The organism is Ramlibacter sp. G4-7 (genome assembly GCF_057784995.1).
In genome coordinates, this window is sequence record NZ_JBYNTT010000016.1 from 1 (window position 1) to 114,344 (window position 114,344).

General features: G+C 68.8%; 98 protein-coding genes and 1 pseudogene (1 of these 99 running past the window's edge). 40 read left to right on the forward strand and 59 right to left on the reverse strand.

Annotated elements, in window-relative coordinates:
• Positions 1-340 (forward strand): hypothetical protein (locus tag AC3EGR_RS19870; RefSeq protein WP_488548252.1); only part of this gene is annotated, 340 nt, incomplete at its 5' end.
• Here AC3EGR_RS19870 and AC3EGR_RS19875 read toward each other — a convergent pair.
• From AC3EGR_RS19875 to AC3EGR_RS20005, 27 genes are all read right to left on the reverse strand, one after another.
• Positions 315-1,049, reverse strand: coding sequence for a tetratricopeptide repeat protein (locus AC3EGR_RS19875; protein ID WP_488548253.1), 735 nt, complete (start codon positions 1,047-1,049; stop codon positions 315-317). The genes AC3EGR_RS19870 and AC3EGR_RS19875 overlap by 26 nt on opposite strands.
• Before the next feature lie 29 nt (positions 1,050-1,078).
• Complete coding sequence (locus AC3EGR_RS19880; RefSeq protein ID WP_488548254.1) at positions 1,079-2,134, reverse strand: polysaccharide deacetylase family protein; 1,056 nt, start codon at positions 2,132-2,134, stop codon at positions 1,079-1,081.
• Entirely contained in the window at positions 2,131-4,050 is a 1,920-nt protein-coding gene (locus AC3EGR_RS19885) for a protein kinase domain-containing protein (RefSeq protein WP_488548255.1), read from the reverse strand. The genes AC3EGR_RS19880 and AC3EGR_RS19885 overlap by 4 nt, the downstream gene beginning before the upstream one ends.
• A 77-nt stretch (positions 4,051-4,127) precedes the next feature.
• The gene (locus AC3EGR_RS19890) at positions 4,128-4,580 is read right to left on the reverse strand and encodes a GNAT family N-acetyltransferase (RefSeq protein ID WP_488548256.1); all 453 of its coding nucleotides are present in this window, start codon (positions 4,578-4,580) and stop codon (positions 4,128-4,130) included.
• Between the two features lie 13 nt (positions 4,581-4,593).
• Positions 4,594-5,478 carry a hypothetical protein gene (locus tag AC3EGR_RS19895; protein ID WP_488548257.1) on the reverse strand — a complete coding sequence of 295 codons (885 nt, stop codon included), beginning with the start codon at positions 5,476-5,478 and terminating at the stop codon, positions 4,594-4,596.
• A gap of 40 nt (positions 5,479-5,518) precedes the next feature.
• Positions 5,519-6,556 carry a PAAR-like domain-containing protein gene (locus AC3EGR_RS19900; protein WP_488548258.1) on the reverse strand — a complete coding sequence of 346 codons (1,038 nt, stop codon included), beginning with the start codon at positions 6,554-6,556 and terminating at the stop codon, positions 5,519-5,521.
• Positions 6,553-7,584, reverse strand: coding sequence for a hypothetical protein (locus tag AC3EGR_RS19905; protein WP_488548259.1), 1,032 nt, complete (start codon positions 7,582-7,584; stop codon positions 6,553-6,555). The genes AC3EGR_RS19900 and AC3EGR_RS19905 overlap by 4 nt, the downstream gene beginning before the upstream one ends.
• A complete protein-coding gene (locus AC3EGR_RS19910; protein WP_488548260.1) occupies positions 7,581-8,690 on the reverse strand; it encodes a DUF2169 family type VI secretion system accessory protein in 1,110 nt (369 codons plus the stop codon). Before AC3EGR_RS19910 ends, AC3EGR_RS19905 begins: the two co-directional genes overlap by 4 nt.
• A gap of 17 nt (positions 8,691-8,707) precedes the next feature.
• Positions 8,708-9,262 carry a DUF6484 domain-containing protein gene (locus AC3EGR_RS19915; RefSeq protein ID WP_488548261.1) on the reverse strand — a complete coding sequence of 185 codons (555 nt, stop codon included), beginning with the start codon at positions 9,260-9,262 and terminating at the stop codon, positions 8,708-8,710.
• Between the two features lie 8 nt (positions 9,263-9,270).
• Entirely contained in the window at positions 9,271-11,574 is a 2,304-nt protein-coding gene (locus AC3EGR_RS19920) for a type VI secretion system Vgr family protein (protein ID WP_488548262.1), read from the reverse strand.
• Positions 11,575-11,679: 105 nt separating this feature from the next.
• A complete protein-coding gene (gene tssH, locus AC3EGR_RS19925) occupies positions 11,680-14,397 on the reverse strand; it encodes a type VI secretion system ATPase TssH (RefSeq protein ID WP_488548263.1) in 2,718 nt (905 codons plus the stop codon).
• A complete protein-coding gene (gene tssG, locus AC3EGR_RS19930) occupies positions 14,390-15,472 on the reverse strand; it encodes a type VI secretion system baseplate subunit TssG (RefSeq protein ID WP_488548264.1) in 1,083 nt (360 codons plus the stop codon). The genes tssH and tssG overlap by 8 nt, the downstream gene beginning before the upstream one ends.
• On the reverse strand, positions 15,469-17,370 hold the full coding sequence (gene tssF, locus AC3EGR_RS19935) for a type VI secretion system baseplate subunit TssF (protein WP_488548265.1): 1,902 nt from the start codon (positions 17,368-17,370) through the stop codon (positions 15,469-15,471). The genes tssG and tssF overlap by 4 nt, the downstream gene beginning before the upstream one ends.
• Positions 17,371-17,379: 9 nt before the next feature.
• Positions 17,380-17,904 carry a type VI secretion system baseplate subunit TssE gene (tssE, locus tag AC3EGR_RS19940; protein WP_488548266.1) on the reverse strand — a complete coding sequence of 175 codons (525 nt, stop codon included), beginning with the start codon at positions 17,902-17,904 and terminating at the stop codon, positions 17,380-17,382.
• A gap of 6 nt (positions 17,905-17,910) precedes the next feature.
• Complete coding sequence (locus AC3EGR_RS19945) at positions 17,911-18,420, reverse strand: Hcp family type VI secretion system effector (protein WP_488548267.1); 510 nt, start codon at positions 18,418-18,420, stop codon at positions 17,911-17,913.
• A 17-nt stretch (positions 18,421-18,437) separates the two neighbouring features.
• Positions 18,438-18,953, reverse strand: coding sequence for a peptidoglycan-binding domain-containing protein (locus tag AC3EGR_RS19950; RefSeq protein WP_488548268.1), 516 nt, complete (start codon positions 18,951-18,953; stop codon positions 18,438-18,440).
• Between the two features lie 4 nt (positions 18,954-18,957).
• Positions 18,958-19,431: an Hcp family type VI secretion system effector gene (locus AC3EGR_RS19955; RefSeq protein ID WP_488548269.1), complete on the reverse strand. Its 474-nt coding sequence runs from the start codon at positions 19,429-19,431 to the stop codon at positions 18,958-18,960.
• A 28-nt stretch (positions 19,432-19,459) separates the two neighbouring features.
• Positions 19,460-20,962, reverse strand: coding sequence for a type VI secretion system contractile sheath large subunit (tssC, locus tag AC3EGR_RS19960; protein ID WP_488548270.1), 1,503 nt, complete (start codon positions 20,960-20,962; stop codon positions 19,460-19,462).
• Between the two features lie 13 nt (positions 20,963-20,975).
• Positions 20,976-21,494: a type VI secretion system contractile sheath small subunit gene (tssB, locus tag AC3EGR_RS19965; RefSeq protein ID WP_488548271.1), complete on the reverse strand. Its 519-nt coding sequence runs from the start codon at positions 21,492-21,494 to the stop codon at positions 20,976-20,978.
• A 31-nt stretch (positions 21,495-21,525) separates the two neighbouring features.
• Complete coding sequence (gene tssA / locus AC3EGR_RS19970; RefSeq protein WP_488548272.1) at positions 21,526-22,527, reverse strand: type VI secretion system protein TssA; 1,002 nt, start codon at positions 22,525-22,527, stop codon at positions 21,526-21,528.
• 122 nt (positions 22,528-22,649) lie between these two features.
• Positions 22,650-24,485, reverse strand: a complete 1,836-nt coding sequence (locus AC3EGR_RS19975; RefSeq protein ID WP_488548273.1) for an ATP-binding response regulator — start codon at positions 24,483-24,485, stop codon at positions 22,650-22,652.
• Positions 24,486-24,495: 10 nt separating this feature from the next.
• Positions 24,496-25,185: a response regulator gene (locus tag AC3EGR_RS19980; protein ID WP_488548274.1), complete on the reverse strand. Its 690-nt coding sequence runs from the start codon at positions 25,183-25,185 to the stop codon at positions 24,496-24,498.
• Between the two features lie 368 nt (positions 25,186-25,553).
• Positions 25,554-27,176, reverse strand: a complete 1,623-nt coding sequence (locus tag AC3EGR_RS19985; RefSeq protein WP_488548275.1) for a c-type cytochrome — start codon at positions 27,174-27,176, stop codon at positions 25,554-25,556.
• 14 nt (positions 27,177-27,190) lie between these two features.
• Positions 27,191-27,805, reverse strand: a complete 615-nt coding sequence (locus tag AC3EGR_RS19990; RefSeq protein WP_488548276.1) for an SCO family protein — start codon at positions 27,803-27,805, stop codon at positions 27,191-27,193.
• A gap of 68 nt (positions 27,806-27,873) precedes the next feature.
• The gene (locus tag AC3EGR_RS19995; protein ID WP_488548277.1) at positions 27,874-29,712 is read right to left on the reverse strand and encodes a multicopper oxidase family protein; all 1,839 of its coding nucleotides are present in this window, start codon (positions 29,710-29,712) and stop codon (positions 27,874-27,876) included.
• A 326-nt stretch (positions 29,713-30,038) separates the two neighbouring features.
• Positions 30,039-30,683 carry a response regulator gene (locus tag AC3EGR_RS20000; protein WP_488548278.1) on the reverse strand — a complete coding sequence of 215 codons (645 nt, stop codon included), beginning with the start codon at positions 30,681-30,683 and terminating at the stop codon, positions 30,039-30,041.
• Complete coding sequence (locus AC3EGR_RS20005) at positions 30,676-32,148, reverse strand: sensor histidine kinase (protein WP_488548279.1); 1,473 nt, start codon at positions 32,146-32,148, stop codon at positions 30,676-30,678. Before AC3EGR_RS20005 ends, AC3EGR_RS20000 begins: the two co-directional genes overlap by 8 nt.
• A 487-nt stretch (positions 32,149-32,635) precedes the next feature.
• Between AC3EGR_RS20005 and AC3EGR_RS20010 the strand changes: the two genes are divergently transcribed.
• The 9 genes from AC3EGR_RS20010 to AC3EGR_RS20050 are packed head-to-tail and all read left to right on the forward strand — an operon-like array spanning position 32,636 to position 40,575.
• Positions 32,636-34,318: a GspE/PulE family protein gene (locus AC3EGR_RS20010; protein WP_488548280.1), complete on the forward strand. Its 1,683-nt coding sequence runs from the start codon at positions 32,636-32,638 to the stop codon at positions 34,316-34,318.
• A complete protein-coding gene (locus AC3EGR_RS20015) occupies positions 34,299-35,111 on the forward strand; it encodes a hypothetical protein (RefSeq protein ID WP_488548281.1) in 813 nt (270 codons plus the stop codon). The genes AC3EGR_RS20010 and AC3EGR_RS20015 overlap by 20 nt, the downstream gene beginning before the upstream one ends.
• A gap of 1 nt (position 35,112) precedes the next feature.
• Positions 35,113-35,634 carry a PilN domain-containing protein gene (locus tag AC3EGR_RS20020; protein WP_488548282.1) on the forward strand — a complete coding sequence of 174 codons (522 nt, stop codon included), beginning with the start codon at positions 35,113-35,115 and terminating at the stop codon, positions 35,632-35,634.
• A complete protein-coding gene (locus AC3EGR_RS20025; RefSeq protein WP_488548283.1) occupies positions 35,621-36,166 on the forward strand; it encodes a hypothetical protein in 546 nt (181 codons plus the stop codon). The genes AC3EGR_RS20020 and AC3EGR_RS20025 overlap by 14 nt, the downstream gene beginning before the upstream one ends.
• Positions 36,163-36,762 carry a hypothetical protein gene (locus AC3EGR_RS20030; RefSeq protein WP_488548284.1) on the forward strand — a complete coding sequence of 200 codons (600 nt, stop codon included), beginning with the start codon at positions 36,163-36,165 and terminating at the stop codon, positions 36,760-36,762. The genes AC3EGR_RS20025 and AC3EGR_RS20030 overlap by 4 nt, the downstream gene beginning before the upstream one ends.
• On the forward strand, positions 36,762-39,212 hold the full coding sequence (locus tag AC3EGR_RS20035) for a secretin and TonB N-terminal domain-containing protein (RefSeq protein ID WP_488548285.1): 2,451 nt from the start codon (positions 36,762-36,764) through the stop codon (positions 39,210-39,212). The genes AC3EGR_RS20030 and AC3EGR_RS20035 overlap by 1 nt, the downstream gene beginning before the upstream one ends.
• Before the next feature lies 1 nt (position 39,213).
• Positions 39,214-39,678, forward strand: coding sequence for a type IV pilin protein (locus AC3EGR_RS20040; protein ID WP_488548286.1), 465 nt, complete (start codon positions 39,214-39,216; stop codon positions 39,676-39,678).
• Positions 39,678-40,058 carry a type II secretion system protein gene (locus tag AC3EGR_RS20045; protein ID WP_488548287.1) on the forward strand — a complete coding sequence of 127 codons (381 nt, stop codon included), beginning with the start codon at positions 39,678-39,680 and terminating at the stop codon, positions 40,056-40,058. The genes AC3EGR_RS20040 and AC3EGR_RS20045 overlap by 1 nt, the downstream gene beginning before the upstream one ends.
• The gene (locus AC3EGR_RS20050) at positions 40,045-40,575 is read left to right on the forward strand and encodes a type II secretion system protein (protein WP_488548288.1); all 531 of its coding nucleotides are present in this window, start codon (positions 40,045-40,047) and stop codon (positions 40,573-40,575) included. The genes AC3EGR_RS20045 and AC3EGR_RS20050 overlap by 14 nt, the downstream gene beginning before the upstream one ends.
• 190 nt (positions 40,576-40,765) lie before the next feature.
• Here AC3EGR_RS20050 and AC3EGR_RS20055 read toward each other — a convergent pair whose 3' ends face one another.
• Positions 40,766-41,356 (reverse strand): lytic transglycosylase domain-containing protein, encoded by a 591-nt coding sequence (locus tag AC3EGR_RS20055; RefSeq protein WP_488548289.1) that lies wholly within the window; start codon positions 41,354-41,356, stop codon positions 40,766-40,768.
• Positions 41,357-41,417: 61 nt separating this feature from the next.
• Here AC3EGR_RS20055 and gspG point away from each other — a divergent pair, with 61 nt between their 5' ends.
• Entirely contained in the window at positions 41,418-41,864 is a 447-nt protein-coding gene (gene gspG, locus AC3EGR_RS20060; RefSeq protein WP_488548290.1) for a type II secretion system major pseudopilin GspG, read from the forward strand.
• Positions 41,865-41,876: 12 nt separating this feature from the next.
• Positions 41,877-43,073 carry a type II secretion system F family protein gene (locus AC3EGR_RS20065; RefSeq protein ID WP_488548291.1) on the forward strand — a complete coding sequence of 399 codons (1,197 nt, stop codon included), beginning with the start codon at positions 41,877-41,879 and terminating at the stop codon, positions 43,071-43,073.
• Positions 43,074-43,112: 39 nt separating this feature from the next.
• Here AC3EGR_RS20065 and AC3EGR_RS20070 read toward each other — a convergent pair whose 3' ends face one another.
• Both AC3EGR_RS20070 and AC3EGR_RS20075 read right to left on the reverse strand, forming a co-directional pair.
• The gene (locus AC3EGR_RS20070) at positions 43,113-44,558 is read right to left on the reverse strand and encodes a sigma-54-dependent transcriptional regulator (protein ID WP_488548292.1); all 1,446 of its coding nucleotides are present in this window, start codon (positions 44,556-44,558) and stop codon (positions 43,113-43,115) included.
• Between the two features lie 10 nt (positions 44,559-44,568).
• Entirely contained in the window at positions 44,569-46,047 is a 1,479-nt protein-coding gene (locus AC3EGR_RS20075; protein WP_488548293.1) for a sensor histidine kinase, read from the reverse strand.
• Positions 46,048-46,388: 341 nt separating this feature from the next.
• Here AC3EGR_RS20075 and AC3EGR_RS20080 point away from each other — a divergent pair, with 341 nt between their 5' ends.
• The 3 genes from AC3EGR_RS20080 (at position 46,389) to AC3EGR_RS20090 (ending at position 52,045) form a co-directional block, all read left to right on the forward strand.
• Entirely contained in the window at positions 46,389-48,929 is a 2,541-nt protein-coding gene (locus AC3EGR_RS20080; RefSeq protein WP_488548294.1) for a hypothetical protein, read from the forward strand.
• 15 nt (positions 48,930-48,944) lie between these two features.
• A complete protein-coding gene (locus tag AC3EGR_RS20085; RefSeq protein WP_488548295.1) occupies positions 48,945-51,539 on the forward strand; it encodes a cytochrome-c peroxidase in 2,595 nt (864 codons plus the stop codon).
• 119 nt (positions 51,540-51,658) lie between these two features.
• On the forward strand, positions 51,659-52,045 hold the full coding sequence (locus AC3EGR_RS20090; RefSeq protein WP_488548296.1) for a surface-adhesin E family protein: 387 nt from the start codon (positions 51,659-51,661) through the stop codon (positions 52,043-52,045).
• Between the two features lie 235 nt (positions 52,046-52,280).
• On the opposite strand, the gene AC3EGR_RS20095 is transcribed toward AC3EGR_RS20090, so the two are convergent.
• The 4 genes from AC3EGR_RS20095 to AC3EGR_RS20110 form a co-directional block, all read right to left on the reverse strand.
• Positions 52,281-53,273, reverse strand: a complete 993-nt coding sequence (locus AC3EGR_RS20095; RefSeq protein ID WP_488548297.1) for an SCO family protein — start codon at positions 53,271-53,273, stop codon at positions 52,281-52,283.
• 7 nt (positions 53,274-53,280) lie between these two features.
• On the reverse strand, positions 53,281-55,950 hold the full coding sequence (locus tag AC3EGR_RS20100) for a multicopper oxidase domain-containing protein (RefSeq protein ID WP_488548298.1): 2,670 nt from the start codon (positions 55,948-55,950) through the stop codon (positions 53,281-53,283).
• A gap of 416 nt (positions 55,951-56,366) precedes the next feature.
• Positions 56,367-57,815, reverse strand: a complete 1,449-nt coding sequence (locus tag AC3EGR_RS20105; RefSeq protein WP_488548299.1) for a sigma-54-dependent transcriptional regulator — start codon at positions 57,813-57,815, stop codon at positions 56,367-56,369.
• A complete protein-coding gene (locus AC3EGR_RS20110) occupies positions 57,812-59,323 on the reverse strand; it encodes a sensor histidine kinase (protein WP_488548300.1) in 1,512 nt (503 codons plus the stop codon). The genes AC3EGR_RS20105 and AC3EGR_RS20110 overlap by 4 nt, the downstream gene beginning before the upstream one ends.
• A 344-nt stretch (positions 59,324-59,667) precedes the next feature.
• On the opposite strand from AC3EGR_RS20110, the gene AC3EGR_RS20115 reads away from it, so the two are divergent.
• The 5 genes from AC3EGR_RS20115 (at position 59,668) to AC3EGR_RS20135 (ending at position 64,369) form a co-directional block, all read left to right on the forward strand.
• Entirely contained in the window at positions 59,668-60,738 is a 1,071-nt protein-coding gene (locus tag AC3EGR_RS20115) for a sensor histidine kinase (protein WP_488548301.1), read from the forward strand.
• 8 nt (positions 60,739-60,746) lie between these two features.
• Positions 60,747-61,829 (forward strand): sensor histidine kinase, encoded by a 1,083-nt coding sequence (locus AC3EGR_RS20120; RefSeq protein WP_488548302.1) that lies wholly within the window; start codon positions 60,747-60,749, stop codon positions 61,827-61,829.
• Positions 61,816-62,583: a LytR/AlgR family response regulator transcription factor gene (locus tag AC3EGR_RS20125; protein WP_488548303.1), complete on the forward strand. Its 768-nt coding sequence runs from the start codon at positions 61,816-61,818 to the stop codon at positions 62,581-62,583. The genes AC3EGR_RS20120 and AC3EGR_RS20125 overlap by 14 nt, the downstream gene beginning before the upstream one ends.
• Before the next feature lie 18 nt (positions 62,584-62,601).
• Positions 62,602-63,015, forward strand: a complete 414-nt coding sequence (locus AC3EGR_RS20130) for a hypothetical protein (RefSeq protein ID WP_488548304.1) — start codon at positions 62,602-62,604, stop codon at positions 63,013-63,015.
• 121 nt (positions 63,016-63,136) lie between these two features.
• Entirely contained in the window at positions 63,137-64,369 is a 1,233-nt protein-coding gene (locus tag AC3EGR_RS20135; RefSeq protein WP_488548305.1) for a vanadium-dependent haloperoxidase, read from the forward strand.
• A gap of 223 nt (positions 64,370-64,592) precedes the next feature.
• Here the strand turns inward: AC3EGR_RS20135 and AC3EGR_RS20140 are convergent, their stop codons facing one another.
• Together AC3EGR_RS20140 and AC3EGR_RS20145 are read right to left on the reverse strand one after the other, a co-directional pair.
• A complete protein-coding gene (locus tag AC3EGR_RS20140) occupies positions 64,593-65,075 on the reverse strand; it encodes a hypothetical protein (protein ID WP_488548306.1) in 483 nt (160 codons plus the stop codon).
• A gap of 223 nt (positions 65,076-65,298) precedes the next feature.
• Entirely contained in the window at positions 65,299-65,619 is a 321-nt protein-coding gene (locus AC3EGR_RS20145; protein WP_488548307.1) for a hypothetical protein, read from the reverse strand.
• Between the two features lie 146 nt (positions 65,620-65,765).
• Between AC3EGR_RS20145 and AC3EGR_RS20150 the strand changes: the two genes are divergently transcribed.
• The 5 genes from AC3EGR_RS20150 to ygiD all read left to right on the forward strand — a co-directional run bounded on the left by AC3EGR_RS20150 (position 65,766) and on the right by ygiD (position 70,759).
• Entirely contained in the window at positions 65,766-66,977 is a 1,212-nt protein-coding gene (locus tag AC3EGR_RS20150) for a TerC family protein (protein WP_488548308.1), read from the forward strand.
• 26 nt (positions 66,978-67,003) lie between these two features.
• Positions 67,004-69,043, forward strand: a complete 2,040-nt coding sequence (ftsH, locus tag AC3EGR_RS20155; RefSeq protein WP_488548309.1) for an ATP-dependent zinc metalloprotease FtsH — start codon at positions 67,004-67,006, stop codon at positions 69,041-69,043.
• Positions 69,044-69,151: 108 nt separating this feature from the next.
• Positions 69,152-69,463: a hypothetical protein gene (locus AC3EGR_RS20160; protein ID WP_488548310.1), complete on the forward strand. Its 312-nt coding sequence runs from the start codon at positions 69,152-69,154 to the stop codon at positions 69,461-69,463.
• Between the two features lie 33 nt (positions 69,464-69,496).
• Positions 69,497-69,859, forward strand: coding sequence for a c-type cytochrome (locus AC3EGR_RS20165; protein WP_488548311.1), 363 nt, complete (start codon positions 69,497-69,499; stop codon positions 69,857-69,859).
• Between the two features lie 36 nt (positions 69,860-69,895).
• A complete protein-coding gene (ygiD, locus tag AC3EGR_RS20170; protein ID WP_488548312.1) occupies positions 69,896-70,759 on the forward strand; it encodes a 4,5-DOPA-extradiol-dioxygenase in 864 nt (287 codons plus the stop codon).
• A 42-nt stretch (positions 70,760-70,801) separates the two neighbouring features.
• Here ygiD and AC3EGR_RS20175 read toward each other — a convergent pair whose 3' ends face one another.
• The 3 genes from AC3EGR_RS20175 to AC3EGR_RS20185 all read right to left on the reverse strand — a co-directional run bounded on the left by AC3EGR_RS20175 (position 70,802) and on the right by AC3EGR_RS20185 (position 84,825).
• Complete coding sequence (locus AC3EGR_RS20175) at positions 70,802-71,173, reverse strand: hypothetical protein (protein ID WP_488548313.1); 372 nt, start codon at positions 71,171-71,173, stop codon at positions 70,802-70,804.
• A 3-nt stretch (positions 71,174-71,176) separates the two neighbouring features.
• Positions 71,177-71,953, reverse strand: coding sequence for a hypothetical protein (locus AC3EGR_RS20180; RefSeq protein WP_488548314.1), 777 nt, complete (start codon positions 71,951-71,953; stop codon positions 71,177-71,179).
• 104 nt (positions 71,954-72,057) lie between these two features.
• Positions 72,058-84,825, reverse strand: coding sequence for a LysM peptidoglycan-binding domain-containing protein (locus tag AC3EGR_RS20185; protein WP_488548315.1), 12,768 nt, complete (start codon positions 84,823-84,825; stop codon positions 72,058-72,060).
• Between the two features lie 143 nt (positions 84,826-84,968).
• Here AC3EGR_RS20185 and AC3EGR_RS20190 point away from each other — a divergent pair, with 143 nt between their 5' ends.
• A complete protein-coding gene (locus tag AC3EGR_RS20190; protein ID WP_488548316.1) occupies positions 84,969-85,529 on the forward strand; it encodes a hypothetical protein in 561 nt (186 codons plus the stop codon).
• On the opposite strand, the gene AC3EGR_RS20195 is transcribed toward AC3EGR_RS20190, so the two are convergent.
• Positions 85,508-86,617, reverse strand: coding sequence for a tetratricopeptide repeat protein (locus AC3EGR_RS20195; protein WP_488548317.1), 1,110 nt, complete (start codon positions 86,615-86,617; stop codon positions 85,508-85,510). The two genes, AC3EGR_RS20190 and AC3EGR_RS20195, sit on opposite strands and share 22 nt — an antisense overlap.
• A 96-nt stretch (positions 86,618-86,713) precedes the next feature.
• A complete protein-coding gene (locus AC3EGR_RS20200; RefSeq protein ID WP_488548318.1) occupies positions 86,714-87,115 on the reverse strand; it encodes a hypothetical protein in 402 nt (133 codons plus the stop codon).
• A 351-nt stretch (positions 87,116-87,466) separates the two neighbouring features.
• Here AC3EGR_RS20200 and glgC point away from each other — a divergent pair, with 351 nt between their 5' ends.
• The 3 genes from glgC to AC3EGR_RS20215 are packed head-to-tail and all read left to right on the forward strand — an operon-like array spanning position 87,467 to position 90,244.
• Positions 87,467-88,735, forward strand: a complete 1,269-nt coding sequence (glgC, locus tag AC3EGR_RS20205) for a glucose-1-phosphate adenylyltransferase (protein ID WP_488548352.1) — start codon at positions 87,467-87,469, stop codon at positions 88,733-88,735.
• Between the two features lie 8 nt (positions 88,736-88,743).
• Entirely contained in the window at positions 88,744-88,974 is a 231-nt protein-coding gene (locus tag AC3EGR_RS20210; RefSeq protein ID WP_488548319.1) for a hypothetical protein, read from the forward strand.
• Positions 88,975-89,014: 40 nt separating this feature from the next.
• A complete protein-coding gene (locus AC3EGR_RS20215; RefSeq protein WP_488548320.1) occupies positions 89,015-90,244 on the forward strand; it encodes a multidrug effflux MFS transporter in 1,230 nt (409 codons plus the stop codon).
• A 16-nt stretch (positions 90,245-90,260) separates the two neighbouring features.
• Here AC3EGR_RS20215 and AC3EGR_RS20220 read toward each other — a convergent pair whose 3' ends face one another.
• The 5 genes from AC3EGR_RS20220 to orn form a co-directional block, all read right to left on the reverse strand.
• Positions 90,261-90,656 (reverse strand): hypothetical protein, encoded by a 396-nt coding sequence (locus AC3EGR_RS20220; protein WP_488548321.1) that lies wholly within the window; start codon positions 90,654-90,656, stop codon positions 90,261-90,263.
• Positions 90,592-91,284, reverse strand: a complete 693-nt coding sequence (locus AC3EGR_RS20225) for a nucleotidyltransferase domain-containing protein (protein WP_488548322.1) — start codon at positions 91,282-91,284, stop codon at positions 90,592-90,594. Before AC3EGR_RS20225 ends, AC3EGR_RS20220 begins: the two co-directional genes overlap by 65 nt.
• 57 nt (positions 91,285-91,341) lie before the next feature.
• Entirely contained in the window at positions 91,342-93,393 is a 2,052-nt protein-coding gene (locus AC3EGR_RS20230) for a hybrid sensor histidine kinase/response regulator (RefSeq protein ID WP_488548323.1), read from the reverse strand.
• Between the two features lie 115 nt (positions 93,394-93,508).
• Positions 93,509-95,059, reverse strand: a complete 1,551-nt coding sequence (locus AC3EGR_RS20235) for a DEAD/DEAH box helicase (protein WP_488548324.1) — start codon at positions 95,057-95,059, stop codon at positions 93,509-93,511.
• A gap of 205 nt (positions 95,060-95,264) precedes the next feature.
• Positions 95,265-95,849, reverse strand: coding sequence for an oligoribonuclease (gene orn / locus AC3EGR_RS20240; RefSeq protein WP_488548325.1), 585 nt, complete (start codon positions 95,847-95,849; stop codon positions 95,265-95,267).
• 36 nt (positions 95,850-95,885) lie between these two features.
• Between orn and AC3EGR_RS20245 the strand changes: the two genes are divergently transcribed.
• The 4 genes and pseudogenes from AC3EGR_RS20245 to trxC all read left to right on the forward strand — a co-directional run bounded on the left by AC3EGR_RS20245 (position 95,886) and on the right by trxC (position 98,909).
• Complete coding sequence (locus tag AC3EGR_RS20245) at positions 95,886-97,148, forward strand: M48 family metallopeptidase (protein ID WP_488548326.1); 1,263 nt, start codon at positions 95,886-95,888, stop codon at positions 97,146-97,148.
• Complete coding sequence (locus AC3EGR_RS20250; protein WP_488548327.1) at positions 97,145-97,480, forward strand: 4a-hydroxytetrahydrobiopterin dehydratase; 336 nt, start codon at positions 97,145-97,147, stop codon at positions 97,478-97,480. Before AC3EGR_RS20245 ends, AC3EGR_RS20250 begins: the two co-directional genes overlap by 4 nt.
• Positions 97,446-98,397 (forward strand): annotated as a pseudogene (gene rsgA, locus AC3EGR_RS20255) (ribosome small subunit-dependent GTPase A); the annotation flags it as partial. The gene AC3EGR_RS20250 and the pseudogene rsgA, both read left to right, overlap by 35 nt.
• A gap of 59 nt (positions 98,398-98,456) precedes the next feature.
• The gene (gene trxC / locus AC3EGR_RS20260; protein ID WP_488548328.1) at positions 98,457-98,909 is read left to right on the forward strand and encodes a thioredoxin TrxC; all 453 of its coding nucleotides are present in this window, start codon (positions 98,457-98,459) and stop codon (positions 98,907-98,909) included.
• A gap of 61 nt (positions 98,910-98,970) precedes the next feature.
• On the opposite strand, the gene AC3EGR_RS20265 is transcribed toward trxC, so the two are convergent.
• The 6 genes from AC3EGR_RS20265 to rpsP all read right to left on the reverse strand — a co-directional run bounded on the left by AC3EGR_RS20265 (position 98,971) and on the right by rpsP (position 102,989).
• Positions 98,971-99,969 (reverse strand): CobD/CbiB family protein, encoded by a 999-nt coding sequence (locus AC3EGR_RS20265; protein ID WP_488548329.1) that lies wholly within the window; start codon positions 99,967-99,969, stop codon positions 98,971-98,973.
• Between the two features lie 33 nt (positions 99,970-100,002).
• Entirely contained in the window at positions 100,003-100,719 is a 717-nt protein-coding gene (locus AC3EGR_RS20270; protein WP_488548330.1) for a CoA pyrophosphatase, read from the reverse strand.
• Positions 100,720-100,781: 62 nt separating this feature from the next.
• Positions 100,782-101,174, reverse strand: a complete 393-nt coding sequence (rplS, locus tag AC3EGR_RS20275) for a 50S ribosomal protein L19 (RefSeq protein WP_488548331.1) — start codon at positions 101,172-101,174, stop codon at positions 100,782-100,784.
• A gap of 110 nt (positions 101,175-101,284) precedes the next feature.
• Positions 101,285-102,028 (reverse strand): tRNA (guanosine(37)-N1)-methyltransferase TrmD, encoded by a 744-nt coding sequence (trmD, locus tag AC3EGR_RS20280; protein ID WP_488548332.1) that lies wholly within the window; start codon positions 102,026-102,028, stop codon positions 101,285-101,287.
• Between the two features lie 7 nt (positions 102,029-102,035).
• Entirely contained in the window at positions 102,036-102,629 is a 594-nt protein-coding gene (rimM, locus tag AC3EGR_RS20285) for a ribosome maturation factor RimM (protein ID WP_488548333.1), read from the reverse strand.
• 87 nt (positions 102,630-102,716) lie between these two features.
• Positions 102,717-102,989, reverse strand: a complete 273-nt coding sequence (rpsP, locus tag AC3EGR_RS20290; RefSeq protein ID WP_488548334.1) for a 30S ribosomal protein S16 — start codon at positions 102,987-102,989, stop codon at positions 102,717-102,719.
• Positions 102,990-103,115: 126 nt separating this feature from the next.
• Here rpsP and AC3EGR_RS20295 point away from each other — a divergent pair, with 126 nt between their 5' ends.
• Positions 103,116-103,652 (forward strand): GNAT family N-acetyltransferase, encoded by a 537-nt coding sequence (locus AC3EGR_RS20295; protein ID WP_488548335.1) that lies wholly within the window; start codon positions 103,116-103,118, stop codon positions 103,650-103,652.
• Entirely contained in the window at positions 103,649-104,095 is a 447-nt protein-coding gene (locus AC3EGR_RS20300) for a TM2 domain-containing protein (RefSeq protein ID WP_488548336.1), read from the forward strand. The genes AC3EGR_RS20295 and AC3EGR_RS20300 overlap by 4 nt, the downstream gene beginning before the upstream one ends.
• Before the next feature lie 6 nt (positions 104,096-104,101).
• On the opposite strand, the gene AC3EGR_RS20305 is transcribed toward AC3EGR_RS20300, so the two are convergent.
• The 4 genes from AC3EGR_RS20305 to AC3EGR_RS20320 form a co-directional block, all read right to left on the reverse strand.
• On the reverse strand, positions 104,102-104,821 hold the full coding sequence (locus AC3EGR_RS20305; RefSeq protein WP_488548337.1) for an arylmalonate decarboxylase: 720 nt from the start codon (positions 104,819-104,821) through the stop codon (positions 104,102-104,104).
• Between the two features lie 2 nt (positions 104,822-104,823).
• Entirely contained in the window at positions 104,824-105,795 is a 972-nt protein-coding gene (locus AC3EGR_RS20310; protein ID WP_488548338.1) for a Bug family tripartite tricarboxylate transporter substrate binding protein, read from the reverse strand.
• A gap of 29 nt (positions 105,796-105,824) precedes the next feature.
• Positions 105,825-106,979: a mandelate racemase/muconate lactonizing enzyme family protein gene (locus AC3EGR_RS20315; RefSeq protein WP_488548339.1), complete on the reverse strand. Its 1,155-nt coding sequence runs from the start codon at positions 106,977-106,979 to the stop codon at positions 105,825-105,827.
• An 82-nt stretch (positions 106,980-107,061) separates the two neighbouring features.
• Entirely contained in the window at positions 107,062-107,952 is an 891-nt protein-coding gene (locus tag AC3EGR_RS20320; protein WP_488548340.1) for a LysR substrate-binding domain-containing protein, read from the reverse strand.
• A 39-nt stretch (positions 107,953-107,991) separates the two neighbouring features.
• Between AC3EGR_RS20320 and AC3EGR_RS20325 the strand changes: the two genes are divergently transcribed.
• Positions 107,992-109,230 (forward strand): alpha-hydroxy acid oxidase, encoded by a 1,239-nt coding sequence (locus AC3EGR_RS20325; RefSeq protein ID WP_488548341.1) that lies wholly within the window; start codon positions 107,992-107,994, stop codon positions 109,228-109,230.
• Between the two features lie 149 nt (positions 109,231-109,379).
• Positions 109,380-110,573 carry an AI-2E family transporter gene (locus AC3EGR_RS20330; protein WP_488548342.1) on the forward strand — a complete coding sequence of 398 codons (1,194 nt, stop codon included), beginning with the start codon at positions 109,380-109,382 and terminating at the stop codon, positions 110,571-110,573.
• 15 nt (positions 110,574-110,588) lie between these two features.
• Here the strand turns inward: AC3EGR_RS20330 and AC3EGR_RS20335 are convergent, their stop codons facing one another.
• From AC3EGR_RS20335 to AC3EGR_RS20345, 3 genes are read right to left on the reverse strand one after another with little or no spacing between them, the layout of a single operon-like run.
• Positions 110,589-111,599, reverse strand: coding sequence for an inorganic phosphate transporter (locus tag AC3EGR_RS20335; protein ID WP_488548343.1), 1,011 nt, complete (start codon positions 111,597-111,599; stop codon positions 110,589-110,591).
• An 8-nt stretch (positions 111,600-111,607) separates the two neighbouring features.
• Positions 111,608-112,255 (reverse strand): DUF47 domain-containing protein, encoded by a 648-nt coding sequence (locus AC3EGR_RS20340; RefSeq protein ID WP_488548344.1) that lies wholly within the window; start codon positions 112,253-112,255, stop codon positions 111,608-111,610.
• Positions 112,256-112,315: 60 nt separating this feature from the next.
• The gene (locus AC3EGR_RS20345; RefSeq protein WP_488548345.1) at positions 112,316-112,687 is read right to left on the reverse strand and encodes a DMT family protein; all 372 of its coding nucleotides are present in this window, start codon (positions 112,685-112,687) and stop codon (positions 112,316-112,318) included.
• Here AC3EGR_RS20345 and AC3EGR_RS20350 point away from each other — a divergent pair.
• The 3 genes in view from AC3EGR_RS20350 to AC3EGR_RS20360 are tightly spaced (at most 52 nt apart) and all read left to right on the forward strand, a layout consistent with a single transcriptional unit that may run on beyond the window.
• The gene (locus AC3EGR_RS20350) at positions 112,686-113,324 is read left to right on the forward strand and encodes an RluA family pseudouridine synthase (protein WP_488548346.1); all 639 of its coding nucleotides are present in this window, start codon (positions 112,686-112,688) and stop codon (positions 113,322-113,324) included. The genes AC3EGR_RS20345 and AC3EGR_RS20350 overlap by 2 nt on opposite strands.
• Positions 113,325-113,376: 52 nt before the next feature.
• On the forward strand, positions 113,377-113,994 hold the full coding sequence (locus AC3EGR_RS20355; protein ID WP_488548347.1) for a dioxygenase family protein: 618 nt from the start codon (positions 113,377-113,379) through the stop codon (positions 113,992-113,994).
• A gap of 9 nt (positions 113,995-114,003) precedes the next feature.
• Positions 114,004-114,344, forward strand: the start of a protein-coding gene (locus tag AC3EGR_RS20360) for an SDR family NAD(P)-dependent oxidoreductase (protein ID WP_488548348.1). Its footprint extends 418 nt past the window's final position; 341 of the gene's 759 nt are visible here — the first part of the coding sequence; its start codon is at positions 114,004-114,006; its stop codon lies off the right edge, out of view.

Sequence of the window (114,344 nt, forward strand, 5' to 3'; positions counted from 1 at the left end):
CGCGGCGGCGCCGACGGCGCCGCCGGAGCCGACACCCGCGGAGCGCGCGCTGCGTGCCGGCGAAGCGGCCGAGCGCGGCGGCAACCTCGAAGTCGCGATGGTGGAATACCGCAAGGCCGCCAGCCTGAACGAGGCCGGTGCCGATGCCAGGGTCGAACGCGTGCGCAAGCAGCTGGTGCAGCGCTATTCGCTCAACGCGCGCACCGCCTTCGCCAAGCAGGACCTGGACGGTGCGATCCGCGCCTGGGACCAGGTGCTTGGCGTGGACCCGGCCAACGAGACGGCCAGGCTCGAGCGCCAGCGCACGCTCTCGCTCAAGGACAAGGCGAAGAAGCTTTAGGCGCCGTCCCAGCGCTGCCGGTCTGCTTCACCCGGCCGCCGGAGCCCGCCTTCTGCAGCGTCATCTCGCCCAGCATGCGGCAGGCCGTGGGATCGGGGCCGCGCGCGGCCACATAGCGCTCGAGCAAGGCGATCGCCGCGTCGGTCTCGCCCTGCGTGCGCAGCAGCGCCGCATGTTCCACGTCGTTGCTGTCCGCCGGGCCTGCCGGCTTGGCCGCACGCAGTGCGCCATTGCTGCTGGAACGCGCCAGCGTGATGCGCGACAGCTTGCCCAGGTACAAGGCCTTGTTGCGCTCGCGCTCGATCGCGCGCAGTGCGTCGGCCGCCTGGGTGGAGTCCGGCTGCAGCGCCAGGGCGGCGAGGAACTGGGTGGATGCCGCGTCGAGCTCGCCGCGCTTCCAGGCCTGCTGGCCGCGCTGCATGCGCTCGGGCACGGCAGCGTCGATCTGCCGGCGCGTGGCTGCCAGCCGTTCGCGGTAGTCGCTGCTGTCGGGCCGCAGGGCGACCAGGATCTCCCACGAGACCGCGGCCTCGCCCAGGCGGCCCTCGCGTTGCTGCGCGAGCGCGCGCTCGCGGGTGCGCCGCTCGAAGGCGGCGGCGCCGCCGGACAGCGACGGCGCGGCCGCGTCGGTGGGAGCGGGCGCCGGCGCCGTCGCCGAAGGCGCGACCGCGACGCTGCTGCAACCGGCGAGCAGGACCGCGGCACACACCGCAGCGAGGGGAACAAGCCGCCGCGCGTTCACCACGGCCTCCCGAGCGGACGGCTGGTCTGCAGCTTGGACTTGAAGCCTTCCAGGCTGAGGTCTCCGAAGATCATGGTCCGATGCAGCATGAGCGGTTGCGAGAAGAAGGGATTGCCACCGGGATTGACGGTCACGGCGAGCTGGTACTGCTGCCGCGACAAGGCGTCCAGCACGGTGTCGTTGGCGTCGCCATAGGGATAGGCGTAGTGCCGCACCTGCACGGGCAGGCGGCGCTCCAGCATTTCGCGCGGCGCGCGCACTTCCGCTTCCACGCTCTGGCGGTACTGCTGGTCGCCTTCGCCGGCGCCGCGCTCGATCAGGTTGCGGTGGGACTTGGAGTGCGCCTGCACGTCCACCAGCCCGGAGGCCGCGAGCTCCTGCAGCTGCTGCCAGCTGAGCGCGTCGCCGGCGCCGACGAAGTCCGTGTACACGAACAGCGTGGCCGGGAAGCCGTACTTGCGCAACAGCGGCAGCGCATGCCTGTGCGTGGACTCGTAGCCGTCGTCGATGGTGATGACCACGGCGCGGCGCGGCAAGGCGTCCTTGCCGGAGAGGTAGCCCACGAGTTGTGCGAGCGGGATGACCCGGTAGTCGTTGCGGGCGAGCCAGTCGAGCTGGGCCGCGAAGTTGGCCGTGGACATCACCATCTTGCCGCCGCCCGTGCCGAAGCGGTGGTACGAGAGGATGGGCACGGTCTGATACTCGTCGCCGCTGACGCCGCCGGGGTTCACGGGCTTCAGGGGCACCACCAACGGCTGGCCGGCCTCGGCGCGGTTCACGTTGTTAAAGTCGGCGATGGCCCAGTAGCGGTCCTCGGTGCCGAGAAAGTGCGCGGCGATGGACCGCAGCGTCTCCCCCGCCACCGGCTGGTAGACCACGAACCAGTCGCCGCGCCCGAGCACCTCGCCACGGCCGGGCGTGGCTTCCACGGCGGGCGCGGGCGCCCGGCCGGCGGGCACTTGCGGTGGCGTGGTGCAGGCGGCGAGCAGGACGGCCGCCAGCAGCGCGGCAAGGCTCGCGCCGCGGCGGAAGCGGGTGACTGCCGTGCTCATGGCGCTGGCGAGGGAAGGACGGTCTCCGCGTCGGGCGTCGTGCTGTTGGCGGTGCTGACGTGGATGCGCGGGGCGGTCGCGGGGCCGTGCGGCGCGCCGCGCGCGTCCTGCAAGGCCTGCGCCATGCGGTCGAAGGCGGCGAACAGCAGGCCGAACTCGTCCTTGCGCGGCTCGGCGATGCGGTGCTCGAAGTGGCCGCGGCCGATCTCGTCCATCGCCTCGATCACCAGCTTGACCGGGCGCGCGAACCAGTTCGCCACGAAGTACATCGCCACGGCGACGGCAAGCACCGTGACCAGCACCAGCACCGCCATCATCCCCTGCGACAGCCGCGCGACGCGCACCAGCGGGCCTTCGGCGAGGCCCAGCGCGACGCGCCCGACGGACTTGCCCTGGAAGGTGATCGGTGTCTCGAAACCGAGGATGGGCTGGCCCTGCACGTCGTAGCGGGTGAGGTCCACGCGCTTGTCGGAGGTGCCGAGCGGCGTCCCGCTCGGCCTGGCGTAAGGCTGGCCGACGCGGGCCGGATCGCCGGCGGCGCGCACGATGTTGTCGCGGTCGACGACCGTGATGCTGTGGAAGTCGCCAGTCTTCATCATCTCCTGCACCGCGACATCCACCACCGGCCAGTCCTCGCCAAGTGCGGCCACCGCGTTCTGCGCGGCGATGAAACGTGCCAGCGAGGCGCCGTAACCCGTGACCTGGTCCAGCATGGCCTGGGACTGGCGCTGGGTGATGACGAAGGCCGTCACCGCCATCACGGCCATGACCACCAGGGCCATGGTGGCGGCCCACTTGACGCGCAGCGGGATGATGCGCGGCTTGGCCTGCTCGCGGGCCACCTCGTCGATGTCGGCGAGCACGCGTTCCAGCGCTTCGGCCAGCTCACGGCCGCTCTGGAAGCGCCGGTCGGGCTGCTTGGCCAGGCAGCGTTCCACGATGCGGCGCAGGCCGGCAGGCAGGCCCGGGCGCAGCTTCTCCAGCGGCGGTGCCTCCTCGTTGACGATCTTCATCGCCACCGACACCAGGCTCTCGCCCTGGAAGGGGCGCTGCCCCGTGAGCATCTGGTAGAGCACGATGCCCACCGAGAACAGGTCCGAGCGGCCATCGAGCTTGTCGCCCCGCGTCTGCTCGGGCGACATGTACTGCGGCGTGCCGAGCACGTCGCCCACGCGGGTGCGCTGCTCGCCCGCCTCGGTGGCGTCCATGTGGGCGATGCCGAAGTCGGTGACCTTCAGCGTGTTGCCGCCCGCCAGCCGCACGATGTTGCCGGGCTTGATGTCGCGGTGCACGATGCCGTGGGCGTGTGCGTAGTCCAGGGCCCGCGCCAGTTGGATGCCCATGACGAGCACGTCGCGCACCGGCAGCGGCTGGCCCGGCTTCATCACGTCGCTGAGCACGTCGCCCTGGAGGAACTCCATCGCCATGTAAGGCCGGCCTTCGATCTCGCCGACGTCGTGCACGATGACGATGTTGGGATGCGCCAGCCCGCCGGCGGCGCGCGCCTCGCGCAGGAAGCGGGAGCGGCAGTCGGCGTCCTCGCACAGGGTGGTGTGCAGGAACTTGATCGCCACGTCGCGGCCCAGGCTGGGATCGCGCGCCTGGAAGACGCTGGCCATGCCGCCGCGGCCGAGCCGGCCCAGAATCTGGTAGCGGCCCACCTGCCGCATGGGCATGTCGCCGGTGCCGGCGCCCCCCGGAAGGGTGTCGTTGGGCAGGCGCGGGCCGACGGTCGCCGGATGCGTGGGCGTCGGTGCCAGGCGGCTGTTGGCCGCGGTGATCGACGGCATCTCGGCCAGCGGCGCGGCGACCGGGCTAACGGGACCGACGCGGGTGGCGTCGGGATCCGCTTCGGGAGCGGCTGGGTCGGTGTTCAGCCCGCCATCCGGCTGGGGGATTCCTTGGGAAAGTGACATCGGCATGCCCTGCGGCGGCAACCCCGCCACCGTGCTGCATGGTCCCCGTCAGCCCCCGGCCCGGCAATGAACGAAAGTCACCTCAGCATGTTGGCGTAGATGCCCGGCGTGGAGTCCGGGATCTCGATGGCGCCCGCGACCTTGCGGAAGAACTCGGGCGCGCCGACGTAGCCGGCAATGGCGTAGCCGTAGCCCATGGTGCGCATGTCGTGCAGGCAGGCGAGGAGAAGGGCTGCGCCTATGCCTTTTCCTCTTGCCGAATCCAGGACACCAATTGGGCCGACGAAGCCGCGGGCGGTAGCGTCGTAGCAGCAGAAGCCTAGGAGGTCGTTGCCCTGCTGGGCGATGAAGAGGGTGGCGGGGCGGTTGGCGAGGGCGGCGGAGGCTTCGGAGGACCAAGGGGCGCCGAAGTGCGAAAACACCCAGTCAATGACGTGGCGGCATTCCGGTCCTAGCGGCTTACGCACTGCTGGGTCAGCAAACTCAGGGAGTGTGCTCGGCAAGCCCCATAGTTTGATGAGCAAGTCCATGCCGGCAGCCGTGTCACGGCCGTCCAGGCACGGCAATTGGCCTCACGACGCGGCCCTCAATCAAGAACAGGTCATCAGGCCCGGTCGATAGGAGCGAATCGCCAAGAGAGTGCAAGCGATAGAACGTGTTTTCGGAGTCGGGTGACGGGTCGAGCGCCTGGAAGGATTGATCTTGGAACCGATCCAACCCGCTGCTGTGCGCCAAAACAGGCGAGCCGCGGTAAAGGCATATGTCCCAATAGTTGCGTTCAGGGTCGCCCTCGTGGACAACCCACTTGTCGTCTACCAGGTGGATCAGCGTTCCGGCGTCGCCGCAAAAGTAGATCGACCGCTCGTTTTCGACGAGCACTCCGGAAAGGTTCAGGTTCGTCGGTGCATCCATGGGGAGCCAGCGATGCCCATCGAACTTGAAGATGGCGCCCCCGATTCCGCATGCGTACAGCAGCGAATCGGACACACCGCCGACATCCTCGAAGTCCGGTCCCTCGTCGCTTCGCAAGCCGAAGGAGTACTCGTCGAATCTGCTTCCGGACAGCCGATAGACCTGGCCGCACTGCCCTACGACAAACGCTGCTTCGCCGACCGACCTGCAGCGGGTGAGTTCGCCGTAATTGTGAGCGTCGCGAATGACCGACATGGTCGTGCGATCCACCACGGCTTGCCAATCAGGCGGCAGCGGCAGATCGATCCGCAGGAACAAGCCATTGCGGCCCACCGCGTACAGCGCATGCGCTGTCACAGTGAGCGTGACGATGTTGTCCGTTTCGATGTCCAAGGAGAGCCACGTACCGTCGACCAAGAGAGCCAGCGTTGAAGCGTCTGCGTCCGGGTCGTCGTTGAAGCCATTGGCCAGCGCCAAGCTCCCTGGGGCCAGCAACACACCGTCCTGGTGGAACAAGGTGCGATCAGGAGGATTCGCTGTTGTCACGGATTCACCTTCACTTCTTCTTCAGCTTGAAAAGCTCCGGCTCCGCCGGTCTGCGTCTGTTTTGCCTCGGCACGGGTTTGCCGGACGTCTGACCCATCCCAGCATGGCCGCTTTCAAGTTGGGCCGCGAGGCACTCCTTGGAGCATTCCGGGTTGATGACATTCCCTGATGTGGCTCCGAGCTTGCAGGCATCGCCGACGGTCAGCTTCTTGTTGTTGGCAAGAAACGTGCGTCTCAACCGCGCGTAGGCCCGTCCGATGCGGCCATGCTGCATCAGGCGGCGGGGCTTGCGTGGCGGCGCGGGCTCCCGGCGATTGTGGTCGGTGCCTTCAACGCACAAGCAGGGCGCCTTGCTCGAGTTGTACGTTCCGCCGGGGGCGCCGGCACTGCGATTTTCATGCTCGACGAATTCAGCGGAGTCGACGAGATGATGACCGGTCATTTGCTTTCCGTTCTTGGAGCAGCACTTATTGGGCGACTTCGGCAGCAGCATGCACTTTCGCCCCGGCGTGTCGCAGCATTTTTCCGAGTACATGTCGGAGCAATTTGCCTTGACTTGCGCAACATAGTCTTGCGGTGGTGCCTTGTTGCACGCGCCTCCCGGCGCTTTCGCCATCGCATCCGCATAGGGCCACGGCGCCGGCTGGTTGGCATTCGATCCATGGTTGTGCGTGGTGACGTCGAGATGCCGGACAACGTTTTCACCCTCGATCTTTACGTCCATGGACCAGGCTGCGAAATACACCTTGCCTCGGTTCGTGCTCGTGAGGACGCCCTTCTTCGGCGCCGCCCCGGCTTCATCGCCCGTGCTCTTCTTGAAATAGGACTTGCTCTTGAGCATCGCTTCTTGGCCAGACACCTTGACCGAAGTGGAGCCATCCGTGCAGTCGGATGCCAGACCCGTATTCGGATACGGTATGGGAACGCCGGGCGGCGTGGCGGGTGTCTGCGGGGGAGTCATGCACACATCGGGAAAGGAGCAGATGGACTTTCCGCTCGCCGCCTTGCACGAGATCTCCATGCCGTTCGCGTAAACCTGGTTGCTCATGAGTGCATCCGGCGCCGTGACTCCGTTCCCAGGAGGCATGCCACTCGCCGTCCTGAATCGGCACCCGCGTGCAACAGCACCGCAGGGCCTGGGGCATTCCCCTTCCTCAAACCAGAGTGGGCAACGGCGATCATGACGGGGCCAATTGCGCTGCCAATCTCGCCCACCGCCTCAGCGGGATGCCAGAGATCCTGATTCTCCCTGCGCACACGCAACAGACGCCCCGCCGCCAGCGCGGCCTCTTTGAAGCCATACTGCTCGCCGGAAATGTCGCTGATGCGCACATCGATCGCCTCAAACGGGAAGTTCCCTGCCTCGCGTAGCGCCGCCGCGATTGCGCAGGTCAGGCCCGCTGCCCGAAGCGGCTCATCGTTGAGCACGGTAGCGGTCTCCATGGCGTCTCCCATACCCAAGCACAAGGCAGCTTGCGGGTCCGATCCTTCCCTGCTGACGAGAATCGCGCCTGCACCTTCTCCTGGCACGAAGCCGTTGGCGTTCTGTTCGTTCAGGATGCGATCCTGGTGGCAGAGAGCCTGGAGAGTGTGGGTCACGAGAAGACTGTCGGCCGCCGCGATCAGGACGTGGTCTACATCGCCACTTGCCAAGAGTAGCCGGGCCTCGGCGAGTGCGAGGAACGCGCCGACCCGTCCGTGCGGTAGCACCCGAGACCAACGGCGATCGAAGCGCATGCCGAGTTCTGCCTCGATCGCGGGGATGAGACACTCGTCGATATCTTGCAATCGGCCCGGTCGGTCTTCTTCGGACAGGCAAAGAAGAAGCGTCGTGGGCGCGACTGGCGTACCGGCCAAGCACTCTTGGATCGCCATTGCCGCCATGACTGCAAGCCTTCGAATGCCACGCCACGGCAGGTCGACTTGATGAGCCATCACCCAAGCGCCGTGGTCGTCGTAAAAGCGAGTGAGCGAGGGATTCGCTACATGGGCGCGAATCGCTGCACAGGTGGACGGCGCGGTGGACCCCACGCTGGTGACCAGCCCTGAGCTCACGAGGGAAATGGACGCTGTCATGACGCTGTCTGTCCGCTTTGGCGCGAATCCGCAGGCACCATGACCACCGGAATCGGGAAGTGCGGCTGGACCCGTTGCTGCCACCATTCACTGCCCTTCTTCCCCACCAAAACCTGTGCGATCTCATGCATGGTCCTGCGCAAGGGTCGCGCCACGCGCCAGCTCATCGTGAAGCGCTCCAGGTCGGGCTCTATCACGATCGTGTCCAGGGCCGCATTCAAGTCCTCGCGCTCTCCGCGCTTCGGGAATACATGCACCGGCGCTTCGAAGTGCGGCATCACGAACTGCCGCGGACCATCGGCTGTGAAGCCGCTTAGCACGACCTCTGTCGGCGCCTTCTGCACTGCCGTCTGCTGGTCCGGTGGAGCGGCCTGGTAGTAGCGCTCGTCGAAGTCCTTTGGCAGAAAAGGGAAGACAGCATCCAGCCATTGCTGGTCGTACGTGCCAGCATAGCGCGCCCGTTGGGGCCAGCCACGACCGATAGGCCCCAATGCCATGGACTTGTACTTTTCATTCGGAAATTTCACCGGCGTTCCGATCTCCTCAGTGTTCGGTAAAGGAGTCCCGTCCACCCAGGCAGTGTTCAGGTGCTTGTGCCAGCCGCGGCCCACCGGGTTGGTCTGGTACGCGTCGTGTTCGTTTTCGTTGCTGCTGTGGCGATCGACGCCGCCGAAGGCGGTGTCGTAGGAGACGAGCTTTTCCGTGAAGGGTTGTGGTGGCGAAGGGCTGATGCCAGTGAGCCCCGCTTGCCACACACGGTCACCGACCACGTCGAAGGCTTTTTCCATCGGCCCAACGCGAATGCCCGCACGCAGCCGCGTCACCTCGCGACCTTCCGGCGCGCGCGCATGGCCGACCAACAGTACGTCGCACGCGTGCTTACGTGGCGCAAAGTCCAACTCCTGCACAGGCGCGCTGAAGCCTGGCTCTCCGGAGAAGGTGTCGGCCATGATGAGCGGCAGTTGTTCGTCGTGCAGCCGCACCTGTTCGCCCGGCTTTGGCAACACGAAGGTGCCCTTGATCACGATTACGAGCAGTTCGCGCCCACTCGGCTCAAGGCCCATTGTGTAGCCGGCGACCATGCGGGTGGCGTTGATGAGTTCCACGTCCTGCGTAACCCGGTTCAATTGAGTTGCACGGAACCACCCTTGACACGGTTCACGCCGGTCGACCGACTGAGCACGTAGGAGCCTTCAAGCAACAGCTTTCCGGAACGCGTGAGCGTGATGCTGGCCTTGCCACAGCGCAACACGAGCTGCTCCTTGGCGCTGACAACCATACGCTGGCCGTCGCTTTCCACCGCCAGCAGGCGCGTCGCCTCTTGCTGTTCGACCGAGAGCCCACCCTCGGACAGCACGCCCATGACGATCGGACGCTCGGGATCACCCTGCTCGAATGCGAGCACCAATTGGCGGCCGATGTGCGCGCTGTGCAGATCCACCACCGTGCGTGCACGCAGGGCACGCACTTCCTGCTGCGCGCTCACCACCAGCACGAGCGGCGTGGCGCCATCGTCGGTCATTGCAACAAGCTCACCAAGAACCACCGATGGCAACGACGGGATTGAGGGAGCAGCAGCCGGGGACGGAGGCGTTACCAACATCCGGAGCAGTTCGGAGCTTCCAGTCGTTGTCGCATCGTCGCAGCCGACAGGAAGCAGTTCGTGGCGTCCACCCATGGTCTTCCTCAGTTCTGCAGAATCTTCGATCCCTTCATCACGATGTCCCCGCTCGCCTTCACATTGATCTTCCCCGAGCCGTCGATCGTGATGTCCTTGCCCTTGATCTGGATGGTTCCATCCTTCTTCATGGTGATGCTCGCGCTGCCCGTCTTGATAGAAATGGAGTCGCCGGCATCGATGACCAGATTCTTTCCAACCTTCAGCGCATCGTCCTCGCCAACGGAAGTACTCCGCCCCTTCGCCACACTGGTCGACTGCGCCCCACCAACACTCACACTCCGGTCCGCCCCGATGCTGTTCGTCTGCCCTGCCCCGACATTCGTGCTCTGACTCGCCCCCACATCGATCGACTGGCTCGCGCCCACGGTAACGTTCTGCATCGCCCCGATCGCAACGATCTGCGCGGCGCCGATCGTGATCTCCTGGGCCGCACCCACGGCAATCGTCTCGTTGACGCCCACCGCGTGCGTGCGCTGCAGCGCCACCGTCTTGGTCTCGCTGCCGCCGACCGTCACGCTGCGGTCGGCCCCGATCGAGATCGTCTCGTTCACCCCCACCGTCTCCGACCGGTTCGCGCCAATCGCAATCGTCTCGTTCGACCCGACGTTCTCCGTGCGGTTCACGCCAATGCCTATCGTCTCGTTGTTGCCCACCGACTCGGTGCGGTCGACGCCGATCGTGATCGTCTCGTTGTTGTCGACTGTCTCCGTGCGGTCATGCTTGACGTGGGTCGTCTCGTCGTGGTCGATGTTCTTCTTGCGGTCGTGGCCCACCCAGTGCGTCTCGTCGTTCTCGACCTCGATGTCCTGGTTCTTCTCGGCATGGATCCACACCTGCTCCGACCCCGCCTTGTCCTCGAAGCGGATTGCGTTGGCGTTGCCGTAGCCGCCGCCCTTGCTCGATCGGGACAGCAGGCCCGACTGCGTCGCATTGGCCGGCAGGTCCCAGGGTGGCATCTGCTCCGCGTTGTAGACACGGCCGGTGATGAGGGGCTGGTCCGGGTCGCCCTCCAGGAAGTCGACCACCACCTCCTGGCCGATGCGGGGGATGTCGACGATGCCGAAGTTCTTGCCGGCCCAGGGATGAGAGACGCGCACCCAGCACGAACTCTTCTGGTCCTTCTTGCCGTAGCGGTCCCAGTGGAACTGCACCTTCACGCGCCCGTACTTGTCGGTGAAGAGTTCCTCGCCGCCCGGCCCCACCACCGTGGCCGTCTGCGGCCCCTGCATGGAGGGCTTGCGCGTCACCCGGCGCGGACGGAACTGCTGCGCCGACGGGATCGCGCTGAAGTCGCACCGGTAGTCGCCGGACGGGTTGCCCGATTCGTAGCCGTTCACCTGGGCGTGCACTGAGAGTGACGTGACCAGGTACTCCTCGTTCTGGTCCTTGCGCGGGTGGCGCGTGAGCTTGAGCAGCCGCCCCACCTCGATGCCCTGGGCGTTCGACTTGCCGGCCAGGCGCTGGAACCCGGTCTGGAACTCCTCGATGCGGTCCTCCACCCACTGGCTGCCGTCGGCGGACTTGACGTAGTCGCCCTGGAAGTCGAACACCTCGTAATCCGACAAGGAATAGCTGCGTGCCTTGTCCGCCTTCACCTTCAGGTCGGTGGAGGGCCGCTCGAAGTCATAGCTGGTGAGCACCACCTTGCCGGTGCGCACGCCGCGCGAGAAGGTCCAGTCCGAGACGCATTCGGTGTCGGGCGCCAGCCCACTGCCCTCCTCCACGTACGGCAGCGACGGGCACTGCGGTGCGGCGTCGTGCGCGCTCTGCGAGTCGACCAGCACCAGCTTGTGCTGCCCATCGGAGTGCTCGAAGTACCAGTAGATGCCCTCGTGCTCCAGCAGGCGCGCCACGAAGCTGTAGTCGCTCTCGCGGTACTGCACGCAGTAGACCCATTTGGGGTAGCTGCGGAATAACTTGAACTCGAAGCTGGAGACCGAGTGATCCTCGAACACCTTCTTCACGATGTCCGGCACGCTCAGGTCCTGGAAGATGCGGCAGTCGGCCGTGCGCGTGAGGAACCACAGCCAGGGATGGACCGTGGCCTGGTAGGTGAAGTACTGGCCGCGGTGGGCGCCGATGCCGAAGCGGGTGACGTAGCCGTGGAAGAAGCGCTTGGCGTCCTCGCGCAACTGGACTTTCACCGTCACGGGCTTGCCCAACAGGTCCTCCGGCTTCAGGTCCGCCTTGGTGCTCAGGAGGGTGAGCTCCATTCCCCCCAGCTGGCTCAGGCCCGCCGACGCCGACATCGCCTCGAACAGGAGCTGGTCGGCAGGCAGCGGTGAGCTCAGGGTGACGGGCGGCGGCATGCGGGCATTGGGGGCTGCGCGCGTGCGTTCACGCGACTCGCCGGAACTTACGGGCTGCGCGGGCTCCGCGACAGGGACGAAAGTCATGCATGCCCCGCGGCCGGCTCAATCGAAACCGTAGGTGAACTCGCCATCTGCCACGCCCAGCCGCACGACCTTCAGCGCCTGCCCCGCCGTCATCCGCTGCAGGTACTCGCGGGAAATCCGCGGCAGCACCGTGTTGGTGAGGATCGCGTCCACCACCCGCCCACCCGACTCGGCCTCGGTGCAGCGCGACACCACCAGCCGCACCACGTCGTCGCCGTACTCGAAGGGCACGCCGTGGTTCTGCGTCACGCGCCGGGCGATGCGATCGAGCTGCAGCCGCACGATGCTGCGCATCATCTCGTCGGACAGCGGGTAGTAGGGAACGACCACCAGCCGTCCCAGCAAGGCGGCGGGGAAGACCGACAGCAGCGGCTCGCGCAAGGCGGTGGCGATGCGCTCGGGCTCGGGCACGCGGGCCGGGTCGCGGCACATCTGCATGATCAGCTCGCTGCCCACGTTGCTGGTCAGCAGGATGACGGTGTTGCGAAAGTCGATGCCGCGCCCCTCGCCGTCTTCCATCCAGCCCTTGTCGAAGACCTGGAAGAACAGCTCGTGGACGTCGGGATGGGCCTTCTCCACCTCGTCCAGCAGCACCACGCTGTAGGGCCGGCGCCGCACCGCTTCGGTCAGCACCCCGCCCTCCCCGTAGCCGACGTAGCCGGGTGGCGCGCCCTTGAGCGTGGAGACGGTGTGCGCCTCCTGGAACTCGCTCATGTTGATCGTGATCAGGTTCTGCTCGCCGCCATACAGCGATTCCGCGAGTGCCAGCGCCGTCTCGGTCTTGCCGACCCCCGAGGTGCCGCACAGCAGGAACACGCCGATCGGCTTGTTCGGGTTGTCCAGGCGGGCGCGGGACGTCTGGATGCGGCGGGCGATGATCTCCAGCGCATGCTTCTGGCCGATCACCCGCTCGTTGAGCGTGTCGGCCAGCTTCAGCACCGCCTCCACCTCGTTCTTCACCATGCGCCCGACGGGCACGCCGGTCCAGTCCTGCACGACGCTGGCGACCGCCGCCTCGTTCACTTCCGGCAGGATCAGGGGCGCGTCGCCCTGCAGCACGGCCAGCTTGTCCTGCAGGCCGCCGAGTTCGGCCAGGAGGGTTTCCCGTTCGCCAGCGCTCAACGGAGGTTGCACTTCCACGCCCTTGGAGTCGGTCGGCGATTCCTTCTGCGTTTCCGCCGGCTGTGCGTCCGGTGCGCGCAGTTTCGCGCGCAGTTCCAGGATGCGGTCCACCAGCGCCTTTTCCTCCCCGTGCTGCTGCTGCAGCAACGCCAGCCGCGTCTGCTCCTCGTCCATCGCGCGCGCCACCCGCTTGCGCCGGTCGGCCACGTCGATGCCGATGCGCTCCTCGCGCAGCATGATCTCGCGCTCGACCTGCAGTGCCTCCAGCCGGTGCTGGCAGTCCTCCAGCTCGGGCGGCGTCGCATGCTGGCTGACGGCCACCCGCGCGCACGCCGTGTCCAGCAGGCTCACGGCCTTGTCGGGCAACTGGCGCGCCGGGATGTAGCGGTGCGACAGCCGCACGGCCGCGCCGATCGCCTCGTCGAGCAGGGCAACGCGGTGGTGCTGCTCCAGCACCGAAGCCACGCCGCGCAGCATGCGCTGGGCCTTGTCCTCGTCCGGCTCGCCGACCTGCACCACCTGGAAGCGGCGGGTGAGCGCCGGGTCCTTCTCGATGTGCTTCTTGTATTCGGCCCAGGTGGTGGCCGCGATGGTGCGCAGCTTGCCGCGCGCGAGCGCCGGCTTCAGCAGGTTCGCCGCGTCGCCGGTGCCGGCGGCGCCGCCGGCGCCGATCAGCGTGTGGGCCTCGTCGATGAACAGGATGATGGGCTTGGGCGAGGCCTGCACCTCGTCGATCACCGAGCGCAGCCGGTTCTCGAACTCGCCCTTCATGCTGGCGCCGGCCTGCAGCAGCCCGATGTCCAGCACGTGCAGGGCGACGTCCTTCAGTTGCGGTGGCACGTCGCCGCCGGCCAGCCGCAGGGCGAAGCCCTCCACCACCGCCGTCTTGCCGACGCCCGCCTCGCCCGTGAGGATCGGGTTGTTCTGCCGGCGCCGCATCAGGATGTCGACGATCTGCCGGATCTCCTCGTCGCGGCCGGCCACCGGGTCCAGCTCGCCCCGGCGCGCGCGTTCGGTCAGGTCCACGGCGTAGCGCTTGAGCGCCTCCTGCTTGCCCATGGCCGCCGGCGGGATCGCCCCGCTCGCTTCGCCCGGTTCTGCAGCGGCGCCGCTGCCGTCGCTGGCGAGCAGGCCGTCTTCGGGCGAGCCGGCCACCACCCTGGCGAAGTTGTCGGTCAGGTCCTCCAGCTTGATGCGATCGAACTGCCGCGAGATCGTCATCAGCGCATTGCGCAGCGACGAGGTCTTGAGCATGCCGACCACCAGGTGGCCCGTGCGCACCTGCGTGTCGCCGAACATCAGCGAGGCATAGACCCAGGCGCGCTCCACCGCCTGCTCGATCCAGCTGGAGAGGTCCGTCACGGAGCTGGCGCCGCGCGGCAGGCGGTCCAGTGCCGCGGTCAGGTCGGCGGCCAGCAGCGAGCTGTCCAGGCCATAGTGCCGGGCGATGCGGTGCAGGTCCGAGTCCTGCGCGCTCAGGATCTGCTGCAGCCAGTGCTGCAGCTCCACGTAGGGATTGCCCCGCAGCTTGCAGAACACGGTGGCGCCCTCGATGGCGCGGTAGGCGACGGGGTTGAGCTTGCCGAACAGGGCGGTGCGCGGGATTTCAAGCATGGTGGCCTCCTTGGCGCAGCAGGAACGAGGTGTGGGGTCGCAGGCGCAGGTCGTGCCGGTCGCGCGTGCGGTCGCAGCGGCCTATCCAGGTGCACACGCCCAAGCGCAGCTGCGCACCCAGGCGTGGCTCGGGAATCTGCAGTCCCGCCAGCTCCAGCTGCACGTCCCAGCGCAGGTCCAGGCCGGTGTAGTGCTGCACCCATTCGCCCAGCGCGCGCCAGGCCCCGCCACCCGGAAGGAAAGCGAGGTACTGCGCCAGCGGCAGCGGGCCAAGGGCGATGCGGAACTTGTACTGGCGGTCGCGCAGCTTGCTGCCGCTGGTGGCCGCCACGCCGAGCTGGCCGGACGCGAGGCCGCGCCTTTCCGGCCGGTTGCGGGCGAAGCCGAGCCGCGTGCGGTCCTCCTGCTCCAGCGCGAGCCACTGCGCGATGTGCGGCTCGATCGCCACGGGCACGCCGAAGTGGTGGGCCAGCAGCTTGGCGAGCCCCTCCCCGTGCCGGCTGCGCGCGCCCAGAAGGCCCGCCTGGAACAGGCGCGCGTTGGCCGGCAGCGCCCGGCCCTCCTGCGCTTCCGGGCCCTGGCCGAAGCTCGCTCCCAGCCAGGCGGCGAAGCGGTCGTCCGCGGGCCGGTCCTGGTGCACCACGGGCTGCGCCTGCGCCCACGCGCGGTAGAACAGCGCCAGCAGCCGGTGGTGGAACACGTCCAGGAAGCGTGCCGCCGTCGCGTCGCCCCGGTAGCGCAGGCGTTCGCGCACGTACTCGGTCAGGTGCAAGGGCATGGGCCCTTGCGGCCCCAGCAGGCCGAAGAAGCGCACGCCCAGGCGCGGCGCGGCGCCCGCGCCCGGCTCGAAGCTGGCGAGCGCGGCCGGCGCGAAATCGAGTTCGGGCTCCTGCCCCAGGCGCAGCGCCTCCTGCGAAGGGCGCAGGGCACGTCCGATGCGCGGCAACTCGGGGTGCAGCGCTTCCACGCGCCGCAGCACCGCGAAGAAGTCGTGCGCCGTGGGCGCCGCGTGCAAGGCTTCGTAGAACGCGGCGACCTGGCGCGCGCGTTCCTGGCCGCCTGCGGCGCGGCTCACGCGGCCTCCCGCAGGCCCACGCGGGGTGGCCAGCGCATCACCTCGCCACGCTGCGGCGTGCGCAAGGTGAGCTGGGTGAAGCTGTTGATCGCGGCATGGCGCGCCAGGAAGCGCTCCAGCACGCTGGCGAACAGGAACGCGCTGCCGCCCTGGAACGCGAGGTCGTCCAGCTCCAGCGCGATCTCCACGCCGCTGCCGAAACTCAGCGGCCCCGGAAACGGCAGCCGGCGCACCACCGGCCTGGCGTGCACCGCCTGCACGCCTTGCACCTGCCGCGCCCACGCCGTGTCTTCCGGCGGCGCGTAAAGACCCAGGGTCGTGCGCAATGCGGCCGCGGCCTGCTGCGGCGTGTCGCCCACCAGCGAGAGATGGTTCAGCGTCAGGTGGCTCACCAGGCTCCAGCCCAGTTCGCCGACAGGGCGGCGCGTCACCGGCCGCGTGGGACCGCGCAGCACGGTCACGCGCGCCACCGGCCCCGGCGATTCGGGCCGCCATAGCGCCTGGTCGCCGGCCTGCGCGCCGGCGCGCGGCAGCAGCGTGGGCAGGTCGCGGTTGCTCACCCAGGCGGCCACCGACAGCTGGCGCACGTCCTCGCAGTAAGGCCCGTGCTGCGGGTCGACCAGGGCGAGGTAGACCTCCTCGCCCACGTAGGCGGAGCGCGAGCCCTGCTGCTTCTGGCGCGGCGACAGCAGGCGCGGTTCGCGCCGCACCGTGTAGTAGCCGCGCGGCGCGGACCCGGACGCCGGCGCAGCCGCGAACTCGTGACCGCCTGCGTACAGGGGCAGGAATTCCTGCTGCGCGACGCGGCCCGTGCCGAAGCCGGTCACCGAGGCGATGCTGTGCACCTCGTAGTCCATGGGCCGCGTGCGGTCCGGCACCACGTGGTAATCCCAGGAACCGGCGCCCAGCTGGATGCGGTCCAGCCGCTTGTGGAACAGGTTGATGGCCGGCGTGCAGAACAGTGCAAGGCTGCCGGAGTCCACCAGCGCCTCCAGCGCGGCGTCGCCGCGGCCAAGGAAGACGAGCAGCTCCAGCTCGCTGCCTTCGACGCGCGCCAGCCGCTCGGCCAGGCCCGTGAGCTCGAAGAACAGCAGGCACTGCGGCATGGCCGCGGTTTCCTGCAGCAGCCGGTAGCCCGAGAAGGCGCGCAGCGATTCCGGCAGCAAGGCCTCGTCGGCGCCGAAGCCCAGGGCGCGCACGCTGTCGGGGCCTTGCCATTGCTGCGCGGGCGAGGCTCCATCCGCCAGCACCACGGTGCCCGCGGCTGCCCCCAGCACCAGCTCGTGCAACCGGAACGCCACGTCGTCCGGCGCGCTGATGTAGAAGGCCAGCCGGTCCATCCCCAGCTGGCGGAAGTTCACGCCACCGCCGCACCGCAGCCGGATGCGCAGGCCGCCGCGCGTGCCCTGCGCCTGCGGCAGCTGCGTGGCCGGCAGGTCCGCGGCATGGCTGAAGTACTGCACACCGCCCAGCTCGATCGGCCACAGCGTGACCGCATGGGCGGTGCGGAACTCGCAATGCGTGTCCTGCCCGCGGGCCAGCTCCGACAGCAGCGCACTGCCGCGCGGAACCGTGTAGCCCTTGACCAGGTTGGGATCGGCCGGGTTCACGTCCAGCCGGGCCACCATCATCGAAGGCACCGGCGCCAGGAAGTTCGGGTAGATCGCTTCCAGCAGGTGGCCGATCAGCCGCGGCTGCTCCGCATCGATCTTCAATTGCACCCGCGCCGCCAGGAAGGCGAAGCCTTCCAGCAGCCGCTCCACGTAGGGGTCGGCGACCTCCATGCCTTCCATGCCCAGGCGCGCGGCGATCTTGGGGAATTCCGCGGCGAACTCCGCGCCCACTTCCCGCAGGTGCGTCAGCTCGTCGCTGTAGAGACGCAGCAGGCGGGGATCCATGGCCGCGCCTTACCGGACTTTCGAGGGCGCGACGCCGCCCGCGTCGCGCACCTGGACCTGCCCGGCCTCCAGGTCGAGCTGCGTGCGCAGCAGCACCTCCAGCGGCACCGGATGGTTCCACAGGTGCCCGCTGATCTCGAACTCGATGACGTTGTGGGTGTCCAGGACGCTGGTGGCCTCCAGCGCCCGCACCTGCAGCGTGTCCGGCAGGATGCGCGGCTCGAAGCGCACGACGGCCTGGCGGATGTAGCCTTCCAGCACGCTGACGTCCAGGGTGGAGGCGAGCTGGCCGGACAGCGGCGGCAGCCCGAAGTTCAGCACGCTGTCGGCCACGCCCGGATACGCGTCCGCTTCCGCACCCAGGGGCTGCGCCGCATTGAACAGCGCCGTGAGGTCGCGCAGCACCGCCTCGCGCAGCTGCGAACGCGACATCACGCGGCGCTCGTCCGCCTCCAGGCGTTCGCCCGGGTGGTCATCGACCAGCCGGTCCAGGAGGGCGGGCTGCAATCGGTTGCGGGGGTCGACGGCAGCCATGGCGGCTCAGGCGGGAAGGTACTCGTCCTGGAACGAGCTGCTGGCGCCGGCTTGCCCGCTGCCCTCCTGGCGCCGGTACTCGACCTCCACCTTGGTGAACGCGAACTCCACGCGCTCCACCGGCGTGCCGTTGTCGTCCACGCTCAGGTCCACCGCCGTCACGCGCGCGCCACCCAGCACGATGGAGAAGTAGTCCACCTGCTCGTCGCCCGCCTTGCGCATGGCAAGGCGCGCCTCCTTGACCTCGTCGTTGGTGGCCAGCGCGCTCATGAGCGCCGTGCTGGCGCTGTCGATCGCCTTGAGGACCGTGAGGTGCTTGTAGCTGCGCCGCGCAGTGGCCTTGCCCGAGCCCAGCGCCGAACCGGCGCTCACCCCCCAGCTCCAGCCCGCGATCACGATGTCGCCCTCGTGGTCGGGCGCGGTCGCCTCGCCCTTCATCTTGCCCGCGCGCTTGGTCTGCACGCGCAGGAAGATGTCGCTGGCGCCGGCGTTCTGGATGGCGAGCAGGTCGGGCACGGTCGGTCCGGTGGGGTTCAACGGCCCGCGGGGCCCTGGTATTTCCGGGCCACTTCGCGGCGATCGAGCAGCGCGGTGGCCAGGAAGGGCGGAATGTCCGGGTCGTCCGGAAGCTTCGCGAAGTTGTCGATGCCCTCCATGCGGCAACGGTTGTTGCACTCGCGGTTGAGGATCTCCGTCGTGTAGCGCGTCTTCGAGATCGTCGACAGCTCCCCCTGCCCGCGGAACGGGTCGAACAGGCCGTCCAGCCGCACCGGCACGTTCAGCCCCCGGGCCTCCCGCTGGAAGTTCACCAGGAAGCGCACCGTCTGCGGCCCCAGCTTGCCGTCGACATCGATGGAGATGTCGCCGGGCGGCGCCGGCAGGCGCGTGCCGGGCCCCAGCTGGAAATGCACCAGCCGCAGCAGCGCCTGCAGCAAGGCGATGTCGTCCGGCTGGTTGCCGTTCGCGCCCGGGCCCACCGTGAAGTCGATGTTGTACATGTCCCGCGCCTCGCCGTCGGCGGAGACGAAGTTGGTGGCGACGAAGGCCATGGGCTTACCGCGTTTCGGTCGTCGCGACGTTCCAGCCGAACTTGACCTCGCCGCCCAGCCCGCCCTTGTCGTCCTGCGGCTTGTACGCGAACTCCACGTCCTTGTAGCTGCAGGCCACCTGCTCCATGACGTCGCCGCCGCTGCTGCCGCCGGGCGCCACGGCGGTGATGAAGACCTCCTTCATCGTCACCGTCAGGAAGTCCTGCTGCCCTTCGCCGGCCTTGCGTGCCGTGAGCTTGACGGTGGGGAAGTGCTTGCCCGCCACGCAGTGCTTGGCCAGCACCGGGGAAGCCTTGTCGTACAGGTGCGTGAAGTGGAAGTCGCCCGGCTGGGCCTTGCCCTTGCCGGAACCGCCGCCGGAGCCCGAGCCGGAGGCCTGGCTGACGCCCCAGTTCCAGGCGATCACCGCGATCTCGCCTTTGGGCTTCTCGGTCTCGCCGTCGATACCGTCGAACTTGATGGTTGCATCGCTGCTCATGGAACGCTCCTCGATGAAATGGGGGGAATCAGGCTGCCTTGGCCGACGGCAGCTTGGACACCAGGCGCAGCGACACCGTCAGCCCTTCGAGCTGGTAGTGCGGCCGCAGGAAGAACTTGGACGTGTAGTAGCCGGGATTGCCCGGGACCTCCTCCACCACCACCTCCGCGGCCGCCAGCGGCTTCTGCGCCTTGGTGGTCTGCGAGGAGTTGGCCGGGTCGCCGTCCACGTAGTTCATGATCCACTTGTTCAGGAACTTGGACATGTCCTCCCGTTCGCGGAAGGAACCGACCTTGTCGCGCACCATGCACTTGAGGTAGTGCGCGAAGCGGCAGCAGGCGAACAGATAGGGCAGGCGCGCCGACAGGTTGGCATTGGCCGTGGCATCGGGGTCGTCGTACTCGAAGGGCTTCTGCAGCGACTGGGCGCCGATGAAGGCCGCGAAGTCCGAGTTCTTGCGGTGCAACAGGGGCATGAACCCGTTCTTGGCCAGTTCCGCCTCGCGCCGGTCGCTGATGGCGATCTCGGTGGGGCATTTCATGGCGACACCGCCTTCGTCGGTGGGGAAGGTGTGGGTGGGCAGGCCTTCCACCGCGCCGCCCGACTCCACGCCGCGGATGCAGGAGCACCAGCCATAGAGCTTGAACGAGCGGTTGATGTTGACCGCCATCGCATAGGCGGAGTTGGCCCAGGAGTAGGCGCCGTGCTCGCCGCCGGCGGTCTCTTCCTCGAAGTTGAATTCCTCCACCGGGTTGGTCTTGGCGCCATAGGGCAGGCGCGCCAGGAAGCGCGGCATCGCCAGGCCGACGTAACGCGCGTCGTCGGAGGTGCGCAGCGAGCGCCACGCCGCGTACTCGGGCGTCGTGAAGATCTTGGTCAGGTCGCGCGGGTTGGCGAGTTCCTGCCAGGAGGTCATCTGCATCAGCGCGGGGCTGGCCGCGGCGATGAAGGGCGAGTGGGCGGCCGCCGCCACCTTGCTCATCTCGCCCAGCAGCTCGACGTCCATCGGGCTGTGGTCGAAATAGTAGTCGCCCACCATGCAGCCGAGGGGCTCGCCCCCGAACTGGCCGTACTCCTCCTCGTAGACCTTCTTGAACAGCGGGCTCTGGTCCCAGGCCGTTCCCTTGTAGCGCTTGAGCGTCTTGCCCAGCTCCTGCTTGCTGATGTTCATGACGCGGATCTTCAGCATCTCGTCGGTCTCGGTGTTGTTGACGAGATAGTGGAGCCCGCGCCAGGCGCTCTCGACCTGCTGGAAGTCGGGGTGGTGCAGGATGGCGTTGACCTGCTGCGACAGGCGCTTGTCGATCTCGGCGATCATCGACTCGATCGAATTCATCACGTCGCTGCTGATCAGCGCCGTGTTCACGAGTGCCTGCTGGGCGAGCGTGAGCACCGCCTGTTCGACGGCGGTCTTGGCGTCGTCCGACCTGGGCTTGAACTCCTTGTTCAGGAGCGCGGCGAATTCGCCGCCCTGGAACTCGATGCCTTGCAGCGCGGAAGACGGGCTGGTGGCGGTGGTGGTCTCGGCCATGGGTGCCTCCGTGTCAGGCGTTGGGGTTCGATGCTTCGGCGTCGGGCTTGCGCGCGTCGGCCAGTGACTTCAGCAGCGCCGGGTCGGCGATCACCTTGGACATCAGCTGCTCGGCGCCGGTCTTGCCGTCCATGTAGGTGAGCAGGTTGGCGAGCTGTTCGCGCGCCTCCAGCAGTTGCCGCAGGCCGTCCACCTTGCGCGCCACGGCGGCGGGCGAGAAGTCGTCCATGCTGGTGAACGTGATGTCCACCGCCAGGTTGCCTTCGCCGGTGAGGGTGTTGGTGACCGGGAAGGCCACGCGCGGCTTCATGGACTTCATGCGGGCGTCGAAATTGTCGACGTCGATCTCCAGGAACTGGCGGTCCGCCACCGGTGGCAGCGGCTCGCTCGGCTTGCCCGACAGGTCGGACATCACGCCCATCACGAAGGGCAGCTGCACCTTCTTCTCGGCGCCGTACAGCTCCACGTCGTACTCGATCTGGACGCGCGGGGCCCGGTTGCGGGCGATGAACTTCTGACTGCTGGTTGCCATGGCGGGCTCCTTACGTAGGCGGTTCGCGTGATCAGGGCTGGTGGGTGGTGCCGGCCAGCTTCTCGATCTGGTCCAGGCCGTCGGGGACCAGGTCCCGGACGATGTCGATGAAGTTCTTCCCCATGAGCCGCTGCGAGCGCCGGATGAACAGGGGCGCGGGATTGCTCGGCTCGTTGCGCTCTATCCATTCGCAGGCGCGTTCCAGCGCGCGGATGGCATCCTCGCGGGTCATGATCGGACCGATGCCCCCGACCTGCGCGGCGGCGGCTGCGGCCGGCACGTTCGCGGCAACGGCGCCGTCGGCGGCGCCACCTTGGGGGCCGGCGACGCGCTGGCCGGCTTCCGCCAGGCCTCCGAGCAGCCGCTTCAGCGGCAGCAGGTCGAGCGACTGGCCGGAGGCAAGGTGTGCATCGAGGCAGGCGGCCAGGCCGTCCACCGCGGCGTGCCCTTCCTGCAGCAGATCGCGCAGACCCGGCGACGCGTCGATGGCGCTGGCCAGGGCCTCGAGCACCGCTTCCTCCGCCGGCACGGACTCGCCGGGGTCGGGATCGGCCCGGCGCAAGGCCAGCTCGATGTCGCGCACGGTGAGCGAGCCCCGCTGGCCCGTGAGGCTGGCCGCGCGCAGGTCGGCCAGGCCGGCGCCCGGGTGCAGCAGCGGCATCAAGGCGTTCACCCTGGCCGTGGGATCGTCGTGGTCGCTCGCATCGAGCTGTGGATGCAGGTGCGGCCAGTGGCGCTGCACGAGCGAGTGCACCAGCTGCAGCCCGCGCACCGCCCCGGACAGGCCCGTCAGCCGCGCGCCACTGCGCACCAGCCACACGGCCACGCGCAGGTCACGCGTGCGCGCGGCGAGCTGCCGCGCCTGCTCGTCGACCCGCGCCCAGTCCGGGTCCTGCGGCGGGATCACGGTCTCCCCATACTGCTGCCCCGGCTTGCCCGCGCCCGCCTCCTGCAGCGCGAGGAAGGCCGGGTCGTACTCGAGGTCGGCGCCGCAAGGCGCGTCGTCGGCCAGCGGCGCCAGCAGGGGTTCCATTGCGAGCTCGGGCATTGCGGCAAAAACGGAGGGTGTTCTGAAAACCTGCGACTACTCTACGGACGCGGGCTTGGGCGCACACGGGACGAAAGTCACTTCGTGCTCACTCCGCGTTCGCGTCTTCAGGTGATGTAGCCGCGCAGCGCGTTCAGCAGCTTGCGCGCCTGCACCGGCTTGAACAGGACGGGGTGTTCGCTCTCGGTGGCACGGCGCAGCTCCTCGTGCGAGGTATCGCCGGTGATCAGGATGGCTTTCACGTCGAAGCCGCATTCGCGCCGCACCGCGGCGATCGCCTCGAGTCCGTCGGGCCCGTCGCCCAGATGCAGGTCCGACAGGATCAGGTCGGGCGGCGCGTCGCGGCGGCGCATCAGGAGCGTGGCCTGCTCGACCGTCCCCGCGGCCAGCGCTTCGTAGCCCCACTCCTGCAGCAGCAGCGAGAGGCCCTGCCGGATCGGCTCCTCGTCGTCGATGATCAGGACCGTGCGGGGCTGGCCCACCGGCTGCGGCATCGGCAAGGTGTCGGCCGCAGCGGTCACGTCCTGGATCTCGGCGAGGCCGCCGATGGGGATGCCGATGCGGAACATGGTTCCGCGTCCGGGAACCGAGGTCACCACCAGGCGATGTCCCAGCAAGGAGGCCAGGCGCTTGACGATGGCCAGGCCCATGCCGAAGCCGCGGTCGCGCGCGCGCCCGCCGTGGCCCACTTGGTAGAACTCATGGAAGATGCGCGGGAGCTCGGACGCCTCGATCCCCGCGCCGGTGTCCCAGACCTCCACGTTCAGGAACTCCTTCGTCGTGCGCGCGACCACGACCACGCCGCCTTGCTGCGTGTACTTGATGGCGTTCTGGATCAGGTTGCCGAGCAGCCGCTCCAGCAGTTGCGGATCGCTCGTGACCGACTTGCCTCCGGGGAAAAACCGCAGGCCCAGCCCGGCCTGTTCGGCCTGCCCCGCGAAATGCATGTGCAGGCGCCGGAACAGGTCGCGCAAGGGAAAGCGCTGGAAGTTCGGCTCGATGGTGCCTGCGTCGAGCCGCGAGATGTCCAGCATGAGGTTGAAGGAATGGTCCAGGCCATCGATCGATCGCACCAGGTTGTGCACCAGGAGTTCCTCGCCGCTGCCCTGCAGCCGTTTCTCCAGCGTGGCGGCGAACAGGCCGAGTGCGTGCATCGGCTGGCGCAGGTCGTGGCTGGCGATGGCGAGGAAGCGGCTCTTTTCGTGATCCGACCGGATCGCCGCATCGCGCTCGGCCTCCGCGGCCCGGATGCGGTCTTCGCGGGCGATGGCCATGCGCACGTTGCGCAGCCACCTGCGTCGGGCGGCCCAGGCGACGACGCTGCAAGCCAACGCCAGGAGCACGCCCAGGCCTGCGTTCAGCTGCCAGTCTGCGTGCTGCAGCCACTCTCCGGCAGCAGCGGACAGGGGGAGCACGGCCGCGGCGACCAGGGGCAGCGGCAAGGGAGCCCACGCAATGGCACCGGCCAGGCCCGCTGCGCCCAGCGCCACGGCAAGGATCATGCGGTCCGTCTGGGTCGCGGGCCCGATGATCCATGGCACCAGCGCCAGCATGAACAGGCAGGCAAGCGCGAGCGCGGGAGTGGTCCACGGCCGCAATGCCGCCATCCGGAACCGGCGCCGCCGCTGGTGCACGGCTGCCCAGGGCAGCGCGCCAGCGGCGATCAGCGAGAGCGCGATCCAGGGCCAGCGCCAGGGCGCGGACAGGAGCAGCAGGCCGACGGCGAGGGCCGGCACGAAGGCGGCGAGCACGAGGGGCGTATCCGCGATGACCGCGCGCAAGGCTTCCTCGCGCATGCGTCGCGCGCGGTCATCCGCCTCCGCGCGGGGCAGCGCGTCGTGCGAGACATCGGGCCCTTCCACCGCCACGAAGGTCGTGCGCGGCGCCGCGGGCACGCGTGCCGCGTACGCAACCGCCGGGTCTGCGCTGAGAAGCGCCGACACGGTCCCTCGCTCACCGGAAGAGACTGACCAGGTGCGAACGAGACTTCACGTCCAGCGCGAGCAGCAGCGAGGACACGTAGTTCTTGACGGTTCCCAGCGCCAGCGCCATGGAGTCGCTGATCTCCTGGTTGGTGCAACCCGACAGCACCATCTCGAGGATCTCGAGATGACGGGGGCCGAGCTCGGCGACACGGTCGTACATCGAGGAAGAAGGAAAGCGCGGGAACAAGGCGTGGCACGCGCCGGCGCTGCGCACCAGCGCTCCGCCCTGCGGCCACAGCAGGGCCGACAGCACCTCGCGTATTTCGGACGTCACCGCACCTTTCGGCACGTAACCAACCGCTCCAAGCGCTCGCGCCTGGCGGACCACGAATTCGTCCTGGGTGGCACTGAACACCGCGATGCGCGCGCACGGATGCTCGCGCACGAAATGGCGCAGCCCCTGCAAGCCCTTGCAGTCGGCCAGGTTCAGGTCGAGCAGCACGGCATCGATGTCCGGAACACGCGCGTAGAGATCGAGCGCGTCCTGCAGCGAGGTGGCCTCCAGCCATTCGAGGGGCACGCCGTGCAGTTCGGTATAACAGGCCTTCACGCCATAGCGCACCAGCTCGTGGTCGTCCACGAGCAGCAGCCGGCGCGGCCGCGGCGCGGAAGGGGGAAACGGGAAAGACTCGGACGCCGAGGCCGTCATCGCGTGCATGTCACTCCTCCTGGGCTCCCACCGCGTCCACGCTCGCGCACTTCTTGTGTCCGGTGCCCTGCCAGCGCACTGGAACGATTACGAAGGGTGCAAAGCTTAGGCATGAACGCGTTGAAACGCAAATCAAAGTTATGAAACCCACTCGATGCATGAGCTACCTCAGCGGTGCCGCTCGGACCAGGAACAAGGAAGCTGATCCGCAGCGAACGCGACCGAGGAAACAAGCCACTGCAAAGAGTCAGCGAAAGATAGGCGCTGCGCGGCGCGGGCGCGTGTGCCAAACGGAATAGCGTGCGGCAACGCAGTTGCCACCGCAGAGCTTGCAGATCGACGACAACACGGCCGCGCGTGCTACGACGCCCCGCCGCTCAAGGAGCGGAGCGCTCCCCCACCGGCACGAACCCTTCGGACGCCGGGTCTAAGCGCACCATGTAGCCCGTCTTCGAAGCGAAGCGCTGCCCCTGGCCGAGCGCGAGGCGCGGGTACAGGCCGAGCACGTGCCAGCGCTCGACGTTGGTTTCGATCTTCTCCACGAGGTACTCGCGTCCGAGGTGCTCGTCGGCGTCCTGCATGGCGCTGCGCAGCGACATGCACGCCAGGTAGGCGTCGGCCTGGACGCGTTCCCCGGTCGGCGTGAGACCCTGGCTGCGAAGCCACTCCTGCATGCGCTGCGTGCGCGCGTAGCGTACCTCCGGCAGCTCGAAGGGATAGGCCATCAGCGCGTGCTCCTTCCAGGCGCGCGGCAGCGGCACCGCGTCCCGGCCGGCCAAGGTTGCGGACACGAGCACGGCTGGCGCAGGGGCGCGACGGCCGGCGAGCCGATGCAGGTCGGACGGACGCAACCACAACACGAGGACATCCCGCGCACTCACTTCTTCCATCAGCGCAGGGGAACCCGTGAGTGCATCGACCTGCACCGTCTGCTCGCCGATGCCCTGGCGAACCAGCAGGTAGCGCAAGGCGTCCGCGGCGCCTTTTGCCGTGTCGTCCGAGTCGCGCAGGACCTGCACCACCTTGCCACGCGTGGGGAGCGCCGCGATGTGCTGGGCCATCAGCGATGCTTCGAGCAGCACGCCCCGGCTGAGGTACAGCGGATAGAAGCCCGCGGCACCGTCCACCGGCAGCTCCACGTGCGGGAACACGCAAGGCAGGCCGCTTTTCTCGCAGAAGCGATGCACCGGGGCCCAGCTGGCGGCTCCCACGCCACCGACCATGCCGAACACGGTCTGCTCCTGGGCGCGACGGGCCAGCTGCGCATCCCAGCTTGCCTCCTCGCCCTGCAGGTCCCAGACGTGCAGCATCCACGTCGGCGGCTGCCGCAGGCTCATCTCGGTGGCCAGCTTGCGCCGGCCGCGCTCCGCCTTGCGACCCGCGTTGTGCTCGGCGAAGCAGGCCTGCAGCACGTCCACCATGGCCTGGCGGCTTTGCGGCGGAACGCCGGGCGCGATCACCGTGGCGAAATGCAGCGGGCCCGATGCCGTCGCCAGGCCGGGCGCTTCCGAGAGCGACCCCAGGTACGCCATGAGCGCGCGGACTTCCTGCTCCTGCAACTCGTAGCGCGGCATGAGGAAGTCCAGCGGCCGGCCGCCGGGATCCACGCCCGTTGCCAGCGCGCGCCGCAGCGACGCCTCCGCATAAGCCGGGCGGCCCACGCCGATCGCCGACGGCCCCGAGCCCGCGGGTTGCGCCCGCAGCAGCGTCTCGGTGCGGATCGGCGGGATGTAGCTGCGGCCTTCGGACCCGCCCAGCGCGCTGCGCCGGTGGCAGTTGACGCAGGCCGCGTGGGCGCCGGTGATCTCCTGGCCGCCCGGCCGGCGGGCACGCAAAGGCGTGCCGTCCATGCGCCGGCCTTCGAGGTAGAGCGCGCGGCCGGCGTTCAGGTCGGCCTCGGCGCGAACGCGGGCGGCTTCATCGCCCGAAGCTGGCGGCACGCCGGCGACGACGGGCCCGCAGAGCAACATCAGCGATGCGAGGCGCAGCAAGCGCAGCATGTCCGCTCGCAGGCTCAGTGCGGCGCCGTGATGCGGCGGTATTCGGCCATCAGGTCATTGGACGAGACGAACCCGTCCAGCCGCACCCAGGGCTGGCCGGGCGCCGCCCGCAGGAAGGTGACCGGCCGGTGGTGCATCTTGTCGCCGAACCACGCCTGGAAGGCCTTCTGCACGGACGCGCTCGCCGCGATGGTGCCGGTATAGAACTCCCACTGCGGGCCGGCGTCGAAGCGCGCCGCGTACTCGCTCAGGCGCTTGGGCGTGTCCTCCTCGGGATCGATGGAGATCGACACCATGTGCACGCGATCGCGCTGCGGCCCCAGCCGCCGCTGGAACTCCGAGAAGTTCTGGCTCAGGATGGGGCAGATCGCCGTGCAACTGGTGTAGATGAAGTTCAGCGCCACCGGCCGGCCGTCGTCGAGCGACTGCGCGATGTCGATCTTCGTGCCGTCCGAGCGCACGAGCTGCACGGAGGGCAGCCGGTATTGCGCCAGTTGCCGCCCGTGCTCGGGCGCGGCATCGGCGTGGTGGTGGTGCTGGTCGTGCGCCAGGACCGGTTGCGCGCCAGCGGCCAACGCAAGCAAGGCAGACAGTGCTGCGGTCCGGATCACGCGTTGAAGGTACGGCATGGTGTCTCCAGGAAAAGGGACGGAGGGCACGCGCGGCCCTCCGGGTTCGTCACGGACGGGGCAGCGGCTCAGCGCCCCGGCGGGATGGCGCCCACGTAATACGGCCGCATCATCTCGTGGTCCTCGTGCGAGAGGATGTGGCAGTGGAACAGGTACTCGCCGGGCCGCGTGAACTTCGCGATCACGCGCGTGACTTCGCCGGGGAACATCTTGGCGGTGTCCTTCTTGCCGGCCTCGTTGGCCTCCGGCGGCTTCGCCCTGCCCACCAGCTTGATGCTCGCCGCATCCAGCACGCCGCCCTCCGAACCATCGCTGTTGGTCTTGGGCGTGATCGTGCCCGTGAAGGTCTGGCGGTTGAGGACGCGGAAGTCGACCAGGTGCATGTGGATGGGATGCGCATCGGCCGTGGTGTTGTAGAACTCCCAGATCTCCGTATCGCCCAGGCGCGGGTTCTCGGAGATCGGGTCGGTGAACACCAGCGTGCCGTTCAGCGCCGGACGGCTCGGGTCGACGATCCCGCCCATGGTCTGCAGCCGGCCGCGCGAGTCCGTGCCCTCGAACAGCAGGATCTTGCGCGTGCGAGCCGGCTGCGCAATCACCGGGACCGGGCCGGACACGGGCCGCAGGTTGGCCGGCAACGGCCGGTCGGGCACGCGCGACAGCGGCAGGTTCACGCGGAAGGCCATCACCTGGCCCGCCGTGGCGGGATCGACCGGATCGCCATCGGGGTAAGGAGCGTTCGCGCTGTTGTTGATGACGATGGTCTGGCCCTGCCGGCGTGCGAAGTCCAGGATGATGTCCGCGCGTTCGCCCGGCGCGACGCTCAGTACCGACAGCGACACGGGCGCATTCAACAGTCCTAGATCGGAGCCGATCTGGACGAAGGGCATGCCGTTGGACAGGCTCATGTCGTACACGCGCGAGTCCGACGCGTTCAGCACGCGGAAGCGGTACTTGCGCGGCTCCACTTCCAGCACCGGCCAGGCGACGCCGTTGACCAGCACCACGTCGCCGAAGTTCTCCGGCAGGTGGCTCGGGTTCGGCAGGTCGGGCGCCTCCGGATCCTGGGAAGCGTAGAACAGCTCTCCATTGGCAAGGAAGGTGCGGTCCTGGATCATCAGCGGCACCTCGTACGGCGCCTTGGGCAGGTCGAGGGAGCGCTCGTTGGCGTCGCGGATGAAGTAGTTGCCGGCCAGGCCCATGTAGACGTTCAGGCGCGTGAGGCCCACGGAGTGATCGTGGTACCAGAGCTGCGTCGCCTCCTGGCGGTTGTCGTAGGTGTAGAGGGGGTTGAACAGCCGGCCCCGGATGTCGTTGCCGGGCGTGGCCCACGCATCGGGCAGGCCGTCGCTCAGGTATTGCGTGTCGCCGCCGTGCTGGTGCGCCACCAGCGGCACGGGACCGGTATAGCGCCGGTTCGCCGGGTTGCCGCCGTTCAGGGGATCGGCCCAGTGGATGGTCTGGTCGACCGGCACGCCCTGCGGGTACGAGATCCCGAACAGGTCGTTGGTGTAGCGGACCTTCACCGCCTGGCCTTGCTGCAGCTCGAAGGAGTAGCCGGGGGACACCGCCGGCTGGAGCGCGGTGCCGTAGGCCCACGCCTTGTGCCGCAGGCGCCGGCCGGTCGTGGGATCGACCAGGCCGGCATCGTGCTGGACCTGCGTCACGTGGATGTCGAACAAGGGCAGCCGCGTCGCCGGGTCGACCCCGGTCGGCCGGTACACGTAGTCCGGCGCGAGCAGGTTGGGCAGCGGGTTGACGAAACGGGGCTGCCGCAGCGGGTCCAGCAAAGGCGTGGCGGTGGCCAGCGCCTGCAGGGTCGGATTCCGCAGGCGCGCGGCGGCGGGCAGCATGATGCCGGCCGCGGCGCCGCCGGCGAGCCCGAGAAAGTTTCTTCTTGGAATCATGGAAATCTCCTCGCGTGTGGGGAATAAAGACGGTCGGTGGAGCGTTGCTTCAGGACCAGAGCAGGATGCGTACCCGGATCACGCCATCGAGCGCACGGCGCGCCGACGCTGGGGCAAGCTCAAAAAAATCGCCTCACGCTCGGTGCAAGCGGCGTCCCCAGGGTTGGGGGTTGCTTCCCCGTTCGTGGGTCCGCGCGGGTCGGATGCGAAGAGTTGCGGCCGCTTCCTGTCTGCGCGAGAATCGCGTCAAGCCGCCCGCGTTCATGCAGCCGCGAAGGCGCGGGTCGATCGTGCGGTGTCCTCCTGCGGACGCGCGCGGGACAGCGTCAGCGCAGGGGCCGTTCGTGGCGGCTGGCCAGCAGCGCCGCCTCCACCCTGCTGCGCACCTGCAGCTTCTGCAGGATGTTGGTGACGTAGTGCTTGATGGTCTGCTCGGAGAGGAAGATCTTCTCGCCGATCGCGCGGTTGGTGTAGCCGTTGCCGATCAGCGCCAGGATCTCGCGTTCGCGAGCGGTCAGCTCCTGCAGGGGATCCGGAGCCTTGCCCTGGGTGAGCGACACCAGCATCTCGCCTGCCAGCGACTGGGAGACATAGACCTCCCCGGCGGCCGCGGCGCGCACCACGCGGGCCAGTTCCTGCGCCGACACGCCCTTGAGCACGTAGCCGCGCGCGCCGGCCTTGAAGGCCGCCAGCAGGCGGTCCTTGTCGTCCGAGACGGTGAGCATGACGATGGTCGTGGCCGGGCATGCCATGCTGACCTTTTCCGCGGTGACGATGCCGCTCCAGCCGGCCATGCTGATGTCCAGCAGCATCACGCGCGGCATCAGCGTGCGGGCCATCTGCAGCGCCTGCTCGCCGCTGTCGGTTTCGCCGATCACCTCGAAGTCGGGCTCGGCCTGGAGAGCGGCCACGACGCCATGGCGGAACAGCGGATGGTCGTCGACGACCAGGATGGTGAGCGGCTCAGACAAGGTTCTCCCCCCTCGATCGCAGCGGCAGCAGCGCGCGGACCGTCGTGCCTTTCCCGGGCGCCGACTCGATGGTGAAGGTCCCGCCGGCCACCTCCACCCGCTCACGCATGCCGGCCAGCCCCAGCCGGCCCTTGCCGGGCTGCGTGGGCTTGAATCCCGGCCCGCCGTCCTTCACCTCCATGACGACCCGGTCGCCGTCCCCGTGCACGTTCACCCTGCAATCCGTGCCCCGGGCATGGCGGTACACGTTCGCCAGCGACTCCTGCAGCACGCGGCACAACGTGATCTTGGTCCGCGTGGACGCATCGACGCCGGCCTGCAGCGCGCACTGCAGTTGAACCTTGGCGCTGGTCTTCAATTCGTAGTCGCGCACGACGCGGGCCACCAGTTCCGGCACGGTGAGGTGCTCGATGTCGGGCAATTGCAGGTCGGCGGAGATCGCGCGCAGGTCGGTCAGCGCGGCCTGCACCGCGACCCGCACGGGCTCGAGGTTCGTCCCCAGGCATTGGCCGTCGCGCGCCTTGCTGCACCCGGACGACACCGTCTCCAGGCGCATCAGGGCGTATCCGAGGTCCTGACCCGGGCCATCGTGCAGGTCGGCGGACAGGCGCTGCAGGAAATTCTCGTTGAGCGCCGTCGCGCGTCGCGCGGCGCGGCGCACCCGCCGGTGCAGCACCGTGTTCTGGGCGTTGACCGCCGTCAGTTCCGCGACCTTGGCGCTCAGGTCGCGCTGTTGCCGCGTGATCGTCTCGCTGCCGCGCCGCACGACGACGAACAGCAGCACGTACATCAGCAGCATGGTGCCGGCGAAGATGATCCAGCTGCGCCGCTGTCCCGCGGCCACTTCACGATCGACCTCTTCCGCGCTCTGGTAGAACTCGGCCACGGCAATGATCACGCCCAGGTTGTCCGCGTGCACGGGAGTGTAGGTCTCGATCGCACGCGGCAGCGGCTGGCCGTGCGTGTGGCGGTCGGGGCGCTCGGTGACTTCCGAATAGATCGTCCCCTTCAGTGCGGCCGCCAGTCCCTCCTCGATCGGAAAGGTCTGGCCGATCTGCGGCGGGTCGTTGCTGTACAGGATGCGCCCGTCGCGCCGCCACACCCTCAACCCGACGATCTTCTGCCCCAGGGCGGTGTGCGTCAGCAAGTCGTCCAGCGTGGCCCGATTCGCCGCCGTCAGGTCGTCCGCCTGCGCCAGCCCCTGCAGGTGCTGGGACACGAAGCTGTCCACGTACAAGGCCGTGACGGCCCCCATGCGGTGCACGACGCTTTCCTCCACCTGTTCGCCGAACCAATGGCCCATGAACAAGGTGCCGGCCAGCAGGATCGGAAATCCGAGCAGCAGGAACTGCTGCGACAGGGACCGGCCGAAAAAGAGCCGGTTCATCTGCGCCACCCCACGCGGCAGCGCGCCCAGGGCTCCACCGGGCACCAGGGCCCCCGGGTCTATCGCGTCTGCAGCCATGAATCGCCCCCCTTCCTGGCCATTGGCCCGGCTCGGCTTTCCCGGGGACGAAGCGATGGCGCGAACAGCATCGCCGGATGGTCCTCGTCCATCGTCCCCTTCGAAGCAAGCCGCAGGCCTGTCGTCCGGCATGCGGTCTGCCATCCCCGGCTCCATTCTCGGAACATTTGGCTGAATGTCGAGACTGGTCTTCGCGCAGGGGCAGAAAGTCACCATGCGTGCCTCATGCGCCGCAGCAACGGGAGCGCGTCGGCTCGCGGATGGCGCGTTCCCGAACTGCCGGGCGGAAGCGCGGGGCTTTTGCCCCGGTTTCCGGGGAATTCCCACCCACGACGGGGTGGTTTTCCCGCCGAGCGCCGGGGACACCACGCGCGTGGCCACCGTGGGTACAGGACTTGCTCGCCGCTCCCATGCGCAGGGATACGAATCCCACGATCGCCATGCCATCCCGAGCGCGAACGAGGAGACGGCCATAGGAAGTTCACTGATGCACGCGATGCCGGAGGCCGGCGGCATCGCACCAGGCCTGTTGAAGGCGGCGCGCGAGCGCGCCGCCGTCTCCGGCCGGGGGGTGATCGCGGAACTGGAAGAACTCGCCGGCGTCGACCCGGCCGGCTTCGTCCAGGCGGTGGCCACCACGCTGCACTACCCCTTCCTGTCCAGCGCGGCGCTGTTCGCCAGCACCCCGGCGTTCGGGCGTGTCCCCCTGGCCAAGGCGCTCCAGCGCGGATGCGCCGTGGTGCGGCTCGCGAGCGGCGAGATCGTGGGCGTGCTGGCCGACCCGTTCGACGCGGCACTGCTGGCCTGGCTGGATACGCGTCTCGCCGGGGCCCCCATCCACCTTGCCCACTCCGACGACATTGCCGCGCTGCTGGCCCGGCACGAAGAGGAGTTCCGCGCCGTCGACAGCGTCGCCACCGGCCCGGAGGAAACCGTCGCCGACCTCGACGGTGTCGAGAACCTGTCGCTCGCCCGCATCGACGAGGACTCCAGCGTCGTCATCAAGCTGGTGAACTCCACGCTGTACGACGCCCTGAAGGCGCACGCCAGCGACATCCACCTGGAAACCAACGACGCCGGCCTGACGATCAAGTACCGCGTGGACGGCGTCTTGACCACGGTCGGCCGCGTCCCGGGCAGCGACATGGCCGAGCAGGTCATCTCGCGCATCAAGGTGATGGCGGAGCTGGACATCGCCGAGCGCCGCGTGCCGCAGGACGGGCGCTTCAAGGTCGCCATCAAGGGCCGGCAGATCGACTTCCGCGTGTCCATCATGCCCAGCATCTACGGCGAGGACGCCGTGCTGCGCATCCTGGACAAGCAGGACCTGGCGGACAGCCTGCAGGGCGTGCGGCTCGGGTCGCTCGGCTTCGAGCCGGACGCCATCGGCACGCTGCGGCGGCTGGCGCGAGAGCCCTACGGCATGGTGCTGGTCACGGGCCCCACCGGCAGCGGCAAGACGACGACCCTCTACGCGATGATCTCGGAGATCCACAACGGGCAGGACAAGATCGTCACGATCGAAGACCCGGTGGAATACCAGCTGCCCGGCGTGCTGCAGATCCCGGTGAACGAGAAGAAGGGCCTGACCTTCGCACGCGGGCTGCGGTCCATCCTGCGCCACGATCCCGACAAGATCATGGTCGGCGAGATCCGCGACCCCGAGACCGCGCAGATCGCCGTGCAGTCGGCGCTCACCGGCCACCTGGTGTTCACCACCATCCACGCCAACAACGTGTTCGACGTGATCGGCCGTTTCACGCAGATGGAAGTGGACCCCTACAGCTTCGTGTCTGCCCTCAATGGCATTCTGGCCCAGCGGCTGCTGCGCCAGGTCTGCCCCGCCTGCGCCGTGCCCACCAAGCCGACGCCGGCGGAACTGGCCGAGTCGGGCCTGCAGCCGGAGGCCGTGGGCGAATACCGCTTCGTCGCGGCCCAGGGCTGCGGGCGCTGCCGGGGCACGGGCTACCGGGGACGCACCGCGATCGCGGAGATCCTGCTGGTCGACGACGAACTGCGCCAGCTGATCATCGATCGCCAGCCCATCGCCAGTGTGAAGGAGGCCGCGCGCCGCCGCGGCCTGCGCTTCCTGCGCGACACCGCGCTGGCGCAAGTCGCCGCCGGCCGCACCACGCTCCAGGAGATCAACCGTGTCACCCTGGTCCGGTGAGCGCTGGGTGGCGGTCCTGTCCCCGGAACGGGTGGCGCTGGTGCGCCGCCGGCGCGGCCGGAACGCAGCCTGCGCGTTGCACGCGCAGCGCGCCTGCGCCGATCGCAGCGCGGAAGCGGCGGTGGACGCCTTGCGCTTCGTGCTCGCCGAGGAGGACGTGAAGCGCGGCGAACTCACCCTGCTGGTGTCCAGCCATTTCGTGCAATACCTGATGATTCCCTGGCGCGCAGGGCTCGCCAGCCCGAAAGAGCTGGCTACCTTTGCCGAACTCTGCTTCGAGGAGACCTTCGGTGCCGAGGCGGGTGCCCGCAGCGTGGTGGTCGCGCGCGAACGCGCCGGCAGCCCCCGCATGGCGGCGGCACTGGGGCGCAGCTGGCTGGCCACGCTGGAATCGGCCGTGGCCGGCTCGCCGCTGCGGCTCGTCTCCGTGCAGCCTTACCTCTGCGCACTGTTCGATCGCGTGCAACCCGGGCTGCGGGGAGACGACTTCATGCTGCTGGTCGCCGAGCCGGCGCGCAGCTGCGTGCTGGTCGCGAGCGACGGCCGGTGGCGCAGCGTGCGCAGCATGGGCGCGCCCGTGCGTGCCGGCGACCTGGCCCACCTGATCGAGCGGGAAGTGCAGCTCTGCGGACTCGCCGACGGTGTCGTGCCACCCGTGTTCGTGCACGCGCCGGGACATGCCGGGCTGAAGCTGCCCCGCTGCAACGGCGTGGTGCCGCAGCACCTGGACCTGGGCGATGCAGACGAGGCGACGGACGATCCCTTGCTGGCCATGGCGGAAACGGCGGCCTGACATGCACAAGTTCCGCATCGACTTCCATCGTGCACCGCCTCCCAGCGCCGCGGGCTGGCTGCTCGCCGCCGCGGGACTGGCTTGCGTGGCGGCCGGCGGGTGGGAGCAGTACGACCAGCACCTGCGCCAGCAGGCCCAGGCGTCGCGGCTCGCCCGCCTGCAGGCCTCGGACAGCGCAGCGCTGGCGGCCGACAAGCCCGACGACCCGGCGCTCGCGGCGGCGAAGCAAGCCGTGCAGCGCGCACAACTGCCCTGGCGCAACCTGTTCGCCGCGCTGGAGCGGGCGAGCAGCGACGACGTCGCCCTGCTGGCCGTCGCGCCCGACGTCGCGCGGCGCCAGGTGAAGATCGAGGCCGAAGCGCGCAACTTCGCCGCCATGCTGGCCTTCCAGCGGCAGCTCCAGGCGCAGCCGGCACTCGCGAACGTCGTGCTGATGGACCACAGCATCGTCAAGGACGTGCCGGAGATGCCGGTGCGCTTCCACATGCAGGCCGGCTGGGGAGGCGAACGTGTCCTTCCCTAGGCTGCTGCTCATCGAGGCGCTGGTAGCGCTGCGCTGGCCGGGCGCACTGGGTGCGGCGCTGCTCGTGGCGGCGGGCGCCTGGGGCTTCGTGCTGCAGCAAGGCCACGACGAGCTCCATGCGGCCGGCGTCCGCCTGAACCGCCTGGAGCGGCGGGCGGCAGACGTGCGCAATGGCATTGCGAGCGCCCCGCTGAGCGTCGCGGACCGGCGCGCGCAGTTCTACGGCAAGTTGCCGGGCGAAGCGGACCTGTCGCAGCAGATCGAACGCATCTACACGGCGGCCACGGCGGAACAGCTGTCGCTGGAGCACGGCGAATACACCGGCGCCCAGCTGGTGGGCACGCGGCTGGTCCGCCATCGCATCGCGCTGCCGGTCAAGGGCAGCTACGCGCAGGTGCAGCGCTTCGTCAACGCGTCGCTGGGCAGCGTGCCCGGACTGGTGCTCGACGATCTCGGCCTGCAGCGCCAGCAGGTATCGGAGCCGCAGGTCGACGCCCGGCTGCAGTTTTCCCTGTTCGTGGTGAAGCAGTGAGCAAGCGCGGACGCACCCTGTTCTGGACGACGTTCCTCGGCGGTGCGGGCGTGCTCGCGGTCCTGCCCGAGTTCATGCCTTCCGCTGCCCGCGAGAGTGCGCCGGTCCGGCCGGTTTCCGCGTCCGCACGCGCCTCCGCGTCTGCGCCCGCACCCACGCTCCTGCCGGCGCCCGCGCCCCGGCCGCTGGCGAGGCTGCGCCCTGCCCCCGAGCTCGAACCGGCAGCCGCAACGAACGTGTCCGCCGAAGTGGCTGATGCCGCACCGCAGATCGTCCAGGCGCCCTTGTTCGGCCCGAAAAGCTGGAAGCCGCCGCCTCCTCCCCCGCCACCGCCGCCGCCGCCTCCACCCCCGCCGCCGCCGCCACCGCCACCGTTGCCACCGGCACCGCCGCCGCTGCCTTACCGCTTCATGGGACGGATGGACGACAGCGTTCGCCCGCGCGTGTTCCTGCAACGCGGCGAACGCGTGTACGCGGTGTCGGCGGGCGACGTGATCGACGGGCAGTACCGGGTCGACCGCATCGACGCCGGCCAGCTCACCTTCCGCTACCTGCCGCTGGACATGCCGCAGGCCCTGATTTTCGGAAAGTCCTGATGTATCGCCCCAACCGTTTCCCACGCCGCCCACTCGCCGCCCTGACGCTGGCCATCCTGCTGGCGGGCTGCGCCACGGACCAGGCCTTGCGCGAAGGGGAAGCCCTGATCGACCAGGGACGGTACGAGGAAGGCCTCGCTCGGCTCAACGAGGCCGTGACGCAGGCGCCGAACGAACCGCGCTACCGGAGCAGTCTCGCCCTGCAGCACGACCGCGTCGTCGTGACGCTGCTCGCGCGGGCTGAACGGCTTCGACAGACCGGCGACTATGCCGGCGCCACGGCAACGTACCAGCGCGTGCTGGCCCTGGACGAGCGCAACAGCCGCGCCATCGACGCGCTGCGCGTCCTGGAGCAGCGGCGCCATCTCGAGGACATGCTGAAGCAGGCACGCAACGCCTTCCGCCGCGGCGACGTGGAGCTGGCCGAAAAGCAGCTGGCCTCCGTGCTGGCGCTCGACCCCACTTCCGGCGACGCGCTGTCGCTGCGGCGCGAGATCGACCAGCAGCACGCGCGCACGGACAGCACCTACCCGCGCCTGCGCTCCCGCTACACCAAGCCCGTCACGCTCGAATTCCGCGATGCCCCGCTGCGCATGGTCCTGGACGCGCTCGCGCGCAGCACCGGGCTGAATTTCATCGTCGACCGTGAAGTCAAGCCGGACATCAAGGTGACCATCTTCGTGCGGCAGGTGGCGCTGGACGACGCGCTGGACCTGCTGCTGTCCCAGAGCCAGCTGGAGAAAAAGCTCGTCAACGACAACACCGTCCTGGTCTATCCGAGCACGCCCGCCAAGGTCCGCGAATACCAGGACTGGGTGATCCGCACCTTCTTCGTGACCAACATGGACGTGAAGCAGGCGCAGACGCTGATCAAGACGATGCTCAAGACCAAGGACCTGTTCATCGACGAAAAGCTCAACGCGCTGACCATGCGCGACACGCCGGATGCCGTGCGGCTGGCCGAAAAGCTGCTGCAGGCGCAGGACCAGGCGGACGCCGAAGTGGTGCTGGAAGTGGAGCTGCTGGACGTCTCGCGCGACCGCTTCCTGGACCTGGGCATCACCTGGCCTTCGACCTTCACCGTCCTGGCGCCGGGCGGCGCCGCCGCCACCCTCCTGAGCCAGCTGCGCGGCGGCCTGGAGGCCGAGCGCCTGGGCATCGACCGCTCGGTGCAGCTGCGCGCCAAGTCCCTCAACAACGACGTGAACACGCTGGCGAGCCCGCGCATCCGGGTGCGCAACCGCGACAAGGCCAGGATCCACATCGGCGACCGCATCCCCGTGGTGAACGCGACCTCGACCCCGTCCACGCAGGGACCGGTGATCACCGAGACCGTGCAGTACCTGGACACGGGTATCAAGCTGGAGGTGGAGCCCACCATCTACCAGAGCGACGAGGTCGGCATCAAGCTGACGCTGGAGGTGAGCGACTCGCAGGACGCGGGCCGCACCAATTCCGGCACGACGCTGGTGCGGGTGAAGACTACCAATGCGCAGACCTCGCTGCGCCTGAAGAACGGCGAGACCCAGATCCTCGCCGGGCTCCTGCGCAGCGACCACACCGCCAACGCCGACCAGATCCCGGGCCTGGGTGAAATTCCCGCCGCCGGACGCCTGTTCGGCCAGCACGACGACGACTACAAGAAGCGCGAGCTGGTGCTGTCGATCACCCCGCGCATTGTGCGCAACACGCCCTACCTGCCGCCGTTCCAGCTGGAATACGGCTCCGGCACGGAAGGCAGCCTGCGTTCGCGGCCGCTGATGCTGCAAGGGTCCGAACCTGCCGGCGAGGCCCTGACCTTGACGGCGCCCCCGGGCAGCCCGGGTCCTGGGGTCGGGCCGTCGGGGGGGCGGCCGACGTCGCCGCAGACCTCGCCGCAGACGACGACGGCACCGAGCTTCGGTCGCGGCCGGCCGCCGACGGTGCAGCCCATCACCCCCGTCCCGGAGCCTGTACCCCCGGCCGGACCCGCCGTCGGTTCGCCTGCGTCACCGACAGTGGGCGTGCCTTCCGTTCCCGCGCCCGTGGCAGGCGTTCCCGTGACGGTCGCCTTCGATGGCGTCACCCACCTGAAGGTGGGCGAGGAAGGTGCGGTGACCCTGCTCGTCAAGGCGGACCAGCCGCTGGTGAGCACGGCCTTGCAGATCGCCTTCGATCCAAAGGTCTTGAAGGTGCTCGAGGTGACCGAAGGCCCGATGCTGCGCGGGGACGGCACCAACACCAACTTCAGCGCCCGGAACGACGAGAGCGCCGGCCGCCTGTTCATCGGCATTTCCCGCGAGGGCGACAACGGCGCCACAGGCGAAGCAGCGCTGGTGCAGTTGCGCGTCGCCGGCGTCGCCCCCGGACCGGCGGCGCTCAAGCTGATCGTGTTCTCCGGCATGGGTCCCGGCAACACGGTGGAGTCCGCGACCTTGCCGCCGGGCCTGGACCTGGTGGTGGAGCCCTGACATGCGCTCCGGCTACACGCTCGTCGAGCTGGTGATCACGGTGGCGATCATCGGCATCCTGGTCGCGATCGCCGCGCCGCTGGCCGAGACGGTCGTGCGCCGCGGCAAGGAGCAGGAGCTCAAGGCGGCGTTGATGGACATCCGCAGCGGCATCGATGCGTACAAGGACGCGGCGGACAGCGGCAAGGTCGCCAAGGCCGCCAACGAATCCGGCTACCCGCCGTCCCTGGGCACCTTGGTCGAAGGCGTCACCGACCGCACCAATGCGAGCGGCGCCAAGCTGTACTTCCTGCGGCGCGTGCCGCGGGACCCCTTTGCCGACCGCACGCTGCCGCCCGCGCAGACCTGGGGCCTGCGCAGCTCCGACACCCCGCCGGACGCGCCGCACGAGGGCAAGGACGTGTTCGACGTCCGCTCGCTGTCCTCGGAGAAGGCGCTGGACGGCACGCTCTACCAGGACTGGTGATGGCGACACCGCGGCCGCGAGGCTTCACCCTCATCGAACTGCTGGTCGTGCTGGCCATCATCGCGACGCTGCTGGCCATCGCCGTCCCGAGCTATTTCGCCAGCCTCGACGTGGCACGCGAGACGGCCCTGAAGAAGGACCTGTCGGTGATGCGCGCGGCGATCGACCAGTACCACGGCGATCGCGGCCGGTACCCGGAGACCCTGCAGGAGCTGGTCGAGGCGCGCTACCTGCGCAAGATCCCCGTCGACCCCATCAGCGGCCTGGCCGACCGCTGGATCCCCGAGGCCGCCGGCGAAACCGGGCCGGCCGGCCTGCGCGACGTGCACAGCGGCACGGCGGGCAACGGCCAGGACGGGTCGGCGTATGCGAGCTGGTAAGGCCAGGCGCAGCTCCGCCGGCTTCACCTACCTGGGCGTCCTGTTCCTCGTCATGCTGCTCGGGCTGGGGCTGGCGGGCACGGCCGAAACCTGGAGCATGGCCAGCCAGCGCGCGCACGAACGTGAGCTGCTCTGGGTCGGCAACCAGTATGCGCGGGCCTTGCAGTCCTACTACCAGCAGACACCGGGACAGCGCCAATACCCGGTGCAGCTGCAGGACCTGGTGGAGGACCGCCGCTTTCCGGACACCTTGCACCACCTGCGCAAGCTTTACCCCGACCCCGTGAGCGGCCAGCCCTTCAAGGTGGTGCTCGCGCCCGACGGCCGCACCATCGCCGGCGTGCGCAGCCCGTCCGATGCGGCGCCCATCAAGCGCGACAACTTTCCCGCGCGCTGGCGCCAGTTCAAGGGCAGCAAGCGCTATTCGGACTGGCTGTTCACGGCCGACGGTGCGGGCACCGGCGCGGCGGCCGCCTCCACCAACATGGCCCCCGCCGTACCTGCCGCGCGGCACTGAGCTGCCGGGCGTCCCGCCGGGAGCACCATGCCGGTACTGCCGGCATGCAGGATTGGCACTCCCGACGGGACAACTGTTTCCGGCGTCGCACGCGCAGCCTCGCTGCATCGCGTGCGCAAGCCGGCGGAGCATGGGCGTGCAGCCAGGCGCCGGGGCAATTCACCAGCATTTGGGGGGTGAAGTGCCCCGCTCAGGGCCCACTGCTTTGCAGCTGGTGGTAGCGCGCGAGCACGCGCGGGACATAGGCGCGGGTCTCCGGATACGGCGGAATCCCCCCCGCGCGCCGGACCGCGGCGTCGCCCGCGTTGTATGCCGCGAGCGCGAGCGCCACGTTGTTGTCGTGGCGCAGCAGCAGCTCCTTCAGGTAGCGCGCGCCGCCATCGATGTTCGCGCCCGGATCGCGCGGGTCCGCCACCTGCAGCGCCCTGGCCGTTTGCGGCATGAGCTGCGTCAGGCCCAGCGCGCCCTTGGGCGACACCGCAAGAGGGTCGAAACCCGACTCCACCTCGATCAGTGCACGCAGCAAGGCGGCCGGCAGGCCATGCGCCTCGGCCGCCGCGCGCACGAGCGGAATGAAGGCGTCGGCGCGCGGCGGCGCGGGGCTATCCCGCCGCCCCAGCGCGGACGCTTTCAGGCGCAAGGGCAGCACGGGCGGGGCCGGATCGTCCAGGTTCGACAGGACGATGCCGCCTTCGGCGGTCTCGCGCACGGAGATGTCGGCGTACGCGACGAGGCAGGCGCCCGACAGGGCGGCGAACAGCAGCGGAGATGTGTGACGCACGCAGGTCCTGTTGCAAGACGCAGGCCACTCCGCGGGCACCGAACTTGCCTGCGTTTTCACCATGTCGCGCCCTGCTCCACTCCTCCCTGCCACCGCCCTGTCGCGGCCGGCCCGTGGTTTCACCCTGCTCGAACTGCTCGTGGTGCTGGTCGTGCTCGGCCTGCTCGTGAGCATCGTGGGACCGCGCTACTTCGCGCAACTCGGCAAGTCCGAAGTCAAGGCGGCGCAGGCGCAGATCGCCAGCGTCGCCAAGGCACTGGACCTGTACCGCATCGACGTGGGCCGCTACCCCACGACGGAACAAGGGCTTGCTGCGCTCAATACCGCGCCTGCCAACGAGGCGCGCTGGCACGGCCCTTACCTCCAGAAGGTCATGCCCCCCGACCCCTGGGGCCATCCGTACGTTTACCGCTCGCCCGGCGAACAGGGGGCGGAGTTCGACCTGCTTTCCTTCGGCAAGGACGGCGCACCGGGCGGAACGGAAGAAAACGCCGACATCGGCAACTGAGCGCGCACGGCCATGCAGTTCCGGATCAAGGCTGTCGACCGGGCGAGCGCAATCCTGCTGGTCACGGTGGAAGCCGGCAGCGCGGAAGGCGCGCGCCAGGTCGCCGAGCACCAGGGCCTGCGCGTGCTCGGTGTCGCCCCCCTGCGCCGCCTGGCCGGCATTGGCGCGGCGCTCGCACCCCGGCGCGACTTCCCGCTCCTGCTGTTCAGCCAGGAGCTGGCGACGCTCGTGAACGCGGGGCTCTCGCTGATCACGGCGCTGGAAAGCCTGGGCGAGAAAGAGCAGGACCCGGCGACGCGCAAGCTGCTCGATGGCCTCGTGCGGCTGTTGTACGAGGGCAAGTCGTTCTCGGCGGCGCTGGCACAGTACCCGGACGTGTTCCCGTCGCTGTACATCGCCCTGATCCAGTCCAGCGAGAAGACCGGTGCGATCAGCAGCGGCCTGGGGCGCTACGTCGCCTACCGCACGCGCGTGGACCTGCTGACGCAGAAGATGGTGGGCGCTTCCGTCTATCCGGTCCTGCTGCTCGTGGTCGGCTTCGGCGTGCTGCTGTTCCTGATCGGCTACGTGGTGCCGCGCTTCAGCGCGGTCTTCGGCGAACTCGGCACACGCCTGCCCTGGATGTCGCGGGCTCTGCTCCAGATGGGCCAGCAGCTGCGCGATCACGCGACCACGATCGCGGCCTCCGCGCTGCTGCTGCTCGCGGGCGCCGCGGCGCTGTGGCAACTGCCCGCAGTGCGGCAGGCCGCCGGCCGTGCGGTCCTCGCCTTGCCCGGCGTGCGCCAGCGCGTCTTCCTCTACCAGGTGACCCGCCTGTACCGTTCCCTGGGGATCCTGCTGCAAAGCGGGATCCCGATCGTCAGTGCGATGGGCATGGCTCGGCCGCTGCTGGGCGCCCGCATGGCCGCACTGCTCGACGCCGCGGCGCAGCGCGTGCGCGAAGGCCTGCCGCTGTCCCAGGCGCTGGAGGCGCACCAGCTCTCCACGCCCGTGGCCCTGCGCATGCTGCACGCCGGTGAGCAGGCGGGCAACCTGGGCGCCATGATGGAGAAGACCGCCGACTTCTACGACGAGGAGATGGGGCGCTGGATCGAGTGGTTCGTGCGCCTGTTCGAGCCGCTGCTGATGGTCTTCGTCGGCGCGGTGATCGGGGTCGTGGTGATCCTCATGTACATCCCGATCTTCGAACTCGCCGGTGGCATCCGCTAGGCGTGCCAGCGAAACGCCGGCGCACTTCCCGGCGTCGCGTCAGAGATCGCCGAACCCGGAGCCGGGCAGGTGCGCCGGGCGCTCGAGTCCCATCTTCTGGATGCGATAGCGCATGGTGTCGCGCGACAGCCCGAGCATCTTCGCCGAGCGTGTGACGTTCCAGCCCGTGCGCTCCAGCGAGGTGATCACCAGCGAACGCTCGAATTCGGCGAGCTCCGGCCCGTTCGTGGGCAGGCCCAGGCAACCTTTTCCGCAGCTCGGGCACGACCTGGCGCCCTCGGCTGCCGGGGCGAGCCCGGGACAGAGTGCCATCTGTGCCGGCGTGATCACGTCACCGGCGGCGAGCAGCACGGTCTGCTCCAGCATGTTGCGCAGCTCCCGCACGTTGCCGGGCCAGGCGTAGTCCTGCAAGGCCTGCTCGGCCTCCGCGCTGAAGCGCAGCCGCGGCTTGCCATAGTGCCGCCCGTGCAGCTGCAGGAAATGGCGGGCCAGCAGCAGGATGTCCCCGCCGCGCGTGCGCAGGGAAGGCACCTGCACGCCGATGATGCGCAAACGGAAGTACAGGTCGCTGCGGAAGGTGCCCTGCTTCACCATGGACTCCAGGTCCCGGTTGGTAGCGCTGATGATGCGCAGGTTCACCCTGCGTTCCTTGACCGCGCCGACACGACGGACCACCTTCTCTTCCAGCAGCTTCAGCAGCTTGGCCTGCACCGGCGGCTCGATCTCGCCGATCTCGTCGAGGAAGAGCGTGCCGCCGTCTGCCGCTTCCACGAGCCCGTTGCGCTGCTCCTTGGCATCGGTGAAGGCGCCCTTCTCGTGCCCGAACAGCTCCGACTCGAGCAGGTGCGAAGGAATCGAGGCACAGTTGATCTCCACGAACGGACCGGCCGCCCGCGCGCCGTCGAAATGCAGCGAGCGGGCGACCAGCTCCTTGCCGGTTCCCGTCTCGCCCATGATCAGCACCGCCGGCAGGTTCGCCCCGGCGATGCGCCGCTCCGCCTCGATGACACGCCGCACCGTGGCCTTCAGGTTCTGCATCGCCGGCGACTCGCCGATCAGCGAACGCAGACCTGCGTCGGAAGCTTGCGGCTGCGGGTGAACCTGCGGCGCCTGCTCCTTCACCGGCGTACCGATGGCGCGTTCGAGCAGCGTGTTGAGTTCGGCCAGGGCCAGCGGCTTGAGCAGGTAGTCATAGGCGCCGGCCTTCATGGCCTGCACCGCGGTGTGGGCGCTGTCGTCGCCCGTCATCAGGATGCATTTGACGTCCGAGTCGCTCTTGCGCATCTTGTGCAGCATCTCGATGCCGCTGAGGCGCGGCAGGCGATGGTCCGTCACGACGGCATCGGGATGCTGCATCTCCCAGACGCCCAGCGCGTCTTCGGCGCTTGCGCAGGTCTGCACCTCCCAGCCGTTGCGTGCCAGGTAGGCACTGATGTTGGCGGACTGCACGACGTCGTCTTCGACGACCAGAACGGATCTCGGCATCTTTTTTCCCTCAGGTCCTGAAGTGCAAGCGGACTTGCGTTCCCGCGTTCCCGGCGCTCGCCACGGTCACGAACCCACCGAACCGCTCCATCGCCCGCTTGAGCATGGGCAAGCCCACGCCCAAACCCTGCGGCTTGCTGGTCTGGAACGGCCGGAAGGCCGTGGCGAGTTGCTGGTTGGACATGCCGACGCCGGTGTCGCTGATCACCACGTCGACGCCTGGCGACTCGTTGTCTTCCCCGAGCTCTATCCTCATCTCGCCGCCGCGCGGCATGGCTTCGACGGCGTTGGACACGACGCTGTGCAGTGCCTGCGTCACGAGCGTCGCATTCCCTTTCACCTTGGGCGGCGTTGCCGCGGCCGGATCCCAGAGGACGCGGACTTGCGCGCGGTCCAGGGCGGGACGGAAGGAATCGAGCACGCTGTGCAGCACGGCGCAGAGGTCCACCGGTTGCGAATCGCCGGCGGCAGGACGCGAATAGAGCAGCAGCTCGCGTAACCATTGCGAGAGGAAATCCACCTGCGTGATGATGTCCCTGGCGTTCTTGCGCACCGGTTCCTCGCCGCAGCACAAGGCCAGCTCCGCGCTCGAACGCACGCCGGCCAGCGGGTTGCGCAGGCTGTGCGCCAGCGCGGTGGCCATCTCGCCCGCGAACGCCTGCGACTCGGCTTCCACGAGGCGCAGATGCTGCTCGCTGAGCAGGCGGGCGCCACGGCGGACGATGCTGGAGAGAGCGACGTAGACCAGCACGCTGCCGCCCAGGGTGGTCGCCCATACGAGAAGCTGCGCGCGATGGATGCTGGCGACGAGGGAGGCGGGCTGCTTGTCCACCTCCACCACCGAAACGACATCGCTGCCCGCGTCGGTCAGCGGCACGTATTCCTCGATCAGCACGTTACGGTGCGTCGACGGACGAAAGTCCGCGTACGTCGGCAGGTCGAGTCCGCGTTGGCGCACCACGTCCGCGCGGGTGGCGATCGCTTCGGCGAGGCTGGCATTTGCGCTGGTGCGCTGGCCGACGCGGCTCTTGTCGGTGGACCAGAGGATCGTGCCGTCCGGTGCATACACGGTGGTGAGGCGCGCATCGGGAAGGCCCTCGAGACGTTCGAAGACTTCCTGGCGGGCGTGCGCGACGATCCCGGGATCGAGGCCCGCGGCCGCGGCGTCCACGCGCTGGTCCAGGAAGCGTCCGAGGCCACTGACACCGTTTTGCGCGGCCTCGACACTCACCGAGTTGCGGACGAGCTGTGCGGTGTCGCCAGCGTCACGGTCCAGCGCCTGTAACGTCACGAAATGCGACAGGATGATGGCCGCTCCTGCGGCTACCGGCACCAGCGCCAGCAGGCTGGCGATGGAGAACCACCGCAACAGGTCGAACGGCCGGGCGCTGGCGGCCTTGACGCGGCCAGCCTGCGACGGAGTACGTTCGCGCTGGAACGACCCTTGCATGGCCTGCGCACGGCTGCGCACATGACCGAAGCTCACCATTGCGGTTTCCCTCCTGTGGTCCCAGCGGCGCCTCGTTCTTATTCCAGGCCCTACAAACAATTTCATTAAAGCAAGTCGTGCCTCGACTTGCAATTGGTCACACCGCGTTTCGGCACCAAGGTGCCATGCAATCGCGCCACGAGTGCCGAAACCGCAGACCTGAACGCCTGCATTCGCACAAACCTTGCGCTGTCGCAAAGACGTAAGGCGAATGCGCGTTTCATCGCACCGCGCACCGGCGGGATCTTGCCTGCGTAAGCGGGCGCACGCGCTCCGCTGTTCATCACTCGCGCGCGTTCGCGCACGCGAACGAACGCGCATGCGTCGCGGCGGACAAGGCCGTGGGTGAGCAATTCCCGCATGCCCCCAATAACCGGGTGAATTGCCCCAGCCTTGCCTTCCGTCTCGGGGCTTGCGCACGATCCGCGCGACGCGCAATGCGTGCGGCGCGAATGCGTTCTTCCTTCGTATGCGACGAACCCGACGCGCTGCAGCCGCTCACGCGACGTGCCTGGGCACGCGATATGCGAATCGGGTCCTGCTTCGTCCTTTTCATGGAGACCCGTATGGAAGACCGACAAGTTCCGTCCACGTTGTGGCCACTGGGAAGATGGGTCGCGGCGGCGTCGCTGGGGGCGACGCTTGCCACGTTCGCAGGCCAGGCATCGGCGCAGGACGCGCTGCCCGGCGATGCCTTCCTCGCGCCCGCGATTGCCGCCGTGCCGAGCGTGCCTGCGGGGTTCGACATCACGGGCTTCATCCAGGAAGCCACGCTGGACACCACGGGCGCCATCTGCCGACCGGCATCACCGCGCCTGGCCGGCGGCACGGTCACGGTGAACGGTCACAAGATCGTCGTGCCGTGCAACACGATCCTGCAGATGCCGGCCTTCACGCTGACGTGGGCCGACCTGTTCCAGAACAACAACCCGCTGGTTCCCACCGACATCGTTCCCGCCAAGCAGACTGGCTTGGCGCTGAACGACAAGATCGGCGCCGTCCCGGGCGCCACGGTTCCCAATACGCAGCCCGGCCTGCTGACGGCACCCTCGCCCGGGACACCGTACAACGGGTCGCTGCCCTCTTACGAGATCCACGTGGTCGGCAACGTGGTCAACCAGCAATACATCGCCGGCCTGGTGTTCATCTCCCAGCAATCCCTGAATGCCGGTCAGGGGATGATCAGCTGCATCGACTACGCCACGGGCGAGATCCAGGTCGGTGGCAACCCCACCGATCCGACGGTCACGCCTTACGGCTGCGCGCTGCCTGCGCCGCCTGGCGTGACGCGCGTGCGCATCAACGACGCCATCGGCCGCTACGGCAAGGCGCACGCGGGCCCCGGCGGATGTGCCGGCCGCACCGACTGCATCGAGGAGGTCGGCTTCGATCCGCGCTTCACGCCGGACACGGACAACCCCACGGTGCACGCTTCGACCGGCTTCCCCATGTGCATTCCCCGGGTGAACCCCTTCGACGGCGGCAAGGTGGATCCCGAGTGCCCGCAATCGAACCGTCCCGTCGCTCCAAACTGCAAGAGCTTCCCCGCTGATCTCGGTCTCGTGCCTTTCCGGGTGCCGACGACGGGCTATTGCATGACCTATGTGATGGACCCACCGAACACGGCGTCGCCAGCGGGAGTGGCATGCCCGGGCCCCGATACGCGCTGCCCCACGAACCCGACCAAGCAGGCCCCCTTCGAGATCGGCGACAACATCGTCTTCAACGGCACGCTGAAAACGGACACGAATGGCGTGTACGTCTCGGCGCACACGATCTCCGCGAACCTGGGTGTGTTCACCACCCCGGCAACCGCGCCCGCGTACACCTTCGTCGAAGCGCTCATCGCCGGAACCGATGGTCGTCCGGTGACGGGCATCGCTCAGGAAGCCACCGGCCGCGTGCTGTTCGTGGGCTTCACCACGGACATCTTCAACCTGGTTGACCTCTTCGCGCTGGACGTGGACCCAGTCACCGGCAACGTGACCGACCGCCTGCTCGGGACGCAGAGCCCCGTGACGAGCCCCTTGCTCGGGCGCTTCCGTACACCGGTGAACAACAACGGCGCCTTCCTGCCGCCGACGCGCAACTACCGCGCCGTGAGCCGCACGATGTGCGCCTCGACGACGGGTGGGTTCTCTCCCTGCATGCCGGAAAACCGGGACAGCACGCCGACGGCCAACGGCTTGCAGGCGGGCCAGTACCTGCTGCCCAACTTCGAATTCATCTTCGCGGAAAACCTGACGTTCGGCGACGCCCTCGTGCCGAACAATTTCCAGGACCTGGCTTTCCTGTTCTGCGGGTCCGGACCGATCGACGGACCGGGTTCGAACTCGCCTGTCGTGGGGCAGCTCGATCCGCCGCCCTGGGCCCCGCCGATGGATGACCCCATCTTCCACGCGTCCCTGTGTCCCGGCGCGAAGGCCGTCAGTGCGGCGCGGGTGTTCCCGCCCGTGGTGGGTGCCCCTGACGTGATCACGATCACCGCAACGGGTTGGGACAACCGTGCCAACAAGGGCAAGATCAACATCGTCGCAACCTCCTCGGCGAACCCGGCACCGCGCGGCATGTTCGTGCAGGCAAGCCTGGCCAACGACACGCTGGCCCCCGGCATCCCCGGCAGCCTCCAGAACCCCATCCTGTCGGACATGGTCTTGACGGGGAATTCGCCCGCGGCCCCGGCGGTTTGCCCCACGACCGACCCCTGCTGGCAGTTGCTCGCTCCGGGCTTCATCATGAATCCGGATGGGAACGGCACAGGCATCGCGAGCTTCGTACCGCCCACGACGGTCACTGTGCGGTCCAGCCTCGGAGGCACCGCGACCTCGACCGCCATCACCCTGCGGTCCTGCGTCTCGACGCGCCGGCTCACCTGCCCCTGAACAGGAGACACGGCCATGACAAACTTCCTGCGCGCCGGCCGCGGGGCCGACAACCACGACCCGGTTCGCCCGGAATACCGGGTGCGGCCGTGGCAACGGCGGCTCGCCCTGCTGCTCGCAGCGGTCATCGCCTCCAGCCCGGTGGCCGCGCGTGGACCGGGACGCCCGGGGATCGCCGCCCTCGTCGATCCGCCGGACGTGATGACACCGTCCACCAACGCCACCAACGCGAACCTGGCGACCTCGCTCGATCCGACGCAGGCGATCCCCGGGAATCCGACGGTCCCTGGACTGACCGTGGACAGCGTGGGTGACCAGCCGCTCACCGTCTCGGTCGACTCCATCCGTGGCGCTCCCACGGGAATGGTCCTCGGCAAGCCGGTGGTATCCGGTTCTGGCGAGTGGATGGTGCCGCTTGCAGGCGTCGCCTCCAACGCGACCGTCAACGGCCAGCCGGCCACCCCCGGCGTGGACGCCCACGTCGGCACGATCGATCTCGTCCCGCCGCTGATCTCGCTGAAGGCGGTGCCCGTGCCGCCCACGGAAGGACTCGAATACTTCGTGAAGGACAAGGGCGCGGCCGTGGCCCTGGGCAAGGCATTGTTCTGGGACCAGAAGGTCGGCAGCGACGGCCAGGCCTGTGCGAGCTGTCACTACGCCGCGGGCGCGGACAGCCGGCTGCGCAACGCAATCAACCCGGGCCAGCGCGGCGGCGACAACGTCTTCGCCAAGACCTTTGCGGGCCCGGTGGGACCGAACACCTGGGTGACGCCCAACGACTTCCCGACGCACCGGCTGCAGAACGCGCTGGACCGCAACTCGGTCATCACCTACGACAGCAACGACGTGATCGGATCCGCGGGTACGTTCTCCGGGCCCTTCCAGTCGCTCGCGGTCGGCGGCGTCGAGAACTGCGCGAACCGGCCGATCGACGAGTTCAGCGTGCACGGTGCGCTGACGCGGCGCGTGGAGCCGCGCAACACGCCGACGGTCATCAACGCGGCGTACAACTATCGCAACTTCTGGGACGGGCGGGCCAACAACGTCTTCAACGGCGTGAACCCGTTCGGCGACCGCGACCGCACGGCCAAGGTGCTGCAGGGGCAGTCCAACGGATCGGCGACGTGGGTGTCCATCCACCTGGAAAACGCGAGCCTCGCTTCGCAGGCGGTCGGGCCCGCCCTGAGCGACTTCGAGATGTCGTGCGCCAACAAGGTGTTCCAGCAGCTGGGCCGCAAGATGTTGCCGCTGCAGGCGCTCGCCACCCAGAAGGTGCACGCGCAGGACTCCGTCCTCGGTCCTCTGCGCAACGCCTCCGGTGTCGGCCTGGGCAAGAAGTACTCGGACATGATCAAGGCGGCGTTCGTGCCTGCATGGTGGAACGCGACGGGCACGTACAACGGCTACACCCAGATGGAAACGAACTTCTCGCTGTACTGGGGCCTGGCGATCATGTTGTACGAGTCCACGCTCATTTCCGACGAGGCGCCCATCGACCGGTTCACCGGGTGGGCCGGCAGCCCGCCCGACCCGAAGGCGCTGACGGCACAGGAGCAGCGTGGCCTGGCGATCTTCCGCGGGGCCAAGGCCGACTGCGCATCGTGCCACCGCGGCGCGGAGTTCACTTCCGCGGCCTCGCGGCTGCAGCGCACCGCCGGCGAGACCAACCTGCTGGAACAGATGTTCGTCAGCGGCGGCAAGCTGGCCCTCTACGACACCGGCTTCTACAACATCGGCGTGCGGCCGGCCGCGGAGGACGTGGGGGTGGGTGGTTCGGATCCGTTCGGCAACCCGCTGTCCTACTCGCGCCAGTGGCTGGGGAGGCTGAGCGGGAAGCCGACACCGGACGATTTCATGGTCGATGCCTGCCTGTTCTCGATCAAGAGCGACGTGCGCAACTGCTGGACGACACCGGATCCGGCCAGGAGCCGTGTCGGCGTGGACGGCGCCTTCAAGGTGCCCAGCCTGCGCAACATCGCGCTGACGCAACCCTACTTCCACAACGGCAGTCGCTATACGCTGGAACAGGTCGTGGAGTTCTACAACCGCGGCGGCGACCGGCGGGGCCCGGATGGCAACGACACGTCGGGGCTGGCGGCAAGCGTGGCGCCGGACGGCGGCACGTCCAACGCGCACCCGGCGATCCGGCCGCTCGGCCTCACGGATGCGGAGAAGACGGACCTGGTGGCCTTCCTGCGCAATGCGCTGACCGACCGACGCGTCGCCTGCCAGAAGGCGCCCTTCGACCATCCGGGACTGCGCCTGACCAATGGCCATCTCGGGGACGCGAAGGTGGTGCTGACCCACAAGGGCGACCCGAAGGGTGTCGACGTCTACGTGGACCTGCCGGAAGTGGGAGCGAACGGTGCCATTGCCGGCGCCTGCATGGTGAGCGACGCAGGCACCTCGTTCGAGCCTCATCCGGCGACGCGCTTGGTGCAGATCCCGCAGGGCCTGGTGCAGCTGCCGCCGGGAGAGGTCTCCCTTCCGGCCGGGTCGGTGACACTGGCGCCCGGATTCACGCTCCCGGGAATCCAGTTTCCGCCTGGGCCGAACCTGCCAGGGATCCCGATTCCGACGAGCCTGATCAAGCTGCTGCCGACGCCGTAGGCTGACTGCGAAGAGATGAAGGAATCCGTGAACGGTCCTTCCCCGGAGCCTGGCGCACGCGCCGGGCTCCGGCCATGGGATCCGGCGGAAGTGCAAACACTGTCTGAGGAGTGCATCGTATGAAGAAGCTCGCAATTGCGCTGTTGCTCGGTGGAATGAGCTGCGCGGCGATGGCGTCCTGGGTCCAGGCATCGCAGGACTCCGACGTGGTCCGCTACTACGATGCCGCCACCCTCGCGCGCAGCGGAGCGCTCGCCACGGTCGCCGAGATGAGCGACTTCCGGCGCGGGGCGACGGCAGGCAACGACCGCATCTTCCGGTCCGCCGTCGGCCAGAGCCAGTACGACTGCGCCGCGTCGCGCGTGCGCACCATCACCCTGAGCCGGTTCGAAGGGCCGATGGGCACCGGGCGCACCGTCGAGGCCCCGGACGTCAGCGGCGACTGGGAAGCGATCGTTCCCGGCACCGGGCGCGCCGACTTGCTCAAGGCCGTGTGCGGCCACTAGCAGCGACGCGAGTGTCCCGGCCCCGCGCCCCGGCAGGGGCCGGGGCGCCCGGATTGCCTGCACCAACGGCACCCGATCCCCAGACCGTCCAACCTGCACGGACCTGCCAATCGATGGCGTCGGTGGGGTTCGCTGGATGGTCGTCAACGCCAGCGAACCCCCGCACGCAAACAGCAGCGCCAAGCAGCGCACAACAAGAAGGGCGCCTGCGGCGCCCTTGCTGCGGTGACGGGGCTCACTTCCTGGCGACGCCCGCGTCCGCCTGTTCCAGGAAAGCCAGCAGCTGATCGACGTCCGCCGCGTTGAGCTTCAGGTTCGGCATGGCCACCCGGTTGTACTTCTCGTACTGGGAGACCGCGAGCGGGTCCTTTTCCGCCAGCATGGCATCGGGCTCCTTCAGCCAGCGCGCCAGCCAGGCGCGTTCGCGCTTGAGGGTGACGCCGGCGAGATCGGGGCCGATGAAGCGCATCGCACCGGCAGCGCCCGCTGCCACGCCGATCGTGTGGCACGAGGCGCAGCGCGTGCGGAACAGCTCCTCGCCGCGTGAATACTGCGGCAGCCGGACGGGCGCCTCCGCGTACGAGGGATCGGGGTTCTTCACAGCCACTTTCCAGTTGTGCAGCCAGCTGCCAAGCTGGGTCGCGAGCACCTCGGGGTTCTCCATCGGCGACGCCTTCATCCAGCGGCCCGTGGCCTGGTTGCCGATCACGAGGGCCAGGTCGTGGTCGTTGCTCGGTTGCCCCGACTGCAGGGGCGGCATGTACAGGCCGAGCTTGCGGCGCAGCAGGTCGATGTCCTTGCTGCGCCCGGTGAGGAAAGTCCATCCCGGACCGACGTCGAACTTGGCCGCATAGGCCTTCATGACCTCGGGCGTGTCGTTGTCCGGGTCGATCGAGATGGAATAGAAGAAGACGTCCTTGCCCATGCGGTCCGACAGGAGCTCCTGCACCTGCCGCAGTCTGGCGGTCTCCATCGAACAGGACGCCGAACACTGGGTGAAGATGAAATTGATGGCGACGACCTTGCCGCGCACGAGGTCGTCGAAGAAAAGGACCTTCTTCCCATCCTGCGTCACGAGGGGCACGTTGGGAAAATAGCTCGCGCCCCAGGGGGATTGCGCCGCGGTCGCGTCGTTCGCGGCCCGACCGGAGTCGGCGGCCACGAACGCAGCGGTCAGCCCCGCGCAGGCGACGATGGACAGACCTGCCAACTGTGCGCGGCGCATCATGCCCTCCTCAAGGCGTGGCGGGAACGAGCGCACTGAGGCCCGTGCCGGTGCCGGCGCGGAAGGTCGGCATGCCCACAGAGCGCGCGTACTGCACGCCTTCCCAGGTCGGCATCGGCGTCGGCATCACCATGAACTGCCCGGGATGCTCGATGTCCCAGCGCAGCAGCATCGAATTGTCCTCGTGCTGCGTGTTGTGGCAGTGTTCCATGTAGGTGCCGGCGAACTCGCGGAAGTGGATGGCGAATTCGACGGTCGACGTGCTGTCGGCCTCGGTGCCCACGCGGTACACGTCCTTGCGCGCCCACTTTTCCCATTCCGGAGGCGGCAATCCGCCGCGGCGCAGGATCACGCCTTCCTCGAAGTGCACGTGGATCGGGTGGCTCCAGCTACCGGCGCCGGTGAGCTTCCAGATTTCGGTGGTGCCCATCCCCTCGTACCCGGCATCGGTGGGCCCGTTCGCCAGCTGCGGTGCTCCGCTGATGCGCCGCGGATCCATGTTGTAGGCGATGCCGTTGTCGGCGCGGATGGTCCAGGGGTTCTGGTCGGTGCCGGCAAAACGGCCGAACTCGAACTCACGCCGGCGCGCGGTCTTGAGCTTGTCCATGTCGGCCGGGTTGTTGCGGTCCAGCCAGAGCGGGATCATCTTCTTGCCTTCGGCCTTGCCGGGCCGCGCCGGCTCGTAGTCGGCCGGGTTCATGCTCTGGTCGGTGCCGGCATAGGACTTCACGCGCAGCTCCAAGATCTTGCCAACGGCCGGATCTCCACCGGACCACGCGCCCGAAACGATCTGCGGGTTGTACTTTCCGGAGATGATGTCGGTCAGGGGCACGTTGCGCTTGGTCCCGAGGCCGGTGTCCTGCTCCTTCACGTTGATCAGCCACAGCCGGTCGCCCGGCAGGATGCCGTTGGCCGCGAAGTCCACCACGATGTCGTAGCGCTCGGCGATCCCCTGGGTGGGCAGGGTGCCCTTGTGATTGGCCGGGAGCCCGTCGCCCAGGTCCATCACGCCATCGAACGGCACCGCGTGCTCCATGATGTTGCCGTCGTTGGCCACCATGTGGAAGGGCACCCGGTCGTACGAGTAGATCGAACCCGGGGGACCCTTGAACTCACCGAGGATGCCCCTGCGCTCGCGCACGAGCGCCAGGGAGAGGAAGCGCGACACGGAGCCGTTCAGGATCCGGAAGCGGTAGCGGCGCGCACGCACTTCCAGGTAAGGGGCGTACTGCCAGTTCACCAGCACGCGGTCGCCGATGAAGCCGTCGGTGTTGAACGGGTTGAACCAGAGCTGCCCGTCCTTGTCCCAGGCCTTGTCCGCCACCACCAGGTTCACGTCGTAGTCGCGATTGCCCCAGGGCAGCGCCGAGCCGCTGGGCAGGCGCAGGTTGACGCCGTCGTCGACCGCCTCGTTGCCGCGGTCGATGGCGCTGTAGTAGTTCATCATCACCGCGTTGCCCTTGTAGACGTTCTGCGCGGTGAAATCGAGCATGTGGTCGTGGAACCAGTGGGTGCTCATGGTCTCGTGCCAGTCGCCGCGGATGCGGATCGTGCCGTTGTCGCACGTCTTCCAGCCGGGCGCGGCATCGTTGACCCAGAGCTTCTCGCCGGGCGCGCACGGGAACGCCGCGTGCGGGTCGCTCGCGGTGGTGTTGATCGTGTCGTAGCCGGCCAGCTGGATCGGCCAGCGATAGTCGTAGAACTGCCCGGGGAAGAAGAAGGCGTTGGCGAAGCCATCGCTCTCGGCGGGGTTGTGGCCGTTGTGCTCGTGCGTCGTGATGGTGTGCAGCCCGAAGCCGTGGTTCGCCGCGGGGTCGATCGGCAAGGCGTTGTAGTGCCGCATGAGCATCGGCTGGCCGTAGCGGGCCATCAGCAGCTTGGGCGGCAACGTGCCGTCGAAGGTCCACACGGACTTGTGGTTCTGTATGGGCATCTTCGGGTGGAAGCGGATGTCGATGCCCTTCGTGGTCCCCTCGTTTGCCGCCAGGCCCGTGGTGTTGTGGTAGAGCCCGCCCGGTCCGAACTCGCCCACGGCGTAGCCGTGGCTCTGCCTGGAGTCACGCATGCCGCCGTTGGTGCGCGCGCCCGCCTGCGCGGTCTTGAAGAAGGCCTGCGGGTAGAACTCGTTCCAGCGCTGGTGCGCCCAGCCCTCGCCGGGCGGCCGCCCCTCGGCGGGCGTTCCCGAGAGGAAGCGGTTCAGGAACTGCTCGATCTTCGCCTTCCAGGGATTCGCTTCCGAGGTGTTGGCGTATTCCGTCGGATAAGGGGCGATGCTCGGTTGCTTGAGGAAGGCCTCCAGCGCCACCGGATCCGGGCCGCTGCGGGTGACCACTTGGGGATCCTGGGAAGGCGCCGGCCCCACGGACGGTTGCGGGAACGGCAGCGTGGGAGGCGGCTGCGTGGGATCGAGCTTCTCCAGCCCGAACTCCTCGAACAGCATGAGCTTCTGGGTGAAGGGCTGGGCCCCGAACATCGGGCTGGGGTATCCATTCGTTGGGTAGTTGAAGGAGCTCTGGGCGGACTTGGGCAAGGCGTTCTCCGTCGCCGGCTGTCGCTTGTCGCCGAAGACGCCGTTGGGCAACACCAGCGCGCCCTGGTTCGCCGGCGCACTGGTCAGCAGTTGCTGCAAGGCCTGCAGCGGATTGGCAGGCTGCGCCGAGTAGGCGGAAGGATCGGTCATGGATGGCTCCCCGAAGTAGTCGAGCGCGGTCGCCTGGCTCGCGACAACGCCCAACGCTCCGAGTCCCGCCGTGCAGGACGCGGCGAGGACGAAGCCCCGCCTCACCGCGGGCTGGCGCGGCTTGCCGGAAGTGGTGCTGGTTTTCACATGTGCTCCTTGAAGAGGGCGCACGGCATCGGGCCATGCAACCGTTCTGCCTCATCCTGCAAGGGCGCACGTCGCATCAAGCGTGCCACCGCGCGCAGCGGCATGCCTGCGCGAAGCGGCGCGCGGCGCACACGAAAAGCTGTGAACTGGGTGGGCGGGGTACCCCGCCGCTGGGTGAAATGACCCGTGGTCCGCGCGCGGCCGGTGCGCGGTGGCGAGATGCCTGCGGCGGACGAAGTGTCGGCGGGCCTGGATGCCGCCAGCGTGTGCTACGACGTCGTGAAGACGGAGCCCGCGTCGTCCTGCGGGCGCGAGAGGCCCATCTTCTCGATGCGGTAGCGCATCATGTCGCGCGTGAGGCCCAGCAGCCGCGCCGAGCGCGTGACGTTCCAGCCCGTGCGCTCGAGTGCCTTCACGACGACCGTGCGCTCCGTGTCCTCGAGCGCCGCTTCGTGGCGCGGCGAGAAGGTGAACGCGATCGGGCCGGGGCCTGGCTGCACCGGCGCCATCCTCGGCGGCTCGGGGCCCAGGCCCGTGCACAGCGCAAGCTGGCCCGGGTCGATGTCGGGCCCATGCGCCAGCAGCACGGTCTGCTCCAGCGCGTTGCGCAGCTCGCGCACGTTGCCCGGCCAGGAATGGCGCAGCAGCGCCTGCCCGGCGTCCCGCGTGAAGCGCAAGCCCGGTTTGCCGTAGCGCCGCCCCTGGATGGCGAGGAAATGCCGCGCCAGCTGCAGGATGTCCTGGCCCCGTTCGCGCAGGGCCGGCACGTGGATCGAGACGATGCGCAGGCGGAAGTACAGGTCGCTGCGGAAGCGGCCTTCGCGCACCATGGCCTCGAGGTCGCGGTTGGTGGCGCTGATGATGCGCAGGTCGACCTTGCGCTCCTTCATCGCCCCGATGCGGCGCACGGACTTCTCCTCCAGCAGCTTCAGCAGCTTGGCCTGCAGGGCCGGCTCCAGCTCGCCGATCTCGTCGAGGAACAAGGTGCCGCCGTCGGCCGCCTCGACCAGGCCGGTGCGGCGCTCCTTGGCATCGGTGAAGGCGCCCTTCTCGTGCCCGAACAGCTCGGACTCCAGCAGGTGCGAAGGAATCGAGGCGCAGTTGATCTCGACGAAGGGCGCCTGGCTGCGGCGCCCGTCGAAATGCAGGGAACGCGCGACCAGCTCCTTGCCCGCGCCGGTCTCGCCCGTGATCAGCACCGTCGGCAAGTCGCCGTCGGCCACGCGCCGCTCGGCTTCCAGCAGGCGGGAGATCGTCGCCTTGAGCTCCTTCATCGCGCCCGATTCGCCGATCAGCGAGCGCACGCCGGCGCCGCTGGCCTGGCGCTCGTGGTGGAACTGCAGGGTCTGCTCCATGCGCGCGGCGCCGATCGCGCGCTCCAGCAGCAGGTGCAGTTCGGCCAGCACGACCGGCTTGATCACGTAGTCGTAGGCACCGGCCTTCATGGCCTGCACCGCGGTCTGCGCGCTGTCGTCGCCGGTCATGACGATGCATTTGACGTGCGCGTCGGCTTCGCGCATCTTCTGGATCATGTCCACGCCGGTCATGCGCGGCAGCCTGTGGTCCGTCACGACCGCATCGGGACGCAGCTGCTCCCAGGTGGCCAGCCCCTGCTCGGCGCTGCCGCAGGTTTCGACCTCCCAGCCCTGGCGCGCCAGGTAGGCGGCGATGTTGCCCGCCTGGATGGCATCGTCTTCCACGACGAGGATGGTGCTCATGTCGCCTCCTGGGTCCTGAACTGGAGCCGGACCCGCGTGCCCACGGCTTCCACGCTGGAGAGGATCACCCGCCCGCCGAAACGCTGCATGGCGCGCTGCAGCATGGGCAGTCCGACGCCCAGGCCGTGGGCCTTGGTGGTCTGGAAGGGGCGGAAGGCCGCGTCCAGCTGCTGCGTTGTCATGCCCACGCCGGTGTCGCTGACCGTCAATTCCACGCCATTCGCATCCGTCTCGCGCAGCTGGATGCGCATCTCGCCACCGGACGGCATGGCCTCCACCGCGTTGGAGACGACGCTGTGGATCGCCTGGCGGTACAGGGAGGTGTTGCCTTGCACGATGACATGCTCGCCGGCCTCGCCGTCCTCGCCGTCCCAATGCACGCGGATGCCCTGCCGCTCGAAGGCGGGCGCGAACGAGGCGAGCACGCTGCGCAGCAGGGCCTGCAGGTCCACCGGCTCCGAAGTGCCCGCCATGGGGCGGGAGTACAGCAGCAGCTCGCGGATCCACTGCGCCAGGAAGTCGACCTGCGTGATGATGTCTTCCGCGTTCTTTTGCACCGAGGCGTCGCCGCTGCCGTAGGCGAGCTCCGCGCTGTTGCGGACGTTCGACAGCGGGTTGCGCAGGCTGTGCGCGAGCGCGGTCGCCAGCTCGCCGGCGAACAGCTGGGACTGTGCTTCCACCAGCTGCCGCTGCTGCTGCTGCAGCAGGCGGTTGCCGCGCCAGGCGATGCTGAAAAGCCCGATGTACACGACCGCGCCACCCAGCATTGTGGTGGCCCAGACCAGGAGCTGCCCGGTGTGGATCGACTCCACCAGGTCACCGGGCTCCTTGTAGATCTCGACCACGGCCGCGACCTTGCCTTCGGCATCGATCAGGGGCACGTAGTTCTCGACGAAGGGGCCCGTGGGAAGCACCAGGAAGTCCATGTTGTGCCGCACGGTATTCGTGCCGCTGTGGTGCAGTGCGACTTCCTTGCGCGTGGCGAACGCTTCCGCCAGCTCGTTGTCGTCGCGCCCCCGGCTTCCGAGCAGCCCGGTGTTGGTGGACCAGACGACCATCCGGTCGGGCGCGTACACGTTCGTCACGAGGGCCCCTGGAAGCAGCCCCAGGTGCTCGAAGACCTCGGAGCGCGCCCGTGCGACGGCTTCGCCGTCCAGGCCGGCGGCGGACGGATCCACGCGCGCATCGAGGAAGCGGCTCAGGTCGTTGGCGCCGAACATGCCGGACTCGACGGCGACGCAGTTGCGGATGAACTCGGCCGTCAGGAGAGCGTCGCGACTCAGGGCCTGCTCGGCAACGAAATGTGACAGGACCAGCCCGGTTACAGCCGCGACCGGGACCAGCGCGGCCAGGCTCGCGATGGCGAACCAGCGCAACAGATCGAAGGGCCTGGGCGCCGGCGCCACGCGCGCCTCCGCCTCCCGGGCGCGCTTGGTGTTCGCACCCGGAATGGTGTGCGGCCCGAGTGTGCTCGCCGGCAGCAACTCCCCAATGCAACCCCGTTCCATTGGCCCTCCTGCCTGCCAGGTCGCGGACCCGAAAAGCCCGTCCTGTAGCGATTCAGTATTTAGCAGGAAAGAAAACATTGCAAATGCCAGCAGCGATTTGTTACTTATTTCAGCGGAATAAACGAGCGAAACCTGACGCCCGTCAAGCGTGGCCCGGGCGCGAATCTCCCGCGCGGTCGCCCCGTTCATCTCCAATCCAGGCGCATTCGTTCCCGCGAAAGCCGGCTTCATCCTCGCGGGGCTGGTCATGAGGACGGAGGCCGCCGCAGAATGTCCCGTCCGGTTAGCGGGAGTCCTCCATGCTCGGCGCCGTGCGGCTCGCAGTTCCAGGCGGCAGCTATCCCATGCGCGTGCTCCGCGCGCTGGAGTGGCCGCGCGTGGTCGCGGCCGCCCTCACCGCGCTGCTGCTGTCCGTCGGCACCCTGGTCAGCCCCACCCTGCTGGACTTCTTCTCGCCGGCGGAAGTCGCGCTGGCCTGGCTGGAGCACCTGGCCGAACTCGCCGTGCTGGCAGCAGGCCTGGTGCTCGCCTACACGCTGCTCGACGAGGGGCTGCCCCCGGGGCTGCCCATGCGGCTCGGCCTGCTCTGCGTGCTGCTGTTCGCGGCCTCGGGCGTGCTCGCCCTGCTGCTCCATGCGTACTACGCGCGCGGCTTCGCGCACCTGCCGCCGCCCTTGCGCCTGCTCTCGGACGCCTTCCACTTCGGCCTGCCCGCCGTTCTGCTGGCGGTGGTGGCCGACATCCATCGGCAGTCGCTGCGCGCCGACTCGGACGCCCTCGCCGCGGAACTGGCGCGCATGCAGCAAAGCCAGGGCGACCTGGAGCAGCAGCTGGCCTTGCTGCAGGCGCAGATCGAGCCGCACTTCCTGTTCAACATGCTGGGCAACGTCCGCAGGCTCTATCGCACCGAGCCGCTGGCCGGGGCGGAAGCGATCGGCCACCTGATGCGTTACCTGCGCACGGCGATGCCGCAACTGCGCAACGCCAGCGGCTCCGTGGGCGACGAGCTGGCCCTCGTGCGCGCCTACCTGGAACTGCACCGCATCCGCATGGGCCGCCGGCTGGAGTTCGCAATCGATGCGGATCCGGCGGTCACCGGGCTCGCGTTTCCGCCCATGCTGGCCGTGACGCTGGTGGAGAACGCGATCCGGCACGGCATCGAGCCCGCGGGCGCCGGCCGCGTGACCGTGAACGCGCGGCACAGCGGCGAATCGCTGGAGATCGAGGTGGCCGACGACGGCGTCGGCTTCGGCGCGGCGGCCAGCAGCGGAACGGGCGTGGGCCTGTCCAACGTGCGCCGGCAGCTTGCCGCGCGCTACGGCGCGCACGGGCGGCTGGCGCTGACTTCCGCCAGCCCGCGCGGTGCTTGCGCGCGCATCCGCATTCCCTGGCCCGCCGCCGCCACGGTCCGTTAGGGCAGCGCATGCAAGCGTACTCCGCCTCCCTTTCGCCCTTGCCGGCCGCGGCGCAGGAGTTGCGCGCCTGGTGCGCAGCCCATCCGCGCGCGATCGCCATGGCCGGGCTGCTGGCAGCCGCCGCACCGCTGAAGTTCTTCGTCGGCTTCCTTTCCGTCAGCCGGGAAGCGGGAGTCGCCGCCGTCGCGGAAGTGGGCCTGTGGTGGGCCTTGTACGCGGCGATCTTCTGGGTCTCGCTCCTGTTCGCGGGAAACGTCGGCGAGCGGGTCACCCGCGGTGCAACGCGCCTGCGCCGCCTGGGCACGTGGGTTCCGCTGGCCCTGGGCTGCGCCGCGGCGGCGAATTTCCTCACCGTGCCGCGCGCGCGCGTGCTCATCGAGCATGGCCTCGTGCAAGGGGAGCTGCCCATGCATCTGTATGCGACGGCACTGTCCTTCACGCTGGCCATGCTGTACTTCGTGCACCTGGAACGCACGCGCGTCCACGAGCGTGCCGCGGCACGGCTGGCCGCGGCGCAGGCGGCGCAGCGCGAAGCCCGCCGGCGCCAGGTCCGGATGGAGTTGCAGGCCACGCAGGCCCGCATCGACCCGCAGCTGCTGTTCGACATGCTCGAAGCCGTGCGGCAGGCCTATACCTCGGATCCGGCGCGGGCCGAACGCCTGCTGGACGAGCTGATCGCCTTCCTGCGTGCCGCGCTGCCGCGCATCCGCGTGCTCGCGTCCAGCGTCGCCCGCGAGGCCGAACTCGCACGCGCGTACGTGAGGCTGCTCGCCCTGGCGCGCTGCAGCGACTGGACGCTGCAGCTGGAACTGTCGCACGAGGCCATGCACGCACGCTTTCCGCCGGGCGCGCTGCTCCCGCTCGTGGCGGACGCCTTTCGCACGTGCGGCGGCGACTGCACCTTGCGGGCCGACTGCAGGGACGGCAACTGCCGGGTCGTCCTGCGGCTGCCGGCCACCCCCGCCGATCGCGCCATCCTTGCCGTGCATGCCCTCCTGCGCGAAACGGACGGACCGACCGCGACCCTGTCCTCCGACGTGGCCGCCGGCCACTGCCGGATCCTGATCCAGGTGCCCCATGAACCGGCCTGAAGCCCACCCCACGGCGGTCATCGCGGAAGACGAGGCCCTGCTCGCCGACGAACTGGCCGAGTTGCTGAACGCCTTGTGGCCGCAGCTAAGCATCGCCGCACAGGCCAGCGACGGCGTGGAGGCGCTGCACGCGATCGAGGCGCATGCGCCGGACGTCGCCTTCCTCGACATCCGCATGCCGCTGCTCAGCGGCCTGGAGGTGGCGCGCCGCATCCCCGGCGGGACCCACGTGGTCTTCATCACCTCGTACGACGATCACGCGCTGGCCGCCTTCGACGCCGGCGCCATCGACTACGTGCTGAAGCCGCCTTCGGCGGACCGGATGCTGACCACGCTGCAGCGCGTGAAGGAGCGGCTGCGCCAGCCCGGCCCCGCGCCGCGGCCGCAACTGCCGGAGCTCGCGTCACCTGCCCTGGAGCAGCCGCGCCGCTTCCTGCAATGGATCAATGCGTCGCGCGGCGCCGCCGTGCGGCTGATCACGGTGGAGGAGATCCTCTACTTCAAGTCTGACCAGAAGTTCACCCTGGTCGTGACCGCCGATTCCGAGTCGCTGATCCGCAAGACCATCCGCGAACTGAGCGAGGAGCTCGACCCGCAGGTGTTCTGGCAGGTCCACCGCTCCACCATCGTGAACCTGCATGCCATCGACAGCGTCGCGCGGGACGAGCGCGGCAACCTGGGGCTGCGGCTGAAGAACCGCAAGGAAGCGCTGGCGGTCAGCGAAGCGCACGCGCACCGCTTCCGGCAGATGTGAAAGCAAAGGAGTGACTCCATGGAGGACCACATGAATCCCCAAGCGCTCAGCAGGCGCCAGGCCTTCGCGCTCCTGTCGGCGCTCGGCGTCGCCACGGACGCCGTGGCACAGGACGCCGTGACCTCGGACCCGCGTTCGTTCCGCGTGCTGGTGGACAACCCGAGCGTGCGCGTGCTGGAGTTCCGCAGCCGCCCGGGTCTCGGGGTCTGCGGCGAGGGCCTGCACTACCACCCGGCACACGTCACCGTGTCGCTCACGGGCGCCAGGCTCAAGCGCACCGTCGACGGCAAGGCGAGCTTCGTCGAGATCCCGCCTGGCCATGTGTTCTACGCGGAGGCGGAGACGCACGCGGCCGAAGTGATCGGCGGCCCCAACACCCGCACCTACATCGTCGAGCTCAAGGGCAAGGACTGGCGCCCCAGCACCGGCTGACGCGGCGTCCATCCGCCCGGGGCGGCGTCCAGGCATCGCTTTGCCGGGCCCGTCGCCTTCCCGGTGCGGCGGCGCGAAGCGCTGGCTAGATTGATCCGCATCCCACCGAGAAGGAGATGCCATGAAGCCAGCCAGCCGATTCCCCTGGACGCCTGCCCTGTTGCTGTCCGCAGCGGTGCTGTCGCCGCTGCTCGCGCGCGCGGACGCCGTTACCGACTGGAACGAGAAGGCGGTGACCGCGGTCTACGCGGCGCGCGTCAGCCCCGACATGCAGTCGCGCTGCATGAGCATCATGCACCTCGCCATCTTCGAGGCGCTCAATTCGATCCAGCCGCGCTACAAGCCTTACCGCCAGGCCTTGCCGGTGGAACCCGGCGCGCTCCCGGATGCCGCGACGGCCGCCGCAGCGCACGCCGTGCTCGTCAAGCTGATGCCGGACCAGGCCAAGGAACTGGACGCCGCCTACCAGGCGGACCTCGCGAAACTGCCGGACGGGCCGGGCAAGGCGGCCGGCATCCGGCTGGGCGAGCGCTCCGCCGCCGTCATCCTCGCAGAGCGGGAGCAGGACGGGTCGGCAGCGCCGATCACCTATCGCCCCTTGACGCAGCCCGGCAAGTACGTGCCCACGACGCTGCCGCAATCGTCCACCTGGGGAGCGGTCAAGCCCTTCGTGCTCAAGTCCGGCGACCAGTTCCGCCCGCCGCCGCCGTACGACCTCAAGAGCGCGCGCTGGGCGACCGACTACAACGAGGTGAAGCGGTTCGGCGCCAAGACCGGGTCGGCGCGCAACAAGGAGCAGGACGACATCGCGAAGTTCTGGCAGCTCACGGGCGCGGCGACGTACAACCCGGTGACACGGCACGTGGCAGCGGCCCGCGGCCTCGACCCGCTGGACAGCGCGCGCGTGTTCGCCTTGTCCTCGATGGCCACCGCGGATGCGGCCGTCGCCCTGTTCGAGGCCAAGTACGCGCACGGCTTCTGGCGCCCCGTCACCGCCATCCGCAACGGCGACATCGACGGCAACGACGCGACCGAGCGCGACGCGGCCTGGGAACCCCTCATCGCCACGCCCATGCACCCGGAATATCCGTGCGCGCACTGCACCTTCCAGGGTGCGGCGGCGGGCGTGCTGCAGGTGATGTACGGGGATGCGATGCCCAAGGTCACGCTCACCAGCAGCGCGGCGCCGGGCATCACGCGCTCGTACGAGCGCCTGTCCGACTATGTCGCCGACGTGATCAACGGGCGCGTCTACGAGGGCGTGCATTACCGGGCTTCGGGCGAGGTCGGCGCCGCGCTCGGACGCCGGGTCGCCGAGGAAGTCGTGCGCACGCAGCTCACGCCGCTTCCGTAAGGCACCGAGGGAAGGCCGCTGCGCGAGGGCGGCCTTCCCGCTTGCGGCGAGCAGATGGAGGCATGCCTCCTGCGTGCACGATCCCGGCTTGCTCCTACAACACGCGCGCACCACGGCGCTAGAGTGGTCAGGCCGCGCAGTCGCGCGGAAAAGTAAAGGAGACCACCATGCCCAGAGGTTCCACCCCCAAGGAAGAACGCCAGTACGAGCACATCAAGGAAAGCTACGAGAAGAGGGGCCAGAAGGGCCGCGCCGAGGAGATCGCCGCGCGCACCGTGAACAAGGAGCGGGCCGAAAAGGGCGAGACCAAGACTTCCAGCAAGTCCGGCTCGCGCTCTTCCTCCACCGCTTCGAAATCCGGCAGCCGCGCGAGCGCCAAGAGCAGCGGCTCGCGTTCCAGCAGCTCCCGTTCGAGCACCACCAGCAAGCCCAAGGCCAGCAGCGCCTCGCGTTCGAGCAGCTCCCGTTCGAGCACCGCCAGCAAGCCCAAGGCCAGCAGCAGCTCGCGTTCCAGCAGCTCCCGTTCGAGCACCGCCAGCAAGCCCAAGGCCAGCAGCAGCTCGCGTTCGAGCACCTCCCGTTCGAGCACCGCCAGCAAGCCCAAGGCCAGCAGCAGCTCGCGTTCGAGCACCTCCCGTTCGAGCACCGCGAGCAAGCCCAAGGCCAGCAGCAGCTCGCGTTCGAGCAGCTCCCGTTCGGGCAGCAAGCCGAGCGCCAGCAGCGGTTCGCGCCGCAGCTCGCGTTCCAGCAGCTCGCGCAGCTCCTAGCCCCCGCGCTGCGGCACCAGGCGGCGCAGCAGCGCCGTCAGCCTGCAGCCTGCCCCGCACGGCGAACGCCGTGCAGGCAGGCGCCTCCGGCCAGCCCGCGAGGCGCCACAGCACCGTGTCCATCAGGGGTGAGCCCCCCTCCGTTGTCAGCCGGCCGCAGTGCTAGTCGCCGCAGGCGTCCATGCGCGCGTTGGGCACGTCCTTGATGCCGCGGTTGCGCGCGCGCTCGGCGGCCAGCTTCAGCTGCTCGTCGCGCATTCGCCGGCATTCGGCCGGCGTCGGCGCCGAGATCATGCGCTGGCGATAGGCGTCTCGCTCCTGGTCCGTCATCATGTCCCAGCCCGGCGTGTAGTCCGCGCCCACCTTGGCCGGAGGTGCCCGCACCACGGAGGCGGGGTCGGCCGGGCGCGGCGGCTGCTGGGCGGCCGCGGCTGCGCACAGCAGGCAAGCGGCGGCGCCGGCCACGGGCGAAGCGATGCGCATGGACGACCTCCTTGCGGTAGTTCCGCCCCACTTTGCCCGGCGCCGCGCGCGTCGCACTTGCGATGGATCAAGTCCGCGCCACGTCCCGGGCCCCCGCCATCCCCGGCATGATGTTTCCCCCCGCGCTTCGGCCTGGAGAAGAAGACATGCCGCATGCCCCCATCGCCTGGGAACTCACGCTCGCGCTGATCCTCGGCCTGCTGCTCTACGACTACTTCTTCCACGTGCGCACGGCCCACGTGCCGCAGATCGGCGAGGCGGCGCGCTGGTCGGCGCTTTACGTGGGCGTGGCGATTGCCTTCGGCGGCGCGGTCTGGTTCTTCGGCGGCAGCGAACTGGGCATCCAGTACTTCGCCGGTTACCTGACGGAAAAAGCGCTCTCCATCGACAACGTGTTCGTGTTCCTGCTGATCATGAACAGCTTCAAGGTGCCGCGCGAGGACCAGCAGAAGGCGCTGCTCATCGGCATCGTCATCGCGCTGCTCGCGCGCGCGGGCTTCATCTTCCTGGGCGCGGCGCTGATCGAGCGCTTCGCCTGGGTCTTCTACATCTTCGGCATCGTCCTGCTGATGACGGCCGGGCACATGATGGTGCCGGAGGACCGCCGCCGAGACGAGGAGTCGGAAGGGGTGGTGCTGCGCATGACGCGCGCCTTCATGCCCGCCGGCTGCGCCTACGACGGCGACAGGTTCTTCACCGTGCGCGACGGCAAGCGCGTCATGACGCCCATGCTGCTGGTCGTCGTGGCGCTGGGCCTGACGGACATCCTGTTCGCGCTGGACTCGATCCCCGCCATCTTCGGCCTGACCACGGACGTCTTCATCGTCTTCACCGCCACCGCCTTCTCGCTGCTCGGCCTGCGGCAGCTGTTCTTCCTGATCGAGGGCCTGCTCGAGCGCCTGCTGTACCTCTCCTACGGCCTGGCCGCCATCCTGGCGTTCATCGGCATCAAGCTGGTGCTGCACGCCCTGCACGAGAACAACGTGCCCTTCATCAACGAGGGCGCGCCGGTGAACGTGATCGAGATCACCACCGTCACCTCGCTCGTGGCGATCGTCGGCATCCTCGCGGTGACGGTGCTGCTGTCCCTGTACAGCCCGCGCGGCAAGGCGAAAACCGCCGTCGGCCGCCTGCGCCGGCGCCTGCAGGCGTGGCAGGACCTGGACGCGGGCGCCGCCTTCCCGGCCGACCGCGTGGCCGCCTACGACGCCCTCGTGCAGGCGGAGCGGGCGGTGCGCGCCCTGCCCGAGGAGTACCGCGCGATGATCCACGAGCGGCAGACCCTGCGCGAAATGCTGGCCGACGCCCACGCGCGCCAGGCGGCGCGGCCGCCCACGGAACGTCCGGGCACGGCATGATGGGGGGCTGACTTCCCTGCCCTGCCATGAACGGCCAGAACACCAATACCAAACCTCCCGGCAACTCCGCCATCCAGCGCACGCCGATGCCCCCGCGGCGCTTCTGGATCCTGTTCGCCACGGTCCTGCTCGTCAACTGGCTCATCAGCAGCTACCTGTTCCCCGGCGACGCCCCGGTCACGGTGCCTTACACCGAGTTCCGCGAGCAGGCCGGCCAGGGCAACGTGAGCTCGATCTACAGCCGCGGCAACACCATCGAGGGCCGCTTCAAGGCGCCGGTCACCTGGCCGCCAGCCAAGCCCGCCGCGCAACCGGGCCAGCACACGCCGCCCCGCGAGCGCCCCATTCCCGGAGAGACACGCGGACCGTCGCGCACCGCCAGCACCTTCAGCACCGAGCTGCCCACCTTCTTCGACAAGGACCTGGAGAAGTTCCTGATCGACCACGGCGTGGAGATCGGCGCCGTGCCCATCAACCAGGGCAGCCTGCTGGCGACCATCCTTTATGGCTTCGGCCCCGCCCTGCTGATCATCGGCTTCTACGTCTGGATGTACCGGCGCGCGGCCAAGCAGGGCGGCGGTGGGGGCGGCTTCGGCGGCGGCGTGTTCGGGCTGGGGCGCAGCAAGGCCAAGCGCTACGACAACGCGGACGCGGCCAACCGCGTGACCTTCGAGGACGTGGCCGGCATCGACGAGGCCGAGAACGAGCTGGTGGAGATCGTCGAATTCCTGAAGAACCCGCAGAAGTACACCCGCCTGGGTGGCACCGCGCCCAAGGGGGTGCTGCTGATCGGCTCGCCCGGCACCGGCAAGACGCTGCTGGCGCGCGCGGTGGCCGGCGAGGCCGGCGTGCCCTTCTTCAGCATGAGCGCCGCGGAGTTCGTGGAGATGATCGTGGGCGTCGGGGCCGCGCGCGTGCGCGACCTGTTCAAGCAGGCCCGGGAAAGCGCGCCGGCCATCATCTTCATCGACGAGATCGACGCCATCGGCCGCGCCCGCGGCCAGGTGGCCATCGGCGGGTCGAGCGAGCAGGAGCAGACGCTGCAGCAGATCCTGACCGAGATGGACGGCTTCAGCGGCCGCGAAGGCATCATCGTGCTGGCCGCCACCAACACGCCCGACGTGCTGGACCGCGCGCTGCTGCGCCCCGGCCGCTTCGACCGCCGCGTGGTGGTGAACCTGCCGGACAAGACCGGCCGCGAAGCGATCCTGAAGGTGCACGTGCGCAAGGTGCCCCTGGCCGCCGACGTGCACCTGGAGGAACTGGCGCAGTCCACGCCGGGCTTCTCCGGCGCCGACCTCAAGAACCTGGTCAACGAGGCCGCGCTGCTGGCCGCCCGGCGCGACGAGACCGAGGTGCACAACAAGGACTTCCTGGACGCGCTGGAAAAGATCGTGCTGGGCCCCGAACGGCCGCTGCTGCTGACGGCCGACGACCGCGAGCGCATCGCCTACCACGAGGGCGGGCATGCCGTGCTGGGCCTGGTGGTGCCCGGGGCCGACCCGGTGCACCGCGTGAGCATCGTGCCGCGCGGCCAGGCGCTGGGCGTGACCTACCAGCGCCCGCAGACCGACCGCTACAACTACCCCGAGGCCTACCTGCGCGCGCGCATCGTCGGCATGCTGGGCGGCCGGGCCGCGGAGGAAGTGGTGTACGGCACCAAGACCACCGGCGCCGAGAACGACATCGAGCAGGCCACGAACCTGGCGCGCAACATGGTCACGCGCTGGGGCATGAGCGAGCAGATCGGCATGGTGCAGCTCGCACCCCGCGGCAACGCCTACCTGGGCGTGGGCGGCAGCTTCGGCGGCGACAAGCCCTTCAGCGAGGAGACGGCCAAGCTGATCGACGACGAGGTGCACCGCATCATCAACGGCTGCCACGAGCAGGCCCTGCGCCTGCTGCGCGAGCACCGCAAGTCGCTGGACGGCCTGGTGCGCGCGCTGCTGGAAAAGGAGACGCTGAGCGAGCAGGAGATCCTGCAGGCCACCGGCCTGCCGCCGGCGCCGGAGCTGCAAAGCCGGCCGCTGCACGACCTGGTGCAGCAGACGCCCCAGGCCGGCTGAGGTGAGCATGCGGATGCTGTGCGTACACGCACGGCATCACGCATCCGCCGCTTTCGCGCGCGGCGAGCGGCTCCTAGATTGGGATCGTCCTTCCAGAGGAGATCCCCCATGCGAGCGTTCCTGCTGACCGCCTGCCTGGCCGCCTGCACGGCCATCGCCGCGGCCGAGCCGCCCGACACCACCGCCCAGGGCACGTCACCGCGCCTGGCCGACCACCCGGCGATCGCAGCGCGGCGCGTGATTGCGCAACAGGGCTACGACTACGCCGCCCAGTTCTACCCGCATCCGGCCTGGCTGTACCTGTCGGCCGAAGCGCCCCACCCCATGGCGCAGCACCCCGCCGTGATCGTCTTCGAGCGCGCGCAGGAAGAGCGCCGTCACCTCACCGAACGGGCCGAGCTCGCGGCCAGGGAACCCTGAGATCCCGCGATGACGCTGCAAGGCCGAAGCCGGATGTGGCTCCTCGCGGCGCTCGCCGTGGCCACGCTCGCGGCGCCTGCCGCGGCAGGGCCCGCGGCCCCGCCCGACGAAGCGTTGCGGCAGGAGCTCGTGACCGGCTGGACGGCGCTGCGCGCGATGGACTGCGCGCGCTGCCACGGCCGCAACCTCGACGGCTGGGCCGCACCCTCGCTCGTCGCCGCCGTGCGCGAGGGCAGCCGCGAACGCTTCGAGCGCATCGTGCTCGACGGGAACACGGGGCGCGCCATGCCGGGCTACCGCAGCCAGCCGGCCGTCGTGGACGCCCTTGCTGCGATCTACGCGTACCTGGCGGCGCGCGCCGACGGCACGATCGACACCAGCGCACCCCGGCCTTGAAAGGGTGTGGCCGCCGAACGGGAACATACTGGCGGCATGAACACCACCTCCCGCATGCCCGCGGCCTTCATCGGCCACGGTTCGCCCATGAACACGCTGGAGCAGAACGACTTCACGCGCGCCTGGCGTGCGCTGGGGCAGGCCGTGCCGCGGCCGCGCGCGGTGCTGTGCGTGTCGGCGCACTGGTTCGTGCCGAGCACCGCCGTGACGGCGATGCGCCAGCCACGCGTGATCCACGACTTCTACGGCTTCCCGCCGGAACTCTTCGCGTTCGACTACCCGGCGCCGGGGGACCCGCAGCTGGCGCAGGAGGTGGTCGACCTGCTGAAGCCGACGTACGCGGGGCTGGACCACGACAGCTGGGGGCTGGACCACGGCACGTGGTCCGTGCTGGCGCACGTGTTCCCACAGGCGGACATCCCGGTGCTGCAGCTGTCCATCCATGCGGGCGCGCCGCTGGCGTACCACATCGAGCTGGGCGCGCGCCTGTCACCGCTGCGGGACCGGGGCGTGTTCGTCGTGGGCAGCGGCAACGTGGTGCACAACCTGCGGATGATGAACCGCAGCTATGGGGACCGCGGCTTCGACTGGGCCGAGCGCTTCGATGCGCACGTACGCGAAGTGATGACCACGCGGCCCGGGGAGCTGGCGGAGGTGGCACAGGACCCGGATTGCGCGCTGGCGGTGCCCACGGCGGAGCACTTCCTGCCGCTGGCGTACATCGCGGGGATGGCCGCTGCCTCGGGCGAGACGCCGCAGGCGTTTGCGGAGGGGCGCACGCTGGGGTCGCTGAGCATGACCAGCTACCTGGTGGGCATGCCGGTGCCGCGGGTGCAGGAAACGGGGGACGAGACGCAGACCTTGCCGGGCCAGGTGCCGCCGGAGCAGACGAATACGTGACGATTGCGCGTGGGCTTGGATGTTATCCTGTCGCAATCCGCCTTACTCTTGGACCTCCGCGTCATCGCCAGGCCTCGATGTCTCATTGGAAGCGCTGTATCGGCGCCGTAGGCTTTCGTAGTTGCCGGACGCCTTCATGAGCGCGCGGTTGGCGTCTAGGATCAACTTCTCTGCCCGCTGATCATTCTCGGGACCCTGCCTGATAAGTGACTCAGCTTCGGTCAACGCATCACGGCAACGTTCGTACATGCCCACAGATTCAAGGTCCGGTCGCACCGCTTCAAGTTGCTCGTAGTACCTTGGAAACCCGTCGGATAGGTAAAAGTCGTTCACTCCGCGTCTATACAGAGCGATGCCCCCCTGCGCAGCTTCGAGCACGCTCTCAAACTCCACCAAAGACGGTTTGATTTTCATGATTTACCTCAATCGTTTGGGTTGGGGTGACCATGGCAATACCCCTCGCGGAGTCACAGTCATGACAGTGGGTGTAACCCAGTCGTAGACACGTTGCAACTGGCTAGCCGACGATTGCACCGCTGCCAATGATGCTTTGCCCTCAATCGCGGTACGTAGAACCAATGCGCCGTTATTTCGGCTCGGTCCTAGGTCCATCAGAAGGTCGATGCGGTTGTAGGCACCGGTTCCAGTTGGATCGTAACTCCATCGGTTCATGCTTAGCAGCTGCCCAGGGCCTTCCGGTACCCCAATGCTTCTGTTGTACGCAATGACGGCGTCTCTTGCGACAACGTCGGCAAACAATCCGATCTGCATTTGGCTTGGCATGTCCCAGGGGTAACGCAGCATCCCCGCATCGAAGCGTCGGCGGCCCTCGTCCACGCCCACCGCATACGCCTGCGCGTACCGCCGTGTGTTTTCGGTCAGCCAGTCCGCGGGACTCAGCTTGTTTGTTCCGATCGAGGTGATAAGCATGGTGCTCGCATCTAGCTCGATGAAACCCTGTTTCCACATCTGGACCTTGCGCAACGCGTCGGTATAGCGATCGATCAGGTCAGCATTGTTGTAGCGGATGGTTCCGTCCGCTCCCACGTCAGGTGAAGCGCCCAGTGCCTCTGGCGAGGGCAGCGCACGCGGAGCTCCAAGCCTTTCTTGGAGGCTTCCCTTCAGGCGGTTCAGGGTAGCCTCTTGTTGCAGCTCACTCATCAGCCCACCAAGAAGCCTGTAGTCGCGGTACATGTCTCCTACGCCCGCGAGATCAGCTGCCGCATTGAGCGCGGCGTCGACCTGCCGATTCACGCTGACACCATTCACCATCGCCGGACGCGCCCCGCTGCCGGGGCTTACACGAGCGGCGCCTCCGCCGGTCGGGAGCAACGCGCCCTCATATCCAGCCTCGCCGCCGTCCGGCTGACGCTCAACGCGAGCGCGCGCATCTGTTGGGCAATAACATCTGCCGTAGTGGCCGAATCACTGAGCACCGAGTTCGTAGACTTCCCAGCCAAGAGCGTCTTAGCTCGGAGCAGAACGCTCGACGAATCGCTTACCGTGGCGCGGATGCCAATAGGATCATTGACCTGCTTTCTTCTGGCGACCGTTTCGACGAAGGATTGCCCATCGACTAAGGTCGGCGCAGGTCCCACCTCCAGATGTGCCCAGTTGTTGTTTTGGATGATGAGGTCGCCCAACGGGTCCGCCGATGCCGAAGCAGGCGACGTCATCCGCCCGCCTCCCTGTGTTTCAGCAAGGCTTTCTCCTACCGCATTCCCAAACGCATCCACCGCAATCTGTTGAACCGCAACCCTTCCTCCCTGTGCAACAGCCACCGCCGTTCCGGCTGCCACACTCTTCGCCAGCGCCTTGACGAAGAACTCCCCCGGTTGCATGCCCGCGGACACTCCATTCGTCGACAGCCCCAACCCGGCGCCCGCAGCCAGCCCCGTCCCCGTCCCAAACGCACTGGCCGCCACGCTGCGCCAGTCAAAACTCTTCTGCAGTCCCGTCACCACCGCGATGCCCTGCGTTGCCGCATTCGCCACCGCCGCACGCCCAACGAGGTTGAATGCGTCGCTGCCGGCGAAGAGGCCCGACGCATCGACGCCGGCCGTCACTCCGGCCGACAGCACGCTCAGCCCCACGGACTTCCAACTGAACTTGTCCTGCACGCCAAGTGCCATTGCGACTGCCTGGCTCCCCGCCGAACCAAGGAACGCGCCGAGCATGGCGCCGCCCCCGACGACCGCGAGCACGACGGCCACGACCATCACGATCAACTTCTTCAGCCAGCTCGTCTTCTTCGGCTTCGGCGTGGGGAGGCTCGGCGACTTGTCCCCCTCGATCCGGCTGGGGTCATACGGTTTGAAGGTCGTGCTGTTGTTGTTGATCGTGGAGACCCGGTTCGGGATGTTCAGCGTCTGCCCGACCCGCAAGTCGTTGCCGGATGCCAGCCCGTTCGCCTCGGCGATGCGAAACCACAGGGAGCTGTCGCCGTAGGCTCCCTGCGCGATCGTCTGCAGTGTGTCGCCCGGGCGCACGGTGTATGCACCGGGACTCGGCGTCGGGTAGTTGGCGCTGACGCGGGCGTAGCCGAAGTCGAAATCGACGACGTCGGCGAATTTCGGCTTGTTGTCATAGCCGGTGGCCGGGTTGTTCGGGTCCACGCCTGCCCCGTACAGCCCGAGCACCTCCCCGTTGACGATCAACTGACGCTGGATGCGCCCCGCCTGGTTCACGTACAGCGCCTTGCCGCTTGCGTCGTTCACGAAGCTGCGGTTGTTCTCGGCTTGCCTGGAGTCGGAGACACCGACGAGAAAGCCGTTGACGTCGTACAGTTGCGTGGACGTCCCCGGGAGCAGCCTGGTCGACTGGCCGGTCGTCACGTTGCCCTGGTAGCCCTCGTACCGCGTGAGGCTCGTGCTGTACTCGTTCATGTACCCACCCTCGTGGTTCACGACCGTGTACCCCAGCACGTTGCCGGCGGCGTCGTACCCGTCCGCGTACCAGGTGGCGCCCCCGCCCGTGCTCGGCTCGGCCGGATTCCAGCTGATGTCCAACTTGCGCGTGGTGTCGCTCTTCAGGACGGTCTGGTGCAGCATCCGGCCGTTGCCATCGAAGGAATTGATCCGGGTTTCCTTCCCGTTCATGTCCTCCGGCGTCAGGCCCTGGTTGATGATCTCCGAGTACTTCAACGGCATGTTCCAGCCGGGCCCGGATTGCACGACGCGGTCCGCGCCGTCGTAGCGGCGCAAGTCGATCTGCACTCCGTCCTTCACCACGCCATCGAGCCGGTTCAAGGTGTCGTAGTGGTATTCCTCCGTGGTTTCGCCAAGCACCCGGCTGTACGTGGTGGGCGTCGCGCTGTAGATCGCCGCGCCGTCTTCTCCGTAGCCGGTGATCACCGGCTGGCCGCCACTCGGAACGACCTTGTTTCCGTAGTAGGTGTCGGTCGTGCGATTCCCACTCTTGTCGTAGCCGATGCGGTGGCCTTGCTGTCCGATGTTCCCGGCCGCATCGACCGCGTCGACCGTCTTCTGCCGGTTCATCTCGTCGTACTGGAAGTAGCGGTCGCTGCTGCTCGCCTGCTCCCCCGTCACCCCCTGGTAATCGACGAAGGTGCCGACGCGCGTCCGGTTGCCCACCTGGTCGTACTCCATGACGATGTGGGCACGGCCATCCGTCACGTCCCGCAGGTTGCCACGGGCGTCATAGGCCAGGTTGTTGTCCTGGTAGGTGACGCCTCCCTGGACGACACGCTCGCGCAGCTTTCTGCCTGCAAGGTCGTACACGTACGTCGTGGTCTTGTCGTTTGCCGCGTCGCGAATCGTCGTCACCTGGCCCGCGGCGTCATAGCCGTAGGTGATCGACTGGCCACGGGTACTGGACTGCGCGGTGAGCTGGCGCGCGTTGTCGTAGCTGTACGAGAACTGGGCGCCGCCGATGTCCACGTGACCCGTCAGCTGGCCGAAGTAGTTGTAGGTCCAGCGTGCAAGGGCACCATTGGCATCGGATTCAGCCGTCTTGCGCCCCTGTGCGTCGTATGCGGCCCGCGTCGTCTGGCCCAGTTGCTGCGTGGTCGCGATCACGTTGCCGGCCAGGTCGTAGGCGTACGTCACCGCCTCGCCGTTGCCATTGGTCTGCGACAGCTTCCGCCCGAGTTGGTCGTAGCGCCACGAGTCACTGAGGGTGCGCCACCCCACCAGGGTCGCTGTGGTTCCGTCCGGCCGCCACACGCTCGCCACGCCCTTGTCGATCTGCAACAGGCGCCCCAGCTTGTCGTAGGTGTAGCGCACTCCCTTTCCCATGGGATCGACGGAACCTACCTTCTCGCCGAAGGCGTTGTACGTATTGCGCACGACGCCCGTGTCCGCATGGATCTCCTGGACAAGATTGCCGCCTGCGTCGAAGACCTGCCCGTTCACGTAGCCGTTCGCGTCGCGCACGGCGACCTGCCGACCCAGCGCGTCGTAGTAGAGGAACGTCGCTCCCGCCCCTTTCCCGGCGTCGGGCAGCGTTTGCTGCACGAGCTGGTTGTTGGCGTTGTAGCGGTAGCTCGTGACCCAGGACGCCTTGCGCGGATCGGAGAGTTCCACGACGTTGCCCCACCGATCCGTCTTCTGCTGCACCAGCGGCCGCAGCCAGCGCGAGTCGCCATTGGTCCACACCCCCTGCCCGATGCCGCTCCCTTCGGTCGTGCTGATCGCACTGGAACCCGCGGCCGTGGTGACGCTCACTGCATATTGCGCGGGCACGGGCTGCGTCCAGTACCCCGGCACGTACGGAGGCGTGGTTGCGGCGATCGACGGCGCAGGGGTGGCAGGCTGCACCCACTGTTGCCGTGGCTGGGTGACGTACGTGGTCTGGTAGCCGATGATCCAGTGGTTCTCGTCGTACAGGGGAGTGCTGACCGGAACCTGCACGTACACCGTCGTCCAGTACCCGGCGGGCTGCGCATAGATGGTGAGGATGGCGGTCGCCTGCTTCGATGGCGGGCTGCCGGCCGTGATCCGCACCTCGTAGGTCCCGGGCGGGATGCCGTACAGCAAGGCCTTTTGCTGCCCCATGAGGCCCGACTCGGAGACATACTGGCCGTTGTTGTCGACGATGAAGTTGTTCCACGCCCCGCCCGGAACGCGGTACTGCGCCACGTTGGCACTGGCCGCCGGCCACACGAACGCGTAGACCGTGGTGCCTCCGGAGTAGATGGGCTGGTTCCACGGGTCGTAACCCACGACCGTGCCTCCGTAATTGCCAGTGGTCATCTGCAGAGGGGTGATGACCGGCAGGTTCTGGGGCGGCACCCATTGCGGTGGCACCGGGGCCATCACGGCGAATGTCCCGGTCGCATGCGAGACCGGCGCGTTCTGCCCGTCAGCCGTCCAGAGCAGCTCGAACTGATAGGTCCCTGCGGCGAGCGAAACGGTGTCTACCGAGCTCGTGTTGGCAGGGGGCGCGTAGAACGTCGCCTGGGCCGGGGGCGCCACGGGCAAGGTGCTCCATGCGCCCGCGCTGCCGTTCACGCGATAGCGGAACACTTGCGTGTAAGCCGCCGCCGGAGAGGGCCACGTCATGACACCTCGTGCGACGTTGGCCACGCCGTACTGAAGGCCCGTGATGGAGTTCAGCGTCGGAAGGGAGATGCCGATCACGCCGGTGGCGGTGACGCGAGTCGCCTGGCTCAGGGCATTCGCGGTGACGACCCGGTACTCGTAGTTGCCGGGGGCCATCCCGGCCGCCCCCATGCGGGACGCGCCGCCGAAATTCACGAGGGCCGCCGGCCACCACCCGGTATCCCCCGCGCTCCCCGCCGTGCGCAGATACAGTTGCACGGTGTCCTGTGGGTCGGGCGGCGATTGCACGGTGAGGCTGTTCGCGCCGTGCCCGGCCGGTTGGTCGATCACGACCTGCCACGCGCCGTACTTGTCCTTCTTCTGGACCACGATGCGCTGCACCGACGCCACCTCCAGGTCCGCGCCGCCATCGACCTCCCACACCAGCGTGCTGCCGGACGCCCATGCGTCGCCCACCAGGACACCCGAGGTGTAGGTTCGCTGGGCGCCGCCGCGCATGAACCACTGCTCCGCCATCGGGTCGTAGGTGTTGACGAGGGGTGTGCGGTAGTCCAGGGTCACGCGGATGTCCCCGTTGCCCAGTCCGGCCAGGCTGTTCCAGCTGAGCGCCACGCGATTGCTGCGCACCGGGAAGGAACTGCCCGCCGTGACCTGGACACCGACGGTGGTGAACTGGTGCTGCACGGACACGCCGCCCTGCGTTTCCTGCCGCACCGCCTCGGCCCTGCTGGTCACCCGACCCAGCAGGTCGACCTGGACGTCCATGCGCCGGGTCGACGGGTTGGCCGCAGCGGCTTCCGAATTGGGCAGCGCCTTGATGTCGACGTTGTCGCGCCCCGAGCCGCTGCTTCGGATCTCGGCCGTGACGTTTCCCTGCAAGTCGTACAGCTGGATGCGGTCTACGCCGTCGCCGGAGTTCGTGCGCCACAGCCGACCGGCGTTGTCGTAGTCGAAGTATTCCTGCCAGCCACCCTGGGTACCCTTGCGCGTGACTTCGCCAAAGCCGTTGTATTCCGTCCCGGCGACCACGAGGCCGGCCTGGGCCTGGCTCACGACGGAAACGCCGGTGCCGTCATACACGGAAGTCGAAGCCGGCGCGCGTGTCTCCACCAGCCGGCCCACCTTGTCGTAGACACTGACCTCGAAGCTCGTGCGCGTCACCCCGTCGTTGCCGGTGACGCCTTGCCACTGCTTGGCGACATGCCCGTAGTCGTCGTATGAAAAATAGGTGCTCGCGCCCTGGGCGTCCGTGACCTGCGTCGCGTGACCGAAGCTGTCGAAACTGGAGACGGTCCACCGGTCCGCGTCCGACCCGACGGGCGCCTGCCACCCCGTGACGGTTGCGCTCACCGCCCCTGCGGCGTGCTCCAGGGTGGCGATCACGTTGCCATAGGCGTCGCGCCGGAAGGATGTCAGGGGCGTCAGCGGCGCGCCGGACACGGTGCTCGATCGCGCGGGAGCAGCGATCGCTTCCACCCGGCCGAGAGCGTCGTAATAGGTGTACGTGACCTTCTGGTCGGCGTCCGTCACCTGGGTCTGGTTGCCCACAGCGTCATATCCGAAACTCGTGACGAGGTTCCCGCGGGCGCTGGTGCCGTTGGCCGCGGCGCTGAACTCCACGCCGACACGCGTCTCGCTGATCTTGCGGTTCAGACGGTCGTAGGTGAAGTTCGTCCTTCGATCGTCCACGCCGACAGCGGGCGTACCGTAGCCCGCGAGGCTCCAGCCGGCGGGAACCGCAGAGGCGTATTCGACCGTCGTCTCCACGTTGCCGAAGACGTCCAACTTGCGCTCGGTCAGGTAATTCATCGCGTCGATGACGGCAATTTCCTGGCCGACCTTGTCGAAGAAGTGCGTGGTCGTCGCCCAGCTGCCCGTGGCGTTGTTTCGCAGCACCTTTTCCTGCACCAGCTGACCGAAAGCGTCGTAGGTGTTCTGTGTCTTGCGGCCCGCGTTGCTGGTCTGGTAAGCGGCAGGCGCGCTCGAGTCGTAGACGAAAACGGTGGGCTCCGTCTTTTCCACCAGCCGCCCCATGCGGTCATAGGTGGAGACCAGCGTCCTGTCGCGGCTGTGGTCGAATCCTGCCGCCGCCAGTGCCGCATCCACCTGCGCCCTGCTCGCGGCCTGTGCAGCCTGGGTGAGGCTCGCCGCGGCAAGGGTCGTGGCCGCGCCATAACGCACGAGGCTCGTGACATCGCCGAACGCGTTGCGCGCATATCCGGTGACGTAGCCCAAGGCATCGATGTCGTATGCGACGCGCCCCAGGACGTCGTACACCTTCTGGCTGATCGCGCCGCCAACGTCGCGATTCGCGACTGCGTTGCCGAGGGCGTCGTAAAAGGTTTGCGTGTCCAGGGACCGCAGTGGCTTTTCGGTCCTGGCGGCGAGCCCGATGACGCCGTTGGAAGTGACGGCATCCCCGGCGGCGTCATACACGGCAACCGGCGGGTGGATCACCCGCACCTGCCGTCCCGCCGCGTCGTATTCGTAGCGCGTGATGCGCTCGCGAGGGTTCCCGGACGCCTCGGTGCGCTGGACGAGATTGCCGAGCGCATCGTAGGCAAGACGGGTGACGATGGCCGTGAGCGACGGTGCCGTTGCAACCAACCCGCCTCCCGTGCCGACGCCAACATCCGACAGCCAGACCTGGGGCGACGTCTCCGTGAGCTTTCGGCCGGCCGCGTCATAGGTGTAGGTCCAGGTGGCGCCCTTCTTGTTCACGAAAGCCAGCTTGTTCCCCAGCGCGTCATACGCGAAGGACTCCGTCGCGTTGAGTGCATCCGTGGCAGTCAGAAGTTGGCCGGCGGCGTTGTAGCTGTAGGCATCCACCTGGTCCCGGGTCGCGTCGGGCACCACGGCGGCCGCAATGGCTGCGGCGGTGTTCGCCGTGGTCATGGAGATCGCCTTCGCGTGACGCGTCGTGCGCGTGACACGGCCCACGCCGTCGTACTGGCTGGCCCGGACGGCGCCGAGCGCATCGACGGCGTAGACCATGCGTCCCGCTGCGTCGTAGGCGCCGCGGCTCAAACGGTCGCCTGCCGGGTTGGGCTGCACCAGCGCCTTCATTGCTGCCAACGTAGGGCTCGCACCGAGACTCGTCGCATTCACGGCATTCGCGTAGGCAACCGTCGCGACGACGTTGCCCGCCCCGTCGTACTGCGTTTCCGTCACGGCACCGCCAGCGTCCAGGACCATCGCCTGCCGCCCTGCCGCGTCCCAGCCATATCGGGTTGTCCGGTCGGCAGCCGCGTCCACCACCAAGGCGGCGCGGATGCTTGTCGTCGTCGCGGATGTTCCCGCCGGCGGCACCGTGCCGATCGCAGCGGCGTACGACGTACGCCGGATGACGTGCCCGTCCCCGTCGAACGCCTGCTCGGTGACGCCCCGCAGCGCGTCGACCACGAAGACCAGGCGGTTGGCGGCGTCGTAGGCCATGGTCGTCGCGCGGTCCCCTGCCGCAGGAGCGATCGAACTGACGGCAGCGCCTGGGGCAAGGTTGGTGGCGTACTCCACCTGGCGCGCGACGTTGCCGTTCTTGTCGTACAAGCGCTGAGTCACGGCGCCCGTGCCGTCCACCGTCCATGCCAGCCGTCCGGCGGCATCCCAGGTGTTGCGCACCGTGGCGTCGCGACCGACATTGGCCACGAGTGCGACTGCGGCCGCCAGTGCGGGGGCGTTGGCAGCGGTTCCCACGGGGATGGGCATCGCATACGCGGTGTGCTGCAACAGGTTGCCGTTGCCGTCATAACTCTGGAACACCACGGCGCCGACACCATCGACCGTGTAGATGGCGCGGTCCAGGCCGTCGTATACCGTCCGCAGCGTCGCGTCGCGCGCGGCATCCACAGGTGGTGCCGGCAAGGTGCCCGCCGTCCACCCGGCCAGGGCGATGCGCGTGGCGAACGCGGTGCGGGACGTGACATTGCCGTTTTCGTCGTATCCGAAGCGCACCACCGCTCCGGTGCCATCGACGGTCGCAGCGAGACGGCCGCCCTTGTCGTAGACGCGGTGTTCCACCACGTCCTGCGCCGGCTGCTGCACGAGGAGTGCCTGCACTTGCGCGACGCTCGGCGCGGCGGCGAGGCCGACAGTCGCGATGGGCGCCGCGTATGCCACCGACTTTGCGACGCGTCCTTCCGCGTCATAGGTAAGCTGCTGCACGTTCCCCAGGGGATCCACGGTGAACGCCAGCCGGTCGTTGCCGTCGTACGCGAAGCGCGTGACGTAGCCGCGCGCGTCCGTTCTGGCGACGACGTTGCCGTTGCGGTCGTACGCCCAGCTGCGCTGCAGGTTCAGGCCGGCCGGATCCACGCGTTCCTGGGTGCGACGGCCCAGTGCGTCGTACACGTACTGCGTGACCGTGCCACCCGGGGACTTCACGGTGAGGACATTGCCACTCGCGTCGTAGCTCGTCACAGTCTGGAGATTCAAGCCCGCCGGGTCCAGCGTCTGCTTGAGGACGCGACCCTTGAGGTCGTACTCCAGCGTGGTGGTCACTCCCATGGCGTCGGTGACGGCGAACTGCTGTCCCTTCGCGTCGTACTGGTAGGTCGTCGTGAGGTTCAGGCCCGTGGGATCCAGGCGCCGGGTGAGCATGCGATTCGCGGCGTCATACGTATAAGTCACGCTCACGTTGTTGGCATCGACGGTCTGCGTCACGCGCCCCGCCGCGTCACAGCTGCTGGCGGTGCTGCCCACGGGTTTCGTCGTCCGCAGCAACTTCCCGTTGCGGTCGTAGGAGTAGCTGGTCGTCAGCCCCCTGCCGTCGGTGATGCGGTCCACCTGGCCATGCCGGGTGAAGAAGGTGCTGGTCACGATGCCTTCCGGCGTGGTCACCCTCATGCTGCGGGCTGTGGGGTCGTACGCGTAGCGCGTCACGTTTCCCAGCGAGTCGGTCTGGGTGAGCACCCGGCCGATCGCGTCGTAGCTGGTGCTGCGCAGGGCGTTCGTCGGATCCTTCCACGTGACCGTGCGTCCCAGCTTGTCGTAGGCCAGTTCGCGGACGTTGCCGTTCGCGTCGACGGAGCGGATCGCGCGGCCGAATGCGTCGTACACCGTCGATGTCACGGCGTTGATGCCGGCTGCATCCTGCACGGCAGCCGTCCGCTGGCCGCGGCGGTCCACGGTGAACGTCTGAGAAAGGCTGGTGCCCGTCCCGACCAGTTGGCGGGCGACCTCTTCGCCGAAGGCGTTGTAGCCGGACGTGGTCGACGCGCCTGTTGCGTCCGTGCTGGACGCAAGCTGGTTGTCGCGGGTGTAGGTGACCGTCGTCCGGCTGTCCAGCGCTGCGTTGGCAACCGCCGCGAGGGCCGTCGGCAGCGCCGGCGGCACGAGGCCGCCCGTGAGACCGGCGGTGGAGATGCGGGTCCCGTAGGAGATGGTCTGGGTCACGCGGCCGCGCGCGTCGTAGCGCGTCTCCTGCACCTCCCCGAGCGCATTGACGGTGTGCGTGAGCGCGCCATCCGCGTCGTAGAAGAAGAGCGTGCGGTTGCCGAGTGCGTCCGTGCTGGCGATGCGCCGACTGGCCGCATCGTAGGCGTGGGTTGTGCCGTACTGCGCCCAGACCACGTCCACCTGCGCCTGCGTCTGGCCGCCGGTCAACAGCGCCGCGCCTTCCGCCGAGAGCTCGCCTGTGAGTCGCCCCTGCACGTCGTATCGGGCGAGCAGCGTGCGCACCTCCCCCGAGCCGGCCGCGCGCACTGTGGAAACCACGTTGCCCACGCTGTCGTACGTGTACTGCGTGACCACCCCTTCGGGGCTGGTCTCCTGCACGAGCCGGTTCAGCGCGTCGAAGGTGCGCAGGGTGCTGCGATCCAGGGCGCTCGCCGGTGGCCGGGCCGCGGTGCCGGCTGCGGGAGTCGGGCTCGTCGTGAAGGGCGTGGCATAACGGATCGTCTGCGTCGCATTGCCATTGGCGTCGTAGACGGTTTCGCTCGCGTACCCTTCGCCGTCGACCTGCGTGACTGCGCGGCCGCGGCTGTCGTAGAAGGTCAGCTCACGGATGTCGGAAGCGGGGCTGGCTCCGGGCAGGAGCTGGGCGAGCGTGCCGCTTGCGCGTGCACCCGCGGGAGTTGCTGTCGCATAGGCCAGCCGTTCCGAGAGTTGGCCGGCTGCGGTGTACCTGAACGTCGTGAGGTAGCCTTCCGCGTCGAGCGTGCCCACGAGGCGCCCGTCGCCGTCGTGGAAGTTGCGCGTGACGCGGTCCTGGGCAGAAGCCGCCGGAAGTGCGACGACCCCGTTGCCCACGTTCCCGGCCGTGGCTGCGATCGTGTTGGCATAGCGCACGACCTGCACCACCCGGGAAGCCCCGTCGTACCGCGTCTCCGTCACCGCCGCGTTCGCGCCCGTGCCGGTGCTGGTCGCTTCGCGAAGCAGGCGGCCGGCGTTGTCGTACTGGCGCCAGACCGAGCCGTCGGCCGAGGTGTCCGCAGGTCGCAGGGCGGCCACCGTGGCGGACAGGACGGGCAGGCCCGCAGCGTCCGTCAGCGCTGCCGTGTTCACGGCCGTGCCCCAGGTCGTGGTGCGGATCACGAGGCCGCGGCGGTCGTACGCGTACTCCGTCATGGAGCCATTGCCGTCGATGGTGGCTGCCTTGCGGCCGGCCTCGTCATACAGTATCCAGTTGCGCACGCCCGTGGGCTCCTGCGTCATGCGCAGGCGGTTGTCGGTGTCGTAGAAGTACCGTGTTTCGCCGAGCGCCACGCCGGCCGTGCCCGACTGCGCCGTCGTGACGACGCGCCCGGCCCCGTCGTAGACCGTCGCGAGGACCAGGCCGCTGGCGAGCGTCACCAACGTCTTGCGTCCTGCATCGTCGTACTGCGTCACAGTGACCTGGCCGAGAGCATTGGTGGTGCTCAGGTTGCGGCCAAGGCCGTCGTAGGTGTAGGTGGTCGTCGCAGCCGTTGGCGAGACGGTCTGCAGGAGGCGGCCCGCTGCGTCGTAGACGAAGCGCTCCACGGTTTGCGAACCGTCGGCCACGCCGCCCCCGTCCGCGCCGACGACGGCATACGTCGTCCTGGTCAGCACCTGCCCGCGCCCGTCATAGGCGTAGTCGACGCGCTGCGATCCCGCGCGGTTCTGGGCCGAAAGCCAGCTCACGAGCGCACTTTCGGTGAACATGCTGTCGGGCGAGGCAGCAGTTGCTGGGTAGCTGATGCCTGCGTACGTGATGTCGGCAACTTTTTGCCCGAAGGCGTCGTAGCGGTATTCCGCCAGCCTGCCTTCGGCACTGACCGTGAACCGAAGCAGGTTCCGGCCGGTGGCGTCGTACACGCGTCGGGAGGTGAGTGCACCCGCCGGCAAGGCCGGCCAGGAGCCGTCCGGGTCGGGATCGACGTAGAGCGTCTCGGAAAGCTGCTGGTTGCCCGCGTCGAAGGTGCGCGTGACGGTGTTGCCCGCGGCATCCCGCTGCAGGACCTGGTTGCCGCGCTCGTCGTACTGGTAGGTCGTGGCTCGGCCTTCGCCGTCGGTGACCGAGACGACGTTGCCGCGGGCGTCATAGGCGAACAGGCGGGCAGCGCTGGCCCCGCCGACGGCCGGGCCCGTGATGGCCGTGAGTTGCGATGCGCTGTCGTACTCGTAGCGTGTGACGAAGCCCAGGGCATCCGCCACCGTGGTGAAGCCGGCACCGTAGGTGAACGCCGTCGTTTGACCCAGGCCGTCACGCACGGTCGCGAGCTTGTAGGCGCCTGCGCCTGTGTCGACATATGTGAAGGCCACGCTGGTGCCGTCGCTCCGGGCAATGGAGGCGATGCGCTTGCTGGTGCCGTCGTACGCGTAGGTGGTCTGGTACAGCTTGCCGTCCGCGATGCTGTTGTCGGTTGGACTCAGATCCACCGTCACGCCGGTCAGGCGGTTCGCCGTGTCGTACCCATATCGGACACGCGTAGTGGTGACGCCGCCTGCCGTCGTGCGCACCTGCGACAGGTTGTTGCCCGTGTAGTCGTACCAGACGGTCTCGCCATTGGCCGTGGTGACGCTGGAAAGGAAGCCGTTCGCCCCGTAGGCGAAGGCCAGCGCATTGCCGCTCGCGTCCCGGCTCGAGACTAGGCGCAGGGCGCCGCTTCCTTCGAAGCGCTGCGCAGCGCCCGTGCTGCCGTCGCGCCATTCATATTGCGCCTCGGCGGCGAGATACCCGATGGTGTCGTAGGCGCCGGAGCCTTCAGTGCTCACGTACAGGTTGCGCAAGGCGTCGTAGTCGTAGGTGGCGGCTGCGCCATCCGCACCCACGCGCTGTATCGTGCTGCCCGCCGCGCCCAGGGTGCCGGTGAGGCGCAGTAGGGTGATTCCGGAGGTCCAGCCATCGCCGTTTTCGTCGTTCCAGGACCCAGAGCTGTTATAGGTGCGCAGCAGCGCAGCGTCCTGCCCGCGGGCAACCAGCAGGTCGTCCTGGTCCTGCACCACCACCTGCCCCTGCGCCACGTTGACGAACACGCCCTGACCGTTGCGCCCCTGCAGGGCACCGCCGACGCTTTCACGAAGCCCGAGGACCTCCAGCGAGCCGAGGTCGAGGCCGCTGCGCATGCCGCTGACGATCGCTACCATCTTTGTCCCTGCCTTCGGTGATGAAGCGGCAGCACCGGCGGTGTGCCCTCGCCCAATACGTCCTGCGCGCCCGCGGCTTGTTTAGCGGCTAAACCGGTGCGAAATGCGGCGGATGTATTGGCCAGCACCCCTGCTCCAAGCCAATGACCGACGAGGAACGCTTCCAGGCCCTGCTCCATCAGGGGCTCGCGGCAAGTCACGACGACCGCGGAGATGCCGCACTGGACCTCTACGCCCGGGCGAGCGCGGACTTTCCGATGTCGGGGATCCCGCATTTCCTGATCGGGTCCGAGCACGCTTCGTCGGGCGACATCGACGCGGCGGAAGCTGCCTTCGCGCATGCAGTGCTGCTGGCGCCGGACTTCCCCTTGGCGCGTTACCAGCTCGGGCTGCTGCAATTCAGTTCGCAACGCGCCGCACTGGCGCAGGTGACCTGGGCGCCCTTGCTGTCGCTCGGGCCGGCGGAATCACTGGGGCATTTCGTGCGCGGTTTCGCGGCACTGGCCCAGGGCCATTTCGTCGACTGCACGCAGCACTTCGAGGCGGGGCTGGCTTGCGAAGATGCAAATCCCGCGGTAGCCGCAGACGCCGCGCAGGTGCTGGCGGCGGTGCGCGACCTCGCTGCCACGGCGCAGGGCGCGCCGGCAGCGGAGCCCACTGCGAACCACGTCCTGCTCGTCGCTTACGGCCGCGGCCTCCACTGAAGGAGCAGGCGCTGCAGCGCATCACCTTGTGCCTTGCCATCGGCGGCCAGGCAGGCGCGCGCAAGCCGCGTGAGTTCGTCCCGTGGGTCGAGGGTTTCCGCCCTGGCGAGGATCGGGGCTGCTGCCGCCACATCGCCTGCCAAGGCGGTGGCGAGGGCCAGCGCGGCGTGCGCTTCCGCCGATCCCTCGTCCAGTTGCACCGCGCGGCGCAGGCTGGAAAGCGCCGCTTCGGCCTCCCCCAGGAACAGTTGCGCCCAACCCAGGGCTTGCCACGAGGGAGCATGGGCAGGCATCGCCGCCACGGCCCGCTCCAGCTGCTCGCGAGCGACCGAGGCCTCGCCGGCGAGCAGATGGGCCATCCCGAGCGCGCCCATCGTGCGGCCGTCCTCGGGACGCGCCTCGCGTGCACGCTCCAGGTAGCCGGCGCCCTCGACCACATTCCCCGCGGCCATGGCCAGGCATCCACGCGTGAGCAGCGCCTCGTGCTGCCCTGGGTTCGTCGCGAGTGCCATGTCGGCCCAGGTGCTCGCGCGCGCCTGGTCGTCCTGGTCCAGGGCCACCAGGCTCGCGACACCGGCGGCCGCGGGCCGCAGCGACCCGGACGCGTGCGCGCGGGTTGCCCAGGCGCACGCTTCGTTCAGCAGCCGGAGATGATGGCAGGCCCGCAGCCATTGCGATTGCAACAGCTCCGGCTCCACTCCCGGTCCGGCGAAGTCCTGACGGGCTCCGGGTGCGAGCAGGTCGTGGGCGGCCTGCGCATCGTCCATCAGCAGGTGCACGTACGCGAGGTCGTGGAGCAGCACGGGGTCATTGCCTCGCTCCACACGCAGCTGTTCCAGCAGCGTGCGGGCCGCGCCGAGTTCGCCACGCCCGATCTGCACGTGCGCCCGCCGAAGCTGCAAGCCTGCCTCGCCGGGCGCGAGCCGCTCCGCCCGCGCGAGGAAGTCCGCGGCAGCGTCGTGCCGGCCACATGCCAGCGCCGCATCGCAGGCCTCGGCCAGCAGTTCACTGTTCTGTGGGTCTTCCTGCAGGTACGCGGTCAGGCGTTGCAGGCGCTCAGAAGGCGGAGGCGCGTCGAGGAAGTTCATGGCAGGCCTGGTGGGCAGACGCCGCCATTGGACGCAGCCGGTGTCGTCCGCTCAAGGCGCCATGACCGCGGCTCGCTGCAACTTATTGACAGCGCCTCAGTGCAGCCGGTCCTGGGCCTTCAGCGCGCTCAGGTGTGCTCGGGCGCCCCGCATCACCGCATCCACATACTCCTGCGGCAGGTCCGCCACCGGCATCGCCTGCACGCGCAGCGGCCCGCGGCGCGTGTCCGGCTTGGGATGGGGCGCGGCGACCACGGGCTGCGCCGCCGGCACCAGGGGCTCCAGCTCGAACTCGACTTCGGCCTCCGCGCTTTCCCGCCGCAGGAACCAGTAAGTCATGCCACCCGCGGCCACGCCGATCAGGCCGGCCGTGGCCACCACCCCGGCCAGCATCCCCTGCCCGGCCATGGCCAGGCTGAACACCGCCACCCCCACCAGCACCACGAAGGCACAGACGAGCAGGACGAACGCGACGAGCAGGCGGGTGGCGGCTGGCATGGCGGACTCCGGGGAGACGGCGTCATGCTAGCGGCTCTGCCTTTGCGCGTGCAGGGGGTGGGCCGCCCCTTCGTCCGCTCGGGCGCTTTTCCTACGAGCGGCGGACCGGGGGCGGCCTGCGGCCGGGCTCGTCGCATGCCGGGTCAGGAGCCGGAAGACAGCACCCGGGAACCCTCTGAACCGCACCGGCGGACCGGGCGCTGGCTTACGGAAGGCGGCAGCGTCCTACATGGCTCGTCTTCTACGTGACCGACAGTCACCGTCGGGCCTAAGGGGAATTCAGCCGTGAAGGAAAACTTGACCATCCTCGACGCTGTCGGCGGCGAGGCCAGCGACACAGCCATGCAGCGCATGATCCTGGCGCGCGACCTGCCCAAGAAGACCATCGCCCTCGTGCTTGCCGGCGGCCGCGGTTCGCGCCTGTACGAGATGACGGACCGCCGCGCCAAGCCGGCGGTGTACTTCGGCGGCAAGTTCCGCATCATCGACTTCGCGCTGTCCAACTGCCTCAACTCGGGCATCCGCCGCATCGGCGTGCTCACCCAGTACAAGTCCCACTCCCTGCTGCGCCACCTGCAGCGCGGCTGGAACTTCCTGCAGGGCGCGCACAACGAGTTCATCGACCTGCTGCCGGCGCAGCAGCGCGTGAACGAGGCCTTCTGGTACCGCGGCACGGCCGACGCCATCACCCAGAACATCGACATCCTGCGCGCCTACGGGCCCGAATACATCCTGGTGCTGGCCGGCGACCACATCTACAAGCAGGACTACTCGCTGATGCTGCTGGACCACGTGGAAAGCGGCGCCAAGTGCACGGTGGGCTGCATCGAGGTGCCGCGCGAGGAGGCGACGGCCCTGGGCGTGATGCACGTGGACGCCGACCGCAAGATCACCGCCTTCCTCGAAAAGCCCAAGGACCCGCCGGCCATCCCCGGCAAGCCCGACAAGGCGCTGGGCAGCATGGGCATCTACGTGTTCCAGGCCGACTACCTGTACAAGCTGCTCGAGGCGGACATGACCGACGAGGCGTCCGAGCACGACTTCGGCAAGAACCTCATCCCGCGCATCGTCAAGGACGGCGGCGCCGTGGCCCATCCGCTGAACCTGTCGGCCGTGCCGGCCGCGACGCGGCACCGTCCGTACTGGCGCGACGTGGGCACGGTGGACGCGTTCTGGGCGGCAAACCTCGACCTGGCCTCCGACCTGCCGGAGCTCAATCTCTACGACCGCGAGTGGCCGGTGTGGACCTACCAGGAGCAGTTGCCGCCGGCCAAGTTCGTGCCCGACGCGCACGGCCTGAACGGCGAGACCTCCAACGTGCTGATCTCCGGCGGCTGCATCGTGATCGGCTCCAACATCCGCCGCTCGGTGCTGTTCTCCAACGTGCGCGTGGAGTCGTGCTGCACGCTGCACGAGGCGGTGGTCATGCCCGACACGGTCATCGGCCGCGGCTCGCGCCTGTCCAAGGTGGTGATCGACCGCGGCTGCAACATCCCCGAAGGCACGGTGGTGGGCGAGGACGCCGATGCGGACGCCAAGCGCTTCCACCGCACCGACACCGGCGTCGTGCTGATCACCCGCGAGATGCTGCACCAGCCCGGTGACGGCGAGGCCGAGTGAGCGCTGCCATGCGGTCCACGCTCATCCTGCTGGGCATGTTCCTGTGGCTCACCGCCATGGCGGCGTGGCTGGCTCCGCGCAAGCGGGCCCTGTCGCGCAAGCACGGCATGCACCTCACCCGGCACGACCTGATCCAGCTCACGCGCGAAGACTTCGAGGCGTGGACGCTCTACCGCGATACCTGCCTCCTCGTCGGGGTCGGCATGCTGGGCGCCCTCGCCGTCCTCCTCACGCACTGAGCCGCTTGTTAACCTCGGGGGTTCGCCGCAGCCCCCTCCCATGAATCCCGACGCCAGCCAGATCTGGACCGCCCCGCGCTGGGCGCTCGCCTTCCTGCTTGCCCTGCTGGGCATGCTGGGGCCGTTCTCCATCGACACCTACATCCCCGCCTTCTCCGGCATCGCGCAGGCGATCGGGGCGACGCCGGTGGAGATGCAGCAGACGCTGTCGGCGTATCTCTTCGGCTTCGCCTTCATGAACCTGTTCCACGGCGCCCTGTCGGACAGCTTCGGCCGCCGGCCCGTGGTGCTGTGGGGCATCGCCATCTTCACGGTGGCCTCGGCCGGCTGCGCGCTGTCGCAGAACATCGGGCACCTGGTGTTCTTCCGGGCGCTGCAAGGGCTGTCGACCGGCGCCGGCATCGTCGTGTCGCGGGCGGTCATCCGCGACATGTTCCCGCCCGACCAGGCGCAGAAGGTCATGAGCCAGGTCACCATCTACTTCGGGGTGGCCCCGGCCATCGCGCCCATCGTGGGCGGCTGGCTGTTCGTGCATGCCGGCTGGCACAGCATCTTCTGGTTCCTCGTCGCCGTCGGGGTGGCACTGTGGGTCGCCAACTGGCAGCTGCTGCCCGAGACGCTGCACGCCACGCAGCGCCAGCCCTTCAACGCGCGCAACCTGATGCGGGGCTACTGGCAACTGGGGGCGAGCCCGCGCTTCCTGCTGCTCGCGCTGGCCAGCGGCGTGCCGTTCAACGGCATGTTCCTGTACGTGCTGGCGGCACCGGCTTTCCTGGGCCAGCACCTGCACCTCGAACCGACGGAGTTCTTCTGGTTCTTCCTGCTCACCATCAGCGGGATCATGCTCGGCTCTTTCGCGTCGGGCCGGCTCGCGGGACGCATCCCACCGAAGCGGCAGATCCGCTACGGCTTCGTCGTGATGGTGCTCGTGTCGGTGGCGAACGTCGTCGCCAACTACCTGTTCGAGCCCCGGCCGGCGTGGGCCCTCATCCCCATCGCAGTGTTCGCCTTCGGCTGGGCCCTGATGGTGCCGGTGGTGACGCTGCTGGTGCTGGACCTGCACCCGGAGCGCCGCGGCATGGCCTCGTCGCTGCAGGCCTTCATCGGCTCCACCGCCAACGGCATCGTGGCCGGCGTCATCGCGCCGCTGGTGATGGATTCCCCGCGCGAGCTCGCCGTCGCTTCCCTGCTGATGATGAGCGTGGGCCTGTTCGCCTGGCTGTACTTGAAGTCGCGCTGGCCGGAGACGGGGCGCAGCGCGATCGGGTGATGCTGCGGACAGGGGTTCAGCGTTTCTTTCCTGCTGCTCCGCGCTTCGGAGCCGCACGCGGCAAGCTCTTGACCTCCTGAAGCAGATTCGTCAGCGCGTCGAGCGCGTCCTGTGCATCGGCCTCCGAGGCTGGCAGCGGAGATCGGTAGATCGTCGCGTTGCGCAATTGATGGAGGCGGATCACGCGCTCGATTTCGGGCGGCGGCAACTTCAGGGCTGCCAGGACGGCCTGAAGTGCGATCGCCCGGTGCCCCTCCCCGTCGCCGGGCCGCAGGCCGTAGTGCGCCAGCACGCCGACGACGCTTGCGAAAAGCCCCTCGTAAGCGACGATGAACCGGTCGTGCGCATCAAGCGCCGGCAGGGCGGCGCCCGCGCGGGCCGTTGCGGCCCGCCGGAAGTAACTTGCCGCCACGGGAGGCAGCGCCGCGGCTTCCTTCAGGTAGCCGCGCACGAGCAGGTTCTGCAGGTTGGCGGGGCGCGGCGGCGCGTTCATGCAGGGTCACCCGAGGTCCGTGGAGGATGGAGGCGATCACCGGATCGTCCTGCAGTCTGTTCCACTCGCGCGGCGAGTACACGTTGAAATTCACCGGGCGCCGCAGGACATCGTTCACCCGCCCGAGTGCTGCAAACAAGTCCGCGTTGCCCACCGTGCCGACCACCATCAGGTCGATGTCGCTGGAGGCATGGTCCGTTCCCCGCACCACGGAACCGAAAAGGAAGGCAAGCTCGATCTTCGGCAGCAGCGGCTGCAACGCCTGCGCTATCGGCTCCGCCACCCCGAACGACTTCACGCAGAGTGCGCGCACGTCCTCGAACAATGGCCACCCGGTGTCCGCCTGGATCCGGCGCTGGTTACCGATGCGCTGCTCACGCGCAAGTCCGGCAGCGACGAAACGATCGATGACGACCCCCGCCTGCGAGCGGCTCGTGCCGCCGATGCGGATCAGGTCGTTCAGCGCGTACGAAGTCTGCGGGTGCAACAGGAGTGCACCGAGGATCTTCTGCTCGCGCGGCGGGATGAGGGCATCGAGGAGCGCCATGGTCCGTCCTGAAATCCGGGATGATCATCCCGGATTCCGGGATGACGGTCAAGCCGCCTAGTCGCTGCCGTCCACCAGCGCCATCAACTGGGTAAGGTCCACCGGCTTCGTGCAGTGGTGGTCGAACCCCGCGGCGCGCGCGCGCTCCTGGTCCTGGGCCTGGCCCCAGCCGGTGAGCGCGATCAGGCGCATGCTGCCGCCCCAGTCCGCCGCGCGGATGCGCTCGGCGACCTCGTGGCCATTGAGCTTGGGCATGCCGATGTCGAGGATCACCACTTCCGGCCGCACGACCTGCGCCTTCTCGAGCGCCTGTTCGCCGTCGCTGGCCGTGTGCACCTCGTGGCCTTCCATCTCCAGCAGCGTCGCGATGGTGAGCAGGCCGTCGGCGTTGTCGTCGGCCACGAGCACCTTGCGGGCGCGCGTGGGTTCGGCCGTGGTAGGCGCATCCCCTTGCGAGGGGAGCGCCGCGGGAGCGGCCGCCTCGATCGGCAGGGAGACGGTGAATTCGGAGCCGCGCCCCGGCCCCTCGCTGCGCGCGGACAAGGTGCCGCCATGCAGTTGCACGAGACCGCGGCTGAGGGCCAGGCCGATGCCGAGGCCGCCCTGTGCGCGGTCGGTCACCGCATCCACCTGGGAGAACATGCTGAAGATCTCGTGCAGGTGTTCGGGCGACAGGCCGATGCCGTTGTCGCGCACGTGCAGCAACAAGCGGCTGCCGATGTGCTCCGCCGCGATGACGATGTGCCCGCGCGGATCCGTGTACTTCGCGGCGTTGGACAGCAGGTTGGACAGCACCTGCGCCAGGCGCACCGAGTCAGCGACCAGGTGCACCGGCTCGTGCGGCAGTTGCACGTCGAGCTGGTGCCCCTTGGCCTCCATCAGCGGCCAGGAGGTCTCCACCGCCGCGTCGACGACGGCGCGCAGTTCCACCGGCGCGAGCCGCAGCTCCAGCTTGCCGCGGGAGATGCGCGACACGTCCAGCAGGTCATCGAGCAGCAAGGCCATGTGGCCCACCTGGCGCTCGATGATGTCGAGCGCCCAGTTCTGCCGCTTGGCCTCCGTGCTGGACTTGGCCACCAGCGCGGCCTGCCGGATCGGCGCGAGCGGGTTGCGCAGTTCGTGCGCGAGCGTGGCCAGGAATTCGTCCTTGCGCCGGTTCGCCTCTTCCAGCGCGGCGGCGGCCTGCACCTGTTCGGTCACGTCGTGGCCTTGCGCGAAGATGCCCACCACCTCGCCGCCCACATCACGCACGGGCTGGTAGAGAAAGTCCACGTAACGCTGGACCGGCTCCACCTCGGGGCTCTGCTGCAGGGTGATGGGCATGCCGCGACCGACGAAGGGCTCACCCGTGCGGTACACGCGCTCGAGCAGGGCGAAATAGCCCTGGCTCTCCACCTCCGGCAGCGCCTCGAAGGCCGGGCGCCCTTCCAGCCGGCGTTGCCCCACGAGCTGGTAGTAGGCCTTGTTCACCAGCTCGAACACGAACTCGGGGCCGCGCAGCAGCGCGATGAAGCCGGGCGCGTTGTCGAACCAGGTGCGCAGCGTGCGTGCAGCATCCTGGGCCTCGCTGATGAGCCGGTCGCGCTCGCGTTCCGCCAGCACGCGGCCGGTCTCCTCGCTGCAGGCACAGAACATGCCCCCGACGCTGCCGTCGTCGTCGTAGATGGGGCTGTACGACCAGGTGAACCAGGTGTCTTCGCGGAAGCCGTTGCGCTCCATCACGAGCAGCACGCGCTCGTTCCAGGTCGGCTCGCCGCGCGCCATGACCACTTCGTGCTGGGCGCCGACGATGTCCCAGATCTCCTGCCACGTCTGTCGCGCGGGACGGCCGAAAGCCTGCGGATGGCGCTGACCGAGGATGGGGACGTAGGCATCGTTGTAGATGTTGATCGCCTCCGGCCCCCACCACACGAACATGGGGAAGCGGGAGTTCAGGCAGATGCTCACCGCGATGCGCAGGGCCTGCGGCCAGCGTTCCATCGGGCCCAGCGACGTCGCCGCCCAGTCGGTGGCCAGCAGCAGCTGGCCGGTGGCACCCGCGGCGGCACCCCCACGGGCCGCATTGCCCAGCAGGAGAGGATGCAGCGCGGCAGTCGGTACTTCGTTCACGGCGAGATGGTAGCTGTCCCACCACGAGGGTGCAGCGGTGCTCCAGGCGCCGGATAAAAAAAAGCGGCCCTGCGGCCGCTTTCACGAGCCCGGCTCTCGCCGGAGTGCGAGACGCTTAGCGCCGGCCGCGGCCGAAGTCGCGGGCACCCGCATCGCGGCCGCCGTCGCGCGAGCCGAAGCCGCGGTCACGGGAGCCGAAGCCGCGGTCACCGCCGGCCGGGGCGCGCGCGTCGCGGTCACCGCCGAAGCTGCGGCCTTCACGCGGGGCGCCGGACGTGGCGCCGAAGGCGGGCTGCTTGCCGTAGCCGTTGCCGTGGCGACGCTCGCCGGGACGGCCCGGCTTGCCGCCGAAGCCCGTGCGGGCCGGACGCTGGTCGAAACGCGACTTGGGCTCGAGGCCGGGGACGGTCTCGGCTTCGAAGCGCTGCTTGCTGTAGTACTCGATGTCGCGGATCTTGCGGCCGTCGCGGAACTCGGCGAAGGTGATCGCCAGGCCGTCGCGGCCGGCGCGGCCCGTGCGGCCGATGCGGTGCGTGTAGTCCTCGCTCTTCATCGGCAGGCCGTAGTTGAAGACGTGCGTGACCGTCGGCACGTCGATGCCGCGCGCGGCGACATCGGTGGCCACCAGGAACTGCACCTGGCCCTGCCGCAGCGCCATGAGGCGGCGGGTGCGGATGCCCTGCGACAGGTCGCCGTGCAGCGACACGGCCGCAAAGCCCGCCTGCTGCAGGTCCTCGGCCAGGCCGTCGCACTCGATCTTGGTGCTGGCGAACACGATGGCCTGGTTGATGTTGGTATCACGCAGCCAGTGGTCCAGCAGCTGGCGCTTGTGGTGCGGGTTGTCCGCCCAGAACAGCTTCTGCTCGATGTTGGCGTGCTTTTCCTGCTGCGAGTCGACCTCGATGCGCTGCGGCTGGCGCATCACGCGCACGGCCAGCTGCTGGATGCGCGGCGCGAAGGTGGCGCTGAACATCATGGTCTGGTGGCGGTTGGCCGTGAGCTGGTGCACTTCGGCGAGGTCGTCGGCGAAGCCCAGGTCCAGCATGCGGTCGGCTTCGTCGACCACGAGGAACTGCACCTTGTCCAGCTTGAGCTGCGAGGAGCGCTGCAGGTCCAGCAGGCGGCCGGGGGTCGCGACCACGAGGTCGGCGTTCTGCAGGCGCGCAAGCTGCATCTGGTAAGGCATGCCGCCCACCACGGTGGCGATGCGCAGGCCCTTGCAATGCTTGACCAGGTCGATCGCGTCGTGCGCCACCTGCTGCGCGAGTTCGCGCGTCGGGCACAGGATCAGCGCGCCGGGCTCGGCAGCCTTGAAGTTGCGCGAGCTCGTCGGATTGAGGCGCTTCTTCTTCGCCGGCGCCTCGCCACGTGCGGTGGCTTCTTCGTAGGCCTTGCGTTCGGCCTCGATTTCGGCGGCCTTCTGCTGCACCAGCGTGTGCAGCACGGGCAGCAGGAAGGCCGCGGTCTTGCCGCTGCCGGTCTGGCTGGAGACCATCAGGTCGCTGACCGCCTTGCCTTCGGCGTCCATGGCCATGGCACGGCCGATGACCTTCTCCTGCACGGAGGTGGGTTGCGTGAAGCCGAGGTCGGCGACCGCGGCGAGGAGTTCGGGGGCGAGGCCAAGCGCGGCAAAGCCGTTGACCACGGTGTCGATTTGTTCCGTCATGAGTATGTCCACCGGCGCTGCCCGGGCGGGCACGCCGTCATTGAAATGGCTGGATTTACATCAACCATTCCAACGACTACGCAGGCTGTGGGGCCTGTGTGCCTCTTCGTGAGGCGGTGCAAGAAGGCGATGCGCGAAAACGCCGCGGACTGCGCGGCGAAGGACGAATTATGGCAGGTTTCGGGTTTTCCCGCAGCCCGCGGGGTCAGGCCAGCTTCAGGAAGTGCTCGCGGTAGTGCGCGAGTTCGTCGATCGACTCGTGGACGTCCGCCAGCGCCGTGTGCAGCTGGCGCTTGCGAAACGACGTGTACACCTCGGGCTTCCAGCGCCGTGCCAGCTCCTTCAGCGTGCTCACGTCCAGGTTGCGGTAGTGGAACCACGCTTCGAGCTGCGGCATGTACTTCACCAGGAAGCGGCGGTCCTGCCCGATGCTGTTGCCGCACATGGGGCTGCCATGCTTGGGCACGTACCTGGCCATGAATTCCAGGGTCTGCCGCTCGGCTTCCGCTTCGGTGACCGTGGAAGCGCGCACGCGTTCGGTCAGGCCGCTCTTGCCGTGCGTCCCCTTGTTCCAGGAATCCATCAGGTCCAGCTGCGCCTCGCTCTGGTGGATGGCGAACACCGGGCCCTCGATGCGGGGCTCCAGCTGCGGGCCGGTCACGACGACGGCGATCTCGATGATGCGATCCCGCTCCGGGTCCAGGCCGGTCATCTCGCAGTCCAGCCAGACGAGGTTCTGGTCGCTCCTGGCGAGCGCGGCGGGCGCGGTGACGGGGCTCGTTTCAGGCATCCGGGCATTGTCGCCGATGGCCGTAAACTGCAAGGCATGGACCCTTCCTCCGCCCTCACGCTGGCCTTCGCGGCATTCCTGGTCGCCGGCCTGCTCGTGAAATTCTGGCTTTCCACCCGGCAGCTGCGCCACGTGGCCCGGCATCGCGACGCGGTGCCGGCGCCCTTCGCCCGCACCGTCTCCCTTGCCGCCCACCAGAAGGCGGCCGACTACACCGTGGCCAAGTCGCGCGTGGGCCTGCTGGAGACCGCGTTCGCCGCCGCGGTGCTGCTGGGGTGGACCTTGCTCGGCGGGCTGGACGCCTTGAACCGCGGCCTGGTCGGCTGGCTGGGCACGGGCATGACCCAGCAGCTCGCCCTGCTCGCCTGCTTCGCGCTGGTCTCGGGCCTGCTGGAGATGCCCTTCTCGCTCTACAACACCTTCGTGGTGGAAGAGCGCTTCGGCTTCAACAAGATCACCTGGAAGCTGTGGTTCACCGACCTCCTGAAGTCCACCGTGATCGGCGCACTGATCGGCCTGCCCATCGCCGCGCTCATCCTGTGGCTCATGGGCGCCGCGGGCAGCTGGTGGTGGCTGTGGACCTGGTGCGTGTGGATGGGTTTCAACCTGCTGCTGCTGGTTGTCTACCCCACTTTCATCGCGCCCCTGTTCAACAAGTTCAAGCCCCTGGAAGACGAGACGCTGCGGGCCCGCGTCACCGCGCTGATGCAGCGCTGCGGCTTCGCCGCCAAGGGCCTGTTCGTCATGGACGGCAGCAAGCGCAGCGCGCACGCCAATGCGTACTTCACGGGCTTCGGCGCGGCCAAGCGCGTCGTCTTCTACGACACGCTGCTGGCCAAGCTCTCGCCGGGCGAGGTCGATGCGGTGCTGGCGCACGAACTCGGCCACTTCAAGCACAAGCACATCGTCAAGCGCATCGTCGCCATGTTCGCGCTCAGCCTCGTGGGTTTCGCGCTGCTCGGGTGGCTGGCCACCAAGGTCTGGTTCTACACCGGCCTGGGCGTGCGCCCGAACATGGACGGTGCGAACGACGCGCTGGCGCTGCTGCTGTTCATGCTGGCGGTGCCGGTGTTCACGTACTTCGTCTCGCCGCTGATGGCGCAGCTCTCGCGCAAGCACGAATTCGAAGCGGACGCCTTCGCCGCCACGCAGACCAGCGGCCAGGACCTCGGCACCGCGCTGCTGAAGCTGTACGAGGACAACGCCTCGACGCTCACGCCCGACCCTGTGTTCGTGAAGTTCTACTACTCGCATCCGCCCGCCTCCGAGCGGCTGGCGCGGCTGGGAGCGGCCGCATGAGCTCGATGCTGAACGTTCGCGACTGGGCCGGGACGCCGCGGCGCGCGCTCACGCCCACGGAGATCGTCAAGCGGCTGGCCGACCTGCCGGGGTGGAAGCTCACCGGCGACGGCGACGACGTGGCGATCGAGCGGACCTACCGCTTCGGGGACTACTACGAGACCATCGCGTTCGTGAACGCGCTGGCGCTGGTGGCGCACCGGCTGGACCACCATCCGGACCTGTCGGTGCACTACGACAAGTGCGTGGTGCGCTGGAACACGCACGCCGTGCACGGCATCTCGGAGACCGACTTCGAGTGCGCGGCCCGCGCGGACGCCCTGCTCGCGTGACGGACGTCGAACGGCAAGGATTGGTGGTCGCCAGCCACGGCCGCCACTGCCTGGTGGAGTCGCCCGACGGCAGCCGCATCCTGTGCCACGCCAGGGGCAAGAAGAGTGCGACCGTGGTCGGCGACCGGGTGCGCTGGGTGCCCACGGGCGACGAAGGCGTGATCGCGGGCGTGCAGGAGCGGCGCAACCTGTTCTACCGGCAGGACGAGGTGCGCACCAAGTCCTTCGCCGCCAACCTGGACCAGGTGCTGGTGCTGATCGCAGCGGAACCGGAGTTCTCCGAGATGCAGCTGGCCCGCGCCCTGATCGCGGCCGAGGCGCAGCACATCGCGCCCCTGATCGCGCTGAACAAGAGCGACCTGGTGGAGCCCTTCGAACGTGCCTGGAAGCGCCTGCTGCCGTACCAGCACATGGGCTACGGCGTGCTGCCGCTGTCGCTGCGCTTGTCCAAGGATGCCGACCGCGAGCACCTGTTGCGCCACCTCCAGGGCAAGACGACGCTGGTGCTCGGCCCTTCGGGAGCGGGCAAGAGCAGCCTCATCAACCTGCTGGTGCCGCAGGCGCAGGTGCTCACCGGCGAGATCTCGCAGGCGCTCAACTCGGGCAAGCACACGACCACGGCGACGACCTGGTACTGGGTGGACGCGGAACGCACGACCGCGCTCATCGATTCGCCGGGGTTCCAGGAGTTCGGGCTCAACCATATCGATGCGGCCCAGTTGCCGGCGCTCATGCCCGACCTGAAGCCCCATGTGGCGCAATGCAAGTTCTACAACTGCACGCACCTGCATGAACCGGGCTGCGGCGTGATCGCCGCCGTCGCCGCCGCGCCGGGCGCGCCGGCGGGGCAGATCGAGCCCAGCCGTTACCGCATCTACGGCAGCCTCTACGAGGAAATGACACAAACCCGTTACTGAGCTCTTGCACCATTCCGAGGCGACCGCATCTAAGCAGGACAAGGAGGCGCTCGCCGAAGATGAGCCAGTTGCACGTCGTCTGCCCGCACTGCCACACCACCAACCGCCTCCAGTCCGATGACCTCGGCAAGGCTCCGGACTGCGGCAGTTGCCACCAGGCCTTGTTCACCGGGCAGCCGGCGAACCTGGACGCCACCGCGTTCGAGCGGCACATCGCGCGCAGCCAGTTGCCCGTGCTGGTGGACTTCTGGGCCCCGTGGTGCGGCCCCTGCCGCATGATGGCGCCGGCCTACGAGCAGGCCGCCGCGCAGCTGGAGCCGCGCGTGCAGGTGGTCAAGGTGAACACCGAGGAAGCCCAGGGCGTGGGCGCGCGCCTGAACATCCGCAGCATCCCGACCCTGGCGCTGTTCGTGAACGGCCGTGAGGTCGCGCGTCAGGCGGGCGCGATGGGCGCCGCGGACATCGTGCGCTGGACGCAGTCGCAGTTGATGCGCAGCGCGAGCACGGCGTAGGTGCATCGGCGGGGTCCGGTGCCCTCGCCGTCCGTCCGCGGCCTGCGCCGCGCCACGACGCCTACCCCAGCAAGCGGGCCAGCGTCAGCAACGCCAGCAGCACCATCCACAACACGACCGACCGCCACACGAGGCCGACCACCGAGCGCAGGTGCGCGACTTCCGCTTCGCGCCCGGGCGTGCTGTCGGTGCCGATCGGAGGCTCCGTGCCCAAGCCCGAAGCCTCGAAGGTGGCGGACGAACTCGGGGCGAACACCGGCTGCAGCGCCTCGCCGCCGAGGCGCACGTTGATCGCACCGGAAGTCGCGGCGAGGATCACGCCGTCGCTGTCGTTCGGGAAGCGCTGCGCGTAGTTGCGCCAGCAGTCGATGGCCTCCTCGAAGCTGCCCACCACCGCGAACGCAATGGCCGTGAGGCGGGCCGGCAGCCAGTCCACCGCAGCCCAGGCGCGCGCGGCCGCGGCCTGCAGCGCCTCGCTGGCAGGCTGCGCCTGCGTGCGGTTGCGCCAACGCCAGTAGCGGCCGACGAACTCGGACATGCGGTACAGCACGGCGCCGGCCGGGCCGAAGCCGAAGGCGGCCAGGATGGAGAACCAGGCCAGCACGCCGAACACATGCCTGTGCGCGGCCAGCACCGAGTACTCGATCACGTGGCGCACGACCTCGCTGCGGGGCAACTCGCTCGCGTCCACCCGCTGCCACAGCGCCAGCAACTCGCGCGCGCGCGCCTCGTCACCGGCTTCCAGCGCATCGCGGATGTCGGTGAAGTGGTGGCTGAACTGGCGGAAGCCGAGCGTGACGTACAGGACGATCACGCTCCAGACCATGCCCGCCGGCCAGCCGACGAACAGGGTCAGCGCCCAGTGCACGCCCAGCGCGGCGAGCGAGGGCGCCACGACGGCCAGGGCCCACGCCACCCACCCGTGCTGCGGCTTGCCCGCATCGAAGTTGCGGCTGACCCAGCGCGCCCAGACGCGCAGGCCGGTGTGGATGGGGTTGTGCGCTCCCAGCGGACGCACCTGCTCGATCAGCAACGCGAACAGGATCGCGAAAAAGCTCATGCGGCAATCATAGCGGCGCCCCTGCGCCGGCCTTCAGGCCGCCAGGAAGCGGTAGAAGTTGCGCAGCATCGCCGCGGTCGCACCCCAGATGAAGCGCTCCTTGCGCGCGTCGGTATACGGCATGGAAAACCACTCGCGCTGGACGCCGCCGAGGTCGAGGGCGTGGCGGCGGTGGTGCTTCGGGTCCATCAGGAACGCCAGCGGCACCTCGAAGGCGTCGGCCACCTCGAATTCGTTCAGGACCAGGCGGTGGTCCGGCCGGACGAGGGCCACCACGGGCGTGATCACGAACATGGTCCCGGTGGTGTAGGTGGGCATGGTGCCGATCACCTCCATGCTGTCGCGGTCCAGCCCGATCTCCTCTTGCGCCTCGCGCAGCGCGGTGTCGGCCGCATCGACGTCGGTCGCGTCCCGCTTGCCACCGGGGAAGGCGACCTGCCCCTGATGGGTGGTGAGGTGCGCCGTGCGCTCGGTCAGCAGCACCATGGGCTGTTCACGCTGGACGATCGGCACGAGCACCGAGGCATCGGCCATCTGGCGGTTGGTGAAGCGCCGCTCGGACTGCAGTTCGGGCTGCCACGCCGGCGGGTGCGCGAAGCGCCAGCGCAGCGCCTCGGGCGCCATGCGCGCCGCGCTCACCGCGGGCAGGTGCGCGTCGATGCCCACCACGGGCACCTCGCGCGGGTCGAAGTTGGGAATCTTCGACAGCGGCGTGTCCGGGGGGATGGCGGCGGCAGGATCGATCGGCATGGCGGAAATGAAGAAACCGCCGCGAGCACGGGGCCGGCGGCGGCTTCTGGCGCTGGTCCCGATTACTCGGCGGCGGCAGCGGCCTTGTTGCCCTTCTGGCTGTGGGCCAGCTTTTCCTTGATGCGGGCGGACTTGCCGGAACGCTCGCGCAGGTAGTACAGCTTGGCGCGGCGCACGTCGCCGCGGCGCTTGACCTCGATGCCGGCGATCAGCGGGCTGTAGGTCTGGAAGGTCCGCTCGACGCCTTCGCCGCTGGAGATCTTGCGCACGGTGAACGCGCTGTTCAGGCCGCGGTTGCGCTTGGCGATCACCACGCCTTCGTAGGCCTGCGCGCGCTTGCGGCTGCCTTCGACGACGTTCACGGAAACGATCACGGTGTCGCCGGGGGCGAACTCGGGGATCTTCTTGCCCAGGCGGGCGATTTCCTCTTGTTCGAGGGTTTCGATCAGGTTCATGGCTACCTCTGCGATCTTGTCCGCGCTACACGGAAGGCCCTGGCTTCGCTGGGTTCCACCCTGGGTGGAGCGGCTCGGGCGGCCGGACAGAGGATCTGGAAAGCCGGCGATTATAGCCCGGCGAGGAAATCCTCGTCCGCCGGGCTCAGGCGCCCGGCCTGCCGGGCCTGCGCGATCAGGTCCGGCCGGTGCCTGGCCGTGAGCGCCAGGCGCTGCTGGCGGCGCCAGGCAGCGATGCGCGCGTGGTGGCCGGAGAGCAGTTCCTCGGGCACCTTGCGCCCGTCCCATTCCTCGGGCCGGGTGTAGTGCGGGCAATCCAGCAGGCCGTCCACGACGGGGTTGAAGCTGTCTTCCTGGTGGCTGCCGGCGTCGTTGAGGACCCCGGGCTGCAGGCGGGCCACCGCGTCCAGCAAGGCCATGGCGGGAAGCTCTCCGCCGGACAGGACGAAGTCTCCCAGGCTCAGTTGCACGTCCACATGGGTGTCGATGAAGCGCTGGTCGACGCCTTCGTAGCGGCCGCAAAGCAGGATCGCGCCCTCGCCTGCCGACCAGGACGCCACGCCGGAGTGGTCCAGCCGCCGGCCGATCGGGGAAAAGAGCACCACCGGCGCGGCATCGCCGCGGTCCGCCTTCACCGCCGCCAGGCAGCGCGCCAGCGGCTCGGCCAGCATGACCATGCCGGGACCGCCGCCGAACGGCCGGTCGTCCACGCGCCGGTAGTTGCCTTCGGCGAAATCGCGCGGGTTCCACAGGCGCACGTCGACCTGCCTGGTCTCGTAGGCGCGGCGGGTCACGCCCGCGGCCAGGAAGGGCGTGAAGAGATCGGGAAAGAGGGTGACGACGTCGAAGCGCATGGCTTCTTCAGTAGTCGGCCTGCCAGTCGACGGTGATGCGCCGCTCGCGCAGGTCCACGTTGTCCACGTACACGGACACGAAGGGGATCATGCGCTCCAGGGCTTCGCCGGCGTCCTCGTAGGCGACGACCAGCACCGTCTGCGGGCCGGTGGACAGCAGTTCCTTCACCTGCCCGAGGGCCACCCCTTCGCGGTTGACGACGTCCAGTCCGATCAGGTCGACCCAGTAGTACTCGTCGCTGTCCGCCGTGGGGAAGGAAGAACGGGGGATGAAGATGCGCGCGCCCCGCAACGCCTCGGCCGCGCTGCGGTCCTCGACGCCGTCGGCGCGCGCGACCACCGTGTCCGAATGGTCCTTGGTCTCGCGCACGCGCAGCAGCACCGTGCCGCGGAAGGCCGGGGGGCCTTTTTCCGAGGGCTGCAGGTACCAGCGCGTGGAAGAAAAAAGCGCCTGGGGATCGGCGCTGTGGGGAAGGACCTTGAACCAGCCCTTGATCCCCCAGGCATCGGCGATGCGCCCGACTTCGATGGCATCCGCGGGAAGTTCCGCGGCTTCGATCGCTGCCGGCAACGTGGCTGCCGGACGGCCGGGTGCGGCCATCTCTCAGCCGCCGCAGGGCCGCCCCAAGGCGGCTGCGGCCCCCTCGGGGGGTGGCGGAGCGCAGCGGAGACCGGGGGCCAACATCATTCAGGCTTGCGCGGGAGCGGCGGCTTCGCCGGCGGCCGGGGCATCCTTGAGCAGGCGCTCCACCGTCGGGGAGGCCTGGGCGCCGACGCCGCGCCAGTAGGTCAGGCGGTCCTGCGCGACGCGCAGCTTTTCCTCGCCGCCCTTGGCCAGCGGGTTGTAGAAGCCCAGGCGCTCGATGAAGCGGCCGTCGCGCCGGACGCGCTTGTCCGCGACGACGATGTTGTAGAAGGGACGGTGCTTGGCACCGCCGCGGGAAAGTCGAATGACGACCATGATTTATCCTTCGGGTGGATGACGCAGGCCCACCGGGCCTGACAAAGTTCTTTCGGCGTCGAGACACGCGACATGGCCACCCGGCCAGCGGCACGCCGAAAAGCCGACGATTATAGCTTTTTCGCCATGCCCCTCACCCTTCGCTCCAGTACCGACGCCGACGTGCCCGCCATCACGGCCATCTACGCGCACCACGTGACCCACGGCACGGGCACCTTCGAGACCACCGCCCCGACCGAGGCGGACATGGCGACGCGACGCGCCGACGTGCTGGCCAAGGGCCTGCCCTACCTCGTGGCCGAACTCGATGGCCGGCTCGTGGGCTTTGCCTACTGCCAGTGGTTCAAGCCGCGGCCGGCCTACCGCTTCTCCGCGGAAGATTCCATCTATCTCGACCCGGATGCGGCCGGCCAGCGCCTGGGCAACAAGCTGCTGAGCGAACTGGCCAGGCAGGCCGAGGCTGCGGGCGTGCGCAAGCTCATCGCCGTCATCGGCGACTCCGCCAACGTGCGCTCCATCGGCGTGCACCGCGCCGTGGGATTCCGCCACGTCGGCACCATCGAGTCCTGCGGCTGGAAGTTCGACCGCTGGCTGGACATCGTGCTGATGGAGAAATCGCTGGGGCAAGGCAACCGGACGGCGCCCGAGGCGCCGCCGAAGTGAAAAGCAAGACCCTCGCGGCCTGGCTGGCGTTCCTGGGCGGCCCCTTCGGCGCGCACCGCTTCTACCTGCACGGCTTCGGCGACTGGCTCGGATGGCTGCTGCCGCTGCCCACGCTGCTGGGCGCGTATGGCGTGCTGCGAATGGGATCGCTGGGCCAGGACGACGTCCTGAGCTGGGTGCTGGTGCCGGTCCTGGGCTTCACCATCGCGGGCTGCTGCCTCACGGCGATCGTGTACGGCCTGAGAAAGCCCGAGGAGTGGAACGCACGCTTCAACCCCTCCGCAGCGCCCGACGCGCCGGCCGGCCGCACGCGCTGGGCGACCATCTGGGCGATCGTGCTGTCGCTGATGATCGGCGCGGCGGTGCTCATGACCAGCATCGCCATGAGCTTCCAGGCCTACTTCGAAAACCAGGTGGAAGCCGGCCGCGAAATCTCGCAGTAAGCCGGCTCAGGGACTGGCGAACAGGCGGCCGAAGCCCGGGCTGGAGGGGTCCGATCCCGCCAGCCGGACGACGTCCCAGAACCCCGCTGGCGAGCTGGCCGTCGCCGGCACGCCGACTTCGTCCTCCAGCTGCCGGATCGCGTCCAGCGTCAGCAGGCCGCCGCAGGAGATGAAGATGCCGTCCGCGGACGGGTCCTGCGCATGGACCCTCTTGGCCAGCGCCACGAGCGTCTCCGTGCCGACCTCGCCGACCTCCTTGACGCCGGTGATGGACAGTCCTTCGAGGGCGGTCACGGTGAAGCCCGCGTGCGTGAGGTAGGCGCGCAGCTTCTCGTTCAGCTCGTCGATGTAGGAAGTGGCGACGGCCACGCGCTTGACGCCCAGCCGTTGCAGCGCGCGCACGATGGCATGGCTCATGGTGGTGCAAGGCACGCCGCTGGCCTCCTCCATCGCGCGGCGCAGCGATTCGGTGAACGCGGGGCCGCGGTAGAAGCTGATGGAGGTCCCCATCATCGAGATGACCTCGGCGCCCGCCTTGCGCAGTTCCACGGCCTGGTCGACGATGCCGTCCACCACCGGTGCGAAGCCTTCCGGCGAGACCCCGCCGATGCCGAGGCCGCGCGCGATGAAGCGGTAGCGTCCGCCATACAGCAGGGCGGCATCCTGCGGCACCTGGCCATGCGCGGGCGGCACCACGAGGCCGATGCAGGGAGTGTCGCGGGCCATGCTCATTCCGCCGAGATCTTCTGGTCCTTGATGATCCTGGCCCACTCGAGCGACTCGCGCTGCATCTCCGGGCCCAGTTGCGCCGGCGCCATGTACGCCGGGGTGGCGCCCTGCAGCGCGGCGGCCTGCGCCAGGTCGGCGCTGGCGAGCACCGTGCGCACGGCTTCGTTCAGCTTGTCGACGACCGCCTGCGGCGTGCCGGTGGGCGCGAGCAGCATCAGGCGCGGTGCGACGTCGAAGCCCGGCAGCGCATCGGCCATCGTGGGCACGTTCTCCGCGCCCGGCAGCTTGCCCGTGTTCATCAACGCGATGGCGCGCAGCTTGCCGGCCTTGGCCTGGGCCAGGCCTGCCGCGGCACTCACGACGCCGATGGGCACCTGGCCGCTGATCACGTCCGGCACGATCTGCGAAGCGCCGCGGTACGGCACGTGCACGATGAACGCGCCGGTACGCGCCTTCATCAGTTCGAAACCGAGGTGGTGCACGGTGCCGACGCCGGAGGTGGCGTAGGAGTAGCGGCCCGGGTTCTTCTTCAGCAGCGCGATCAGTTCCTTCGGGTTGGTCGCCGGCAGGTTGTTGTTCGCCACGATCATGAGCGGCGCGACGAAGGTGCCGGCCACGGGCACCAGCGCCTTGAGCGGATCGATCGGGCTCCTGGCCTGCAGGTGGGGCGCGATCAGCAGCCCGCTCTCCCCCATCAGCAGCGTGTAGCCGTCCGGCGCCGAACGTGCGACCAGGTCGGCGGCGATCATGCCGGTCGCGCCCGCACGGTTTTCCACCACCACCTGCTGGCCGAGGATGGCAGGCAGGCGCGAGGACAACATGCGCGCCAGCGCGTCGACGCCGCCGCCCGCGTTGTAGCCCACGAGCAGCCGGATCGGCTTGTTCGGATAGTCGGCCTGGGCGACGGCCAGCGGCGCGGCCGCGGCCAGGGCGGCGGCCAGTACGGCGCGGCGGGTAAGGGATGCGTTCACTGCGTTGTCTCCTGTGTTTGTCTCGTTCCTCAGGCCTTGCCCACGCCGCGCGATCCCGGCCGCCTGGCCAGTTCGGCCACGCGCTCGCGGTTCGGGCGGAAGCCCAGGCCGGGTGTGTCGGGCAGCGCCAGCATGCCCTGGCTGGGTTCGGGCAGGTCGTCGAACACCTGCTTGCAGACCTCGACGGCCACGGAGTGGTATTCCACCAGGGATCCGTTGGCCAGGCCCGCGTGCAGGTGCATGTTGTGGTGCGGCCAGGCGCCGCCGTTGGCGAACTGCGCGTTGAAAGCCGCCGCCATGCCGGCGATGCGCAGGCACTGCGTGTAGCCGCCGCTGATGCAGGCGTTGGGCTGCACAACGTCGACGGCCTGCGCCACCAACATGTCGCGGAAGCGGCTGGCCAGCCCCTCGTTCTGGCCGGCGGCGAGCGGAATGCGGGTCTTGGCGCGCAGCTTGACCATGTTCGGGATGTCGTTCTGCGACACCGGCTCCTCGAAGAAGGCGATGCCCAGGTCCTCGATGCGCTGCGCCAGCGCCGATGCGTGGAAGTAGTCCAGGCTGCAGTTCGCGTCGATGAAGATCTGCACGTCGGGCCCCACGGCGGAGCGCACGGCCTCGATCCGCTTGACGTCCTCGGCGATCACCTCCGCCAGCGGCCGCGGCTCGTCGCGCCGCTGCAGCGCATGGTGGCCCACCGTCATCTTCAGGCGCTTGAAGCCGCGCTCGACCCAGTTCTTCGCGGCGGTGGCGAGTTCCTCGCGGTCGAAGAAGGCGAAGCCGAAGGTGGCGTACACGGGCACCTGCGCGCGCGCGCCGCCGAACAGGCGCCACACGGGCTGGCCGAGGATCTGGCCCTTGAGGTCCCACAAGGCCAGGTCGATGGCCGCCATGGCGTGGCTCGCATAACCGGACTGGCCGCGCGGCGTGAGCAGCCAGTACAGCTTGTCCCAGATCTGCTCGTGGCGCAGCGGGTCCATGCCCACCAGCGCGTGGCTCGCGACGTCGTTGACGATGGAGCCGATGACCTCCTCCTCCGTGATGGCGGTCATGCCGGTGCCGACGCGGCCGTCGTCCAGCGTCACGTCGACGAGGCACAGGGACAGCGAGGTGGACTTGGCGCGGGCACCGCTGCCCATCGTGATGGGCAGGTTGAGCGGAGTGGCGCGAACGGATGCGATCTTCATCGCGGCGAGTCTGGGGGGTCGCGCGCCCGCGGGCAAGCGGCGTGGGCGAAGGGCGCTTTCGCGTTCCGCGAAATCCCCGGGTTTACCCCGAGCGCAGCGCATCGACCAGGGTGCGCGCCGCGGCCGGCGCTTCCTCGCCGGTGCGCAGCGCGAGGTAGTGCGTGCGCTGGGCCCAGTCCTCCGCGACCGGCACCGCCTTCAGCGCGAGATGCGCCAGCTGCGGCGTGATCGCCTCCGTGGGCAGGACCGCCACGCCCAGGCCGGCGGCCACCATGCGGGTGGCGGCATCGAAGCTGCGCATCTGCATGCGCACCTGGATCGGCGCACCGACCGCCGCGGCCGCATTGAACAGGCGCGTCGTCACCGCATTCGCGCCGGCCAGCACGATGAAGTTCTCCGCCAGCAGCTGCGGCAGCCGCACCTCGCGCTCGCCGGCCAGTGCATGGCCCGCCGGCAGCACCAGCGCAAGCTGGTCGCGGAAGAAGGGGACGAATTCGAGGCCGCGCGAATGCATGGCCACGTCCACCACGCCCACGTCGGCGCGGCCTTCGGCGAGCGCGCCGAGGATCTCCGGGCTCATGCGCTCCTCGACGTCGACGTGGATGCGCGGGTGGCTGCGCATGAAGGCCTCCAGCCGGCGCGGCAGGACCTGCAGCAGCGCCGATGCATTCGTCAGCAGGCGCACGTGGCCGGCCAGGCCCAGGCTCCAGTCGCGCAGGTCGGTGGCGAGCTGGTCGGCGCCGTCCAGCAGCTCGCGGCCACGCTGCACCAGCATGCGGCCGGCCGGCGTGAGCTCCACGCCGCGCGGCGAGCGCTCGAAGATGCGGATGCCCAGGCTCGTTTCCAGTGAGGAGATGCGCGCGCTCGCGGCGGCGACGGCCAGCTGCAGGCGGTCGCTGCCCGCGCTGATGGAACCGGAGTCGGCCACCGCGATCACCACGCGCAGCGTGAGGAGGTCCAGGCGCTCGGTCATGCGGGGATTATCCAGGGCCCGCTCGCTATCATCCCGCGCATGAAGCTGGATGAGCGTTTCCTGTCCCTGCACGATTTCGAGGCCGCCGCGCAGGCGCGCCTGCCGCGCGGCCTGTTCGGGTTCGTCGCCGGTGGCTCGGCGGACGGCTGGTCCGCCGCCAACAACCGCGCCGCCTTCGACCGTTGGGCCCTCGTGCCGCGCACGCTGGCGGCGGGACCGACGCGACAGCAGGACCTCACGCTGTTCGGCCAGGCCTTCGCGTCGCCCTGCGGCATCCCGCCGCTGGGCGTGAGCGGCCTCTTCCGCTTCGACGCGGACGTGGCGATGGCGCGCGCAGCCGCGGCGGCGCGCGTGCCCTTCATCCTCAGCGGCGCGTCGCTCGTGCCGATGGAGCGCGTCTTCGCGGCGTGGCCGCAGGCCTGGTTCCAGGCCTATGTCGACGGCAACCGCGAGCGCATCGCGCGACTGCTGGCACGCCTGCATCGAACCTCCTGCCAGGTGCTCGTGCTCACGGTGGACACGCCGGTGCCTCCCGGCCGCGAGCTGAGCCTGCGCCACGGCTTTTCGATCCCGGTGCGGCCGGGGCTGCGGCTGGTGGCGGACACCTTGCTGCATCCGCGCTGGCTTCTGGGCACCGCGGCACGCACCTTCTTCTCCGGCGGCATCCCGCGCATGGAGAACCAGGACGACGTGCCGCTGAACCGCGTGACCGACGCACCCGCCGGACCCGCGCATGCTCCGCTGGACTGGGACGACTTCCGCTTCATTCGCAGCCGCTGGGACCGCGCGCTCGTCGTCAAGGGCGTGGTGAGCGCCGACGACGCCGTGCGCTATCGCGCCCTCGGTGCCGACGGCCTCGTCCTGTCCAACCACGGTGGACGCCAGCTCGACGGGACCATCGCGCCGCTCGATGCGCTGCCGGCGATCCGCCAGGCGGTGCCGGGCCTGCCCTTGCTGCTCGATGGCGGCATCCGCCGTGGCACGGACGTCATGAAGGCGCTGGCGCTGGGCGCGGCGTGCACGTTCACGGGCCGCCCCATCCTCTTCGCCGCAGCGGCAGCGGGCGAAGCCGGCGTGGCCCGCGCGCTCGCGATCCTGCAGGCGGAAATCGACCGCAGCCAGGCGCTGCTCGGGACACGCACGCTCGCCGAAGTGAGCCCCATGCACCTGGCGCCCGCCGCACAGCCACTGCGGCAGCAGGCGCAGCACGATGGTGCCGAACGTCCCGATGTGCCCGGCCTCCCGGAGGTCGCCCGCCAGGGCCGGATGGCTGCCTGAGGCATCGACTCTTGCGGCGAACAGGAAAGGGTTGACGGACGCCGGGCCGGGTGCGACGCTCCGCTTCGCACCTTCGCCTCGTCCGACAAGAAAAACCCGATCCGCATCCACGTGTGCCTGCGCGCGATCGGCTGCACCCGGAGGCGACCATGAGCAGCCCGATACGGTTCCTTTCCGAGATGGACCAGCAGTCCGCCGGCCGGCTGCTGCTCGACGTGCTCATTCGCGCCGGGCTGATCCTGGTGATGGTGCTGCTGTGCTACCAGGTCTTCTCGCCCTTCGTCGTGCTGATGGAGTGGGCGCTGATCCTGGCCGTGTGCCTGTACCCCTTGCACCTGGCGCTGGCGGCGCGGCTGGGCGGCAGGCAGGGCTGGGCGGCCACGCTGATCACGCTGCTCGGGATCGTGCTGATCGTCGGGCCCGCGGCGGTGCTGGTCAGCTCCATGGGCGACTCGGTCCAACGCGCCATCGCCGCCATCCACGAGAACACGCTGGTGATCCCGCCGCCGAGGGAAGGGGTGGCCGCCTGGCCCATCGTCGGTCCGAGGGTCTACGCGGCATGGGATGCCGCGTACACCGACCTGCCTGCCCTGATCCACAGCCTGCAACCGAAGATCGGCGCCGTGGCCAAGGCCTCGCTGGCGATGGTGGCGGGCATCGGGGCGGACATCCTGTTCTTCCTGGCCGCCTTCATCGTCGCGGGCATCATGATGGCCTTCGGCCGGGCCGGCGAGTCCGCCACCAAGGCCATCTTCGCGCGCCTGTTCGGCTACACGCGGGGCCGGGAACTGGCGGTCCTCTCGGTGGCGACCATCCGGGCCGTCGCGCAAGGCGTGATCGGCATCGCCTTCCTGCAGGCCGTCGCCGTCGGCCTGAGCCTGCTGGTCGCGGGCGTTCCCCTGGCCGGCGTGCTGGCAGGCGTCGTGCTGGTGCTGGGCATCGCGCAGGTGCCGGCCGTGATCGTGACGCTGCCGGCGATCGGCTGGATCTGGTGGACCGGTGACTACGGCACCGCAGCGGCCACCGGCTACACCGTGCTGCTGGTCCTGGTCGGCATGATCGACAACGTCCTCAAGCCCCTGATGCTGGGCCGCGGCGTCGATGTGCCGATGCCGGTCATCCTGTTCGGCGCCCTGGGCGGCATGGCGACCGCGGGCATCCTCGGCCTGTTCGTCGGAGCGACCTTGCTCGCGCTGGGTTACGAGATCTTCATGGGCTGGGTGGCGGCGAACCCGCACGTGGACCCGGCCGTGAACCCTGCGTTGAGCCCCGCGGTGGAGCCGGTGGAGTACCCGGCCCTGGCCGAGAGCGAGGGTGAGCGGCCGGCCATCGCGATCGACTGAGCGCGGCCGCGTCCGTCAGAAGATCTGCAGGCTCACCCAGTACGCGATCGCGGCCACGAAGGCGCTCGCCGGGATGGTGAAGATCCAGGCCCACACGATGTTGCCGGCCACGCCCCAGCGCACTGCGCTCATGCGCTGCGTCGAGCCGACGCCGACGATCGCGCCGGTGATGGTGTGGGTGGTGGACACCGGCACGCCCATCGCAGTGGCGATGAACAGCGTCAGCGCGCCGCCGGTTTCGGCACAGAAGCCGCCCACCGGCTTGAGCTTGGTGATCTTCTGGCCCATGGTCTTGACGATGCGCCAGCCGCCGAACATGGTGCCCAGGCCGATGGCGATGTAGCACGCGGTAATCACCCAGATCGGGGGCGACTTGTCGCCGGCCGCCACGTGGCCGGTGGCGATCAGCAGCATCCAGATGATGCCGATCGTCTTCTGCGCGTCGTTGCCGCCGTGGCCCAGGCTGTAGGCGCCGGCGGAGACCAGCTGCAGCCGGCGGAACCACTTGTCCACCTTGTTCGGGCGGGTCGAGCGGAAGATGTTGGCGACGATCACCATCATCAGCGAGCCGAGGATGAAGCCCAGCGCCGGCGAGACGAAGATGAAGATCACGGTCTTCCAGATGCCCGCGGCGATCAGCGCGCCGGCGCCCGCCTTGGCGATCACGGCGCCGCAGATGCCGCCGATCAGCGCGTGCGAGGAGCTGCTGGGGATGCCGTACCACCAGGTGATCACGTTCCAGGTGATGGCCCCCACCAGGGCCCCGAACACCACGTGCGTGTTGACGATGCCCGGCTCGACGATCCCCTTGCCGACCGTCGCCGCCACGCTCAGGTGGAAGATGAAGATCGCCACCATGTTGAAGAAGGCGGCGAACACCACGGCCTGCGTCGGCTTCAGGACGCCCGTGGACACGACGGTGGCGATGGAGTTCGCGGCGTCGTGGAAACCGTTCATGAAATCGAACAGGATCGCGATGGCGACCAGCAGGACCACGACCCACAGGGCCGTTTGGGCGACTTCCATGCGCGTCCTCAGGAGTTCTCGAGGACGATGCCTTCGACGACGTTCGCCACGTCCTCGCACTTGTCGGTGATCGTCTCCAGCAGCTCGTAGATCGCCTTGAGCTTGATCACCTCGCGCACGTCCGGCTCCTCGCGGAACAGCTTGCTCAGGGCGGAGCGCATCACGCGGTCGGCATCGGACTCCAGCTTGTCGATTTCCTCGCAGGTCTTGAGCGCCGCCACCGCGCTCTGGTGGTCGGACAGCTTGCTCAGGAGCTGCACCGCCTCCCGCACGCGTTCGCAGCAGCGCACGGACAGGTCCGTCAGGCGCATGATTTCCTCGGTCATGTGCCGCACGTCGTACAGCGCCATGGTCTCGGCCGAGTCCTGGACCAGGTCCGCCACGTCGTCCATCGTGTTGATCAGCGTGTGGATCTGCTCGCGGTCGATGGGCGTGATGAAGGTGGAGTGGATCAGCCGGTTGACCTCGTGGGTGACCTTGTCCGCCGCGCGCTCCGCGTGGTCCACCTCCCGGTTGTACCGCTCCCGCAGGTCCACGTCGTTGTAGTTGGCCACCAGCTTGGAGAAGGCATGGGCGCCCTCCACCATGCGTTCGGCGTGCTGATTGAACAACTCGAAGAAGTTGCCTTCCTTCGGCAGCAGTTTCTTGAAGAGCATGGGGAGAGCTCGGAATCTTGTAGTGGGGGCGCGGCGAGTTTACCTGCCGCATCGGCGCCCTCAGGCATTGCGGAATATGAAATACACGGCGCCCACCATGCACAGGCCCGCCCAGAGGAAGTCCAGCTTCAGCGGCTGCTTGAGATACAGCAGGCTGAACGGCACGAAGACGGCGAGGGTGATGAGTTCCTGCATGATCTTGAGCTGGCCGACCGAGAGCCCGGCCTGCTGGAAGCCGATGCGGTTGCCGGGCACCTGCAGCAGGTACTCGGCCAGGGCGATGCCCCAGCTCACCACGGCCGCCACGTACCAGGGCGAGGTCGCCAGGTTCTTGAGGTGGCCGTACCAGGCGAAGGTCATGAACACGTTCGAGCCGATCAGCAGCAGTACCGTCTGCAGCGTGGGCGACATGGAAGAGAAATAAGCGGTCATGCCTGGATTATCCGAAGGGCTGGTTTGGGTCGACGAACACCTGCTGGTGCTGGACAAGCCTGCCGGCCTGCTGGCCGTGCCCGGTCGCGGCGAGGACAAGCAGGACTGCCTGTCGGCCCGGGCGCAGGCGCTGTGGCCCGATGCACTCGTGGTGCACCGGCTGGACATGGCGACCTCGGGCCTGTTCCTGATGGCGCGCGGCCTGCACGTGCAGCGCGTGCTGGGCCGTGAGTTTGCCGAGCGGCGCGTGCACAAGCGCTACGAGGCCGTGGTGGCGGGGACGCTCGCCGCCCCCGGCGCGACGGGCGTCATCGCGCTTGTGCTGGCCGCGGACTGGCCGAACCGGCCGCGGCAGAAGGTCGACCCCGAACACGGTCGCCCCAGCGAAACCCGCTGGACGGTCCTTGCGCACGAAGACGGCTGCACGCGGCTGGCGCTGGAGCCGCTCACGGGCCGCACGCACCAGTTGCGCGTGCACCTGCAGGCCATCGGCCATCCGATCCTGGGGGACACGCTCTATGCCTCGCCCGATGTGGCGCAGCGCGCGCCGCGACTGCTGCTGCACGCCAGCGCGCTGCAGCTGGCGCATCCGGCCAGCGGCGAGCCGCTTTCGTTCGCCAGTGTCGTGCCCTTCTAGCAAGTGCGGCGGACTTGGGCCATGCTCGGGGTCCGTGAACACGGAGCCTGCCATGCCCAGCCTGTCCCGCCGCGGCACCGCCGCCGCGCTCGTCGCCCTGCCCTTCTGCTGGCGCAGCGCCCGCGCCCAGACCACGCAGGGCTTGCGCGCCACGCCGCGCCAGACCGAAGGGCCGTTCTATCCGGTCGCCCTGCCCAGGGACACGGACGCCGACCTGCTGCGCAACGGCAACCTGCAATACCCGCTGGGCGAGCCCGCCTGGGTCGAAGGCACGGTGAGCGACCTGCAAGGCAAGCCGGTGGCCGGCGCGCAGGTGGAGATCTGGCAGTGCGACCACGCCGGGCACTACCACCACCCGGGCGATCGCGGTGCGGCCGATCCGCGCTTCCAGGGCTTCGGTCGCGTGACGGTCGGCGCCGACGGGCGCTACCGTTTCCGCACGATCAAGCCGGCGCCGTACGCCGGGCGCACGCCGCACATCCACGTCAAGGTGAAGCTGGCGCAGCGCGAACTGCTCACGACGCAGCTCTATGTCGAGGGGGACCCGAACAACGAGCGCGACTTCCTCTGGCGCAACCTGGGCGAGGACCGGGCGCTGCTCACCGTGCCCTTCGTGCGCGAGGGCGAGGGCCTGAAGGCCGACTTCCCCATCGTGCTCGGCTCCGCATAGGATGGCGCCATGAGCCAGCGACACCTCACCATTCTCACCGGCGCTTCCCGCGGGATGGGCCACGCGATGGCGCTGCAACTGCTCGCCGCCGGCCACGACCTGCTGTGCATCTCGCGCAAGACCAGCGACGCGCTCGCCCAGGAGGCGCTGCGCCTGGGCCGCCGCTGCGAGCAGTGGCCGCAGGACCTCGCACGTGCCGACAACCCGGCGGGGCGGCTGGACACCTGGCTGCTCGCGCAGGATGAGCACACGCTCGCCTCGGCCACGCTGATCAACAACGCCGGGCTGGTGCCGCGCGTCGCCCCGCTGGAAGACATCCCGCTCGCGCAACTGAAGGATGCCTTGCGCGT

Coding starts and splice junctions, on each gene's coding strand:
- AC3EGR_RS20195 (WP_488548317.1), bottom strand. CDS start 86,617: ATGAACTTCCTCGACGCGCCTCCGCCTTCTGAGCGCCTGCAACGCCTG.
- AC3EGR_RS19890 (WP_488548256.1), bottom strand. CDS start 4,580: ATGGACTTGCTCATCAAACTATGGGGCTTGCCGAGCACACTCCCTGAG.
- rplS (WP_488548331.1), bottom strand. CDS start 101,174: ATGAACCTGATCGAAACCCTCGAACAAGAGGAAATCGCCCGCCTGGGC.
- AC3EGR_RS20070 (WP_488548292.1), bottom strand. CDS start 44,558: ATGCCGAGATCCGTTCTGGTCGTCGAAGACGACGTCGTGCAGTCCGCC.
- AC3EGR_RS20345 (WP_488548345.1), bottom strand. CDS start 112,687: ATGACCGCTTATTTCTCTTCCATGTCGCCCACGCTGCAGACGGTACTG.
- AC3EGR_RS19955 (WP_488548269.1), bottom strand. CDS start 19,431: ATGAGCAGCGATGCAACCATCAAGTTCGACGGTATCGACGGCGAGACC.
- AC3EGR_RS20035 (WP_488548285.1), top strand. CDS start 36,762: ATGTATCGCCCCAACCGTTTCCCACGCCGCCCACTCGCCGCCCTGACG.
- AC3EGR_RS19990 (WP_488548276.1), bottom strand. CDS start 27,805: ATGCCGTACCTTCAACGCGTGATCCGGACCGCAGCACTGTCTGCCTTG.
- tssE (WP_488548266.1), bottom strand. CDS start 17,904: ATGGCTGCCGTCGACCCCCGCAACCGATTGCAGCCCGCCCTCCTGGAC.
- AC3EGR_RS20075 (WP_488548293.1), bottom strand. CDS start 46,047: ATGGTGAGCTTCGGTCATGTGCGCAGCCGTGCGCAGGCCATGCAAGGG.
- AC3EGR_RS20105 (WP_488548299.1), bottom strand. CDS start 57,815: ATGAGCACCATCCTCGTCGTGGAAGACGATGCCATCCAGGCGGGCAAC.
- AC3EGR_RS20125 (WP_488548303.1), top strand. CDS start 61,816: ATGAACCGGCCTGAAGCCCACCCCACGGCGGTCATCGCGGAAGACGAG.
- AC3EGR_RS20200 (WP_488548318.1), bottom strand. CDS start 87,115: ATGCCAGCCGCCACCCGCCTGCTCGTCGCGTTCGTCCTGCTCGTCTGT.
- AC3EGR_RS20320 (WP_488548340.1), bottom strand. CDS start 107,952: ATGACCGAGCGCCTGGACCTCCTCACGCTGCGCGTGGTGATCGCGGTG.
- AC3EGR_RS19885 (WP_488548255.1), bottom strand. CDS start 4,050: ATGTCACTTTCCCAAGGAATCCCCCAGCCGGATGGCGGGCTGAACACC.
- AC3EGR_RS20265 (WP_488548329.1), bottom strand. CDS start 99,969: ATGAGCTTTTTCGCGATCCTGTTCGCGTTGCTGATCGAGCAGGTGCGT.
- AC3EGR_RS20020 (WP_488548282.1), top strand. CDS start 35,113: ATGCACAAGTTCCGCATCGACTTCCATCGTGCACCGCCTCCCAGCGCC.
- AC3EGR_RS20005 (WP_488548279.1), bottom strand. CDS start 32,148: ATGGCTGCAGACGCGATAGACCCGGGGGCCCTGGTGCCCGGTGGAGCC.
- AC3EGR_RS20165 (WP_488548311.1), top strand. CDS start 69,497: ATGTGGCTCCTCGCGGCGCTCGCCGTGGCCACGCTCGCGGCGCCTGCC.
- AC3EGR_RS20150 (WP_488548308.1), top strand. CDS start 65,766: ATGCCGCATGCCCCCATCGCCTGGGAACTCACGCTCGCGCTGATCCTC.
- AC3EGR_RS20085 (WP_488548295.1), top strand. CDS start 48,945: ATGACAAACTTCCTGCGCGCCGGCCGCGGGGCCGACAACCACGACCCG.
- ygiD (WP_488548312.1), top strand. CDS start 69,896: ATGAACACCACCTCCCGCATGCCCGCGGCCTTCATCGGCCACGGTTCG.
- tssA (WP_488548272.1), bottom strand. CDS start 22,527: ATGGAACCCCTGCTGGCGCCGCTGGCCGACGACGCGCCTTGCGGCGCC.
- AC3EGR_RS19900 (WP_488548258.1), bottom strand. CDS start 6,556: ATGAGCAACCAGGTTTACGCGAACGGCATGGAGATCTCGTGCAAGGCG.
- AC3EGR_RS20095 (WP_488548297.1), bottom strand. CDS start 53,273: ATGATGCGCCGCGCACAGTTGGCAGGTCTGTCCATCGTCGCCTGCGCG.
- AC3EGR_RS20045 (WP_488548287.1), top strand. CDS start 39,678: ATGGCGACACCGCGGCCGCGAGGCTTCACCCTCATCGAACTGCTGGTC.
- AC3EGR_RS20160 (WP_488548310.1), top strand. CDS start 69,152: ATGCGAGCGTTCCTGCTGACCGCCTGCCTGGCCGCCTGCACGGCCATC.
- AC3EGR_RS20050 (WP_488548288.1), top strand. CDS start 40,045: ATGCGAGCTGGTAAGGCCAGGCGCAGCTCCGCCGGCTTCACCTACCTG.
- tssC (WP_488548270.1), bottom strand. CDS start 20,962: ATGGCCGAGACCACCACCGCCACCAGCCCGTCTTCCGCGCTGCAAGGC.
- glgC (WP_488548352.1), top strand. CDS start 87,467: ATGATCCTGGCGCGCGACCTGCCCAAGAAGACCATCGCCCTCGTGCTT.
- AC3EGR_RS20340 (WP_488548344.1), bottom strand. CDS start 112,255: ATGCTCTTCAAGAAACTGCTGCCGAAGGAAGGCAACTTCTTCGAGTTG.
- AC3EGR_RS20145 (WP_488548307.1), bottom strand. CDS start 65,619: ATGCGCATCGCTTCGCCCGTGGCCGGCGCCGCCGCTTGCCTGCTGTGC.
- AC3EGR_RS20350 (WP_488548346.1), top strand. CDS start 112,686: ATGCCTGGATTATCCGAAGGGCTGGTTTGGGTCGACGAACACCTGCTG.
- AC3EGR_RS20135 (WP_488548305.1), top strand. CDS start 63,137: ATGAAGCCAGCCAGCCGATTCCCCTGGACGCCTGCCCTGTTGCTGTCC.
- AC3EGR_RS19905 (WP_488548259.1), bottom strand. CDS start 7,584: ATGACAGCGTCCATTTCCCTCGTGAGCTCAGGGCTGGTCACCAGCGTG.
- AC3EGR_RS20295 (WP_488548335.1), top strand. CDS start 103,116: ATGCCCCTCACCCTTCGCTCCAGTACCGACGCCGACGTGCCCGCCATC.
- AC3EGR_RS20090 (WP_488548296.1), top strand. CDS start 51,659: ATGAAGAAGCTCGCAATTGCGCTGTTGCTCGGTGGAATGAGCTGCGCG.
- AC3EGR_RS19915 (WP_488548261.1), bottom strand. CDS start 9,262: ATGGGTGGACGCCACGAACTGCTTCCTGTCGGCTGCGACGATGCGACA.
- AC3EGR_RS19985 (WP_488548275.1), bottom strand. CDS start 27,176: ATGCTGCGCTTGCTGCGCCTCGCATCGCTGATGTTGCTCTGCGGGCCC.
- rimM (WP_488548333.1), bottom strand. CDS start 102,629: ATGGCCGCACCCGGCCGTCCGGCAGCCACGTTGCCGGCAGCGATCGAA.
- AC3EGR_RS20225 (WP_488548322.1), bottom strand. CDS start 91,284: ATGGCGCTCCTCGATGCCCTCATCCCGCCGCGCGAGCAGAAGATCCTC.
- ftsH (WP_488548309.1), top strand. CDS start 67,004: ATGAACGGCCAGAACACCAATACCAAACCTCCCGGCAACTCCGCCATC.
- tssB (WP_488548271.1), bottom strand. CDS start 21,494: ATGGCAACCAGCAGTCAGAAGTTCATCGCCCGCAACCGGGCCCCGCGC.
- AC3EGR_RS20175 (WP_488548313.1), bottom strand. CDS start 71,173: ATGAAAATCAAACCGTCTTTGGTGGAGTTTGAGAGCGTGCTCGAAGCT.
- AC3EGR_RS20180 (WP_488548314.1), bottom strand. CDS start 71,953: ATGTACCGCGACTACAGGCTTCTTGGTGGGCTGATGAGTGAGCTGCAA.
- AC3EGR_RS20010 (WP_488548280.1), top strand. CDS start 32,636: ATGCACGCGATGCCGGAGGCCGGCGGCATCGCACCAGGCCTGTTGAAG.
- AC3EGR_RS20325 (WP_488548341.1), top strand. CDS start 107,992: ATGAAGCTGGATGAGCGTTTCCTGTCCCTGCACGATTTCGAGGCCGCC.
- gspG (WP_488548290.1), top strand. CDS start 41,418: ATGTCGCGCCCTGCTCCACTCCTCCCTGCCACCGCCCTGTCGCGGCCG.
- AC3EGR_RS20210 (WP_488548319.1), top strand. CDS start 88,744: ATGCGGTCCACGCTCATCCTGCTGGGCATGTTCCTGTGGCTCACCGCC.
- AC3EGR_RS20115 (WP_488548301.1), top strand. CDS start 59,668: ATGCGCGTGCTCCGCGCGCTGGAGTGGCCGCGCGTGGTCGCGGCCGCC.
- AC3EGR_RS20245 (WP_488548326.1), top strand. CDS start 95,886: ATGGACCCTTCCTCCGCCCTCACGCTGGCCTTCGCGGCATTCCTGGTC.
- trxC (WP_488548328.1), top strand. CDS start 98,457: ATGAGCCAGTTGCACGTCGTCTGCCCGCACTGCCACACCACCAACCGC.
- AC3EGR_RS20190 (WP_488548316.1), top strand. CDS start 84,969: ATGACCGACGAGGAACGCTTCCAGGCCCTGCTCCATCAGGGGCTCGCG.
- rpsP (WP_488548334.1), bottom strand. CDS start 102,989: ATGGTCGTCATTCGACTTTCCCGCGGCGGTGCCAAGCACCGTCCCTTC.
- AC3EGR_RS19980 (WP_488548274.1), bottom strand. CDS start 25,185: ATGCACGCGATGACGGCCTCGGCGTCCGAGTCTTTCCCGTTTCCCCCT.
- AC3EGR_RS20250 (WP_488548327.1), top strand. CDS start 97,145: ATGAGCTCGATGCTGAACGTTCGCGACTGGGCCGGGACGCCGCGGCGC.
- AC3EGR_RS20215 (WP_488548320.1), top strand. CDS start 89,015: ATGAATCCCGACGCCAGCCAGATCTGGACCGCCCCGCGCTGGGCGCTC.
- AC3EGR_RS20100 (WP_488548298.1), bottom strand. CDS start 55,950: ATGACCGATCCTTCCGCCTACTCGGCGCAGCCTGCCAATCCGCTGCAG.
- AC3EGR_RS20270 (WP_488548330.1), bottom strand. CDS start 100,719: ATGCCGATCGATCCTGCCGCCGCCATCCCCCCGGACACGCCGCTGTCG.
- AC3EGR_RS20185 (WP_488548315.1), bottom strand. CDS start 84,825: ATGGTAGCGATCGTCAGCGGCATGCGCAGCGGCCTCGACCTCGGCTCG.
- trmD (WP_488548332.1), bottom strand. CDS start 102,028: ATGCGCTTCGACGTCGTCACCCTCTTTCCCGATCTCTTCACGCCCTTC.
- AC3EGR_RS20110 (WP_488548300.1), bottom strand. CDS start 59,323: ATGGAACGGGGTTGCATTGGGGAGTTGCTGCCGGCGAGCACACTCGGG.
- AC3EGR_RS20315 (WP_488548339.1), bottom strand. CDS start 106,979: ATGAAGATCGCATCCGTTCGCGCCACTCCGCTCAACCTGCCCATCACG.
- AC3EGR_RS20305 (WP_488548337.1), bottom strand. CDS start 104,821: ATGGCCCGCGACACTCCCTGCATCGGCCTCGTGGTGCCGCCCGCGCAT.
- AC3EGR_RS20040 (WP_488548286.1), top strand. CDS start 39,214: ATGCGCTCCGGCTACACGCTCGTCGAGCTGGTGATCACGGTGGCGATC.
- orn (WP_488548325.1), bottom strand. CDS start 95,849: ATGCCTGAAACGAGCCCCGTCACCGCGCCCGCCGCGCTCGCCAGGAGC.
- AC3EGR_RS19950 (WP_488548268.1), bottom strand. CDS start 18,953: ATGGCCTTCGTCGCCACCAACTTCGTCTCCGCCGACGGCGAGGCGCGG.
- AC3EGR_RS20120 (WP_488548302.1), top strand. CDS start 60,747: ATGCAAGCGTACTCCGCCTCCCTTTCGCCCTTGCCGGCCGCGGCGCAG.
- AC3EGR_RS19995 (WP_488548277.1), bottom strand. CDS start 29,712: ATGATTCCAAGAAGAAACTTTCTCGGGCTCGCCGGCGGCGCCGCGGCC.
- AC3EGR_RS20335 (WP_488548343.1), bottom strand. CDS start 111,599: ATGGAAGTCGCCCAAACGGCCCTGTGGGTCGTGGTCCTGCTGGTCGCC.
- AC3EGR_RS19880 (WP_488548254.1), bottom strand. CDS start 2,134: ATGAGCACGGCAGTCACCCGCTTCCGCCGCGGCGCGAGCCTTGCCGCG.
- AC3EGR_RS19920 (WP_488548262.1), bottom strand. CDS start 11,574: ATGCCGCCGCCCGTCACCCTGAGCTCACCGCTGCCTGCCGACCAGCTC.
- AC3EGR_RS20235 (WP_488548324.1), bottom strand. CDS start 95,059: ATGACGGAACAAATCGACACCGTGGTCAACGGCTTTGCCGCGCTTGGC.
- AC3EGR_RS20355 (WP_488548347.1), top strand. CDS start 113,377: ATGCCCAGCCTGTCCCGCCGCGGCACCGCCGCCGCGCTCGTCGCCCTG.
- tssH (WP_488548263.1), bottom strand. CDS start 14,397: ATGCTTGAAATCCCGCGCACCGCCCTGTTCGGCAAGCTCAACCCCGTC.
- AC3EGR_RS20130 (WP_488548304.1), top strand. CDS start 62,602: ATGGAGGACCACATGAATCCCCAAGCGCTCAGCAGGCGCCAGGCCTTC.
- AC3EGR_RS20065 (WP_488548291.1), top strand. CDS start 41,877: ATGCAGTTCCGGATCAAGGCTGTCGACCGGGCGAGCGCAATCCTGCTG.
- AC3EGR_RS20330 (WP_488548342.1), top strand. CDS start 109,380: ATGAGCAGCCCGATACGGTTCCTTTCCGAGATGGACCAGCAGTCCGCC.
- tssF (WP_488548265.1), bottom strand. CDS start 17,370: ATGGATCCCCGCCTGCTGCGTCTCTACAGCGACGAGCTGACGCACCTG.